This window comes from Mesorhizobium sp. L103C131B0 (assembly GCF_000502275.1).
Taxonomy (GTDB): domain Bacteria; phylum Pseudomonadota; class Alphaproteobacteria; order Rhizobiales; family Rhizobiaceae; genus Mesorhizobium.
Genome location: NZ_AYXC01000008.1, coordinates 114,629 through 208,042, shown reverse-complemented (window position 1 = coordinate 208,042; position 93,414 = coordinate 114,629). Strand labels below are relative to the sequence as shown.

Annotated in this window: 80 protein-coding genes, 1 other RNA gene and 4 pseudogenes (1 of these 85 running past the window's edge); 30 read left to right on the top strand and 55 right to left on the bottom strand. The window is 63.6% G+C overall.

The genetic code is table 11. The annotated features are described in order from the left end of the window. Positions 1 to 160: 160 nt before the first annotated feature. The gene (locus X730_RS148430; RefSeq protein ID WP_023682110.1) at positions 161 to 2,473 is read right to left on the bottom strand and encodes a glucose/quinate/shikimate family membrane-bound PQQ-dependent dehydrogenase; all 2,313 of its coding nucleotides are present in this window, start codon (positions 2,471 to 2,473) and stop codon (positions 161 to 163) included. A 270-nt stretch (positions 2,474 to 2,743) separates the two neighbouring features. Here X730_RS148430 and X730_RS148435 point away from each other — a divergent pair, with 270 nt between their 5' ends. Both X730_RS148435 and X730_RS148440 read left to right on the top strand, forming a co-directional pair. Further along, a complete protein-coding gene (locus tag X730_RS148435; protein WP_023712457.1) occupies positions 2,744 to 3,577 on the top strand; it encodes a DUF2059 domain-containing protein in 834 nt (277 codons plus the stop codon). A gap of 80 nt (positions 3,578 to 3,657) precedes the next feature. Further along, on the top strand, positions 3,658 to 6,399 hold the full coding sequence (locus tag X730_RS148440; protein ID WP_023826613.1) for a UvrD-helicase domain-containing protein: 2,742 nt from the start codon (positions 3,658 to 3,660) through the stop codon (positions 6,397 to 6,399). A 318-nt stretch (positions 6,400 to 6,717) separates the two neighbouring features. On the opposite strand, the gene X730_RS148445 is transcribed toward X730_RS148440, so the two are convergent. The 5 genes from X730_RS148445 to X730_RS148465 form a co-directional block, all read right to left on the bottom strand. Beyond that, positions 6,718 to 7,758 carry an ABC transporter permease gene (locus X730_RS148445; RefSeq protein WP_023826612.1) on the bottom strand — a complete coding sequence of 347 codons (1,041 nt, stop codon included), beginning with the start codon at positions 7,756 to 7,758 and terminating at the stop codon, positions 6,718 to 6,720. Continuing rightward, positions 7,755 to 8,552 carry an ATP-binding cassette domain-containing protein gene (locus X730_RS148450; RefSeq protein ID WP_023688054.1) on the bottom strand — a complete coding sequence of 266 codons (798 nt, stop codon included), beginning with the start codon at positions 8,550 to 8,552 and terminating at the stop codon, positions 7,755 to 7,757. Before X730_RS148450 ends, X730_RS148445 begins: the two co-directional genes overlap by 4 nt. 85 nt (positions 8,553 to 8,637) lie before the next feature. Further along, on the bottom strand, positions 8,638 to 9,651 hold the full coding sequence (locus X730_RS148455; RefSeq protein WP_023682113.1) for a substrate-binding domain-containing protein: 1,014 nt from the start codon (positions 9,649 to 9,651) through the stop codon (positions 8,638 to 8,640). A gap of 116 nt (positions 9,652 to 9,767) precedes the next feature. Next, positions 9,768 to 10,673, bottom strand: a complete 906-nt coding sequence (locus X730_RS148460; RefSeq protein WP_023682114.1) for a sugar phosphate isomerase/epimerase — start codon at positions 10,671 to 10,673, stop codon at positions 9,768 to 9,770. Further along, entirely contained in the window at positions 10,673 to 11,704 is a 1,032-nt protein-coding gene (locus X730_RS148465; RefSeq protein ID WP_023826611.1) for a Gfo/Idh/MocA family oxidoreductase, read from the bottom strand. The genes X730_RS148460 and X730_RS148465 overlap by 1 nt, the downstream gene beginning before the upstream one ends. Before the next feature lie 195 nt (positions 11,705 to 11,899). Between X730_RS148465 and X730_RS148470 the strand changes: the two genes are divergently transcribed. Next, positions 11,900 to 12,925, top strand: a complete 1,026-nt coding sequence (locus X730_RS148470; protein ID WP_023746909.1) for a LacI family DNA-binding transcriptional regulator — start codon at positions 11,900 to 11,902, stop codon at positions 12,923 to 12,925. A gap of 161 nt (positions 12,926 to 13,086) precedes the next feature. Further along, positions 13,087 to 14,562 carry an esterase-like activity of phytase family protein gene (locus X730_RS148475; RefSeq protein WP_023826610.1) on the top strand — a complete coding sequence of 492 codons (1,476 nt, stop codon included), beginning with the start codon at positions 13,087 to 13,089 and terminating at the stop codon, positions 14,560 to 14,562. 78 nt (positions 14,563 to 14,640) lie between these two features. On the opposite strand, the gene X730_RS148480 is transcribed toward X730_RS148475, so the two are convergent. Beyond that, the gene (locus tag X730_RS148480) at positions 14,641 to 15,435 is read right to left on the bottom strand and encodes a L,D-transpeptidase (RefSeq protein ID WP_023826609.1); all 795 of its coding nucleotides are present in this window, start codon (positions 15,433 to 15,435) and stop codon (positions 14,641 to 14,643) included. Positions 15,436 to 15,610: 175 nt separating this feature from the next. Between X730_RS148480 and X730_RS148485 the strand changes: the two genes are divergently transcribed. Then, entirely contained in the window at positions 15,611 to 17,083 is a 1,473-nt protein-coding gene (locus X730_RS148485; RefSeq protein ID WP_023826608.1) for an MATE family efflux transporter, read from the top strand. A 3-nt stretch (positions 17,084 to 17,086) separates the two neighbouring features. On the opposite strand, the gene X730_RS148490 is transcribed toward X730_RS148485, so the two are convergent. After that, positions 17,087 to 18,295, bottom strand: coding sequence for an MFS transporter (locus X730_RS148490; RefSeq protein WP_023826607.1), 1,209 nt, complete (start codon positions 18,293 to 18,295; stop codon positions 17,087 to 17,089). A gap of 153 nt (positions 18,296 to 18,448) precedes the next feature. On the opposite strand from X730_RS148490, the gene X730_RS148495 reads away from it, so the two are divergent. Further along, on the top strand, positions 18,449 to 19,024 hold the full coding sequence (locus X730_RS148495; RefSeq protein WP_023682120.1) for a TMEM175 family protein: 576 nt from the start codon (positions 18,449 to 18,451) through the stop codon (positions 19,022 to 19,024). Positions 19,025 to 19,036: 12 nt separating this feature from the next. On the opposite strand, the gene X730_RS148500 is transcribed toward X730_RS148495, so the two are convergent. After that, positions 19,037 to 19,318: a hypothetical protein gene (locus X730_RS148500; protein ID WP_023668298.1), complete on the bottom strand. Its 282-nt coding sequence runs from the start codon at positions 19,316 to 19,318 to the stop codon at positions 19,037 to 19,039. A gap of 132 nt (positions 19,319 to 19,450) precedes the next feature. Between X730_RS148500 and X730_RS148505 the strand changes: the two genes are divergently transcribed. After that, positions 19,451 to 20,317, top strand: a complete 867-nt coding sequence (locus X730_RS148505) for an SDR family NAD(P)-dependent oxidoreductase (RefSeq protein ID WP_023826606.1) — start codon at positions 19,451 to 19,453, stop codon at positions 20,315 to 20,317. A gap of 26 nt (positions 20,318 to 20,343) precedes the next feature. On the opposite strand, the gene X730_RS148510 is transcribed toward X730_RS148505, so the two are convergent. The 3 genes from X730_RS148510 to X730_RS148520 form a co-directional block, all read right to left on the bottom strand. Then, the gene (locus X730_RS148510) at positions 20,344 to 20,775 is read right to left on the bottom strand and encodes a low affinity iron permease family protein (protein WP_031197064.1); all 432 of its coding nucleotides are present in this window, start codon (positions 20,773 to 20,775) and stop codon (positions 20,344 to 20,346) included. Positions 20,776 to 21,158: 383 nt separating this feature from the next. Then, positions 21,159 to 21,800, bottom strand: a complete 642-nt coding sequence (locus X730_RS148515) for a DapH/DapD/GlmU-related protein (RefSeq protein ID WP_023688044.1) — start codon at positions 21,798 to 21,800, stop codon at positions 21,159 to 21,161. 106 nt (positions 21,801 to 21,906) lie between these two features. Beyond that, a complete protein-coding gene (locus tag X730_RS148520; RefSeq protein ID WP_023753104.1) occupies positions 21,907 to 22,425 on the bottom strand; it encodes a CreA family protein in 519 nt (172 codons plus the stop codon). A 182-nt stretch (positions 22,426 to 22,607) separates the two neighbouring features. On the opposite strand from X730_RS148520, the gene X730_RS148525 reads away from it, so the two are divergent. The 3 genes from X730_RS148525 (at position 22,608) to X730_RS148535 (ending at position 26,088) form a co-directional block, all read left to right on the top strand. Continuing rightward, positions 22,608 to 23,183 carry an SCO family protein gene (locus tag X730_RS148525; RefSeq protein WP_023697009.1) on the top strand — a complete coding sequence of 192 codons (576 nt, stop codon included), beginning with the start codon at positions 22,608 to 22,610 and terminating at the stop codon, positions 23,181 to 23,183. Between the two features lie 82 nt (positions 23,184 to 23,265). Beyond that, positions 23,266 to 24,138, top strand: coding sequence for a 50S ribosomal protein L11 methyltransferase (locus tag X730_RS148530; RefSeq protein ID WP_023733063.1), 873 nt, complete (start codon positions 23,266 to 23,268; stop codon positions 24,136 to 24,138). A 105-nt stretch (positions 24,139 to 24,243) separates the two neighbouring features. Next, positions 24,244 to 26,088 carry an aminopeptidase P family protein gene (locus X730_RS148535; RefSeq protein WP_023753103.1) on the top strand — a complete coding sequence of 615 codons (1,845 nt, stop codon included), beginning with the start codon at positions 24,244 to 24,246 and terminating at the stop codon, positions 26,086 to 26,088. Positions 26,089 to 26,243: 155 nt separating this feature from the next. On the opposite strand, the gene X730_RS148540 is transcribed toward X730_RS148535, so the two are convergent. After that, positions 26,244 to 26,540 (bottom strand): AzlD family protein, encoded by a 297-nt coding sequence (locus X730_RS148540; RefSeq protein ID WP_023826605.1) that lies wholly within the window; start codon positions 26,538 to 26,540, stop codon positions 26,244 to 26,246. Continuing rightward, positions 26,537 to 27,265, bottom strand: a complete 729-nt coding sequence (locus X730_RS148545; protein ID WP_023668289.1) for an AzlC family ABC transporter permease — start codon at positions 27,263 to 27,265, stop codon at positions 26,537 to 26,539. The genes X730_RS148540 and X730_RS148545 overlap by 4 nt, the downstream gene beginning before the upstream one ends. Positions 27,266 to 27,381: 116 nt before the next feature. Between X730_RS148545 and X730_RS148550 the strand changes: the two genes are divergently transcribed. Beyond that, a complete protein-coding gene (locus tag X730_RS148550; RefSeq protein WP_023682129.1) occupies positions 27,382 to 28,140 on the top strand; it encodes an SDR family oxidoreductase in 759 nt (252 codons plus the stop codon). 22 nt (positions 28,141 to 28,162) lie between these two features. On the opposite strand, the gene X730_RS148555 is transcribed toward X730_RS148550, so the two are convergent. The 21 genes and pseudogenes from X730_RS148555 to mraZ all read right to left on the bottom strand — a co-directional run bounded on the left by X730_RS148555 (position 28,163) and on the right by mraZ (position 54,393). Beyond that, the gene (locus X730_RS148555; protein ID WP_023682130.1) at positions 28,163 to 28,858 is read right to left on the bottom strand and encodes a TIGR02453 family protein; all 696 of its coding nucleotides are present in this window, start codon (positions 28,856 to 28,858) and stop codon (positions 28,163 to 28,165) included. Continuing rightward, positions 28,855 to 31,133 (bottom strand): annotated as a pseudogene (ligA, locus tag X730_RS01000000164515) (NAD-dependent DNA ligase LigA). Before ligA ends, X730_RS148555 begins: the two are co-directional and overlap by 4 nt. 111 nt (positions 31,134 to 31,244) lie before the next feature. Next, complete coding sequence (recN, locus tag X730_RS148560; protein ID WP_023826604.1) at positions 31,245 to 32,918, bottom strand: DNA repair protein RecN; 1,674 nt, start codon at positions 32,916 to 32,918, stop codon at positions 31,245 to 31,247. 218 nt (positions 32,919 to 33,136) lie between these two features. Next, positions 33,137 to 34,006, bottom strand: a complete 870-nt coding sequence (locus X730_RS148565; protein WP_023668284.1) for an outer membrane protein assembly factor BamD — start codon at positions 34,004 to 34,006, stop codon at positions 33,137 to 33,139. A 263-nt stretch (positions 34,007 to 34,269) separates the two neighbouring features. Beyond that, positions 34,270 to 35,217: a UDP-3-O-acyl-N-acetylglucosamine deacetylase gene (gene lpxC / locus X730_RS148570; RefSeq protein WP_023668283.1), complete on the bottom strand. Its 948-nt coding sequence runs from the start codon at positions 35,215 to 35,217 to the stop codon at positions 34,270 to 34,272. A 271-nt stretch (positions 35,218 to 35,488) separates the two neighbouring features. Beyond that, entirely contained in the window at positions 35,489 to 37,147 is a 1,659-nt protein-coding gene (gene ftsZ / locus X730_RS148575; protein WP_023826603.1) for a cell division protein FtsZ, read from the bottom strand. Between the two features lie 66 nt (positions 37,148 to 37,213). Further along, positions 37,214 to 38,521 (bottom strand): cell division protein FtsA, encoded by a 1,308-nt coding sequence (ftsA, locus tag X730_RS148580; protein WP_023688034.1) that lies wholly within the window; start codon positions 38,519 to 38,521, stop codon positions 37,214 to 37,216. Continuing rightward, the gene (locus tag X730_RS148585) at positions 38,518 to 39,459 is read right to left on the bottom strand and encodes a cell division protein FtsQ/DivIB (RefSeq protein WP_023826602.1); all 942 of its coding nucleotides are present in this window, start codon (positions 39,457 to 39,459) and stop codon (positions 38,518 to 38,520) included. The genes ftsA and X730_RS148585 overlap by 4 nt, the downstream gene beginning before the upstream one ends. Next, entirely contained in the window at positions 39,447 to 40,373 is a 927-nt protein-coding gene (locus tag X730_RS148590; RefSeq protein WP_023705549.1) for a D-alanine--D-alanine ligase, read from the bottom strand. Before X730_RS148590 ends, X730_RS148585 begins: the two co-directional genes overlap by 13 nt. A 303-nt stretch (positions 40,374 to 40,676) precedes the next feature. After that, complete coding sequence (murB, locus tag X730_RS148595; protein WP_031197062.1) at positions 40,677 to 41,642, bottom strand: UDP-N-acetylmuramate dehydrogenase; 966 nt, start codon at positions 41,640 to 41,642, stop codon at positions 40,677 to 40,679. Then, a complete protein-coding gene (murC, locus tag X730_RS148600) occupies positions 41,639 to 43,045 on the bottom strand; it encodes a UDP-N-acetylmuramate--L-alanine ligase (protein WP_023668277.1) in 1,407 nt (468 codons plus the stop codon). Before murC ends, murB begins: the two co-directional genes overlap by 4 nt. Continuing rightward, the gene (gene murG / locus X730_RS148605; protein ID WP_023821777.1) at positions 43,045 to 44,169 is read right to left on the bottom strand and encodes an undecaprenyldiphospho-muramoylpentapeptide beta-N-acetylglucosaminyltransferase; all 1,125 of its coding nucleotides are present in this window, start codon (positions 44,167 to 44,169) and stop codon (positions 43,045 to 43,047) included. The genes murC and murG overlap by 1 nt, the downstream gene beginning before the upstream one ends. 1 nt (position 44,170) lies before the next feature. Further along, the gene (gene ftsW, locus X730_RS148610) at positions 44,171 to 45,322 is read right to left on the bottom strand and encodes a putative lipid II flippase FtsW (RefSeq protein ID WP_023668275.1); all 1,152 of its coding nucleotides are present in this window, start codon (positions 45,320 to 45,322) and stop codon (positions 44,171 to 44,173) included. Next, the gene (gene murD, locus X730_RS148615; protein ID WP_023826600.1) at positions 45,322 to 46,722 is read right to left on the bottom strand and encodes a UDP-N-acetylmuramoyl-L-alanine--D-glutamate ligase; all 1,401 of its coding nucleotides are present in this window, start codon (positions 46,720 to 46,722) and stop codon (positions 45,322 to 45,324) included. Before murD ends, ftsW begins: the two co-directional genes overlap by 1 nt. Before the next feature lie 8 nt (positions 46,723 to 46,730). Further along, a complete protein-coding gene (gene mraY, locus X730_RS148620; RefSeq protein ID WP_023668273.1) occupies positions 46,731 to 47,813 on the bottom strand; it encodes a phospho-N-acetylmuramoyl-pentapeptide-transferase in 1,083 nt (360 codons plus the stop codon). A gap of 18 nt (positions 47,814 to 47,831) precedes the next feature. Next, positions 47,832 to 49,265 (bottom strand): UDP-N-acetylmuramoylalanyl-D-glutamyl-2,6-diaminopimelate--D-alanyl-D-alanine ligase, encoded by a 1,434-nt coding sequence (locus tag X730_RS148625; protein ID WP_023826599.1) that lies wholly within the window; start codon positions 49,263 to 49,265, stop codon positions 47,832 to 47,834. After that, on the bottom strand, positions 49,262 to 50,716 hold the full coding sequence (locus X730_RS148630; protein WP_023826598.1) for a UDP-N-acetylmuramoyl-L-alanyl-D-glutamate--2,6-diaminopimelate ligase: 1,455 nt from the start codon (positions 50,714 to 50,716) through the stop codon (positions 49,262 to 49,264). The genes X730_RS148625 and X730_RS148630 overlap by 4 nt, the downstream gene beginning before the upstream one ends. Before the next feature lie 54 nt (positions 50,717 to 50,770). Beyond that, positions 50,771 to 52,495 (bottom strand): penicillin-binding protein 2, encoded by a 1,725-nt coding sequence (locus X730_RS148635; protein ID WP_031197060.1) that lies wholly within the window; start codon positions 52,493 to 52,495, stop codon positions 50,771 to 50,773. Between the two features lie 14 nt (positions 52,496 to 52,509). Then, positions 52,510 to 52,902, bottom strand: coding sequence for a hypothetical protein (locus X730_RS148640; RefSeq protein WP_023668269.1), 393 nt, complete (start codon positions 52,900 to 52,902; stop codon positions 52,510 to 52,512). Between the two features lie 4 nt (positions 52,903 to 52,906). After that, the gene (gene rsmH / locus X730_RS148645) at positions 52,907 to 53,923 is read right to left on the bottom strand and encodes a 16S rRNA (cytosine(1402)-N(4))-methyltransferase RsmH (protein WP_023668268.1); all 1,017 of its coding nucleotides are present in this window, start codon (positions 53,921 to 53,923) and stop codon (positions 52,907 to 52,909) included. Beyond that, positions 53,920 to 54,393 carry a division/cell wall cluster transcriptional repressor MraZ gene (mraZ, locus tag X730_RS148650; RefSeq protein ID WP_023690870.1) on the bottom strand — a complete coding sequence of 158 codons (474 nt, stop codon included), beginning with the start codon at positions 54,391 to 54,393 and terminating at the stop codon, positions 53,920 to 53,922. Before mraZ ends, rsmH begins: the two co-directional genes overlap by 4 nt. 399 nt (positions 54,394 to 54,792) lie before the next feature. On the opposite strand from mraZ, the gene X730_RS148655 reads away from it, so the two are divergent. Continuing rightward, a complete protein-coding gene (locus X730_RS148655; RefSeq protein WP_023826596.1) occupies positions 54,793 to 55,908 on the top strand; it encodes a cystathionine gamma-lyase in 1,116 nt (371 codons plus the stop codon). Positions 55,909 to 55,993: 85 nt separating this feature from the next. Here the strand turns inward: X730_RS148655 and X730_RS1000000168685 are convergent. From X730_RS1000000168685 to X730_RS1000000166265, 6 genes and pseudogenes are all read right to left on the bottom strand, one after another. Then, a pseudogene (locus X730_RS1000000168685) lies at positions 55,994 to 56,358 on the bottom strand (type II toxin-antitoxin system ParD family antitoxin). Positions 56,359 to 56,448: 90 nt separating this feature from the next. Then, an RNA gene (rnpB, locus tag X730_RS1000000165355) (RNase P RNA component class A) lies at positions 56,449 to 56,846 on the bottom strand. A 50-nt stretch (positions 56,847 to 56,896) separates the two neighbouring features. After that, the gene (locus X730_RS148660) at positions 56,897 to 57,601 is read right to left on the bottom strand and encodes a transglycosylase SLT domain-containing protein (RefSeq protein WP_023682146.1); all 705 of its coding nucleotides are present in this window, start codon (positions 57,599 to 57,601) and stop codon (positions 56,897 to 56,899) included. A gap of 184 nt (positions 57,602 to 57,785) precedes the next feature. Beyond that, complete coding sequence (locus X730_RS148665) at positions 57,786 to 58,553, bottom strand: N-acetylmuramoyl-L-alanine amidase (RefSeq protein ID WP_023826595.1); 768 nt, start codon at positions 58,551 to 58,553, stop codon at positions 57,786 to 57,788. Further along, a complete protein-coding gene (locus X730_RS148670) occupies positions 58,550 to 59,269 on the bottom strand; it encodes a DnaJ family molecular chaperone (protein ID WP_023826594.1) in 720 nt (239 codons plus the stop codon). The genes X730_RS148665 and X730_RS148670 overlap by 4 nt, the downstream gene beginning before the upstream one ends. A gap of 208 nt (positions 59,270 to 59,477) precedes the next feature. Then, positions 59,478 to 59,675, bottom strand: coding sequence for a hypothetical protein (locus tag X730_RS1000000166265; RefSeq protein ID WP_023668260.1), 198 nt, complete (start codon positions 59,673 to 59,675; stop codon positions 59,478 to 59,480). Positions 59,676 to 59,837: 162 nt separating this feature from the next. Here X730_RS1000000166265 and X730_RS1000000168680 point away from each other — a divergent pair. The 4 genes and pseudogenes from X730_RS1000000168680 to X730_RS148680 form a co-directional block, all read left to right on the top strand. Further along, positions 59,838 to 62,015: pseudogene (locus X730_RS1000000168680) on the top strand (hydantoinase/oxoprolinase family protein); the annotation flags it as partial. 217 nt (positions 62,016 to 62,232) lie between these two features. After that, entirely contained in the window at positions 62,233 to 63,888 is a 1,656-nt protein-coding gene (locus X730_RS1000000168675; protein ID WP_348633125.1) for a hydantoinase B/oxoprolinase family protein, read from the top strand. A gap of 31 nt (positions 63,889 to 63,919) precedes the next feature. Next, entirely contained in the window at positions 63,920 to 65,218 is a 1,299-nt protein-coding gene (locus X730_RS148675; RefSeq protein WP_031197058.1) for a DUF3419 family protein, read from the top strand. Continuing rightward, positions 65,215 to 65,871 (top strand): annotated as a pseudogene (locus X730_RS148680) (methyltransferase domain-containing protein); the annotation flags it as partial. The gene X730_RS148675 and the pseudogene X730_RS148680, both read left to right, overlap by 4 nt. A gap of 123 nt (positions 65,872 to 65,994) precedes the next feature. Here X730_RS148680 and X730_RS148685 read toward each other — a convergent pair. Next, positions 65,995 to 67,374, bottom strand: coding sequence for a serine hydrolase (locus X730_RS148685; RefSeq protein WP_023826592.1), 1,380 nt, complete (start codon positions 67,372 to 67,374; stop codon positions 65,995 to 65,997). A gap of 358 nt (positions 67,375 to 67,732) precedes the next feature. Here X730_RS148685 and X730_RS148690 point away from each other — a divergent pair, with 358 nt between their 5' ends. Together X730_RS148690 and X730_RS148695 are read left to right on the top strand one after the other, a co-directional pair. Continuing rightward, positions 67,733 to 68,455, top strand: a complete 723-nt coding sequence (locus X730_RS148690; RefSeq protein WP_245260015.1) for a glycoside hydrolase family 25 protein — start codon at positions 67,733 to 67,735, stop codon at positions 68,453 to 68,455. Positions 68,456 to 68,487: 32 nt separating this feature from the next. After that, the gene (locus X730_RS148695; RefSeq protein ID WP_023682152.1) at positions 68,488 to 69,717 is read left to right on the top strand and encodes a lytic murein transglycosylase; all 1,230 of its coding nucleotides are present in this window, start codon (positions 68,488 to 68,490) and stop codon (positions 69,715 to 69,717) included. Positions 69,718 to 69,742: 25 nt separating this feature from the next. On the opposite strand, the gene X730_RS148700 is transcribed toward X730_RS148695, so the two are convergent. Then, positions 69,743 to 70,642, bottom strand: a complete 900-nt coding sequence (locus tag X730_RS148700; protein WP_023826591.1) for a LysR family transcriptional regulator — start codon at positions 70,640 to 70,642, stop codon at positions 69,743 to 69,745. A gap of 131 nt (positions 70,643 to 70,773) precedes the next feature. Between X730_RS148700 and X730_RS148705 the strand changes: the two genes are divergently transcribed. After that, the gene (locus tag X730_RS148705) at positions 70,774 to 71,505 is read left to right on the top strand and encodes an SDR family oxidoreductase (RefSeq protein WP_023823179.1); all 732 of its coding nucleotides are present in this window, start codon (positions 70,774 to 70,776) and stop codon (positions 71,503 to 71,505) included. On the opposite strand, the gene X730_RS148710 is transcribed toward X730_RS148705, so the two are convergent. Next, a complete protein-coding gene (locus X730_RS148710; protein WP_023826590.1) occupies positions 71,502 to 72,722 on the bottom strand; it encodes an alanine racemase in 1,221 nt (406 codons plus the stop codon). The genes X730_RS148705 and X730_RS148710 overlap by 4 nt on opposite strands. A 211-nt stretch (positions 72,723 to 72,933) precedes the next feature. Between X730_RS148710 and X730_RS148715 the strand changes: the two genes are divergently transcribed. Then, positions 72,934 to 73,851 carry a DMT family transporter gene (locus tag X730_RS148715; RefSeq protein ID WP_023804318.1) on the top strand — a complete coding sequence of 306 codons (918 nt, stop codon included), beginning with the start codon at positions 72,934 to 72,936 and terminating at the stop codon, positions 73,849 to 73,851. Positions 73,852 to 74,300: 449 nt separating this feature from the next. On the opposite strand, the gene metF is transcribed toward X730_RS148715, so the two are convergent. Together metF and X730_RS148725 are read right to left on the bottom strand one after the other, a co-directional pair. Continuing rightward, positions 74,301 to 75,218 (bottom strand): methylenetetrahydrofolate reductase [NAD(P)H], encoded by a 918-nt coding sequence (gene metF, locus X730_RS148720; RefSeq protein ID WP_023688016.1) that lies wholly within the window; start codon positions 75,216 to 75,218, stop codon positions 74,301 to 74,303. Next, positions 75,218 to 76,240 (bottom strand): metalloregulator ArsR/SmtB family transcription factor, encoded by a 1,023-nt coding sequence (locus tag X730_RS148725; protein WP_023688015.1) that lies wholly within the window; start codon positions 76,238 to 76,240, stop codon positions 75,218 to 75,220. The genes metF and X730_RS148725 overlap by 1 nt, the downstream gene beginning before the upstream one ends. Before the next feature lie 166 nt (positions 76,241 to 76,406). Here X730_RS148725 and tsaA point away from each other — a divergent pair, with 166 nt between their 5' ends. Both tsaA and X730_RS148735 read left to right on the top strand, forming a co-directional pair. Next, positions 76,407 to 76,913 (top strand): tRNA (N6-threonylcarbamoyladenosine(37)-N6)-methyltransferase TrmO, encoded by a 507-nt coding sequence (gene tsaA, locus X730_RS148730; protein WP_023712421.1) that lies wholly within the window; start codon positions 76,407 to 76,409, stop codon positions 76,911 to 76,913. Continuing rightward, a complete protein-coding gene (locus X730_RS148735) occupies positions 76,910 to 77,224 on the top strand; it encodes a DUF2293 domain-containing protein (protein ID WP_023668245.1) in 315 nt (104 codons plus the stop codon). Before tsaA ends, X730_RS148735 begins: the two co-directional genes overlap by 4 nt. Positions 77,225 to 77,230: 6 nt before the next feature. Here the strand turns inward: X730_RS148735 and X730_RS148740 are convergent, their stop codons facing one another. Further along, positions 77,231 to 77,737, bottom strand: coding sequence for a hypothetical protein (locus X730_RS148740; RefSeq protein WP_023735978.1), 507 nt, complete (start codon positions 77,735 to 77,737; stop codon positions 77,231 to 77,233). Positions 77,738 to 77,889: 152 nt separating this feature from the next. Between X730_RS148740 and X730_RS148745 the strand changes: the two genes are divergently transcribed. Together X730_RS148745 and X730_RS148750 are read left to right on the top strand one after the other, a co-directional pair. Beyond that, positions 77,890 to 78,852 carry a D-amino acid aminotransferase gene (locus X730_RS148745; protein WP_023668243.1) on the top strand — a complete coding sequence of 321 codons (963 nt, stop codon included), beginning with the start codon at positions 77,890 to 77,892 and terminating at the stop codon, positions 78,850 to 78,852. Positions 78,853 to 78,997: 145 nt separating this feature from the next. Continuing rightward, the gene (locus tag X730_RS148750) at positions 78,998 to 79,840 is read left to right on the top strand and encodes an SDR family oxidoreductase (RefSeq protein ID WP_023729364.1); all 843 of its coding nucleotides are present in this window, start codon (positions 78,998 to 79,000) and stop codon (positions 79,838 to 79,840) included. 59 nt (positions 79,841 to 79,899) lie between these two features. On the opposite strand, the gene X730_RS148755 is transcribed toward X730_RS148750, so the two are convergent. Further along, a complete protein-coding gene (locus X730_RS148755; protein WP_023753543.1) occupies positions 79,900 to 80,511 on the bottom strand; it encodes an MOSC domain-containing protein in 612 nt (203 codons plus the stop codon). Between the two features lie 196 nt (positions 80,512 to 80,707). On the opposite strand from X730_RS148755, the gene X730_RS148760 reads away from it, so the two are divergent. Beyond that, positions 80,708 to 81,274 carry an isoprenylcysteine carboxylmethyltransferase family protein gene (locus X730_RS148760; protein ID WP_023668240.1) on the top strand — a complete coding sequence of 189 codons (567 nt, stop codon included), beginning with the start codon at positions 80,708 to 80,710 and terminating at the stop codon, positions 81,272 to 81,274. On the opposite strand, the gene X730_RS148765 is transcribed toward X730_RS148760, so the two are convergent. Both X730_RS148765 and tam read right to left on the bottom strand, forming a co-directional pair. Continuing rightward, positions 81,275 to 82,396 carry a beta-ketoacyl-ACP synthase III gene (locus tag X730_RS148765; RefSeq protein WP_023753544.1) on the bottom strand — a complete coding sequence of 374 codons (1,122 nt, stop codon included), beginning with the start codon at positions 82,394 to 82,396 and terminating at the stop codon, positions 81,275 to 81,277. Positions 82,397 to 82,527: 131 nt separating this feature from the next. Further along, entirely contained in the window at positions 82,528 to 83,307 is a 780-nt protein-coding gene (gene tam / locus X730_RS148770; protein WP_031197051.1) for a trans-aconitate 2-methyltransferase, read from the bottom strand. 157 nt (positions 83,308 to 83,464) lie between these two features. Here tam and X730_RS148775 point away from each other — a divergent pair, with 157 nt between their 5' ends. Then, positions 83,465 to 84,241 (top strand): DpnI domain-containing protein, encoded by a 777-nt coding sequence (locus tag X730_RS148775; protein WP_023826588.1) that lies wholly within the window; start codon positions 83,465 to 83,467, stop codon positions 84,239 to 84,241. Positions 84,242 to 84,579: 338 nt separating this feature from the next. On the opposite strand, the gene ettA is transcribed toward X730_RS148775, so the two are convergent. After that, positions 84,580 to 86,229, bottom strand: coding sequence for an energy-dependent translational throttle protein EttA (ettA, locus tag X730_RS148780; protein WP_023826587.1), 1,650 nt, complete (start codon positions 86,227 to 86,229; stop codon positions 84,580 to 84,582). A gap of 234 nt (positions 86,230 to 86,463) precedes the next feature. Between ettA and X730_RS148785 the strand changes: the two genes are divergently transcribed. Continuing rightward, positions 86,464 to 87,750 carry a GGDEF domain-containing protein gene (locus X730_RS148785; protein WP_023826586.1) on the top strand — a complete coding sequence of 429 codons (1,287 nt, stop codon included), beginning with the start codon at positions 86,464 to 86,466 and terminating at the stop codon, positions 87,748 to 87,750. Positions 87,751 to 87,755: 5 nt separating this feature from the next. Here the strand turns inward: X730_RS148785 and X730_RS148790 are convergent, their stop codons facing one another. The 4 genes from X730_RS148790 to X730_RS01000000164505 all read right to left on the bottom strand — a co-directional run bounded on the left by X730_RS148790 (position 87,756) and on the right by X730_RS01000000164505 (position 90,880). After that, positions 87,756 to 88,370 (bottom strand): hypothetical protein, encoded by a 615-nt coding sequence (locus X730_RS148790; RefSeq protein WP_155922457.1) that lies wholly within the window; start codon positions 88,368 to 88,370, stop codon positions 87,756 to 87,758. Positions 88,371 to 88,440: 70 nt separating this feature from the next. Continuing rightward, on the bottom strand, positions 88,441 to 89,448 hold the full coding sequence (locus tag X730_RS148795) for a ribonuclease (RefSeq protein ID WP_023826584.1): 1,008 nt from the start codon (positions 89,446 to 89,448) through the stop codon (positions 88,441 to 88,443). Positions 89,449 to 89,546: 98 nt separating this feature from the next. Then, positions 89,547 to 89,996 carry a MarR family transcriptional regulator gene (locus X730_RS148800; protein ID WP_023826583.1) on the bottom strand — a complete coding sequence of 150 codons (450 nt, stop codon included), beginning with the start codon at positions 89,994 to 89,996 and terminating at the stop codon, positions 89,547 to 89,549. Next, entirely contained in the window at positions 89,993 to 90,880 is an 888-nt protein-coding gene (locus X730_RS01000000164505) for an alpha/beta hydrolase (RefSeq protein ID WP_023826582.1), read from the bottom strand. Before X730_RS01000000164505 ends, X730_RS148800 begins: the two co-directional genes overlap by 4 nt. A 133-nt stretch (positions 90,881 to 91,013) precedes the next feature. Between X730_RS01000000164505 and X730_RS148805 the strand changes: the two genes are divergently transcribed. The 3 genes from X730_RS148805 to X730_RS148815 form a co-directional block, all read left to right on the top strand. Further along, positions 91,014 to 91,946, top strand: coding sequence for an alpha/beta hydrolase (locus X730_RS148805; RefSeq protein WP_023826581.1), 933 nt, complete (start codon positions 91,014 to 91,016; stop codon positions 91,944 to 91,946). 82 nt (positions 91,947 to 92,028) lie between these two features. After that, the gene (locus X730_RS148810) at positions 92,029 to 93,204 is read left to right on the top strand and encodes a CaiB/BaiF CoA-transferase family protein (protein ID WP_023826580.1); all 1,176 of its coding nucleotides are present in this window, start codon (positions 92,029 to 92,031) and stop codon (positions 93,202 to 93,204) included. After that, on the top strand, positions 93,201 to 93,414 hold the 5' end (the start) of the coding sequence (locus tag X730_RS148815) for a thiamine pyrophosphate-binding protein (protein WP_023826579.1). 1,436 nt of this gene lie beyond the right edge of the window; the window shows 214 of its 1,650 coding nt (coding positions 1-214); its start codon is at positions 93,201 to 93,203; the stop codon falls past the right edge of the window. The genes X730_RS148810 and X730_RS148815 overlap by 4 nt, the downstream gene beginning before the upstream one ends.

Genomic DNA, 93,414 nt, shown 5'->3' with positions numbered 1-93,414 from the left:
TTGGCGCTGCGGCGGACACATAGGGGGAGAGAAGTGTCACCTATGTATCCGGTTCAAAGTGTTACCCATCTATCGGCTGGACACCGGCAGGCAGATGAGGGGCGGCGCGACATTGCCAGAATATCTGCCGGGCCGATCACCTACCTAAGTCGCATCGCTGCTACTTCGGCAGCGTATAGGCCATCACATAGTCGCCCGGCTTGGTGCCGACCGAGCCGTGGCCGCCGGCGACGATGACCACGAACTGGCGGCCGTCGGCGACGGTGTAGGTCATCGGCGTCGACTGCCCACCGGCCGGCAGCCTGGCCTGCCAGAGCTGCTTGCCCGATGTCAGGTCATAGGCGCGCAGATAGTCGTCGACCGCCGCGCCCAGGAAGACGACGCCGCCGGCGGTGATCATCGGCCCGCCAATGCCGGGAACACCGACCTTCAGCGGCAAGGGCAACGGCGTCATGTCATAGACGGTGCCGTTGCGGTGCTTGTAGGCGATCTTGCCGGTTCTGAGGTCCGCTCCCGCCACATAGCCCCATGGCGGCGCCTGGCAGGGCACGCCGAGCGGCGACAGGAACGGCCCCATCACCACCGCATAGGGTGCGCCCTCATTGCGGTTCAGCCCCTGCTCGCTGCCGCGCCCCTCATCCGGGGGCGGCACCTGGTCGCGCGGAATGAGCTGCGATTTGAACGCCAGATAGGTCGGCATGCCGAACATCACCTGCCGCACCGGATCGACGGCGACACCGCCCCAGTTGAAGGTGCCGAAATTACCGGGATAGACCAGCGAGCCCTGCACCGATGGCGGGGTATAGCGGCCCTCGTAGCGCAGACCCTGGAATTCGATCCGGCAGGCCAGCTGGTCGAACATGGTGATGCCCCACATGTCGGCGCCGGTCAGCGGCCTCGGATTGAAGGAGAGATCCGAGACCGGCTGCGTCGGCGACGTGTGATCGCCCTCGACAGCGCCGCCCGGCGCCGGCACTTCCTTGATCGGGATGATCGGCTCGCCGCTGCGCCGGTCGAGCACGTAGAGGTCGCCCTGCTTGGTCGGTCCAACCAGGCCCGGAACGACGCCGGCAGCGGTGGTGATGTCGACCAGGGTCGGCTGTGCCGGCACATCCATGTCCCAGAGGTCGTGATGCACGGTCTGCCGCACCCAGCGCACTTGTCCGGTGGCCAGATCGAGCGCGGTGATCGAGGAGGAAAACTTCTCGACATTGGCGCTGCGGCCCATCCCGAGCTGGTCCGGCGTCTGGTTGCCGAGCGGCACATAGAGCAGGCCGAGCTTCTCGTCGGCGCTTGCCGTCGACCACATGTTGGGCGAGTTGTGGGTGTAGGTCTGGCCTGCCGCCAGCGGCGTTGTCTGGTCCGGATTGCCGGAATCCCAGTTCCACACCAGGGCGCCGGTGTCGACGTCGAAGGCCCGGATGACGCCGGACGGCTCTTGCGTCGAATAATTGTCGTTGACCGCGCCGCCGATGATGATCTTGCCGCCCGCAATCAGCGGCGCCGAGGTCGAGTAATAATAGCCCGACTTCGGATACGGCATGTTGGTCAACAAATTGAGCGTGCCGGCTTCGGCGAAGGACGGGCAGACCTGGCCGTTGGCGGCGTCGAGCGCGATCAGCCGCGCATCCGAGGTCGGCAGATAGACGCGCGTCGCGCAAGGCTGGCCGGCGGCGATCTTGGCATCGGCATAATAGGACACGCCGCGGCAGGTCTGGTGCTGGCGGTCCTTGTCGAGCTTGATCTTGGGATCGAAACGCCATTTCTCCTTGCCGGTGGCGGCATCGATGGCGATGGCGAAATTGTGCGGCGTGCAGATATAGAGCGCATCGCCCACCTTCAGCGGCGTCACCTGGTAGGTGGTTTCGCCGACATCGTCCGGCCCTTTCACGTCGCCGGTCTGGTAGATCCAGGCCGGCTGCAATTTGGCGACATTGTCGGGCGTGATCTGGTCGAGCGGCGAATAGCGCTGGCCAAATTGCGTGCGGCCGTAGAAATGCCATTCGCCCGGAGGCACATTGCCGCCGAGATCGGCAGTCGGCGTCACCTTGTCGGCGCTGAGGTCGCCGGCGATGTCCTTGGGATCGGCCGTCATCGAATAACCGGCGACGGCGAGCGATGCGAGCACGGCCAGAATGAGCGGCGCGCGCGCGTCGGGGCCGATCAGGCCCCGCCTTGCCCAAGGCGTCAGCAGCCACAGCGCCAGAAGCACGATGATGCCGCCGCGCGGTCCGAGTTCCCACCAGTCGAAGCCGATTTCCCACACCGCCCAGGCCAGCGTGCCGAGCACGATCGCCGCGTAGAGCCAGAGCGCCGTCGATTTGCGCCGGAAGAGCAGCCATGCGGCGATGAGGAAGGCGAGACCGGTGACGACATAGTACCAGCTGCCGCCCAGCATCGCGAGCCAGACGCCGCCGCCGCCAAGTGCGAGGCCGATGAGGAACAGGATGAGGGAGGTGATGACGACAGCCAAGACGATACTCCTTCGACTGATGCGCATTCCGCGGCGCGGCCATGGGCAAAGGTATGCCAATCCTGCCCCCGGCGGTACAACCTTCTCCCGCCCGCCGTGCCTGTCAAGCCGCCGGGGAGCGATCCATGGCGAAACCAAACGGCCATGCCGCAGGCTCCGCGCACAGGGCGTTTTTTTCGAGGCCACACGCCCAGGTGGCAATCCCGCCTTGCCGGCATCCGGGTTTTCCAGCAGTCTGCTTTCGACCAACCATCAGGAGCAACCAGAGTGATGTCATTCGCCTCGCCTCTGACGCGAGTAGTCCTTGTCCTCTGTAGCTTCGTCGCGCTCACGGCCGGCACAGTGGCCGCGCCGGCACAGACGCTGAGCGAGATCAACAAGGCAAACGGCTTTCACGAGATGCTGATGGGCATCGGTCCCGGCATCGCCGCAGCCACGAAATCCATACCCGAACCGTTACCGGCAAATTTCCAGGACGCCTTGTCGGTCGCGCTGGAAGGCGCCTTCGACGCAGTCAAAATGGAGACTGCCATCGAATCGCGGATGGCGGACAGGCTGTCGGCCACCGATCTGTCCGACCTCGCAGCGTTTTACGCTTCCCCGTTGGGCAAGCACGTCACCGCTTTGGAAATTCAGTCGTCTGGCCCGGAAGGCAGGCAAAGCAAGAAGACAGAGGGCAAGCAAATCCTCGCCGAGCTTCCGACCAAGGATCCAGCCCGGCTCGAATTGTACCGCAAGATCATCGACGATATCAGCGCTGTCGACACCGGCGAGGCGATAGCGCTGAACATGAGCTACGCGATGGTTACGGGGATGCTGGGCGCAGCCGGAAAGCCTCTGTCGGACGAACAGATCATGGCGCTGGTGCGTCAGCAATCCGTGAAAATTCGCCAGAACATCGAACAGAATGCCATGCAGGGTAGCGCTTATACGTACCGGGATCTCCCGCTCGGCGATCTCAGACTGTACTCGACATTCCTGGCGTCACCCGCGGGCAGCCGCTATTACGACCAGATGCTGACGGCCTTTGGCATGGTGATGACAGAGGAAGCGCGCTCGTTCGGACATCGATTGTTCGTCGCGCTCGGTTACCGAAAGGCCTGAGCCGCAGTATCGGGCACTTTAGCAGAACAAAACGTAGACACTTCTGGTCTTTCGCTCCCGAATCACTACATTCGGGGGAGATGTCCGGCTTTGCGGAAGAAATGCCCTTTTTCGACGAACCCAATGCGCGGCCCGCGGCCCCGTCGGGCATAGCCGCGCGCGCCATGGCGGCCCGCAGCGGACCCAACAGCGCACCCGATTATCTCAACGGCCTCAACCCCGAGCAGCGGCTGGCGGTGGAAACCACCGAAGGCCCGGTCCTGGTGCTGGCCGGCGCCGGCACCGGCAAGACCCGCGTGCTGACCACCCGCATCGCCCATATCCTGGCCACCGGCAGGGCTTTCCCCTCGCAGATCCTGGCGGTGACCTTCACCAACAAGGCCGCGCGCGAGATGAAGCAGCGCATCGGCCATCTCGTCGGCGAAGCCGTCGAGGGCATGCCGTGGCTCGGCACCTTCCACTCCATCGGCGTCAAGCTCTTGCGCCGCCACGCCGAGCTGGCCGGGCTCAAATCCGATTTCACCATCCTCGACACCGACGACGTCGTACGGCTGATCAAGCAGCTGATCCAGGCCGAAGGCCTCGACGACAAGCGCTGGCCGGCCAAGCAGTTCGCGCAGATGATCGACGGCTGGAAGAACAAGGGCCAAGGCCCGGCCGACATTGCCGAGGGCGATGCCCGCAGCTTCGCCAACGGCAAGGGCCGGGAACTATACAAGGCCTATCAGGAGCGGCTGAAGACGCTGAACGCCTGCGACTTCGGCGATCTGCTCTGCCACCCGATCCGCATCTTCCGCGCCAATCCGGACGTGCTGAAGGACTACCACAAGCGCTTCAAATACATCCTCGTCGACGAGTACCAGGACACCAACACCGCGCAATACATGTGGCTGCGGCTGCTGGCGCAAAGACCTACCTCCCCCTCGATGGGGGAGGTCGCGCCGCGTAGCGGCGCGGGTGGNGGCAGCGCCGGCGCCAGTCACCCCTCCCCGCCGCTTCGCGGCGACCCTCCCCATCCAGGGGAGGGTAAAGCGCGATCGGCCGAAGGCCGCAAGCCCGACCGGGCGTCCGAGCCGTTGCGAGGCCCCCGCGGAGGGCCCGCGCCGGCAGGCGCGGAACAGCCCGTGAGCGTGAATATTTGCTGCGTCGGCGACGACGACCAATCGATCTATGGCTGGCGTGGCGCCGAGGTCGACAACATCCTGCGCTTCGACAAGGATTTTCCCGGCGCCACCATCATCCGTCTGGAGCGCAATTATCGCTCGACCGCGCACATCCTCGGCACTGCCTCGCACCTCATCGCCCACAATGAGGGCCGCTTCGGCAAGACGCTGTTCACCGAGAAGGTCGCCGAGGACGACGAGAAGGTGCATGTCCACGCCGCCTGGGATTCCGAGGAGGAGGCGCGCGCCGTCGGCGAGACCATCGAGACCTACCAGCGTGCCAAGCACAAGCTCAATGATATGGCCATCCTGGTCCGCGCCTCCTTCCAGATGCGCGAATTCGAGGATCGCTTCGTCACGCTCGGCCTCAACTACCGCGTCATCGGCGGCCCGCGCTTCTATGAGCGCATGGAAATCCGCGATGCACTGGCCTTCTTCCGCGTCGTCGCGCAGGGCGCCGACGACCTCGCCTTCGAGCGCATCGTCAATGTCCCCAAGCGCGGCCTGGGTGAAGCCACCATCCGCCAGATCCACGACACGGCGCGGAGCTTGCGCATCCCGATGCTGGAGGCAGCCGCCAAGCTCGCAGAAAGCGACGAGCTGAAGCCCAAGCCCCGCGCGGCCTTGCGCGAAGTGGCGGCCAATTTCGAGCGCTGGCAGAAGGCGCTGGAAACCACGCCGCACACCGAACTCGCCGAGACCATTCTGGAGGAGAGCGGCTACACCGACATGTGGAAGAACGACCGCTCGGTCGAGGCGCCGGGCCGGCTGGAAAACCTGAAAGAGCTTATCCGCTCCATGGAGGAGTATGAATCGCTGCGCTCCTTCCTCGAACATGTCGCCCTGGTCATGGACGCCGAGCAGAACGCCGAGCTTGACGCCGTCAACATCATGACGCTGCATTCGGCCAAGGGCCTCGAATTCGAGACCGTGTTCCTCCCCGGCTGGGAGGAAGGCCTGTTCCCGCACCAACGCGCGCTGGACGAAGGCGGCCGCTCCGGCCTGGAGGAAGAGCGCCGTCTCGCCTATGTCGGCCTGACCCGGGCCAAGAAGAACCTGCATCTGTGGTTCGTCTCCAACCGCCGCATCCACGGCCTGTGGCAGTCGACCATCCCGTCGCGCTTTCTGGACGAACTGCCGGAAGCCCATGTCGAGGTCGCCGAAAGCGGCAACTCCTATGGCGGCTACGGCAATTCCTATGGCGGCGGTTCGTTCGCGTCGGGCCGTGGCGGCCAGGGCGCAGGGCGGCAGAACCCCTACGGCGCCTCGCGCTTCGACAATGTCGGCGCGGAAAAATCCGGCGCCTTCTCCAACACCTATGCGACGCCCGGCTGGCAGCGCGCGCAGGCCAACCGCACCGAGGCGACCGACCGCAACTGGGGCTCGCGCTCCGGCCACCAGGTCGAGCGCATCGGCTATGGCGAGACCGACTCCGGCTACGGCGCCGGCCGAACCAGCGTCAAAGGCCGCACCATTGACGGCGAACTGGTCGCCAAATCCGTCGCCGACACGCCGTCGCCCTTCAGCGTCGGCGACCGCGTCTTCCACCAGAAATTCGGCAACGGCAACATCTCCAACATCGAAGGCAACAAGCTGACCATCGACTTCGACAAGGCCGGCCAGAAACGCGTGCTGGACGGGTTTGTGGCGGCGGTGTGAGCGCCCGCTTGTCCTGTTGTCCTACAAGCGACCACATTGTTGTAGTCTGGCGGAGCCCTCCCCGCCTCGTCATCCACGGGCGGAGCAAGGAGCGTAGCGACGCAGCGTAGACCCGAGGATCCATCCCGCGTCTTCAACGCGTTGCCACGGTGCGGAATCCTGCGCAGCTGCACGCCAAGGTCGCGGAATGGATTCCAGGGTCTACGCGACGGAGCTTCGCTCCTGCTCCGCCTTAGAATGACGAAGCGACGGGCGTCTGCCCAGTCGTCGGGGCATGCGGTCCGCAACATGAGCGTCCCCGTCAATTTAGCCCGCCCCTCACCTGTACCGCGCCTGGTTCCACTTGTGCCCCAGCAGCGACAGGATGATGATCAGCCCGTTGAAGAACTGGACGTAGAAGCCGCTCAGGCCCGCCGCCACGACGCCGGTCTGGATGAACGACACGGTGACCGCGCCGATCGCTCCACCGGCAACCGTACCGATGCCGCCCCAGGTCGGCGTGCCGCCGACGAACACCGAAGCCAGCACCGGCAAGAGATAGCCGTCGCCCGCGGTCGGCCACCAGGTGAAGTTGATCATCACCGAAAACGTGCCGGCGATCGCGGCCCCGATGCCGGTGAAGATGAACACTTTCACCCGCACACGCTTGACGTCGATGCCCATTTGCTGGGCGCTGTCGGGGTTGTCGCCGACGACCCTCACCTGCGCGCCGAAGCGGTGCCGGTTGTAGAGCATTGCCGAAAAAATGACGAAGGCGAGTGCCCATAAGACCTGTACCGGAAAACCCCACACCTGACCGGAGAAGATGGTGTACGCCCAGCTGTCGCTGAGACCGGTCAATGCCGTCGATCTGCCCTCGTTGATGATCTGGATCAGTCCCCGCAGCAGGAAATTCATGCCGAGCGTGGCGATCAGCGACGACAGCCCGCCATAAACGACGAGCGACCCAACGAGGAAGCCGAGCAGCGTGCCGGTGATGAGTGCGGCAGCGATGCCGAGAAACGGATCATAGCCGGCCTGCACCACCAGCGCGAACACCCAGGAGGCAAAGCCCATGGTTGCGGGAAACGACAGGTCGATCTCGCCACAGGTGACGACGAAGACCAGCGGCACCACCACGAACAGCGCAACGGGCAGCGTGGTCAGCACGGATCTGTAGAGATACCAGGTGGTGAACACGGTCGGGTTGGCGATCAGGAACGCCGCCATCATGATGATGAACACGGCGAGCGTGCCGAGCGCTGCGCGGTTGTCGACGACGAAACCGCGCAGCCAATGGTCGGACGGATGCTTCCACTCAGGTCGGGCAGCCTTGCCGCCAAGAGGGCTCTGCAGATCGGGTTCCATGGTCTTGCTCATCGTGCTGCCCTCTCCGCGTCGCCGGCCTCGTGCAGCCCCGGCAATCCGCCGGGATGCGCAACGTCTTCCATGAAGTTGATCAGCTCTTCGGCCGACTTGACCTCGGTGCGATCGGCGGTCAGCGCCACCTTGCCGCGGTCAATCACAACGAAGCGGTCGGCGATGTCGAAGACGTGATGGATGTTGTGGCCGATGAACAGGATCGAGCGCCCGCTCGCCCGCACCTGGCGCACGAAATGGAAGACCTTGGCGGTCTCGGTCAGCGACAGCGCCGTCGTCGGCTCGTCGAGGATGATCAGCTCCGCCTGCTTGTAGATGGCGCGCGCGATCGCCACGCCCTGGCGTTCGCCGCCGGAGAGCTGGCCGACGATCGAATGCGGCGTGAACACCTTCGAGGTAAAGCCGATCTCGCGCATCAGCCGGCTCGCCTCCTCTATCTCTTTATTGACCTTCAGAAAGCCCATGAAGCCGGTGAGTTCGCGGCCCATGAAGATGTTGCGCACGATGGTCTGCTGCACGGCCAGCGCCCGGTCCTGGAACACCGTCTCGATGCCGGCGTCGCGCGAGCGTGCCGCACTCCAGCCGGTCACCGGCTTGCCGCGCACCAGGATCTCGCCGCTGGTCGGCTTGACGACGCCCGACAGGATCTTGATCAGCGTCGACTTGCCGGCGCCATTGTCGCCGATCAAGCCAACCACCTCGCCGCGGGCGACCGAGAGATTGACCCCGCCCAGCGCATAGACCTGGCCGTAGGATTTGCTGATGTCGCGCAGTTCGATGATGCGTTCGGCCATGGCGATCCTCGCTCCTGTGGTATCATCCGGCCTGGTGCCGGCGGTCCTGCCGGCCGGGCTTAGGCCCAGCCGGCAGCTTGGGAGGTCAGCGCAGCGCCTGCTTGGCGAGCTCGGCGACGATCTCGTAATTCTGCGGCGTGACGAAGCCGGCGCCAGTGTCGACATTCATCGGCGCCAGGCCCAGCACCACCTGCTGGCAAAGGCTGAGGATCGGCAGATAGCCTTGCAGAAACGGCTGCTGATCGGCCGTCAGTTGCACCCAGCCGCCCTTGAACGCCTCGACGATCTGCGGGCTGGTGTCGAAGCCGAAATTGAAGATGTCGCCCGGCTTGCGCCCCGCCGCCTGCATGTAGGTGGCGACGTTGCCCAGCATCTGGCCGCCGGGATAGCCGACCGCCTTGACGTCGGGATTGTTGAGCAGGGCCGCGGTGATCACCGGTATCGCCAGATTGGGGTCGGACGCCCATTCGCCGCTCGGCGGCGACGACAGCTGGATGACCTCGACGCCGGCTTCCTTGAGTGCTGCCACCGTGCCGCGCTCGCGCGCGCCGCGGGCCTCGTTCTCGAACGGGCCGATCATGATCGCCTTGTCGCCGGACTTGAGATTGCCGAGCTTGAACGCTTCGACGCCGAGCGCGCGGCCCTGCTGCTCCTGCTGGGCGCCGACATAGCCGCCGCCGAACGCAGCCACCACCGTCGGCACCGGCACGTTCTGGTACATCATCTTGATGCCGTCCTTGTGCGCCTGTTCGGCCAGCGGCATGATCGCGGCGTCGCCGGGATGGCCCATCATGGCAATGCCGTTGGGCTTCACGGCGACGGCCTCACGCAATTGCTGAACCATCTTCTCGACGTCCCACTGCGAGAAGATGTAGTCGACCTTGGGTCCGAGATCGGACGCCGCCTGCTTGGCGCCATTGTAGACGATGGTGCCGAAAGCGTCGCCCTCGGCGCCGCCGACGAAAAAGCGGATGTGGACATCCTTGCACCACTGGGCGTCGAGCGCCTGCGCCGGCAGAGTGGAGATGGCAGCGCACAGCGCCGTGGCGGCGGCCACGACGGTCGAGCGCAGAAGTGTCGTTCTCATTGCGATGCTCATGCACGTTCCTCCCTTTTGTCCTCGGTGAGCCGAGGGGTTTCGTCGTTCGCCTGTCGGCAGTGCTTGTCGGCAGTGCTTGGCAATCTGTCAGGCCGGCTCCTCCCACCGGCCCTCGGTCACGCCGGGTTCGGCAGGTAGGTCGCTCCTCCCCGGCATTGCTTGAGGTATTCCAGCCCGCGCACCTGGCCTGTGATTTCGAGGTCGCCGCGATAGACCGGGTCGTGCCAGCCCTCGATGTCGATGGCGCCCTTGTAACCGGCCAGCCGCAATTCGCTGATCACCCGCGTCCAGTCGCTGTCGCCAAACCCGGGCGTGCGCATCTGCACGAAGGGCAGCTTGCCGAACACGCCGTGCTCGCGGATCACATCCCAGCGCACCGTCGCGTCCTTGCCGTGGACATGGAAAATGCGCGGCGCCCATTTGCGGATCTGCGGCATCGGGTCGATGAGGTAGACAAGCTGGTGGCAGGGCTCCCATTCGAGGCCGAGATTGTCGTCGGGCAATTCGTTGAACATCAACTCCCAGGCATCGGGATTGTGGGCGATGTTCCAGTCGCCGGCCGCCCAGTTGCCATCCATGGCGCAATTTTCGAAGGCAATGCGCACGCCCTTGTCGGCGGCGCGCTTGGCCAGTGGTCCCCAGACCTCACGGAAGCGCGGCAGGCTGTCGGTCAGCTTCTTGCCGCGAAGGCGGCCGGTGAAGCCGCTGACCGTCGAGGCGCCGAACAGATGCGCGTTGTCGATGACGGTTTCCCAGGCCGCGAGCACGCCGCGATCGACCTCGCCATCCTCCAGCGGATTGCCGAACACGCCGATCGACGACACGGCGACATCGGCATCGCCGATCGCCTCGCGAATCTCACCGGCGAGCCGCCGCAAATCCTTGCCGCCCAGCGTCTGCCAGAAGAAGGGCTGGATGCTCTCGAAACCGAGCGGCAGAATCTCTTTGATGTAGGCGGCGGGGTCTTCGAGATTGGCCCGCACCATGGTGCCGATCCGGATGTCGAGAAGCGGGTTTGGCATCATGATGCTTCCTGTGTGATTGCGACGCGCCGTCCGGTCTCGGCGCTTTCGATGGCGCCGAAAACCATGGCCAGGCTTTTAATGTTGTCGCTGCCACGGGTTTCCGGCTCGCTACCGGTCTCGATGGCGTGGATGAAATCCTTGATGACGCCGAGATGACCGCCGATGCGGTCGGCGGGATCGAGCGGCGGCACGATGATGGGCTGGGTCAGGTCGAAAAGGCCGTCGCGGACCGACAACACAACCTCGGCCTTCAGCCCGTCCTCGCCGTCCCAGAGCAGGCTGCCGTGCTCGGCGACGATGCGCCATGTGCTCTCCCAACTGGTGCGGAAGCCCGCCGCGCACCAGGAGCCTGCATAGGTGAAGCGCTTGCCGCCACCGAGATCGAAGATAGCGCTGGCCGACGATCCCTGCCGGTACCAGGAATTGGCCGGCTCCCATTCCTGGCAAAAAACACCGGCGGGATCGCCTGCGACCATGTAGCGGGCGGCGTCGAAAGTATGGATCGCCATGTCGAGCAAGAGCACATGCGCCATCTCCTCGCGAAAGCCGCCGAAATGCGGCGCGACGAAGAAGTCGGCATGGATGCTGGTTGGCTTGCCGATGGCGCCGGAGTCGAGAAAGCGCCTTATGCGCCGGACATTGGCGACGTAGCGGCGGTTCTGCACCACGGCATGAACGCGCCCTGCCTGGCGCGCCGCGTCGACAATGGCGCGGGCATTTTCCGGAGTATCGGCGAGCGGCTTTTCGGTGAGCAGATGGCAATGATGGGCAAAGGCGGAAAAGGCGACGTCGCGGCGGGCGGCGGGAACCACGACATCGAACACCGCGTCCGGCCTGGTCTGGTCGAGCACCGCATCCAAGCTGGTGCCGATGACGGCGCCGTCAAGCCCGTATTCGCGCGCCCTCGCCTTCGCCCGTTCGGCGTCGAGATCGACCAGGCCGACAATGGCCAGCCCGTCGATCTGCCTCGCGGCATCGAGCCAGGCCTTGCTCATCGCTCCACAGCCGACGAGGACGGCATTCATCATCCGGCATTCCTCCCGTCCGGCCCCTCCAGACCGAATGTCACGGCATTGACGGCACCACCGTAAACGTTTTTCCGTAAACGTTTACGAGAACACACCCGATGGCCTAGAATGTCAATCGGCTGCCCGCGACAATCATCCCGAAGCCTTGGCCTGAGCGGCAGCCGGTGCTAGCCAAGGGTCGGGGGAGAGAAGTCCTTGGCGTCCAGCATCCATGACCTCGCGCGTCACCTGAACATTTCGATCGGCACCGTGTCGCGGGCGCTGAACGGCCGCGCCGACGTCAATGCCGACACCCGCCAGCGCGTGCTCGCCGCCGCCAAGCAGCTGAACTATTCACCCAACCAGTCCGGCCGCAGCCTGCGGCAAGGCGCCACCCATTCGATCGCCTTCATGCTGCAACCGCATCCGGGGGACCAGCAATATGGCGAACCGTTCTTCATCCCGTTCCTGATCGGTCTGCAAGGCCGGCTTGCCGAGTATGGCCTGGATCTGATGGTCGTCATGGGTGAGCCCGGTCAATATCAGCAGGACAGGCTGCGCCGAGTGGTTGAGACGCGCCGGGCCGACGCGGTCGTGTTGGCCAACACACGGCGGGAAGACGATCGGATCGACTATCTCAGCAAGGCCGGCTTTCCCTTCGCCACGCTTGGCCGAAGTCAATCCGGCGACGACACCTATCCTTCGCTCGATATCGATTTCGAGAGGGCGGGTGATGAAGCCGTCGACCGGCTGGTCGCGCGCGGCCACCGCCGCATTGCCGCCATCCGCCCTTCGCTTGATCTCAACTTCGGCTACCTGTTCCTCGACGGCTACCGCAAGGCGCTGAAGCGGCATGGTATCGAAGTCGACCCCGGCCTGATCGCCGACGGCTTCATCAACGAGGCCGGAGGCTACCAGGTGACGCCGCGCGTGATGCTCTCCAAGGACCGGCCCACAGCCATCATCTTCAACAATGACGCAATGGCGCTCGGCGGCTGCAAAGCACTGGCCGAGATGGGCATCAGGCCCGGCCACGACATCGCGGTGATCGTCATCGTCGACACGCCGCTCTGCCGCTATTTTTCACCTGCGCTGACCGCCTTCCGTCCGTCGCTGGAGCCGATGGGCCGGCGACTGGCCGAAATGCTGCTGGCCTCGCTTCCCGCCTTTGCCGGCCCGGAAGGTCCGCGCATCATCCGCGAAGTCTGGCCGCTGGAGCTGATCGCGCGCGACAGCGATTGATCATTGCGCTCTTCCCTCTCCTACAAGGGTGAAGGAAGAGGCCCTCTCTGTCACGCAAGTATCATGTTCGCGTCCTAGACCGCTTTGCGAGAGGGCGACATCGTCGATGCGATGCGGTGGCCCCTTTGCGCCGCTCAAGGCTTGTCACAAAGAGGATCTCCATGAAAATCTCGCACCGAACCGTGTCGCTCGGCGCCGCGCTGGCGCTGTTTAACGCCCTGACCCCTGCCCTTGCCGACAGCACAGCCACCGTTGGTGGCTTCGTCAACAAGGGCCTGGTCGGCGTCGGCCGCATCCCGGCCGATCAGAAGGACAAGTTCGGCGAGACCTTCGGCTCCGGCTCCGGCATGTCCATCGACGCCGCAAGCTGGACCCGTGGCGCGGACGGCTACAAGGGCTCGCTCTGGTTGCTGCCGGACCGTGGCTACAATGTCGTCGGCACCACCGATTACCGGCCGCGCCTCAACACTATTCGCATCGAGTTCACGCCGGTAGCACTAGGCGCCACGCCCACCTCCGGCCAGGAACAGACAGGCGTCAAGACGACGCTTGCCGATTCCCTGCTCCTCACCGACGACAAGGGCGCTGACGCCACCGGCCTCGATCCGCTCAACGGCGTGCGCGCGGCCAATGGCGACCTGCCGATCCTGCCCGAGGCCAATGGCAAGCTGGCGCTCGACAATGAGGCGATCGCGCGGCTGCCCGACGGCACCATGTTCATCTCTGACGAATACGGCCCCAACATCTACCGCTTCTCGGCCGACGGCCATCTGTTGTCGGCAACGCAGCCGCCGGCCGCTTTGGTGCCGATGCGCAAGGGCGCGCCGAACTTCGCCTCCGACAATCCGGGCCCCGGTGCAGCCGAACCCGATCCGAAGGATCCCGAAACCGGCCGCCAGAACAACCAGGGCCTCGAAGGCATGGCGCTGACGCCGGACGGCAAGTCGCTGATCGCGGTGCTGCAATCCGCACCGCGCCAGGATGGCGGCGATTCCGGCGCCACGCGCCAGAACACCCGCGCGCTTGTCTATGACGCGTCCGACCCGGCACATCTCAAGCTGATCCACGAATATGTCGTGCCGCTGCCGGTTTTCAAGGACGCCAAGGACAAGACCAAGGTCGCCGCGCAGAGCGAAATCGTGGCGCTGTCCGACAAGACCTTCCTGATGCTGGCGCGCGACAGCGGAAACGGCCAGGGGGTGAAGGGCGATACTTCGCTGCTGCGCCAGATTTTCGTCGTCGACGTCTCTGGCGCCACCGACATTGCCGGCGGCGCCTTCGATGCCGCCGACAAGCCGCTGGCGCCCAAGGGCGTGCTCGACCCCTCGGTGACGCCGGCCAAGCTGACGCCGTTCATCGACATCAACGACAACAAGGAACTCGGCCGTTTCGGCCTGCATGACGGCAAGCCCAACGACAAGAACAATCTGTCGGAGAAGTGGGAAGCAATGTCGGTGGTCAGCGTGCTCGATCCGGCGCTGCCCGACGACTATTTCCTGTTCGTCGGCAACGATAACGACTTTCTCACCGAGGACGGTTTTCAGGTCGGCGCGCCCTACAAGGCCGAAGACGGCGCCGATGTCGATACCATGTTCCTGGTCTATCAGGTCACGCTTCCGGGCCTCGCCAAGAAGTAGCCGTATACGGAGAGGCGGACGCGCCCGGCGCGTCCGCCTCTAACCGTTTGTCGGCGATCAGCGATGCCGTGAAGGCACCTATTTCAAAATCTCCGCATCCCTTGGCACGCCGGCATCGATCGCCTCGGCGGTCCGGCTCGACACGGCCATGATCTTGCCCGCGGCCGAAAGGTTCGGGCGCACATAGACCTGGGCTACGCCGTTGACCCGGCTGTAGAGGTCGATGATGTCCTGGTTCATGAAGCGCACGCAGCCCGACGACGCATTCTTGCCGATGGAATCCCATTCCGGCGTGCCGTGCAGCCGGTACATCGTGTCCTTGCCGTCGCGGAACAGATAGAGCGCGCGCGCGCCGAGCGGACTCTGCGGTCCGGGCGGCATGCCGTCCTTGTATTTCGCCAGTTCCGGCCGGCGCTGGATCATTTCCGGCGGCGGCGTCCACACCGGCCATTTCTTGCGCGCCTGGATCACGGCGCTGCCGGTCCAGCCAAACCCGGCCTTGCCGAGGCTGACGCCATAGCGCATTGCCTTGCCGCCGTCGCGCACCAGATAGAGAAAATGCTCGGATGTATCGACGACGATCGTGCCGGGTTTTTCGCCGGTCGGATCGTCCACGATCTGGCGCACGAATTTCGGATCGAGCTTGGCGACGGGGATTGCCGGCAATGAAAAGCCCTCATCGACGCGCGCCGAATACATGGTGGCGGCATCGCCGAAAGCGGGCTCGGGTGCGGGTGCCGGCGCCGGCGTCGGCGGTACTGCCACATCAGTGGTTGTGCAGGCCGAAAGTGCCATGGCAGCGGCACCCAAAGTGGATGCTCCCAGAAACGCGCGCCTATTCAGGCGCTCAGAAAATAATGGATTGTCGGACATGATCCCCCCGGTTTGCGGCCCCTCGCGGCGATGACCCATAGCCCATTACGCAAGCTTTGAGAACCTGATCGCCTCAGCCGCGTTAAGCGTGATGTTCCGATGCCGCATCGACCTTGTCCGTTAAATCGGCGATCATTGCCGGGCGGCTTTGAGATGAACCTTCGCCGAACAGCCCATGGACGAAAAAATACCCCCGCGCCGGCGCACCGGCGATCTCACCAGCGGCCCAATCCCTCGCACGCTGCTGTTGTTCGCGCTTCCGGTGCTCGGTTCCAATGTGCTGCAGTCGCTCAACGGTTCGATCAACGCCGTCTGGGTCGGCCGCTTCCTCGGTGAATCGGCGCTGACGGCGACCTCAAACGCCAATCTGGTGCTGTTCCTGATTCTTGGCACCGTGTTCGGCATCGGCATGGCCGCCACCATCCTGGTGGCGCAATCGGTCGGCGCCCGCGACCTGCCCGAGGCGCGGCGCATCGTCGGCACCAGCGCCAGCTTCTTCTTCCTCGTCTCGGCTATCTTCGCCGTCTGCGGCTGGATCTGGGTCGAAGCTATCCTCAACACACTGGGCACCCCGCCCGATGCGCTGCCGCTGGCGCGCTCCTATCTGCGCATCATCTTCGTCGCCGTGCCGATGATGAATCTTCTGTCCTTCGTCATGACGGTGCTGCGCGGTGCGGGTGATTCGCGCACGCCATTTTTCTTCATGGCGCTCGCCGTCGTGCTCGACATCATCCTCAATCCGCTGCTCATTCGCGGCATCGGCCCCTTCCCCGAGCTCGGCATCGCCGGCTCCGCCACCTCGACGCTGATCGGCCAGACGGTGAGCGTGATCGCCATCCTCGTCGTGCTTTATGCCAGAAAGCATCCGTTGCGGCTCGCCGGCGCGAACCTCGCTCTGCTGCGGCCGGATCCGGCGCTGCTCAGGATCGTCGTTTTCAAGGGCGTGCCGATGGGCCTGCAGATGATCGTCATTTCGGCGGCGGCGCTGACCGTGATGGGCATCGTCAACTCCTACGGCTCGCAGGTCGCCGCCGCCTATGGCATCGCGGCGCAGCTGTGGACCTATATCCAGATGCCTGCACTGGCGATCGGCGCCGCAGTCTCGTCGATGGCGGCCCAGAATGTCGGCGCAGGGCGGTGGGACCGCATAGGTCGCATCGCGGCGTCCGGCGTCGGCTTCAACCTGGTGCTCACCGGCGCCCTGGTGGCGCTGCTGTTCTTCTTCGACAGGCCGGTACTCGGCCTGTTCCTTAGCGGGGACAGCACCGCAATCGACATTGCAGCCCACATCAACAAGGTGGCGTCCTGGTCGTTCATCCTGTTCGGCGTCACCATCGTGCTGTTCGCGACCGTGCGCGCCACCGGTGCCGTGATGCCGCCGCTGATCATTCTGGTGATTTCCGTGATGGTCGTGCGTACCGGCTTTGCCTACTTCTTCAGGAGCTACATCGGCGAGGAAGCGCTGTGGTGGAGTTTTCCGGCGGGATCGATCACCTCGCTGGTGCTGGCCGCCGCCTATTATCGCTTCGGCCGCTGGCGCACCATGCACATGATCGAGGACCGGCCGGCCGCCGGCGAGCCGCCCGACACCGGCCTCGGCATCCCGCGCGGACGGGCAAACATGGCGCCCGGGACGCCAAACGGGTGAGGCTCAGCGCGCGTATTTGACGCCGAACCCCAGCGCTACGACAGAGAACAGCGTGATCATGCCGGCGAAGGCCAGGCTTGCCGTCGTCGGAGTGGCCCAACTCGACAGCAGCCCAATGCCGATCACCGGCAGCGCATTGCCGCAGAAGCAGCAGATGAAGAACGCCGACACCAATTCGGCGCGACGCTCGGCAGGTGCGATCTGGTTCACCACCTGCAGGCCGCCGCGATAGCCGAGCGCCGCCGCCACGCCGCACACAGCGGTGGCGGCAACCATCAGGGACATCGACGCGAAAAACTGAGCAGCAACCATCAGCCCTACGGCCGGGATCATCAGCGCCAGCGCGGCCAGCATGCCGGCGCGACTGGACAGTCGGGTCGTGGCCAGAATGGTCGCGGCCGCAACGATCGACAGTTCAAAGAACAGCCCGCCAGCCTCGGCATGGTTGGCCACATGCAGCTGCTGCGCCAGGATGCTCGGCGCCAGGGCTGCATAGAAGCCGACCAGCGCCATGGCGCCGAAACCGGTGACCGCCGGCGCCACGAAGGCAGCGCGGATATCGCTCGGCACCGATAGCCGTGGCCGCAACGAAACGTCGGTCAGCCTGCCCGGCCGGGACACGGTTTCGCGGGTACGCCAGATCAGCAGCGTCACCACCACCAGCAAGGCAAGATAGACCGCAAACGTTAGTCTCAACGGCCAGGGCGCATATTCGGCGAGCAGGCCCGATGCCAGCGCGCCGAGGCCAAGGCCAACGAAGTTGGTGCTGGTGGCGATGATTGCCGCGCGCGATTTGTCCTTACCTTCGATCAATTCGGCAAGCCAGGCCGTGCCGGTTCCCGCGCCGACGCCGATGCCAAGGCCGCTCAATATGCGGGCGACATCGAGCCATGCAACATTCTCGGCCAGCAGGAACACCACCGCGCTGACCACCGCTATGGCCATCGACGCCAGCGCCGCTGGACGGCGGCCAATGCCGTCGGACAAGCGCCCGAACATCAGCAATGCGCCGAGATTGCCGACGACATAGACAGCGTAGACCAGCGTCAGCGTGATCTGCGAGAAACCGAAGGCCTGCTTGTAGATGACGTAAAGCGGCGTCAGCACCGTGCTGCCGGCGAACAGAGCGGCGATCATGGCGGCAACCGCGGCCATCGCGGGCCGGCCATCGAGTCCATTGTCGCGCGTTATGGTCTCGGCATAGCTGGTCATGGCAACCTCCGGCTAATCGCCCAACGCCCAATTGCGCCCCAACGTCCATGTAAGGATGGCCGTTCCACGCGCCGAACTTCATCCTGACAACCTTGTCAGGATGGTCTTGCCCGAAGTCCTCGCTTAACGTCTTTCCATCGAGAGGGAGAATCCATGGGAAAAGGTAGAGTCGAGGCATTCACCGATGGGGTGGTCGCCATCATCATCACCATCATGGTGCTGGAGCTGAAAGTGCCGCATGGGGAGGATTTTTCAGCGCTTCTGCCTCTGTGGCCGATCTTTTTCAGCTATGTCTTGTCGTTCATCAATGTCGGTATCTACTGGAACAATCTGCACAACATGTTCCACACCGTCCAAAGGGTCGACGGCCGCGTGCTGTGGGCCAACCTCAACCTTCTGTTCTGGCTGTCGCTGATGCCGGCAACGACGGCCTTCATGGGCGAGAACCATTTCGCGCCGGTCCCCGTCGCCGTCTATGGCATCGACCTGGTGCTGTGCGCGGTCGCCTACACCTTTCTCGCCACCAAGCTGCACCATTTGCACGGCAACGACACCGCCTTCGCCAAGGCGCTGGGCAATGACCGCAAGGGCAAGATCTCGGTGGCCCTCTACGCCGCCGCCGTCCCGCTTGCCTTCGTCAACCAATGGATCGGCGTTGCGATCTTCGTGCTGGTGGCCGCCGTCTGGTTCGTGCCGGACACGCGTTTTTCGCGGGTGCTGGAAAAGTAGCGTAGGACGCGTCTACTTGCGCATCGCCTTCAGCTTTTCGGCAACCGACGCCGCAAGGTCGGCATAGCGCTCCTCCAGCCGCTCGGCCGCCTTGATGATCGAAAAATCATGGCCGAATTTTTCCAGCGCCATGCGCAATTTCTCGACGAACTCGGCCTGTTTTTCGAGTGCCGAAAACAAGGTCTTCACCTGCGCTTCGCTTATGTCCGGATTGGCAAGCATCTGTGGCACCTCGCGGCCCATCTGGTCGCCGGTGGCGGTCTGCTCCTTCAGAATCGCTACCCAGTCGGTCAATCGGCAGTCTCCCTGTTCGGCAGCAGCATGCACAGCCGCCGTTGATGCGGTCAACCCGAACACGCGGGACGGCCTTGCACGATGCGCGTCCCGCGCTAAGTTCGGCGCCACCCGAACCCTAGGAAAAAGATCATGACCTCCGACGCCGAAATCCAATCCGCTTTGCCCGCCCTCAGCCGAGGCAACGTCGCCGTCATCACCGGGGGCGCCAGCGGCATCGGGCTTGCCGCTGCCAAAAGGCTGGCGGCTATGGGCATGAGACTGGTGCTGGCCGACATTGGCGGCGCGCGCCTCGATGCGGCCCGCCAGGCAGTCGCCGCGATCGCCGGCGAGAATGCCGTGCTTGCCGTCGCCACAGACGTCTCGAAGGCCGACGAACTCGGCCGGCTGGCGGAAAAGACGCATGCCGCTTTCGGCGCCGCATCGCTGCTGATGAACAATGCCGGTGTCGGCAACAATCCGGGAAAACCGTGGCAGAACGGCGACGCCTGGAAGCGGCTGATCGACATCAATTTCTGGGGCGTCGTACATGGCGTCGAGGCCTTTGCGCCGGCCATGCTGGCCTCCGGAGAGCCGGGCCTGATCATCAACACCGGCTCCAAGCAAGGCATCACCACGCCACCCGGCAATCTCGCCTACAACGTCTCCAAATCGGCATTGAAGACGTTCACCGAAGGGCTGGCGCACGCATTGCGCAACGAGCCGGGCGCGAAGGTCGCGGCGCATCTTCTCATTCCCGGCTTCACCTTCACCGGCCTCACCGAAGGAGCGGTCGAAAAACCGGCTGGCGCCTGGACCGGCGAGCAGGTGGTCGACTTCATGCTGGCTTCGCTGGCGCGTGGGGACTTCTACATCCTGTGCCCCGACAATGAGGTGATGCGGCCGACCGATGAAAAGCGCATGGCCTGGGCGATCGGCGACATCATCGAGAACCGGCCTGCTCTCTCGCGCTGGCACCCCGACCATAAGGACGCTTTCGCGGCCTTTATGGGAAACTGATCGTCGAACTCAGCCAAAGCCGAGACTCAGGCGGGCGCGCGTTTTTTCGCGGTGCGCTTTTGCGAGACGGCCTTCTTGGCCGCGAGTTCGGCGAGCTCGTGGTCATGGCGTTTTGCCGCCCGCTCGCATTTGTCTCTGATCTCCTCGACCTCGGATTCGGTCAGGTGCTCGATGCCGATGAAATGATTGTGGCCCTCGCTGACGCGGATCAGTTCGTCGAGCTTGGCCTGAACCGCGGCACCGTCGCGGTTCTGGGTGTTCTGGATCAGGAACACCATCAGGAAGGTGATGATCGTCGTTCCCGTGTTGATGACGAGCTGCCACGTATCGGAAAAGCCGAAGAATGGCCCGCTTACCGCCCAGACGATAACGATGGCGCAGCAGGCGATGAAAGTCGGCGGCAGGCCCGCCAAGTGCGAAACGGTGTTGGCGATTCTGGTAAACAGCTTTTCGATCATTCACATCCTCAACGGGTCAAAGCGCGATGAGCTGACCAAGGCCGCATTCATCGCTCCAACAATAAACAACCGGCAGCCGCTTCCGGTTCCCTGTCGCAGATGGCATCGCTGATGCAATAGTATGCACGCCAAAGGCGCAGCGCCGTGAAAAGCCGCCTTATCGGTTTGTTGCCATTAGTCACCATGCAGGCCAAAAAACCTGTTCCGTCCGCTTCACGCGGATTTGTCTCCAAGCCCCTTCCGCTGCGCCACCCCCGCATGGCGGAAGGGGTTCGTTGCGTTGCCGCAGACCGGCGGAACTCTTCCCGACACGTGCCGTTCAGAATTTTGGCGCCAGGATTTCGGCCAGCCAGTCGATGAAACCGCGCACGCGCGGCGAGCTCTCAGGAATGCTCTTGCTCCCAGCGATCGAGGAAATCCTCAATCGGCAAGGCCTGCATGTCGGGAACCGCTTTGGCGAGTTTCTCCGGCGGCCAGTCCCACCAGGCGAGGCTTTCGATCCGCGCCGCGATCTCGGAGGGAAAGCGCATGCGCAACGGCTTCGCCGGTACGCCGGCGACGATTGTGTAGGCCGGTACATTCCGCGTCACCACCGAATTGGCGCCGACGATCGCGCCATTCCCGATGCTGATGCCGGGCATGATGACGGCGCCATGGCCGATCCAGACATCGTTGCCGATGCCGACCGCCTTGGCCTGCCGCCGCGCGCGGAACGCCGCGTCGACGCCCAGCCAGCGGAAATACTCGTTCGGCCGGTAGCTGAGCTTGTGCTGCGTGATCCGCTCGATCGGATGCTCCAGCGCATTGATGCGGCTGTTGGCGGCGATCGAGCAGAATTTTCCGATCGTCGTGTAGATCGCCTCGGCGTGGCGCTCGAAATAGGAGAAATCGCCGACATTGACCTCGCGCAGCACCACCCGTTCGCCGATCGAGGCATAGCGGCCAAGCTTGCACGCTTTCAGCTCCGCGGTCGGATGGATGCGCGGCTCCGGATCTTTCAGGACGAGGTTTTCGGTACGGTCCATCTGGCGGATTTACCCCCGCGCAATTGCGGAAGCAATTGTCGCGTGGCGATTGGCCCCGCAAGGGGGCCAACCGTCCGTCAGAGCAATTGCGCTGACACAGGATCCGCTATTTCGGCTTGCCGCCGGTCCACACCACGTTCTGGCCGAACAGCGGCACGGTCGTCACCGACATTTTCGCCGAGCCGTCCTGCACTTGGCGCGAATGCGAGAGATAGATCAGCGTCTCGTTCTTCTTGTCGTAGATGCGGTTCACCACCTGCTTCTTCCAGATCAGGCTGATGCCTTGCTTGAACACCTCTTCGCCGCCCTCGCTCATGTCGATGTCGCCGATGGTGATCGGCCCGGTCTGGCGGCAGGAGATCGAGGAATCAGACGGATCCTCGAACCAGTTGCCCTTGTGCAGCCGGTCGATGACGCTGCGGTCGAAATAGGAGACATGGCAGGTCACGCCGTCGATCTTGGGATCCTTGATCGCCTCGACGATGATGTCGTTGCCGACCCAATCGACGCCGACCTTGCCGACTTCCTCTGCCGCTGCGGCACCGGCGCCAAGGGCAATGCATGCGGCCAGCGCGCCGCCGATCAGTTTCTGCCCAATCCGTCTCTGCCCAGTCCGTCTTTGCAAGGGAGCCTCCTCAGGTTCAGTTTGCCGGTCTCAGGTGGGATAAGGGCCAGCTGTTTGCAAGGTAGCGCCCAGCCCGGTTGCGGCAACGCGGCATCTTTGCCTTGCCCCCTGCGACCGGCTAAGACTGCCGGCAGAGAGGCGCCGATCCGGCGCTCGATGATTTCTGCTACGGACAATTCCTGATGATGCGTTCAATTCTGGTCGGCATTCTCGTTCTGATGGCGGCGGGCATCGGCTGGCTCACCTTTGACTTCTATCGCGGCCACTATGGTGGCGAACCGTATGGCGCGCCATTCACGCTGGTCGACCAGAAAGGCGCGCCAATCACCGAAGCCGCCTTCCGGGGAAAACCCAGCATCGTCTTCTTCGGCTTCACCCATTGCCCGGAAGTCTGCCCGACCACTTTGTTCGAAATGGCCGGCTGGCTGAAGACGCTGGGCGACGACGGCAAGAACCTCAACGCCTACTTCGTTACCGTCGATCCAGAGCGCGACACGCCGCCTGTGATGAACACTTACGTCAGCAATTTCTCCGACCGCATCGTCGGCATATCGGGCGATCCCGACAAGGTGCACGCCATGGCGAAGTCCTTCAACATCTACTGGAAGAAGGTCGACACCGGCGACGGCGATTATACGATGGACCACACCGCCTCGGCGCTGCTGCTCAATGCCAAGGGCGAGTTTTCGGGCACCATCGCCTATGGCGAAAGCGCCGATACCGCGATTGCCAAGCTGAAGCGGCTGGCAGCAGGCTAGGCATGATCCCTAAATGTGGAATCCGGTTTTCTCGGACAGAAAAGTGTTGTCCAGAGATCATGCTCAAGCAAGAGACCAACTGATGGGTCAGACCAGGCTCCACTTCATCGCTGGGAAGATCGAGGCCGACCGCATCTTTGCCGCGCTCGAGCCGGCTTTCGAGGATGAAGGCCTGCCGATCGCCGTGCTCGAAGTCGATGAAGACCGCGACATCTATGAGGTTTCGCTCTACACCGACGGCAATGTCGACGCGGTTGAGGCGCGGCTAAAAGACAGCCTTGTGGGACTGTCCCTGTCGAAGCCGATCGAGCGCGAGGTTTTGCCCGACATCGACTGGGTGGCGCGCTCGCTGGAGGGACTGAAGCCGGTGCGCGCCGGACGTTTCTTCGTCCATGGCGCGCATGACCGCCGGAAGCGCCACAGCGGCGAACTCGCCATCGAGATCGAGGCCGGCCTTGCCTTCGGCACCGGCCATCACGGCACCACGGCCGGCTGCCTCGAAATGCTGGAACGGGTCGTGCGCCGCGAACGTCCCAGGAATGCCCTCGACCTCGGCACCGGCAGCGCGGTGCTGGCAATCGCCGTCGCCAAACTGGCGCATATTCCGGTGCTGGCGACCGACATCGATCCGATCGCCGTCAGGGTCGCCGCCGCCAATGCCCGCCTCAACCACGTCAAGGCGCTGGTTGAAACGGTGACGGCGCCCGGCTTCCACCACCCGATCTTCGGCAAGCGCGCGCCTTTCGACCTCATCGTCGCCAACATATTGGCGCGGCCGCTGATGCGGCTGGCGCCTGAGATGGCCAGGCACATCAGCCTCGGCGGCTCGATCGTGTTGTCCGGCATCCTCGAGCGCCAATGCAATGCGGTGATCTCGGCCTATGTCGGCCAGAATTTCCGGCATGTCAGGACCTTGCATCGCGAAGGCTGGGTGACGATCCACCTGAAGCACTGAGACGCAACGCGCTTTGGACCAATCCGAGCCTGTTGCGATTGGCGAAAATCGATTCCGGTTTTCCGGGTCATGCGCTACGGTCGCGCCCGATACAGGAGGCATACCATGTTCCAGACCTTCGATTCCGCAGGCGACCCCAGCGTCGGCAAGCCGCGCGTGACGTTGCTGCGGCGATGGCTGGCGGATAATGGCCTCGACGGTTTCCTGGTGCCGCGCGCCGACGAGCACCAGGGCGAGTATGTCGCCGATCGCTCGGCGCGGCTGAAATGGTTGACCGGCTTCAGCGGCTCGGCGGGCGTAGCACTTGTGCAGCGTGACCGCGCCTTCATGTTCGTCGATGGCCGCTATACCTTGCAAGTGCGCCACGAGGTCGATCTCGACATTTTTGCGATCGAGAGTCTCGTCGACAACCCGCCGGCCTCCTGGATCAAGGACAATCTCGGCAAGGGCGCCAGGCTTGGCTTCGACCCGTGGCTGCACACGATCGCTGAGGTCAAGGCGCTGAAAACCTCGGCCGAGCAATCCGGCGCGACGCTGGTGCCGCTCGACAGGAACCCGATCGACATCATCTGGAAGGATCAGCCGGCGCCGCCCGTGGCGCCGGTCGAAATCCACCCGATCGGCTTTGCCGGGGAACTCGCCAAGGACAAGCTGGCGCGGCTGGTGGCGGCAATCGGCAAGGAGGGCGCGACGCACGCCGTGCTCACCGACCCCTCCTCGATCGCCTGGGCCTTCAACATCCGTGGCGGTGACGTGCCGCACACGCCGCTGGCGCTCGGCTTCGCGATCCCTGCCGCCGACGGCAAGCACCAGCTGTTCATGGACCAGCGCAAGTTTTCGCGCACGGTCGCCGCCTATCTCACCCAACTCGCCGATCTGCACGAGCCCGGCGAATTCGAGGCGGCGGTCGTTACCCTTGCCAAGGGCGGCGCCAAGATCGCGCTCGACCCGGTGCTGGCGGCGGAGAAGCTGAGAATGCTGGTCGAGGACAATGGCGGCGCATTTGTTTCAGCGGCCGATCCCGCCCGCATTCCGCGCGCCACCAAGAACCAGGCGGAAATCGCCGGCAGCCGCGCCGCGCACCGCCGAGACGGGGCGGCCGTGGCGAAACTGCTGTGCTGGCTGGAACGGCAAAAGCCGGGCACGCTCGACGAAATAACCGTTGTCACCAAGTTGGAGGAGGTGCGCCGGCAGACCGGCGAGGAAACGCAGATGCCGCTGCGCGACGTCTCCTTCGACACCATTTCAGGCAGCGGTCCGAACGGCGCCATCATGCACTACCGCGTGTCGCGCGCCACCAACCGCGAGCTGGCAAAGGGCGAGCTGTTCCTGCTCGATTCCGGCGCCCAGTATCAGGACGGCACCACCGATATCACCCGCACGGTGCCGATCGGCCAGCCGACCGAGGAGATGCGCGAGCGCTTCACACTGGTGCTGAAAGGTATGATCGGCATTTCCACTCTGCGCTTTCCCGCCGGCACGCGCGGCTCGGAAATCGACGCGGTGGCGCGCATGGCGCTGTGGAAGCATGGCTGCGACTTTGCCCACGGCACCGGCCATGGCGTCGGCTCCTATCTGGCGGTGCACGAAGGGCCGCAGCGCATCGCCCGCACCGGCACCGAAAAGCTGCTGGCCGGCATGATGCTGTCCAACGAGCCCGGCTATTACAAGGAAGGCTCCTACGGCATCCGCATCGAGAACCTGATCCTGGTGACACCGGCTGAACAGGTGGAGGGCGGCGACATCGCCATGCACGGTTTCGAGACGCTGACGCTGGCGCCGATCGATATCAGGCTGATCCGCACCGACCTGTTGACGCGCGAGGAGTTGCACTGGCTGGATACTTACCATGCCTGGGTGCTGGCCGAGATCGGCCCGATGCTCGACGGCGAGACGCTGGCTTGGCTGGAGAAAGCGACAGCGCCGCTGCCGCACGACGCCAAGATCTGAAATGAGCTTCTTTCTCCCCGTCACTATACGGGGAGGTGAGGAGCGGTCCGCGAAGCGGACGAAAAGCCAATTGCTTGGCTTTTCGAGTGACGAACGCCCGCCAGGGCAATGAGCGGCGGCGCCGACAGTTCGAAACTGTTCCGCGCGCAGGCGCCCTATGCCACAAACTGCCGCGCGAGGACCAGCACCACCGCCCCGGCCAGAAACATCGCCATCAGGCCGCCGCGCAGCGAGACCACAGCGGCGACGACCAGCGCCGCCCATTCCGCCGGTCCGGCGCTAAGTGCGGCGGGCGCCACCAGCGTCGTCAACACTGCGGCCGGCACGGCATTCAAACCCGCCTCGACGCGTGGATGGATGTGGTCGAAGCGCGAGATCACCAGATGGCCGCCGACGCGGGTGAGATAGGTGGCGATCGCGCCGGCAATGATGATCCACAAGTTCGCGCTCATCGTTTTGCCTCCACACCGCTATGGTGCGGCGGCAGGATGACGGCCAGAAGCACGCCTGCAACGGCGCCGATGGAGACGTGCCATGGCGATCCCACAGTTTTGTAGGCAATGATCGACGCCGCGGCGCTGGCGATCACCACCGGCAGCCACAGTGGCCGGTTGCGAAAGCCCATGACCAGCCCGAGGAAATAGATCGGCAGCAGGAAGTCGATGCCGAGCGCATGCGTGTCCGGGATCAGCTTGCCGAACACCGCGCCCAGCGCGCTCTCGATCCCCCAGAACACATAGACCGGCAGGCCAAGCCCCATGTACCAGGCAAAGCCAACGGTCTCGCCGGCTTCGGCCTTACGCTCGGCCACCGCGAATTGCGGATCGGTGAGCACGAAATAGCCCAGCGCTTGGCTGATAACCGGCCAGTGCGCGATTCGCCGGCCGATGCTGGCGGAGTAAAGCACGTGACGGAAGTTTACGGCGAAGATCGACAGCACGATCAGCCATGGCGCGACATGCTGGCCGAACAATTCGATGCCGACCATCTGGCTGGCGCCGCCGAAGATCAGCGCGCTCATCAAGAAAGCTTCGAGAACGGAAAAGCCGTTGTCGACGGCGATGGCGCCGAACAGCAGCCCAAATGGCGCCGCGGCGACAACCACCGGCATCGACAGCCGCACGCCGTCCCAGAAGTCGCTGGCCACGGAATTTTCGCTTAAGGTCTCTGCCGACATGTCACATTCCCATCTCGCGCTGCTATGTAGGAGCCGGCGTTTGAAAAGTCAGACGAATTCGCTTGAGCCAACAAATCAGCGAAACTGATGTTGTAAAAACAAATGAGGGGGTTCGGATGATCGCTTATGACTTCACCGGCAGGCACGCGGTCGTCACCGGCGCCGGTGGCGGTATGGGCGAGGCGATCTCGCTGGCGCTGCTCGATGCCGGCGCCTCGGTCACCGCCATCGACGTCAAGCCGCGTCCGGCGTCGCTTGCCGCCTATGACGACCGGCTCACCTTTGCCCAGGGCGACCTCACCGACGCCGCCTTCGTCGAGCAGACCATCAATGCCGCGGGCCGCGAGCGCGGCGGCATCGATTATCTCGCCAATGTCGCAGGCGTGCTCTGGTTCGGTCGCGACAAATCGGCCCTCGAGATGGACCTCGATGTCTGGGATCAGGTCTTCAACATCAATCTGAAATCCTTCGTCCACACCGCGCGGGCGGTGGTTCCGCATATGCGGGCCGGCGGACGCGGCGGCGCCATGGTGCACTTCTCCACCATCCAGTGGTATCGCGGCGATCCGACCCCGCAGGATGCCTACCAGGCATCGAAGGCCGGCGTCTGTGCGCTGTCGAAGTCGCTCGCCATGCAGTTGGCGGGCGATGGCATCCGCTCCAATTCGATCTGCCCGGGAATGGCGTTGACGCCGCTGCAGGCGCGCTGGGACACCGAAGAGAAACGCGCGGCCGTTGCCAATTATGCGCCGCTCGGCCGCATCGGCACGCCGCAGGACATGGCCAATGCCGCGCTATTCCTGCTTTCCGATGCGGCAAGCTACATCACCGGCATCGAACTGGCAGTCGACGGCGGTCTTTTGATGCGGATGTAGCCGTGCAGTGCGCCGGGCTGATTTAGCTCCGCGGTGCCGTGCCCTGGATCGCCCTGCCCCAGTCAAGCAGCGGCTTGGCGCGCAAGGCGAAATCGACAAGCTCGTCGACCAGCGTCGGCGCGTGAATTCCAGCCGGATCGATCATGTGCTGGACATAGAAGTGCCGGTTGCGGATGGCGTCGACAAGATCGGGTTCGTTGACCTGCTCGAAGCCGCGCGGCGTGCGCTTCATGCGGCCCTCGGTTTCAAGTTCGAAGCCGTTTTTCTTCAGCGTTGAGAGCAGTTTTCGGAACTCGGCCGGCCGGGCGACGATCGCCTTGCGCATCGCCAGCAGCAGGGACGGCTCCGGATTCCACCAGGCGACATCGGCAAAGCAGCGGTCGATCCCGACATAGACGAAGAACACGCCCTGCTCCATCTTGGTGCCATCCGGCGACAGCATGGCCGACAAATGCTGGTTGTAGGGCCGCTTGTCCTTGGCGAAGCGCACGTCGCGGTTGATGCGAAACAGTGACTTCTTGCGGTCTCCGCGCAAGCCCAGACCCGCCGCCGCGAAGCGCTCGGTCAGCGTCTCGACCAGATCGCAGAACGGCTCATGCAACTCGCTGTCGTAAAGCGCGCGGTTTTCCTGGAACCATTCGCGGCTCTGGTGGAAGTCGAGCGCCTTGAGGAACGGTATGGCCTTTTGCCCGAACCCTTTGAACGAACCGGCGGTCATGCCTTGCCGACCCGTTGCAGCCATGTGTCCTCGTCGATGACTTCGACGCCGAGTTCGCTGGCCTGCTTCAGTTTGGAGCCAGCGCCCGGCCCGGCCACCAGCAGATCGGTCTTCGCCGACACCGAACCCGCCACCTTGGCGCCGAGCCGTTCGGCCATCGCCTTGGCTTCGGAGCGTGTCATCTTTTCCAGCGTGCCGGTGAAGACGATGGTCTTGCCGGCAACCTCGCTGTCGGTCGACACGGTGACGACATACGGCTTCGGCTTGACCTGTTCGAGCAGTCTGTCGAGCACGTCGTCATTGCGTTCATTGCCGAAGAAATCGCGCAACGCATCGATCACTGTATCGCCAATGCCGTTGATGGAGGGGAAGACGCTGTGCGGATCCTCAGCCGCCGCCGTTTCCTTGCCGACGCGGATCAGCTCCTCGATGGTCGAAAACGTCCGGGCAAGCACGGCCGCCGTCGTTTCGCCGATATGGCGGATGCCGAGTGCGAAGATGAAGCGGTCGAGCTCCGGCTGGCGGCGCGAATCGATGGCCGCGAACAGCTTGTCGAGACCTTCATAATTGCGGTCCTCGACACCGCGCACATTCTTGCGCGCCTTGCCCGATGCCGCCTCGCGCAGCCGCGCCTGCTCCTCGCGCCGCTCGGCCAGCGCCCTGGTGACGGCCGGGCGGCGATCCCTCAGGGTAAAGATATCGGCGGCGGTCTTGACCAGTCCCGAATTGAAGAACAGGTCGATATTCTCGGCGCCCAGCCCCTCGATGTCGAGCGCGCCGCGCGACACGAAATGACGCAGCCGTTCCACGGCCTGGGCGGCGCAGATCAGCTCGCCGGTGCAGCGCCGGCGCGAATCCTCCTTGCCGGTCTTTTCGTTGATTTCGCGCGTCGCCGGCGAGCCGCAGACCGGACAAATGTGCGGGAATTCGTAAGGCACCGCATCAGCCGGCCGCTTGTCGACGACCACGCTGACGATCTGCGGAATGACATCGCCCGCCCGTTGTATGACAACCGTGTCACCGATGCGGACATCGATGCCGTCGCGAATCGGCAGGCCGTTGCTGTCAAAGCCCTTGATGTAGTCCTCATTGTGCAGCGTGACGTTTTCGACCACCACGCCGCCGACCGTGACCGGCGCCAGCCGCGCCACCGGCGCCAGCGTACCGGTACGGCCGACCTGGATGTCGATCTTCTGCACCGTCGTCATCGCCTGTTCGGCCGGGAATTTATGCGCAACCGCCCAGCGCGGCTCGCCGGTGACAAAGCCCCAGCGACGCTGCAATTCCAGCTGGTCGACCTTGTAGACGACACCGTCGATGTCGTAGCCGAGCGACGAACGCAGCTCCTCGATCTTGTGGTAGTGCGCGATCAGCTCCTCGACAGACTTCGCCCGCACCATCAATGGGCTGACCTTGAACCCCCATTCGGCGAATTTCTGCACCGAATCATATTGGGTCGGCGCCGGATCCGCTGTCGTATAGCCCCAGGCATAGGCAAAAAATTTAAGATTGCGGCTGGCGGTGACGGACGCATCCTTCTGTCGCAAGGAGCCCGCTGCCGTATTGCGCGGATTGACATAGTCCTGGCCGCCCACCGCCGCCGAGCGGGCCTTCAGTGCCTCGAATTCCGCATAGGTCATGTAGACCTCGCCGCGGATCTCGATGGTCTCGGGCCAGCCCGATCCTTTCAGCTTGGCGGGGATGTCGGCGATGGTCCTGAGATTGGCGGTNTCTCGATGGTCTCGGGCCAGCCCGATCCTTTCAGCTTGGCGGGGATGTCGGCGATGGTCCTGAGATTGGCGGTGATGTCCTCGCCTACAGTGCCGTCGCCGCGCGTAGCACCCTGCACGAACACACCGCGTTCATAGCGCAGCGACGCCGACAGGCCGTCGATCTTCGGCTCGGCCGTAAACGCGATGTCGAGGTCCTTGTCGCGGTCGAAGAAGCGCCGGCCACGCTCGATGAAATCGGTGACGTCCTCGTCTGTGTAGGCCTTGGCGAGGCTGAGCATCGGCACCGCATGGCGCACCTTGGCAAAGCCTTCCGCCGGCGCGGCGCCGACCCGCAGCGAGGGCGAATCCTCGCGCACCAGACCGGGAAAGCGCTCCTCGATGGCAAGATTGCGCCGCCGCAGCGCGTCATATTCTGCGTCCGTAATCGTCGGCGCGTCCTCGGCATGATAGCGCCGGTCATGACCGGCGATCTCCTCGGCCAGCCGCTGGAGCTCATCCGCGGCTTCGCTTTCGCTCAACGATTCGACTGGTTTTTCAGACATGCAGCGGTCCCTGGACAGTGGCGAGGCACCATAAATCAGGATTTCGGAAAAAGCATTCCTGAACAGCGGGATGGAGCCATATCCTGACTCAGTCCGAAAGCCTTGCGACGACTACGCTGCAGCAATATTCTCGCGCAGCAGCCGTTCCGCGGCTGCGCGCGCCTCGTCGGTGATGGTAGCGCCGGCCAACATGCGCGCGATCTCTTCCTGGCGCGCCGCCCGGTCCATTTCGGCGATGCCGGTGGCGACCTTGTCCGAGCCGCCGGATTTGGAGATCAGGAAATGCGTCGCAGCACGTGCCGCCACTTGCGGAGCATGCGTGACCGACAGCACCTGCACGCGCTTCGACAGCCTGGCCAGCCTTTGGCCGATCGCATCGGCCACGGCGCCGCCGACGCCGGTGTCGATCTCGTCGAAGACCAATGTCGGCGCCGAGCCACGGTCGGCCAGCGCCACCTTGAGCGCCAGCAGGAAGCGCGACAGCTCGCCGCCGGAGGCGACCTTCATCATCGGCCCAGGCATGGTGCCGGGATTGGTGCGCACCCAGAACTCGACCTGGTCGATGCCTTCTTCCATGCGGTTCTCGCCATCGCTGGCCAGTTCGACGATGAACTCAGCCCGTTCCAGCTTCAGCGCCGGCAATTCGGCCATCACAGCCTTGGTCAGGCCGACCGCGGCCGCATGGCGAAGGGCGGAGAGCTGGGCTGCGGAAATATCGTAGGCTTCTCGCGCCGCTGAGGCCTGCTTTTCCAGGACATGCAGGCGCCCCTCGCCGGCATCAAGATCGGCGAGATCGGCGGACATGGTGTCGCGCAGTTGCGCCAAATCGTCAACGGCCACACTGTGCTTACGTGAGGCCGCACGCAGCGAAAACAGCCGCTCCTCCGCCTTCTCCAGCCTCTGCGGGTCGTATTCGGTGGCGCGCAGTGCCGCCTCGACGCCCGATTGCGCTGCATCCAGTGACAGCATCGCCTCGTCCAGCGACTTCACCACATCCTCGAGCAGTCCCGGCGCTTCGCTGGCCTTGCGCTGCAGGCGCCTCAGCAGGCTGGCCAGTTGCGGCAGCGGCGAGGACGGGCCTGACAGCACATCCTGTGCATCGTGTATTTCCGAGGCGATCTTTTCCGCCCGCATCATCGTTGCACGCAATTCCGCCAGCTGTGTCTCTTCGCCGGGCTGCGGATCGAGCTTTGCCAGTTCCGCCACCGAGGCCCTGAGATAATCGGCCTCGCGCGCCGCTGCCTCGACCTTGGCGCGGTGCCTGGCAAACTCCTGCTCGGCGCCGCGCCAGTAGCGCCACGCCTCGCCGGTCGCGCGGGCGGCGCCGAGATGGCCGCCAAAACTGTCCAGCAATTCGCGATGCGCGCCTGGATCGACCAGGGCGCGCTCGTCATGCTGGCCGTGGATCTCGACCAGCGCGTGGCCTATGTCGCGCATCAGCGTGACGCTGGACGGCTGGTCGTTGACGAAGACACGGGTACGGCCATCCGCGGTCTGCAGCCGGCGCAGGATGATGTCGCCGTCATCCTCGATGGCGTTTTCGGCCAGCAGCGCGCGCACCGGGTGGTTGCGCGGCACATCGAAGACGGCAATGACCTGGCCCTGGGCAGCACCGTGCCGCACCAGCGAGGCGTCGCCGCGCGCGCCAAGCGCCAGCGACAGCGCGTCGAGAAGGATGGATTTGCCGGCGCCGGTTTCACCGGTCAGCACGGAAAGGCCGGGCTGGAAGTCGATATCCAGCTTCTCGATCAGGACGATATCGCGGATCGACAGTCTGGAAAGCATCAGAACCCGGACCTCAAGCAATTCCAGGAAAAGTGCGTAGCGGTTTTCCGTCCGGAATTGCGTAGAACAAAAAGTTAGGACGGTTCAGCGCCTCAATCAAACCACTGAACCGCTGTGAAGCGGCATGCGACCGATGGAGTCGCAGCGCCGCACTATCTTTTTGTTTGAGCGTCGGATCAATCCGAAAAGCGCGTTCCGCCTCAGTCGATGCTCGGGCGTCAGGCGCCGGTGATCAGCTTGCCGGCCTTGGATATCCACGATCCGGCATTCTCGCGCGGCTCAAGCCCGTTGCTCTGCAACAGCTTGTAGGTATCCTTGTACCATTGGCTGTCGGGATAATTGGTGCCGAGCACCGCAGCGGCGGTTTGCGCTTCCGAGGTCAAGCCCATCGCGTAGTAGCTTTCGGCCAGACGCGCCAGCGCCTCTTCGACATGGCGGGTGTTGGAATAGTTCTCGACCACGTTGCGGAAGCGCTTGACGGCAGCAATGTATTCGCGCCGCTCGAGATAATAGCGGCCGATCTGCATCTCTTTGCCGGCCAGCTGGTCGTTGGCGAAACGGATCTTTTCCTTGGCGTCGTCGACATATTCCGACGTCGGCCAGCGCGTCACCAAATCCTGCATCGTCTGCACGGTCTGGCGTGCTTCCTTCTGATCCTGGGTGACGTCCTTGATCTGCTTGTAGTAGCTCAGCCCGATAATATACTGGGCGTAAGCCGCGTCGTCGGTCGACGGATAAAGCGTCAGATAGCGCTTGGCCGAGCCGATTGCTTCGTCATAACGGCCGGCGCGATAGTCGGCGAAGGCGCCCATCACCATCGACTTGCGGGCGAATTCCGAATACGGGTGCTGGCGGTCGACGGCGTCGAACTTCTTGCTCGCCTCATCCAGGCGGCCGGCATTGAGATTGGCAAGGCCTTGATTGTAAAGGACGTCGGCCGGTTCGGTCTGGTCGACATAGGTCGACAGGTCGACGTCTTTCTCGGACGACATGCAGGCTGAGAGGAACAGCGATGGCACAACCACCGAAAGCGCCAGGAAAACAGCCCGATACGGCGCTTTCGATTGACCAACTCGCTTGAAGAACATGATCGGATTGCGCCCTTTCGGCGTTAGTTCAATGCCTTTCGCATGGCGTTCCCTCAAAACTGATCCCCACTTTTGAGCGACATGCGCCTAACAGACGGCAGCAGCCATAAACCATAACTGCCTTGCCCAGCAACGCTATGTCTAGCCAATCGCACATTTTTGTGGCGGCTTGGTGTTGCCCCGAATGCTACGCACTTTCACTGGCCGGTGATGCTTTCGTGCAACACCGGCCAGCGTTCAGAAAGCCAGAAAATCGTTAAGAATCAGATCACCCAGGGCGCAAAGACAGGGCCGGTGACGGCGCTCATCTCGGCGGTGCGGCCGCGCTCGCGGCGCGTGGTCTCGACGACCTCGAAGGCCGAACGGTCGGACAGAAGCCGCCGCAAAGCAGCCGCATTCATCCGGTGACCGCCGCGATAGGAGCGGAAGCAACCGATGAAACGGGCGCCGGCCAGCGCCAGGTCGCCCATCGCGTCCATCGTCTTGTGGCGAGCGAACTCATTGGGGTAGCGCAGGCCGCCCATGTTGATCACCCGGTTGTCGTCGCCGATCACCAGCGAGTTCTCCAGCGAGGAGCCCAGCGCATAGCCGGCCGCCCACAGCCGCTCGACATCCTTCATGAAGCCGAAGGTGCGGGCGCGCGCGATATCCTGGCGAAAGATGTCGGGGTTGATGTCGGAGGCGAATAGCTGGCGGCCGATCGCCGGGCTTTCGAAATCGATCTCGACCTCGAAGCGCGTGCCGCTATAGGGCCTGAACTCGGCCCAGGACGCGCCATTCTCGATGCGGACGGGCTTGACCACCCTGATGTAGCGGCGCTTGACCGCCAGCGTCTCGATGCCGGCTTGGTCGATGGCTTCCACGAACGCCACCGCACTGCCATCGAGGATCGGAACCTCATGACCGTCGATCTCGATGACGATGTTGTCGATGCCGAGCCCGAAAAGCGTCGCCATCAGATGTTCGACGGTGGCGATATGCTCGCCTGCCGGATCGCCGAGCATGGTGCAGAGATCGGTCGCGCCGACTTCAGCAACCAGCGCGCGGAACTCGCGGCTCTCGCTTCCGTTCGAAAGGTGGAAGAGCACGCCGGTGTCGGCGTCCGCAGGGAGGAAATTGACGGTGACCGGTTTGCCGCTGTGAACGCCGGTACCGGTCAGCGTTGCACGCGATTTCAGTGTCGTCTGATAGTCTTGCAAGACAAACCCCATAGCCCAAACGCCTAAGTCCGCTTTAACCCAAAAGGCGCGGCTCTTTTTTATCGGCAGGCAGGGCCACTTCCCCGAATCCCAGCACACCGAAAGTGCTGCGGCAAAGATAATGGTCTGTCAGGGAGACTCCAAATCACGGTTTCTTACTCTGTGTAACCGCGACAGACCTTGAGCGTCACATCATAACGCCTTGTTATTAAACCACTTTAAACGTTAACAGGCAGACAATCTCTCGTCTGCCTGTTGACAAGTGTTACATACCGTTAACGGCTCAGTTGGCCTGGCGGCGCAGGAAAGCCGGTATCTCCAGCTGGTCGTCTTCCTGGGTCGACCTGGTCTGCGGCGTCAACCGGCCCTGATCGTCGAGCTGGCCGCGGCGCGGCGCGTAAAGCTGCGGATCCTGGCTGGCAAGGCGGCGCATTTCCGGCGCCGCCTGGCGCAGTTTCGGTTCGCGCGGCTGTGCCGGCTGCAACCGGGCCGGCTCTTCTTCGCGGCGCGTCAGCCCGTTGGTCAGCCGCTTGAGCAGCCCCATCGGCCCGCTGTTTTCATGGTCGGCCGGACGGCCCTTGGCTTCCACCTCGGCCCGCACCACCGGCGGAAAATCCTCCACCCGCGGCATGCGCTGCGGTGCGGCAGCCACCGGCTGCGGCATTTCCCGCATCGGCGCCGGTTGCATCACCTGCTGCACGACAGGCTGCGGCTGGGCAGGCGGGGCCTGGAAGATCTTGCTCTGCGGGCGGAAATCTTCCGCCTGGGCCATCGGCGCCGGACGAGCCATTGCCGCCGCATTGGCCTCGGCAAGCTGGATCGCCTCGGCCACCGGATCGGCCGCGCGCTGCTCATAGGTCTGCTGCTGGACGGGTGCCGGACGGCCTTCCGCCCCCGGAGCCGCTGGGCGGCTGACCGGCTTCTGCTGCGGCGGCATCGCCCGGATCGAGATCGGCGCCGCGGCAATTTCAGCTGCCGATTTGTCGATGCCGGTGGCGACCACGGAGACGCGGATGACGCCTTCGAGTTCCTCGTCGAAGGTGGCGCCGAGGATGATGTTGGCGTCCTGATCGACTTCCTCGCGGATGCGGGTCGCGGCCTCGTCGACTTCGAACAGGGTTAGGTCGCGGCCGCCGGTGATCGAGATCAGCAGGCCCTTGGCGCCCCTCATCGAGGTCTCGTCGAGCAACGGATTGGCGATCGCCGCCTCGGCGGCGGCCATCGCGCGGCCCTCGCCCGAAGCTTCGCCGGTGCCCATCATCGCCTTGCCCATTTCGCGCATCACCGAACGCACGTCGGCGAAGTCGAGATTGATCAGGCCTTCCTTGACCATCAGGTCGGTGATGCAGGCAACACCGGAGTAGAGCACTTGGTCGGCCATGGCGAAGGCGTCGGCAAAGGTGGTCTTGTCATTGGCCAGCCGGAACAGGTTCTGGTTGGGGATGACGATCAGGGTATCGACACATTTCTGCAGCTCCTCGATGCCGAGATCCGCCGTCTTCATGCGGCGCTGGCCTTCGAAATGGAACGGCTTGGTGACGACGCCGACGGTGAGGATACCCCGTTCGCGCGCCGCGCGGGCAACGACGGGAGCCGCACCGGTTCCGGTGCCGCCACCCATACCGGCGGTGACGAAGCACATATGGGTGTTGGAGAGATGATCGATAATCTCATCGATGCACTCTTCCGCCGCCGCACGGCCCACTTCAGGCTGCGAGCCGGCGCCGAGCCCCTCGGTGACATGCGCGCCGAGCTGGATCAGCCGCTCGGCCTTCGACATGGTCAGCGCCTGTGCATCGGTGTTGGCCACGACGAACTCGACACCGCGCAAGCCCGCGGTGATCATGTTGTTGACGGCATTGCCGCCGCCGCCGCCGACACCGAATACGGTGATCCGCGGCTTGAGCTCGGTGATGTCCGGCTTTTGCAGATTGATCGTCATTGTCTCCGTCCTTTGCCTTTCCCGCCGCTTCGCCGGCGCGGCCGCCTATGGGGCTGTCCCCGTCAATTAGAAACTGTCTCTCAACCACTGACTCATGCGATGCAGTTTTCCGCCCGTCCCGGTCATCCTGAGACCGGAAATTCCTTTAGCCGGATGGCTCTCGAAGCTCGCCATCTGCGGATAGATCAGCAGCCCGACCGCCGTCGAGAAAGCCGGCCCCTTGGCAGCTTCCGGCAGGCCCGCCACGCCGAGCGGGCGTCCGATGCGCACATTGCGTCCCAGAATGCGGCGCGCCGCCTCGGGGAGACCCGCAAGCTGGCTGGCGCCGCCGGTCAGCACGACGCGTTTTCCCACGGCATTGCCGTAGCCCGACTTGTTCAGCCGGTCGCGCAACAGTTCCAGCGTCTCGTCGATGCGGGCGCGGATGACGCGCGTCATCACCGAGCGCGGGATCTGCAGCGGCATCTCGCCGTCTTCGCCGATCGGCTGGATCGAGACCAGGTCGCGATCGTCGGCACTGCCAGGCAGCGCCGAACCATGCATCACCTTCAGCCGCTCCGCCGCGTCGAGCGAGGTCGACAGGCCCTTGGCCATATCGAGCGTCACATGATTGCCGCCGATGGCAATGGCATCGGCGTGGACGAATTTGCCTTCCGAAAACACCGAGATGGTCGTCGTGCCGCCGCCCATGTCGATGCAGGCCGCACCCATTTCCAGTTCGTCGTCGACCAGGGCCGCAAGCCCGCTGGCATAGGGCGTCGCCACCATGCGCTCGACCGAAAGATGCGAGCGGTTGATGCAGAGCTCCAGATTGCGCAGCGGCGCGGCATCGCCCGTCAGCACATGCATATCGACGCCGAGTTGGTCGCCGACCATGCCGCGCGGATCGCGCACGCCGCGCTCGGCGTCCAGCGAAAAGCCGACGGGCAGCGAATGGATCACGTCGCGTTCGGCCTTGAGCGCCTGCTTGGCGCCGGCGGCAAGCACGCGCTTGATGTCGGCTTCGTCGGCCTGATGGCCACCGAGATTGATGGTGGCCGAATAGGTTTCGCTCTTCAGCCGGCCGGCCGTCATGTTGACGATCAGCGAATCCACGGTCAGTCCCGCCATGCGTTCGGCTGCGTCGACGGACAGGCGAATGGCGTGCTCCGCGCGGTCGAGATCGACGACCACGCCCGACTTCACGCCTTGCGATTTCTGGTGGCCGATGCCGATCACCTGGATGCGGTGCGAGCGGCCGCGCAACAGCTTGCCGTCCTCGCGCGGCTTCAGTTTCGCCACCACGCAGCAAACCTTGCTCGAGCCGACATCCAGCACGGTGAGCGTGCCGGAACGCCGCGAAGAGGCATCGCTGTTGCCGCCAAGCCAGCTCATATCTTCGTCCCCGACTTGCGCTTCGCATTTTGCGGCTTTTCATTGAGCGCGGCCTGGCGCTGCGTCGCCGCTTCCGGCGTCAGCTGCACCACCAGGCGATCGGAGATGCGCATGTCGACGGCGGCGATGTCCCGCGTCAGAAGCCCGTTGTCGTGGTCCATCCGAACCAGATCGGCGATCGCCTGATCCTCGCCATCCTCGGGCAGCTTGATCGTGATGCCGTTTTCCAGCTTAAGATCCCAGCGCCGTTCGCCGATGCGGATATAGCCTTTGACCCGAGCCGCGAGCTCGGGAAATTTGTTGATCTTGGCCACGAAGTCGGGCGCCTTGGCCGGTGCGCCGGTGCCGATGATCAGCGGCAGCAGCGCCTGCTTGCCGCCGGAGAACGGCGCGATCACCGCGCCGGAGCGTTCGATGACCGAAAGCTCCGCGCCCTGCTGCCAGAGCGCGAAGGGCTCGCGCTCCTCGACACGCACTTCCAGCGTATGTGGATAGACCTTGCGCACCGCCGCCACCTCGACCCAGGGCAAGGTATCAATACGTTCACGCGCGGCCTCGGCATCGAAGCCGATCAGTGACGTCCAGCCGTCGAGCTCGAGCCGGTCCAGTATGTCGATCTCCGAAGTCTGGCGGTTGCCGACCACCTTGATCTGGTCGACGGCAAAGCCGGTCCGGGCGGTGATGCTCTGGACGATGTCGTCGGCATGACCGCCGAGAATGGCGCCGTAGAGGCTGCTCGATGCAATGAGCGAAGCCGAAAGGATGGCCGCGGAAAAGCGCGGCGCGACGAAGTCACCGCCGCCCAGGCGCGCCAGCACGCGCACCGGCCGGCGCAGCACGCGCGGCAGCACGAAATGGTCGAACGACAACGACATGCCGAACAGCGCCGGCCCGGCGCCGCCCCTGCCCTTGTCCTGTCCCCATTTCAACGCAGACACGAAGCGTCCTCCACCATCCAACTCAACAATTCGCCAAACGAGTGCCCGGCCTGGGCGGCGATTTCAGGCACCAAAGACGTCGGCGTCATGCCCGGCTGAGTGTTGATCTCGAGCCAGACAATCTCGCCGTTTTCGGAGTGACGGTCGTCATAGCGGAAGTCCGATCGGGAAACGCCCCGGCAGCCGATAGCCAGATGTGCCTTGAGTGCCAGTGTCTGTATTTTTTGGTAAATATTTGATGAAATTTTAGCAGGGATTTCGTGTTTTGATCCGCCGGCGACGTATTTTGAATCATAGTCGTAGAAGGAATGGCCGGTCGGAATGATCTCGCAGACGCCGAGCGCCACGTCGCCCATGACGGCGCAGGTCAGCTCGCGCCCATGGATGTAGCGCTCGACCATGACGGTCTCGCCATATTTCCATTCGGACGAGCCGATGACCTGCGGCGGATGCGACTGGCCTTCATGCACGATGACGACGCCGAAGCTTGAGCCTTCATTGACCGGCTTGACCACGTAGGGCGGCTTCATCGGATGCTTGTTCTGGATGGCAAAGCGGCTGGCAACCTTCGATTCCGCCACCGCGATGCCGGCAGCCTTGGCGACCTTCTTGGCTTGCTCCTTGTTCATGGCGAGCGCCGAGGCGAGCACGCCCGAATGGGTGTAGGGAATGGCCAGATATTCGAGGATGCCCTGGATGGTGCCGTCTTCACCGAACGGGCCGTGCAGTGCGTTGAAGACGACATCGGGCTTGAGTTCGGCGAGCACGGCGCCGACATCGCGCGCAACATCGACGCGGGTAACCTGGTAGCCTTCATTCTCAAGCGCATCCGCACACGCCTTTCCCGAAGACAGAGACACGGGCCGCTCGGACGAGAATCCGCCCAGGAGGACAGCCACATGCTTGTTCTTCATATCCCGTCATCCCTCTCACGGCGGGCCCGCAACCACGCATTCAGCGACCAGATTGAGTCCGAGTCTCCCGGCAGGTTGCCCCCCCAGACGGAAAACGCGGTCGACGCGTCGAACGACTCAAATCAGGAAACGCTTTAAGGCAGAGAATCAGAGAGTTGATTCGCTGGCAAGTGCTTATGATTCCGACAGATTCACTTTCCGCGAAAACGGCCGGAAAAAGCGTGTTGTGAGTCTTTGGAGCAACGGTGGCGCTGTTGTTTCAGACCGTTTGAAGTTCAAGCATCACATGAACTTCAGCTTGCGCTAAAGAAGCTGTCCGAGGAATTCCTGCACGGCATGGCCGGGGCGGAAATTGCCGAGCCGCTTGATTTCCCACTGCAGGCGGATGCCTGAATTTTCAAGCACGCGGGCGCGCACCGTCTCGCCGAGATATTCGAGGTCGTATCCGGTCGCTGTTCCGGTGCTGATCATGAAGTTGCAGTGCATCGGCGACATCTGCGCGCCGCCGATCATCAGCCCGCGGCAGCCGGCCTTGTCGATTTCCTTCCAGGCCGAGGTGCCTTCCGGATTCTTGAAGGTCGAGCCGCCGGTCTTCTCGCGGATCGGCTGCACCGTCTCGCGATGCGTCTGGACGGCGTCCATGGCCGCCTTGATCGCCTCCGGGTCTTCCAGAACACCTTCGAAAACGGCGGAGGTGAAGATCAGCCCGGCAGGTGCGGCCGAGTGACGATAGGCATAGCCCATGTCGTCATTGCTGAGGGTGTGGAGATTGCCCTTGCGGTCGAGCGCCCGCACCTCGACGACACGTTCCCGCGTCTCGACGCCATTGGCGCCGGCATTCATCCTCAGCGCCCCGCCGATGGCGCCGGGAATGCCGTGATAGAAATGAAAGCCGCCAATGCCGGCCTCATAAGCGACGGCCGCGACGCGCTTGTCGGGCGTCGCAGCACCGGCCTTGATGACGGTCGGCGAAACCACCTCGGCCTCGCCAAAACCCTTGGCCGAAAGCCGGATGACGAAACCCGGAATGCCGCCGTCGCGCACCAGGAGGTTGGAGCCGACACCGACGATGGTGAGCGGGATGTCCTCCGGCACGGCGCGCAGGAAGGCAGCCAGATCCTCCTCGTCGGCCGGCTGGAACAGGGCGTCCGCCAGACCGCCGGCGCGGAACCATGTGATCTTGTCCATCTCGGCATTGGGCGTGATGCGGCCGCGCAGGCCGGCAAGCCGGTCGCCAAGTTTGTCGAGCAGGTCCTGGCCGCGCATCATGAGACGGTACCGCCGAGTTCCCCAGGCAGCGCATAGGCCCATTGGGTGATGTTGCCGGCGCCCAGGAAGATGACGAAGTCGCCCGGTTTCGCCAACGCGCGGATGACGGGCGAAATCGCGGCAGGGGTTTCGACGTAGCGCGCATCGCGATGGCCCCCGGAGCGGATGCGCGACACCAGCGCCTCCGAGGTCACGCCGTCGATCGGCTCCTCGCCCGCCGCATAGACCGGCGCCACCATCACGGTGTCGGCATCGTTGAAACAGACCGAAAATTCGTCGAACAGATCGTGCAGCCGAGTGAAGCGGTGCGGCTGCGCAATTGCGATGACGCGGCCCTTGGTGGCACTGCGCGCCGCTTTCAACACCGCCGTGATCTCGACCGGGTGGTGGCCGTAATCGTCGAAGATGTCGACGCCGTTCCACGAGCCGGTGTGGGTGAAGCGCCGCTTGACGCCGGCAAAGGACGACAGCCCTTTCTTGATCGCTTCGGCCGACAGGCCGAGTTCATGCGCGACCGCGATTGCGGCGGTGGCGTTGGAGACGTTGTGGCGGCCGGGCATCGGCAGCCGCAGATCAGATATCGTCGTCTGGCCGCCGGTCTTGCGGTCGCGGATCACCACGTCGAATGCCGAGACGGCACCGGCCATGCGGTGGTTGGTGAAACGCACATCGGCCTGCGCGTTCTCGCCATAGGTGATGACGCGGCGGTCCTCGATGCGGCTGACCAACGCCTGCACCTCGGGATGGTCGGTGCACATCACGCCAAAGCCGTAGAACGGCACGTTCTCGACGAATTGCCGGAACGCCTCGCGCACCTTGTCGAAACTGCCATAATGGTCGAGATGCTCGGGATCGATGTTGGTGACGACGGCGATCTCGGCCGGCAGCTTGAGGAAGGTGCCGTCGCTTTCGTCGGCTTCGACCACCATCCACTCGCCATCGCCCATACGGGCATTGGTGCCATAGGCATTGATGATGCCGCCATTGATCACCGTCGGGTCGAGCCCGCCGGCATCGAGCAGCGTCGCCACCATCGACGTGGTTGTGGTCTTGCCATGCGTGCCACCGATCGCGACCGCCTGGCGGAAGCGCATCAGTTCGGCCAGCATCTCGGCCCGGCGCACGATCGGCAGCAGTTTTTCGCGCGCGGCCTTCAGCTCGGGATTCGATTTCTTGATCGCGGTGGAGACGACCACCACTTCGGCCGCGCCGATATTCTCGGCCTTGTGGCCGACAAAGCATTCGATGCCCTTGTCGCGCAGCCGCTGGACATTGGCGCTGTCGGCCTGGTCCGAACCCTGCACCTTGTAGCCGAGATTGTGCAGAACCTCGGCGATGCCGCTCATGCCGATGCCGCCAATGCCGATGAAATGCACAAGGCCGATGGTCTGCGGCATCTTCATCAATGCGTCCCTTTCCTGAAATCCGAAACGGTTTTTCTGGACGCAATAGCCTCTGTGAGATCAGCGAGCAACCGTGCCGCGTTGGGCCGGCCAGCCGACTTCGCTCCGGCAGCCATGGCCGTCAGCCGCTCGGGAGTGTCCATCAGCCCGCCAATGAGAGCCGCGATGCGCTCCGGCGACAGTGACGATTGCGGATGCACCTCGCCGCCGCCCGCCGCGGCAAGGGCGGCTGCGTTCGCCGCCTGATCGTGATCCAGCGCATAGGGATAAGGCACCAGCAGCGCCGGCCGGCCGATGACGGCGATCTCCGAAACCGTCGAGGCGCCGGAGCGCGAGATCACCAGATGCGCCGCGCCCATGCGCTGTGCCATATCGGTGAAGAAGGGCGAGACCTCGACATGGACGCCGAGTGCCGCATAGCCAGCCTTCACCCGCGCCACGTCGTCGGCGCGGGCCTGCTGGGTGATCACCAGCCGCTTGCGCTGCGCCTCCGGCAGAAGTGCGATCGCCGTCGGCATGGCGTCGGAAAAGAACTGCGCGCCCTGGCTGCCGCCGAACACCAGGAGCCTGAACGGATCCGCCCCTTTGGATGCGGTGTAGGGCGTCTTGGCCGCCTCCAGGATTGGCGGCCTGACCGGATTGCCTGTCGTCACCGTCTTGGCGCCTGTGGCACTTTCATCTTGCGGCAGGAAGCCGCCGGCAATGGCATCGACGCGCCCGGACAGCGCCCGGTTGGCGCGGCCCATCACCGCGTTCTGCTCATGGATCAGCGTCGGCAGCTTGCGCCGCGTCGCGGCATAGAGCGGTGGCAAGGTCGGATAACCGCCAAAGCCGACGACCGCATCAGGCTTGATCCTGGCGATGACGGCGGAGGCCTGGCGCACGCCGCGCCAGATCTTCCAGAACGCGCCAAGCAGCGCGACAGGGTTTTTCGAGCCCATCGTCGCCGACTGGATCGGATGGATGGCGGCGGCCGGGAAATGGCCGGCAAAGCGCTCGGCGCGGTCGTCCGTCGCCAGATGCACGCTCCAGCCGCGCTCGATCAGCTCATGCGCCAGCGCCTCGGCCGGAAACAAATGTCCGCCTGTTCCGCCCGCCGCGAGAAGGATGACACCCCGCGCCATATCACTCCGCCGGCAGGGCGCGCTGCGACAGGGCAAAGCCCATCTGCTTGCGCTTTTCCGGTCGCTTGCGGGTCAGCGCCAGCACCATGCCCATCGAGATGGCAATGGCGATCTGCGAGGAGCCGCCATAGGAGATGAAAGGCAGCGTCATGCCCTTGGCCGGCATCAGTTGCAGGTTGACGCACATGTTGATGACCGACTGCAGGCCGAACACGGTGACGAGACCGCCGACGGCGTAGCGGGTGAAATCATCATGTTCCTTCAGCGCCGTGCTGAGGCCGCGCAGCACGATGAAGGCGAAGATCGACATGATGAAGAAGCACATGATCAGCCCGAACTCTTCGCCGGCGACCGAAAAGACGAAGTCGGCATGCGCGTCGGGAATGACCCGCTTGACCGTGCCCTCGCCCGGCCCGACGCCGAACCAGTGGCCGTTGATCAGCGCCTCGCGGCCCATGTCGACCTGGAACGTGTCGCCTTCGCCGGTCAGGAATTTGTCGATGCGGGCGGCGACGTGCGGGAACACCGTATAAGCGGCAAACAGGCCGCCGGCGCCGGTGGCGCCAAGCGCGATGATCCATAGCCAGGGCAGGCCGGCCATGAAGAACATGACGCCCCAGGTGCCGGTCACCAGCATGGTCTGGCCGAGATCGGGCTGCGCCACCAGAAGCGAGATGACCAGGATTAGCAGCAGCATGGCAAACAAATTGCCCGGAATGTCGGGCTGGCGCTTGTGTTCTGCGAACAGCCAGGCGCAGACGATGACGAAGGCGGGTTTCAGGAATTCCGACGGCTGGATCGACATGCCGACAAACGACACCCAGCGCCGTGCGCCTTTCACTTCGACGCCGATATAGAGCACGGCCACCATCAGCACCAGCATGATGCCCAGGATGATCAGCGCCATGCGCCGGATCTGCCGCGATTCCAGGAAGGACACTGCCAGCATCACGCCGAGCGCCGGCACGGTGAAGATGATCTGCCTGGTGGCAAAGTGGAAACTGTCGAGGCCGATGCGTTCGGCCACCGCCGGGCTTGCCGCAAAGGACAAGACGATGCCAAGCCCCATCAGTGACAGGAACGCCGCCAGGAACCAGCGATCGATCGTCCACCACCAGGTTGCAACCGGGCTTTTGTCGAGACGGCTTTGCATTATCGTGCCCCTCCGATGGGTTTCACGCCCTCGATAGCATTCGCAGCTTGCCTGAAGGCTTCGCCGCGAACTTCGAAATTCTTGAACTGGTCGAAACTGGCGCAGGCCGGCGACAGCAGCACCACCGCCTCGCCGCTGTCATCCTTGGCCGCGTCTTTCGCGGCATGGTCGACCGCGGCGGCCAGCGTGCCCGAGATTTCATAGGGCACGGCTTCGCCGAGCGTCGCCGAGAACGCGGGCGCCGCCTCGCCGATCAGATAGGCCTTGGCGATGCGCGGGAAGAAACCGCGCAGCGGCTCGATCCCGCCTTCCTTGGGCAGTCCGCCGGCGATCCAGTAGATGCGCAGGAAGCTCGACAGCGCGGGTGCCGCCGCATCGGCATTGGTCGCCTTGGAATCGTTGACGAACAGCACATGATCCTTGCGGCCGACCTGCTCCATGCGATGCGCCAACCCGGGAAAGCTTTCCAGTCCCGTCTGGATCTCGCCGAGGCTCAAGCCGACCCTGAGGCAGGCGGCGACGGCGGCAAGCGCGTTCTGCGCATTGTGCTGGCCGCGCAACGAACCGATGCCTTCGAGGAAGGCGACGCGGCTGTAACGGCCATGCACGGCTTCCATCAGATCGGAGCCATCGGCGAAATAACCGTCGGTCAGCGGCAGCCGCTTGGAGATGCGGATCACCTGTCGGCCCGCCCTCTCCAGCCGGTCGGCGATCTGCGCGCACCAGCTATCGTCGACGCCGACAATGGCTGTCTCGCTGCCGGCGACCAGCCGCTCCTTGATCGAAGCGTAGTGCTGCATGGTGCCGTGGCGGTCGAGATGGTCGGGCGTCAGGTTGAGCAGGATGCCGGCCGTCGGGTTGATCGAGGGCGCGAGATCGATCTGGTAGGACGAACACTCGACGACATAGTCCCGGTCAGCCTGCGGTGGATCGAGCGTCATGATGGCCCGGCCGATATTGCCGCCCATCTGCGTGTCGCGCCCTGCCGATTTGAGGATATGCGCGGTCAGCGCCGTGGTCGTCGACTTGCCGTTGGTGCCGGTGATAGCGATGAACGGCGCATCAGGCGCGCGCGCAATCCGCTCGCGGCAGAACAATTCGATATCGCCGATCACCTCGACGCCGGAGCCACGCGCCAACTCCACCGTCCAGTGCGGCTTGGGATGCGTCAGCGGCACGCCGGGCGAGAGCACGAAGGCCGAGAATTTCGACCAGTCGGCGCCGCGCAGATCGGCGGTCGCAATGCCTTGGCCAGCGGCCTTGGCGACGCTATCGGGATTGTCGTCCCAGGCGAGCACGTCGGCGCCGCCCTCGATCAGCGCGCGCGCCGTGGCGATCCCCGAGCCACCGAGCCCGAAGAGCGAAACGCGTTTGCCCGAAAAGGATGCGGCGGGGATCAAGCGGGTTCCTATCTCAGCTTGAGGGTCGACAGGCCGACCAGCGCCAGGATGACGGCGATGATCCAGAAGCGGATCACCACCTGGCTTTCGGTCCAGCCGAGCTTTTCGAAATGATGATGGATAGGCGCCATCAGGAAGACGCGCTTGCCGGTCATCTTGAAGTAGCCGACCTGGATGATGACCGACAGGATTTCCACGACGAACAATCCGCCGACGATGACCAGCACGATCTCGTGCTTGGTGGCGACCGCGACCGTACCGATCAGGCCACCCATGGCCAGCGAACCGGTGTCGCCCATGAAGATCGCTGCCGGTGGCGCGTTGAACCAGAGGAAGCCGAGGCCGGCGCCGATGACGGCGCCAAGCACGACAGCCAGTTCGCCGGTGCCGGGCACGAAATGAATCTGCAGATATTCGGCGAACACCGCATTGCCGGAGAGGTAGGCAATAACGCCGAAGGATGCCGCCGCGATCATGATCGGCACGATCGCCAGCCCGTCGAGGCCATCGGTCAAATTCACCGCATTGCCGGCGCCGACAATGACGAAGCAGGAGAACGGCACGAAGAACCAGCCGAGATTGATGATGAATTCCTTGGCGAAGGGGAAAGTCAGCGACGATGAGAACGGCGCCTGGCCATTATGCATGATCGCCCAGGCGGCGATGCCGGCGATGACGAATTCCAACGCCAGCCGCGCCTTGCCGGAAAAGCCGAGATGCGACTGCTTGGTTACCTTGAGATAGTCGTCGTAAAAGCCGATCGAACCGAAGCCCAGCGTCACCAAGAGCACCACCCAGACATAGATCGAGGAGAGGTTCGCCCATAGAAGCGACGAGCCGACGATGCCGCACAGGATCATCAGCCCGCCCATGGTCGGCGTGCCGGCCTTCTTGAAATGCGTCTGCGGGCCATCGGCGCGGATCGGCTGGCCCTTGCCTTGCCGCAGCCTAAGCGAATTGATGATGGTCGGCCCGAAGATGAAGACGATCAGCGCCGAGGTGATCAGCGCACCGCCGGTGCGGAAAGTTATGTAGCGGAAGACATTGAAGACCGAGACCTTGTCCGCAAAATCGACGAGCAATGTAAACATACGATTCCGTTCCCCGGACTAGTTCTGTTTCGTGCCTGCGGCTTCCGCCGGATATTTGCCGAGCAAGGCCTCGACCAGCTTTGAAAAGCCGATGCCTTTCGACGATTTGATCATCACCACGTCGCCGGCCTTCAGCGTCGACAACAGCAGCGGCTTCAATTCCTCGGCGCCGGCGCGGTATTCCGTTTTGATCTCGTCGGGCAGGATGTCTGCCAGCGCCCGCATTTCCGGACCGCCGAGAAAGACCGTGTTTGTGCCGGTGCCGACGATCAACTCGGCAAGGGCTGCATGGAGCTTGGCCGAATGGTCGCCGAGCTCGAGCATGTCGCCGAGCACGGCGATGCGCCGGCCCTCGCCCGTGACAGGCGTCGCGTTGAGCAGCGCCATGGCAGCAGCCATCGAGGAGGGATTGGCGTTGTAGCTCTCGTCGATCAGTGTGATCGGTCCCTTGGGGTGGCGAAGCATATGTCGCTTCCCACGGCCACGCTCGGCCGACAGATCGGCCAGTGCCAAGGCCACCTTGCCGATGTCGGCTTCAACCAAATGCGCGGCGCCGAGCACCGCCAGGACGTTCTGTACCATGTGGCGGCCGGGCGCGCCGATGCGCGCCGTCACATCCTGCCCGCCGATCCTGGCGGTGATGTCGGAATGATCGGCATGCAGCTCGCATTTGGTCAGCTTGTAGGTCGACCGTGCATTCTCGCCGAAGCCAAAGACATGTTCGACGCCGGCGGCTCGCGCCATCTTGTCGAGCAGCTTCCATCGCGCATCGTCGCGGTTGAGCAAGGCCGCACCGCCGGGCTCGATGCCTTCAAAAATCTCGGCCTTGGCCTTGGCGATCTCGTCGAGATTTCTAAAGAAGCCGAGATGCGCCGCGGCGATCATCGTGACGATGGCCACATGTGGCCGGACCATCTTGACCAGCGGCCGGATCTCGCCGGGATGGTTCATGCCGATCTCGAACACCGCATAGTCGCAATCATCCGGCATACGCGCCAGCGTCAGCGGAACGCCCCAATGATTGTTGAAGGACTGCGCCGAGGCATGCACAGTGCCGACGGCCGACAGCACATGACGCAGCGCCTCCTTGGTGGTGGTCTTGCCGGCCGATCCGGTCACCGCGATGATTTTTGCGTTGGAACGGGCGCGGGCGGCAACACCGAGTTTCTCCAGTGCTGCCAGCACATCCTGCACGACGATCATCGGCGCCGTCAGCCGCCCGAGCGACGGCAACTTGCCTTCGGCAACGACCAGCACGCCGGCGCCGGCCTTGATCGCCGCGGTCGCGAAGTCATGGCCGTCCATCGCCTCGCCCTTGATGGCGAAGAAGGCGTCGCCCGGCTGCAGGCTGCGGCTGTCGATCGAGATCCCCGAAATTCCCTCCGGCATCGGCCCGAGCGGCCGACCGCCCATGGCGTCGACCAGCGCCTCGGAAGTCCAGAGCACGCTCATGCGGCCCGCTCCCGCAGCGCCGAGCGGACTTCCTCGTGGTCGGAGAAGGGAAACGTCTCGGCGCCGATGGTCTGGCCCTCTTCATGGCCCTTCCCGGCAACGATCAGCGTATCGCCCGCTTTGAGCATGGCGACCGCTTCGTGGATAGCCTTGCGGCGGTCGCCGATTTCAATCGCGCGGGGCGCGGCTGCCAGGATCGCGGCACGGATCGTTTCCGGCACTTCCGAGCGCGGATTGTCGTCGGTGACGATGACGACGTCGGCCAGCCGCGTGGCGATTCCGCCCATGATCGGCCGCTTGCCCCGGTCGCGGTCGCCGCCGCAGCCGAACACGACGATGACGCGGCCGGTGGTGAACGGGCGCACCGCGGCCAGCACATTTTCCAGCGCATCCGGCTTGTGGGCATAGTCGACATAGACGGGCGCGCCATTGGCGGTGGCGCCGACAAGGTCGAGCCGTCCCGGTGCCCCCTGAAGTTTCTCCAACGCCATCAAAGCTTTGGCGACCGGCGTTCCGGTGGAAATGGCCAGCCCGGCCGAAACCAGGGCATTGGCGATCTGGAAGTCGCCGGCGAGCGGCAGGTCGATCTCGTAGAGCACGCCGTCAGCTTCGACCTCGGCGCGCTGGCGGTGGCGCTCGTGCTCGACCCGCTTCAGGCGCAGGAAATCGCCATGGCGGCCGACAGTCAGCACATTGAGCCCCGCGGCCTGCGCAGCCTGGATGGTCGGCGCCGACCACGGATCGTCGGCAAAGATGACCGCCGGCGCGCCTTTCGGCAGCAGCGTGTCGAACAGGCGCAATTTGGCGCGATGGTAGTCCTCGACCGTCGGATGATAGTCCATATGGTCGCGGCCGAGATTGGTGAAACCGCCAGCGGCGAGCTTGACGCCATCGAGACGGCGCTGGTCGAGACCATGGCTGGAAGCCTCCATCGAGGCGTGTGTGACGCCGGCCTCCGCCAATTCCTTGAGCAACTGGTGCAAAGCCACTGGATCGGGTGTGGTCAACGAACCGTAATCGTTGCGGCCCGGCGCCACCACGCCGGTGGTGCCAATGGACGCGGCGGCAAAGCCGGCCTGCTCCCAGATCTGCCTGGTGAAGGCGGCGACCGAGGTCTTGCCTGCGGTGCCGGTAACCGCGACCATGGTCTCCGGCTGGCTGCCGAAGAAACGTGCCGCGCTCAGCGCCAGCGCCAGGCGTGGGTCGTCGACGCTGAGCACCGGGACGGACAGGCCGGAAACGGCGCTGGCCTTGCCCACGACAACCGCCGCTGCGCCGCGCTTTGCCGCATCGGCGGCATAGGCCGAACCATCCGCCTTGCTGCCGGCGAGCGCGAAAAAGACCACGCCGGTCTTGACCGTGCGGGAATCCGACGAAATCCCGGTTACCTCCACATCGCGGGAAGATGTTCCCTCGACAGGCAGGATACCGGCTAAATCTCTCAGGTGCATCGAACCCCGTTTATCTCAACAAAATGGCGCGCAGTTGCCGGCGCGCCCTAAGAATCACTGATAGGAAACCAGCGTTGCGCCATTTTCATGGCTGAAATCTGGCTTCACGCCAAGCATGGCGGCTGCCCGCCTGATGATGTTTCCGGCCATGACACCCGCATTGTTGGCGGCGACGTCGGTCATCCCGGGCTTTTCCGGGTGCGGAGCGTCAGCGATCGTAAACACCAGATATTGCGGATCGTCCATCGGGAAGGCAGCGACGAAGGTGTTGAAATTCAGTTCCTTCGAGTAGCGGCCATTGATCACCTTCTCGGCCGTTCCGGTCTTGCCGCCAACGCGGTAGCCGGGGGCCCTGGCGTTTCTGGCCGAGCCCTTCTCGGCATTGAGCGTGTAGAGGTAGCGCATGCCCTCCACAGTCTTTTCGCTGACCACTCTCTTGGCCACCGCCATGGCATCCTGCTCGCTGCGGACCAGGAAAGTCGGCGGGATCAAATAGCCCTGCATCAGCGCCGCGCAGCCGACGGCGGCCTGCAGCGGCGTCGTCGACACGCCATGGCCGAAGGCGATGGTGAAGGAGTTGACCTGTTTCCAGACCTTCGGTTCGGTCGGGCGCGCGACCTCAGGCAGTTCGGTCTGCATCCTGTCCAGAAGGCCAAGGCGATGCAGGAATTCGCGGTGCCCCTCGATGCCGACCATTTCGGCCTCACGCGCCGATCCGATATTGGAGGAGTAAAGGAACACCTCCGGCAATGACAGCACGCGGTTCTTGCCGTGGAAATCGTGAATGGCCTGATGGCCGACCCGGATCGGATGCGAGGCGTCGAAACGGCTGTTCATGTTCGCCTTGCCGGAATCGAGCGCCATGGCCGAGGTAAAGCTCTTGAAGGTCGAGCCCATCTCGTAGAGGCCGGCCGACATGCGGTTCAGGCGGTCCTTGTCCTGCGCATTGAAGGGATTGTTCGGATCGAAATCCGGCACCGAGGCCATCGCCACCACTTCGCCGGTCTTGATGTTGAGCACGACGGCGCCTGCGCCCATGGCGCGATAGCGCTCGAGGCCGGCGGCAATCTCGTCGCGCACCACATGCTGGACGCGCAGGTCGATCGACAGCTGAACCGGCTTCAGATCCTTGGCGATCGCCAAGCCTGAGGCCTGCAGGTCGCTCAGGCCCTGCTCGTCAATGTATTTCTCCATGCCGGAGATGCCCTGATTGTCGATGTTGGTGAGGCCGACAATGTAGGACGAGGTCACGCCGGCCGGATAGAAGCGGCGCTTTTCGGTGCGAAAGCCGATGCCGGGAATGCCGAGCTGCATGATGTCGGCCTGCTGCTTGGGCGTCAGCTGCCGCTGCAGCCAGACGAAGCCGGCGCCGCTCTTCAGCTTGTGATAGGTCTGCTCGGGGTCGATATCTGGCAGAATGGTCGACAGCTTTTCGATCGCCTCGTCGGCATCGACGATGCGGCGCGGCTCGGCAAACAGCGATGCCGTCTTGATGTCGGTCGCCAGCACCTCGCCGTTGCGGTCGACGATGTCGGGACGCGACGCCGTCACCCGGCTTTGCGGCCCATTCGACATGTCGGGGGACTGGAAACCGAGATAGACCAGCCGCCCGGCGATGGTCGAATAGATGCCGAAGAACACCGCCATCGTCATCACGATGCGGGTCTTGGCCTTGCCGCCGGTCGCCTTGCGCGCGCCTTCGACGACGATGGAGCCGTCCTCGCCGGTCCGTGCGCGGCGCTTCAGCAATTTGCCGACCGACGGAAATTTGGCGCGCATTGGAAATCCAGCGATCATTGGACGATGGCTCCGGTGACCACGGGATCCTTGTCGGCTGGTCCTTTGCCGGAATTGTCGGCCATGCCGCCAAGCCGTTGCGACGACAGGTCCTCGATGTTGAGCGGTTTTGCCGGCAGGTCGTCGAGCCCGACGATCTGCCGCGCATTGACCGGCTCGAGTGCGAGCTGCGCTTTGTAGATTTCAGCCAGCTTCTGCAGGCGCGACGGCTGGGTCAGCAGGCTCCAGTCGGCCTTGAGCAGGTCGATCGTGTCCTCCTCATAGCGGATCTGCGCCTCGATCTTCTGCACCGAAGCCAGCTGTTCCTCGGCCTCGCGCTTGGCCTTGTAGGTTAGGGCCGCGGCCGAGACCATGACGGCGATCAGGACTATGTCGCTGGTTCGAAACACGTATTCACCTCTCTCGCGGCGCCTGGATGCCGGGAAGTTTTGGAAGTCCGAAAACGGTGAGATCACCGGCGCGCGCCGGCGCCTCGGTGCGGATGGCGGCACGCAGCCTGGCCGAGCGCGCCCGCGGATTGGCAGCGACTTCGGCATCGCCTGCCGTCACGCCGCCACCAGCCTTGCTGAAGGTCGCGGTGCGCACGTGCGCCTCAGGCAAATGACGTGAGCCGGTGGCGACATCGGCGCGGTCGGCGATGAAGCGCTTGACGATGCGGTCTTCCAGCGAGTGGAACGTCACCACGGCAAGCCGCCCGCCGGGCTTCAATACCCGCTCGGATGCCATTAGGGCTTTGGCCAATTCGCCCAGCTCGTCATTGACGAAAATGCGCAGCGCCTGGAAGACGCGGGTGGCCGGATGGATCTTGTCTTTCGGCGCGCGGCCGATATGCGTCTCGATGGCGTCGGCGAGATCAAGCGTACGCTCAAACAACCGTTTTTCGCGGCGGCTCTCGATCATGCGGGCAATGCGCCCGGCGTTACGCTCTTCGCCGAGGAAGCCGAAGATGCGGGCAAGGTCGCCTATCTTGAACGAATTGACGACGTCGGCAGCACTCAAACCCGCCTGCGCCATGCGCATGTCGAGCGGCCCGTCCGTGCGGAACGAAAAGCCGCGCTCGGGCTGGTCGACCTGCATGGAGGAAATGCCGATGTCGAGGACAACGCCGTCGGCGCTTTCGACCTGTTCGTCCAGCGTCGAGAACGGCGCCTGCACCAGCCTCAGCCTGCCGCCGGATTGCTGTTCCAGGCCGCGCCCGGCGGCAATCGCATCGGGATCGCGATCGATCGCCACCACCGAGGCGCCGCTCGCCAGGATCGCCTTGGTGTAGCCGCCGGCGCCGAACGTGCCGTCGACGATCACATCGCCTTCTTTGGGCGAGAGCGCTTCCAGCACTTCGGCAAGGAGGACCGGAATGTGGCGGACCGGTCCGCCAACGGCGCTGAGATCATCGCCGTGATCCGCCATCATTCCGGCCGCTCCCCAGCCTTGCCCTCGTGAGCCTTCGTCCCCTGCCGAAGCTGCAAAAGCCGGGCCCGCGCCTGCGCCCCATAGGCGGCCAGCCGTCCAGGCTCCCAAACTTGAAAGAAATTGCCACGGCCGACAAAGGCCACTTCGCTTGTGATGCCCGTATGCTCGCGGATGAAATCGCTCATCGTGATGCGGCCATCCTGATCGAGCTTCAGGAACGTCCCGTCGCCATGGCAGAAGAACGACATATCGTCCGCCGTCTGCAAAAAAGGGTCTTCCAGCGCGATGCGCTGTTCGTAGCGGTCGAGCAGATCGAGGCCGCCGACGTCCATCGCAGGCACGTCCAGTCCGCGCAGCGCGTAGAGCTCCGAATAGCCGCGTTTCTGCACGACAGCGCGGAAATGCGCCGGAACGGAGACCCGCCCCTTCGCATCGATCCTGTTCACCGCGCTTGACAGAAACCGGTCCATGACACGCTGCAGCCGCTTCCGCCGCCGCACCCCTCTCCATGTTTTCGTCCGCGCCGAAGCGCGTCCCCTGCCGAAAATCCGCTTCGATCCCAGCGGCAAAACCCCGCAAACGCACAGCCGCCGCGGCTGCCCGATTGGCGTACGCTTTACCCTGACGCGGAACGAAGGCTTTGGTATCGAAATGGGATATCATGGGGCACTATGGGCGTCAACGGGAACAGGCTTCACAAACGCGCGCGCCACAACCGGTGAGAGCTCTGACAACACTCCCGTCTTTATCTCCCATTAAGCCTAACGAACCGTTTAGAGCGGGCTGGCCCAAGCGGAAGCGGCTTGCCGCGCATCACTGCCGCGAATAGCGTCGTCAGTCTTTTCGCTGAGCAACAAGGTCAGAAATCCATGTCCGAAACAGCCAGGTCCCGCGCGGCCTCCCTTGCCCATCTGCGTCGCGACGGACTTGCCAAAGGCGACCCCATCCCATTGCCGCTGACCATGGCCGCTATTTTCCACAACCCGGGCGACGGCGCCGGCTACAGTCAGTACGGCCGTTACAGCAACGCCACCTGGGATGCAGTCGAGCACATGCTGGCGCATCTCGAAGACGCGCCATGCGTCGGCTTCCCCTCAGGAATGGCGGCAATCTCGGCGGTGTTTTTCGGCCTGTTGAAATCCGGCGACCGCGTGCTTTTGCCTTCGGACGGCTACCATGCCACACGCGCGCTGGCCGAACGTTTCCTCAAGCCCTTCGGCGTCGCCTATGATCTGCGGCCGACAGCTACATTCCTCGACGGCGGCTTCGACGGCTACCGCCTTGTCTACGTTGAAACCCCGTCAAATCCGCGATTGGACATTTGCGACATCACAGCCGTCACCGAGGCCGCGCACCAAGCGGGCGCGATCGTCGTCGTCGACAACACCACGATGACGCCGTTCGGCCAGCGTCCGCTCGATCTCGGCGCCGACATTGTCGTTGCTGCCGACACCAAGGCGGCCAATGGGCATTCCGACGTGCTGTTCGGCCATGTCGCCAGCCGCAATCCAGACATCATCGCGGACGTCACCGGCTGGCGCGAGACCGCGGGCGGCATTCCCGGCCCGTTCGACGCTTGGCTGGTGCATCGCGGCCTGGAGACGCTGGACGTACGCTTCGACCGCATGTGTTCTTCTGCCGAGGTGATCGCGAAGCGCCTGAAAGACCATCGCGCCGTTAGCGGCTTGCGCTACCCCGGGCTGGAGGGCGACCCGTCGCACAACCTCGCCCGGGCGCAGATGGAGCGCTTCGGCTTCCTCGTGTCCTTCGAACTCGCTTCCGAAGACAAGGCCGAGGATTTCATCAACAACTGCACGCTGATGCAGGCGGCAACGTCGTTCGGGGGTGTCCACACCTCCGCCGAGCGGCGGGCCAAGCGAGGAGATTCGGTTCCGCCCGGCTTCGTGCGCCTGTCGGTGGGCTGCGAGCCGGTGGAAGAACTCTGGCAGGCGATCGAGGCATCGCTGGACAAGATCGGCGTCTGAGGCGGCTTGCCCCTTCTCCCCGTCACTGTACGGGGAGAAGGTCCCGGCAGGGGGATGAGGGGCAGCGTCAACCTCTGAAGCGATCTCACTTCTTCGAGTCCCTTGCCTCAGTCACTGCGGCATATTTGGCTCGCAAGCGCTTCATGAACAGAGGTCCGTCTATCCTCCCGCTCTCAAGGTCGTCAGACAACCTGTCCTTACGTGCTTCGGCTTTGATCTCGTCCATCGACGCAAATCGTCCCGTTCCGCTGTAAATCCCCTCCTGAACCAGCCTGCGCAGTTCCTCGACCGTGTAGCCGAGCAGGTCGCGGCGGTCTTTCCATTGCCGCAGCGCATCACGGATGACTTGCTGGCCGAGGCGTATTCGCCGGCGGCCACGACATCGTCGACCGCCGCCGCCAGTTCCGGCGAAAGCGTGATGCTGCGTTTGTCTCGACCCGCCCGGTGCAGTTGATTCAATCGCTCAAGCACCTGAATCGCCAGCTGCGCCCGAAGGCGCAGACTGCTGATCCAAAGGATTAATCGCGATATGGGGGAGAAATTGCCAGCTGGCCTGTAAGCCGGGTTTTGTATGGCCCTCGCCCCTTTCGGGGCGAGAACGTGGCGGCCATTCATCTTGGGCGCATGTTGCCATGCGCCTCACGCAACCTACCCGGACGGTGAGCCGGAAACAGCCCTCGAAGGTTTCCCCTCGCACCGTCCCTATTCGGTTTTGCTCCCGGTGGGGTTTACCGTGCCGCTCCTGTTGCCAGTCGCGCGGTGGGCTCTTACCCCACCCTTTCACCCTTGCCCCGATAAATCGTGGCGGTTTGCTTTCTGTGGCACTTTCCCTGGGGTCGCCCCCGCCGGCCATTAACCGGCACCGTGTTTCCATGGAGCCCGGACTTTCCTCACCCGCAGCCTTTCGGCTTTGCGGGTGCGGCCGCCCGGCCAGCTGGCAGAGCGTATAAAGGGGTTCACGTTCCAAAACGCAAATGAAAAAGCAGACTTATGCCGGCGATCCCAATGCCGCCAACTGCACCTTGACCTTGCCACAATAGGCCGCCGACACCGGGTTCATCCTCGTCGCGGCATGGCCGGCATTGTATTTCAGGATCGTGCCGCAGGTGGTGCCGCCGCCGAGATTGCGCGCCATGGCAAGGTACTTCATGCCGTATTTGATGTTGGTGTCGGGATCGAACAGACCCTTGGCGGAGCCGCTATAACCCATCATCCGCGCCGTTGCCGGCTTGATCTGCATCAGGCCGATTTCACCCGCGCCGCCGACGATGTTCGGCCGGTAGTTGCTCTCGATCTTGATGACCGCCTGGGCCAGCGACACCGGCACGCCTTCGGCCGCGGCATAGCGGGCAATGATTGCCGAATACTGGCCGCCAAGCGCGGCTGCCGCAGTCGACTCCGCAGCGGTGCTTGGGCGGATCGATGCGGTCGTCGTCAGGTCGACGCTCTTCCTGTTGCGCTTAAAATGCCTCTTGGCCGTGGCTTTTCTGGCCTTCACCACGGCTGCTTTGCGCACTTTCGCGGTGGTTGCCCTTTTTGCTTTCGGGTTTGCCTTCGTCATGGTGGCCTTGGCGGGTGCGGCGATGAAGCCCTGGTCTGCCCTCTGGCTCAGTGGTGCGGCATCGGCCGTGCTGAAGGCAAAAGTCATTACTCCGGCAGCAATAGCTGCCGTTACAACGGTCAATTTCTGCATGTGGTCCTGTTCTGTTTGGCCGCGCGAAGATCTTCACGCAGCAACGCCTAATCAATATCGGAGCATCCGGGGGGCTGGAGGTCCGATAACTTGCACGAACCGCCTTTGAGGGCGGAATTTGTGTCGAACAAGGCGAGGCAATTCACTTTCAGTGACAGGCTGTAACTTGAATATCAGAAAAAGATTATTTAGAGGCAACTGACCTAAGGGAAGTCAGCAGGCTTTGCAGCGTGCTAGACGTAGAGCCGTCGGCGACACCATCCACCCGGCGCGGTCGGAAATGCCGCTGAAAAGCTTCGACGACGATTTCGGTCTGGCGGTCGAAGACACCTGATATCTCGACGCCATAGCCATAGAGCGCCAGCATCGACTGCAGTGCCTCGACCTCGGCGCCGGTATCGCCGGCTTTCAGCACCGCGCCGCGCCGGACCGGCGCCGCAGGCACGAGATGGCCGACCCCGGCCGCAAACAGCGCATTCCAGGGGAATTTCTCGCCCGGGTCGATCTTGCGCCCCGGCGCGATGTCGGAATGGGCAAGCACCCTTTGCGCCGTAATGGAATGGCGTTCGATGATACCAAGGCAAAGCCCGATCACCGCTTCCACCTGCCGCTTGGGAAAGGCCGAATAGCCGAGCAAATGGCCGGGATTGACGATTTCGATGCCGACCGAACAGGAGTTGATGTCGCGACGACCGAACCAGGAACTTGCACCGGCGTGCCAGGCGCGGTCGCTTTCGCGCACCATCTGGATAATGCGGCCGTCCTCATGGACGAGGTAGTGCGACGAGACTTCGCTTGCGGGGTCGCACAACCAGGCTTCCGCGGCAGCACCAGTCGCCATGCCGGTATAGTGCAGCACGATCATGTCGGGCCTGAGCGTTTCGCGCCGCGGGCCGAAATTCGGCGATACCCTGACCTCCGCGCTTGGCTCGTCGGGCGGGAAGCCGCTCATGCGTGCCTGAGGCCCCGCTCGATCATTTCATAGGCCGCGTTGATCGCCGCGACCCTGGTCGTTGCAATCTTGATGAATTCCTGCGGCAGGCCGCGCGCGATCAGCCGGTCCGGATGATTGTCGGAGACCAGCTTGCGGTATCGCTTCCTGACCTCCTCGAACGATTTGCCGCGCTCAATGCCGAGCACGATATAGGGATCGCCGGCGCCGAGATTGACGTGCCTGGCCATGATGGCTTCGTAGTGCACCTCGTCGATGCGGAAAATCTCGGCAATACGGTGCAGGAAAATCCCTTCGCGCTCATGCACCAGCCCATCCGCCTTGGCGATATGGAACAGACCGTCGAGTATGTCTTCCAGCATGACGCAGTTCGAATGGCCCGAGCCGCACATCTGCGCCATACTCTCGGCATAGGTCTCGAACCCGGCGACGTCGCGCTTGGCCAGATCGTAAAGCCGCGCCACATTGCGGGTCTGTTCTCGCGGCACCTCAAATATTTCCTGGAACGCGCGAACCTCGTCCTGGGTGACGATGCCATCGGCCTTGGCCATCTTGGCCGACAGCGCAATCATCGCCACAGAGAAGGCGACGCGCCGGCGCAGATCGGCGTCACCGGAGAAAACCGTGCGCACGGCCTCGACCACATCGGCTACACCGGACGTGGCTGAAGATGAAACGCGGTTGATGAAGTCGCCGAGGCGATCCCAAATCGACATGAGCGCTTATTAGGGCCGCCGGCCATTGCTATCAAGCCAAGACAGCGCCGCAGAGTGGATCGATTTGCGCAAGCAACCGACGCGCCAGATCCCAAACCGTAGGAAAGAGCCGGTTCAAGGCCCTTGAGCCCCCGAATCGCCTAAACGCAGGAAGGCCGGCGCGAAGCCGGCCTCCTCTCTCGTCACGTCAAAGTGACCGAGACTGCTGCTACTGCGCGGGGGCAGGAGCAGGTGTTGCCGGAGCCGGTTCTGCAGGCTTCGGTGCATCCGGCGTCGCCGGCTTCATGGGCTCGGCGGCTGGCGGATTGGTGCTCTGGGTGGTGGTGTTATCCGTACCGCTGTCGCTGCAGGCGGCAACGCCGAACAGGGCCAGGGCGGAAACGGAAGCAAGAATGAGCTTTTTCATGACATCTCTCCTTCAACACACGCTCACGTTGCGGTGAACGGTCGAAGGCAAAATGCATCAAACGGCCATGAGTTTCGTAACGTTGCGTTTCCTGATGTAACATCCGCGCACTACCGATTGCGGGCCGGGCGATGCCGAACTAACAGTCTGGACCCAAATGCAATGCCGGAGTTCTGCGTGGACAAGAAATGGGATTTTTGGATCGACCGCGGCGGCACCTTCACCGACGTGATCGGACGTGATCCGCAAGGCGGTTTGCATCCCAGGAAATTCCTGTCGGAAAATCCCGAAGCCTATCCCGATGCGGCCCTAGCCGGCATCCGCGAGCTTCTGGGGCTGAAATCCGGCACCGCTATTCCTCCGGGCCTGGTCGGTGACGTCAAGATGGGTACCACCGTTGCCACTAACGCGCTGCTGGAGCGCAAGGGCGACCGTGTGCTTTTGCTCATCACCAAGGGCTTTCGCGATGCGCTGAAGATCGCCTATCAGGCGCGGCCGGACATCTTCGCCAAGGAGATCATCCTTCCGGAACAGCTCTACGAGCGGGTCATCGAGATCGACGAACGCGTGCGCGCCAATGGCGAGGTCGAGCGCTTGCTCGACATCGCCGCCTGCCGCCCCGCCATCGAACAGGCGAAGGCTGACGGCATCGATGCGGTGGCCATCGTCTTCATGCATGCCTGGAAATATCCCGACCACGAGAAGGCGGTGGCGAAAGTCTGCCGCAAGATCGGGTTCAGCCAAGTCTCGGTCAGCCATGAGGTCTCGCCGCTGATCAAGCTGGTCGGCCGCGGCGACACTACCGTGGTCGATGCTTATCTGTCGCCGATCCTGTCGCGCTATGTGCAAAGGGTGGCGGGAGAACTGGGCGCGATGCCAGTCTCCCCACTTGTGGGGGGTGAGGAGCGGTCGGCCAAAGGCCGAGAAAAAGCCGATGATTTGGCTTTTTCAGCGACGAACGCCCGGAGCCATAGCGAAGGGCAGGCCGCAAAGCCGACAGAGGGGGTTCTCTCAGGAGGCACCACCAAAGCGTCGAGCACTGCCGCGGCGACCCCACCCGGCGGCTTCGCCGCCACCCTCCCCTCGAGGGGGAGGGAGAACCCTCGCCTGATGTTCATGATGTCGTCGGGCGGGCTTACCGCCGCCGACATGTTTCAGGGCAAGGACGCGCTGCTGTCCGGCCCGGCTGGCGGTGTCGTCGGCATGGTCGAAACGGCGAAACTCGCCGGTTTCGAGAAAGTCATCGGCTTCGACATGGGGGGCACCTCCACCGATGTCGCCCATTTTGACGGCGAGTATGAGCGCGCCTTCGACACCGAGGTCGCCGGCGTGCGCATCCGCGCGCCGATGATGCGCATCCATACCGTCGCTGCCGGCGGCGGCTCGATCCTGCATTACGAAGCCGGCCGTTTCCGCGCCGGCCCGGATTCCGCCGGCGCCAATCCCGGCCCCGCCGCCTACCGGCGCGGCGGCCCGCTTGCCGTCACCGACGCCAATGTCATGCTGGGCAAGCTGCAGCCCGATTTCTTTCCGGCGATTTTCGGACCCGGCCAGGACCAGCCGCTGGACGTCGCCGCCGTGCATAAAAAATTCGCTGCGCTGGCCGCCGAAATCGGCGATGGCCGCACGCCGGAAGCCGTCGCCGAAGGGTTCGTTACCATTGCGGTGGAAAACATGGCAAACGCCATCAAGAAGATTTCCGTGCAGCGCGGCTACGATGTCACCGAATATCTCTTGAACTGTTTTGGCGGCGCCGGCGGCCAGCATGCCTGCCTGGTTGCCGACGCGCTCGGCATGGAGGCGGTACTGATCCACCCCTTCTCCGGTCTGCTCTCAGCCTATGGTATCGGCCTGTCGTCGGTTTTCGCGTCGCGGCAGCAGGCGCTGCTGAAGCCGCTTGCCGAAGAATCCAGGACCGAGATCGGCAGCCTCATCGGCACGTTGAAAAAAGCCGTCATCGCCGAATTGGCAGCGCAAGGCATCGCCGAGGACAAGATTGCGGCAAAGCCGGTGCTGCACATCCGCTATGACGGCACCGACACCACGCTGCCGGTGAATTTCGAAGGCGACTCGATCTTCCAGGCCAGGCGCGATTTCGAAATCGCCCACAAGGCGCAGTTCGGGTTCGTCTATGACGACAAGCCGATGATCGTCGAGACCGTTGCCGTGGAAGGCGCCGAGATCGTCGAGACCACGGCCGAAGCCGTTGCGCCCGCCGGACCGGCAAGGGTTGAAGCGGGTGCGTCCGGAACGCGGCGCATCTACACCGAGGGCCGCTGGCATGAGGCCGGCATCCATCGTCGCGAAAATCTGCGCCCATCCAACCTGATCGCAGGCCCCGCTTTGATCATCGAGCCGAACCAGACCATCGTCGTCGAGCCGGGCTGGCGGGCCGAAATCACCAACCTCAATCACGTCGTCATCCGCCGCACNGAACCAGACCATCGTCGTCGAGCCGGGCTGGCGGGCCGAAATCACCAACCTCAATCACGTCGTCATCCGCCGCACCGAACGGAAAGTTCGCACGGCTGCCCTCGGTACCGAAGCCGATCCGGTGATGCTGGAGGTCTTCAACAACCTCTTCATGTCGATCGCCGAACAGATGGGCGTCACGCTGCAGAACACCGCCTATTCCGTCAACATCAAGGAAAGGCTGGATTTCTCCTGCGCCGTCTTCGACCGCCACGGCGCGCTGGTCGCCAACGCGCCGCACATGCCGGTGCATCTCGGCTCAATGGATCGCTCGGTCGAAACCATCATCCGGCTGAACTCCGGCGACATCCACCCCGGCGACGTCTTTGCGCTGAACGCACCTTACAATGGCGGCACGCATCTGCCCGACATCACCGTGGTGACGCCGGTGTTTTCCCTCCCCCTTGAGGGGAGGGTGGCCGCGCAGCGGCCGGGTGGGGTCCTCTCAGAAGGCACCACAAGAGCGTCGAGCACTGCCGCAACGCCCCCCTCCGGCGGCTCCGCCGCCACCTCCCCCTCAAGGGGGGAGGAAGTAATCTTCTACGTAGCCTCACGCGGCCATCATGCCGATATCGGCGGCACTGCCCCCGGCTCGATGACGCCGCTTGCCACCACGGTCGACGAGGAAGGCGTGCTGTTCGACAATTTCCGCGTTGTCGATCGTGGAAAATTCCGCGAGGCGGAGTTGCAAACGCTGCTCACCGACCACCCCTACCCTGCCCGCAACCCACACCAGAACATCGCCGACCTAAAGGCGCAGATCGCCGCGAATGAAAAGGGCGTGGCGGAATTGCGCAAGATGGTCGGCCATTTCGGCCTCGACGTCGTCGAAGCCTATATGGGTCATGTCCAGGACAACGCCGCCGAAAGCGTGCGCCGCGTGCTGGAGCGGCTGCCCGATAGTTCCGAGTACGAATACCCGACCGACACCGGCCAGGTGATCAAGGTGAAGATTACCGTCGATCGGCAAAAGCGCGAGGCGACCGTGGACTTCACCGGCACCTCGAAGGTCGAGAAGAACAATTTCAATGCGCCCGAGCCCGTCGCCCGCGCAGCCGTGCTCTATGCCTTCCGTGTCATGGTCGAGGACATGATCCCGATGAATGCCGGCTGCCTGCGGCCGATCAACATCATCATCCCCGACGGCTCGATGCTGAAGCCCGCCTACCCCGCCGCCGTCGTCGCCGGCAATGTCGAGACCTCGCAGCATGTCACAAACGCCCTGTTCGGCGCCATGGGTGCCATGGCCAACGCGCAAGGCACGATGAACAACCTGACCTTCGGCAACAAGCAGTACCAGTATTACGAGACCATCTGCTCCGGTTCGCCGGCAGGCCGGATGAACTCCGGCCGCGGCTTTGCCGGCACATCCGGCGTCCACACCCACATGACCAATTCGCGCCTGACCGACCCGGAGGTGCTGGAACTGCGCTTTCCCGTGCTGCTCGAGGATTTTCACATTCGCGAAGGCTCCGGCGGCAAAGGCGAATGGAGCGCCGGCGACGGCACCAGGCGGACGATCCGTTTCCTCGAAAAGATGGAATGCGCCATCCTGTCCTCGCACCGCAACCGCCCGCCGCAAGGCCTCGACGGCGGCGGCGCTGGCGAGGTCGGCTCGACCAAGGTGCGGCGCAACGACGGCAGCGTCGAGACGCTGAAGGCCTGCGACCAGACCGTGCTCGACGCCGGCGACGCCGTCATCCTGACGACGCCGACACCGGGGGGATTTGGCAAGGCCTGAACTCGCGTCAACAGGCTGTCACCCGCCTGTCATGCCCCTGAGTTACCCGCTTGCGGCAAAGCAAATGGGGAATCACTTTGCCATGACGGACGTCTCCTCGGATCTCGTTTTTCGCCGCGGCAAGGAAGTTGGAAAGGCCGTCTACCAGAACCGCCCGCTGTCGAAGGCCGGCCTTTCCGAACGGCTGTTTGCGCTTCTGTTTTCCGGTCTCGTCTATCCGCAGATCTGGGAAGACCCTGAAGTCGACATGGAGGCCATGCAGCTTGGCCAGGGCCACCGCGTCGTCACCATAGCGTCGGGCGGCTGCAACATCCTCGCCTACCTCACCCGCTCGCCTGAACGCGTCGATGCGGTCGACCTCAACGCCGCCCACATCGCCTTGAACCGGATGAAGCTGGAGGCGGTGCGGCATCTGCCCTCGCAGGGCGATCTGTTCCGTTTCTTCGGCGCCGCCGACACCAACCACAATTCGCAAGCCTATGACCGCTTCATCGCGCCGCATCTCGACCCGGTCAGCCGCCACTATTGGGAGCGTCGCAGCTGGCGCGGCCGCCGGCGCATCACCGTCTTCGACCGCAATTTCTACCAGACCGGCCTGCTCGGCCTGTTCATCGCCATGGGCCACCGCATCGCCAAATTCTTCGGCGTCGATCCCGCCGGTATCATGGCGTCGAAGAGCCTCGCCGACCAGCGCCGCTTCTTCAACGAAGAGCTGGCGCCGGTCTTCGACAAGAAGCTGTTGCGCTGGGCTACCTCGCGCAAGGCTTCGCTGTTCGGCCTCGGCATTCCGCCGGCGCAGTACGATTCGCTGATCACCTCGGGCGATGGTTCGATGGCCAGCGTGCTGAAGGCCCGGCTGGAAAAGCTCGCTTGCGATTTTCCGCTGAAGAACAACTACTTCGCTTGGCAAGCCTTCGCCCGTCGCTATCCCAATCCGGGTGAGGCCGCCCTGCCCGCCTATCTAGAAGAGGCCAACTACAAGGCGATCCGCAACAATGTCGATCGCGTCGGCATCCACCACGCCAATCTGATCGAATTTCTGGCCGGCAAGGACGCAGGCACCGTCGACCGTTTCGTCCTGCTCGACGCGCAGGACTGGATGACGGACGACCAGCTCAATGCCCTTTGGTCGGAGATCACCCGCACCGCCTCGGTCGGCGCCCGAGTCATCTTCCGTACCGCCGCCGAGCCCAGCCTGCTGCCGGGCCGCGTCTCGATCTCGCTGCTCGACCAGTGGACCTACGAGGACGAGGCCTCGCGCGACTGTTCGGCCCGCGACCGCTCGGCCATCTATGGCGGCTTCCACCTCTATGTGAAGCGCGCGGCATGAGCGCGAGCGAGCTGCCGGCCGACCATGCCGAACTGATGGACGGCGTCTATCGCTGGCAACGCCATATCTACGACCTGACCCGCAAATACTATCTGCTTGGCCGCGACCAGATGATAGCCGGGCTGGATGTGCCGGCGAATGGCAGAGTGCTCGAACTTGGCTGCGGCACCGGCCGCAACATCGCGCTTGCCGCCCGCCGCTATCCCGACGCCCGCCTCTACGGCCTCGACATCTCGGCCGAGATGCTGGAGACGGCGAGCAAGGCGATCGGCCGCGACGGCCTGTCCGGCCGCGCCGTGCTGGCGCGCGGCGACGCCACCGATTTCGACGCCAAGACGCTGTTCGGCGTCGAGCGCTTCGACCGCATCTTCGTGTCCTATTCGCTGTCGATGATCCCCGGTTGGGAAAAGACGGTTTCGGCAGCCCTTGCGGCACTCGCGCCCGGCGGCTCGCTGCATGTCGTCGATTTCGGCCAGCAGGAAGGCTTGCCCAACTGGTTCCGGACATTGCTGCGCGGCTGGCTCAAGAAATTCCATGTCACCCCACGTGAATCATTGCGCGAAGTCTTGGAATCGGAATCTCGGCGAACCGGCGCAAGCTTCTGTTTCCGCGCGCTATATCGCGGCTATGCCTGGCTGGCGGTCGTCAAGATCGCGCACTCTTACCTCCCCCTCGATGGGGGAGGTCGCGCTGAAGGCGCGGGTAGGGGTGAAGTGCCAGGCACCCCGCCCGGCGCTACGCCCCCGCCCTCCCCATCAAGGGGAGGGTAAAGGGAGCTAGCGCAGTGCCTTCATCAGCGCGCCGACCATCACCTGCGGCCGGTAGCCGAGCTTGGCCGGCGTCAACCCCAGCCGCACCACCACCAGTTGCTCCGACGGGATGATGGCGACCGTCTGGCCGTCATGGCCCTCCATCCAGTAGGTATCGTTGGGCAGGCCGGCGGCGACGCCGGCGCCGGGATTTCCTTCGTCCCCCGGGGCTTCGATCCAAAGTTGCCCCTTGCCGTAGACTTTCGAGGCCGGTGCCGGTTCGCGCATCCAGTCGACGAAACCGGCCGGCAGGATCTGGTTGCCGTTCCAGACGCCGCCCTGCAGCAGGAATTGGCCGAACCGCGCCCAGTCATGCCCCGTGGCATAGAGGTAGGATGAGCCGACAAAGGTACCCTCCTCGTCGGTTTCGAGCACCGCGCTTTGCATGCCGAGCGGCCCGAACAGCGCTGCCCTTGGCCACATCAGCGCCTTGTCCTTGTCGCCGATAGCATCCTGCCACAGCCGCGACAGCATCACCGCCGTGCCGCTCGAATAGGAAAAGACCTTGCCGACGTCGCCGGTCAGCGGCTTGGCCTCGGCGAAGCCCGCCATATCCGGTTCGAGGTAGAGCATGCGCGTCACATCGGCAACGTCGCCATAATCCTCGTTGAACTCGAGTCCGCTCGACATCGCCATCATATCGGCAAGGCTGATGGCGGCGCGGCCGTCCGCCTTCCATGAGCCGAACAGGCCCTGATTGGTCACCGCCATCTTGCCGTCCTTGACCAGCGTGCCGACGAGCGCGGCGTTGACTGTCTTGGTCATCGACCAGCCCAGCAGCGGCGTTTTCGCCGAAAAGCCGTCGCCATAACGCTCCGCAACAATGTGGCCATTTTTGACCACCACCACGGCGCGCATGCCGATGCCGGTCATCGCCGCACCGTCGAGGATCTTGTTGATTTCGGGATTTTGCGAGGCATCGACTCGATCTCCCTCGGGCCACAGATCGCCCTTGGTGGCCGCCGACGCCTCGGCAGGGATTGACGTGCGCCGTGCCTTGCCGACGTCGCCATCGGGAACCGAGGCGCAACCCAGGCCGGCGCGCGCAACGGCAACGCTCTTGCCGAGGAAGCCAAGCAGCCCGGCCGAGACGGTCCCCCTGTTCTTGTCGACCGACACCTTCATCAGCCTGAGAAGCGGATGGCCGGGCGCCTGCACGTCGATGGCAAGCACCTCATTGGGATCACGGCCGGCGATAAAAACGTTCGAGCAGACAATCTTGGCGGAATAGCCGGAACCGACGCGGATCAGTTCGGGCGGCGCGACGTAGAGCCAGGTAAACAGGGCGGCTATGGCCAACACGACCAGGCCGAGCAGCCATTTGATGATCTTCACGGCGATCCGCATCTTTCCGTCCCTGCTTTTCGGCTGCCGGTGGCTTGCGGCCCGATTTATGTCATCGATTTGCCGCCATTGCTTCCGCAAAATCGGTGTTCTTGTCGAGCGCCGTCAACCTGTTATCAACCATGATCGGCGATCACTGGTGCATGTCGCCCAAAAGTGCGCAGCGGTTTTGGAACAACGACATGCACGAAAATAGCGTATCAGGCGATGCTGTGGGGCGATCGCCTGAGGGGCACCTGCAACGACAACCCAACAGCGACCGGCTGATTCCGGCTCGGGAAATGCGATGCGCCGTTTCGCGGCCCTCATCACGTTGACGCTGCTGGCCGCCTGCTCGACCGCCGGCGATCTCGTGCCCTCGATGTCGCCATCCAGCAGCCCGACGGTTGCCGTGCGCGCACCGCGTTTCGAAGACTCCAAGCCGCATGAATGGGATAGCGGCGCGCCTTGGAACTATGCCGTTCACGGCACCGACGTCTCCAAATACCAGACCTCGGTCGACTGGCCGACGGCCAAGGCCAGCGGCATCTCCTTCGCCTTCATCAAGGCGACCGAGGGCGGCGACCGTTTCGACGAGTATTTCAACGAGCATTGGTCGCGCACCAAGGCCAATGGCATTCCGCGCGCGGCCTACCATTTCTTCTATTTCTGCACGCCTGCCGCCACCCAGGCGCGCTGGTTCATCCAGAACGTGCCCGTCGACCGCTCGGCCATGCCGCCGGTGCTCGACATGGAGTGGAACCCGCAATCGCCGACCTGCCGGCTGCGCCCGGATTCAGCGACGGTGCGGGCCGAAATGACCACCTTTCTCGAGATGATCGAGCGGCACTATGGCAAGAAGCCGATCATCTACACCTCGGTCGACTTCTTCGACGATAACGACCTTGCGACCTTCCGCGGCTATCCCTACTGGCTGCGCTCGGTGGCCGGCCACCCCCGCCAGAAGTACGGCAGCCACCCTTTCACCTTCTGGCAATACACCGGAACCGGTATCGTGCCCGGCATGAACGGCAAGTCCGATATCAACGTCTTCAACGGCACTGAGGCAGCCTGGAAAAAGTGGCTGCGGCAGAACACCCGTTGACACCGGCTCTACCGCCTGCTTTTCGACGTCCCATGCGCACCTACCTGCAGCCACTGGGATATTTACGCCGGAAACAGTCGAAGAGCCGCCTGCGCTCCGGGCTGCTCGCGGCCCTGCTGCTCGGCGCTACGGCGATGCCGGCGGCGGCGCAGGAATGCGGCGGCGACTTCGAAACCTGGAAGCAAGGCGTGGCGGCGGAAGCCAAGGCAGCCGGTGTCGGCGCTGTCGGCCTTAACGCGCTGGAGGCCGCCACCATCGACGACAAGGTGCTCGCGCGTGACCGCGCCCAGGGCGTCTTCGCCCAGACCTTCATTCAGTTCTCCAACCGCATGATCTCGGCCTACCGGCTGAAGCAGGGCGCGGCCAATCTGAAGAAATACGCCGAAATCTTTGCGCGCGCCGACCAGCAGTTCGGTGTCCAGGCGCCGATCATCACCGCCTTCTGGGGGCTGGAGACCGATTTCGGCGCCGTACAGGGCGATTTCCACACGCTGAGCGCCTTGGTGACGCTGTCGCATGACTGCCGCCGCCCGCAGCTGTTTCGGCCGCAACTGCTGCCGCTGTTGACGCTGATCGATCGCGGCGTCGTTCCGGCCGACGTCACCGGCGCCTGGGCCGGCGAGATCGGCCAGACGCAGATCCTGCCTTCCGACTATCTCGCGCGGGGCGTCGACGGCGACGGCGACGGCATCGTCGACCTCAGGCGCAGCGTACCCGACGTGATCATGACCACGGCCAACAAGGTGCTGTCGCGCGGCTGGAAACGCGACCAGCCGTGGATCGAGGAAGTGCGCGTGCCCGAGGACATGCCCTGGGAGCAGACCGGCCGCACCAACAAGCTGCCGCTGTCTCAATGGGCCGCGTGGGGCGTCACCAATCCCGATGGCACGCCGCTGATCGACAATGGCCTGAAGGCCGGCCTGGCGCTGCCGATGGGCCGCAAAGGTCCGGCCTTCCTCGCCTACGACAATTTCGACGTCTATCTCGAATGGAACCAGTCCTTCACCTACGCGCTGACCGCCGCCAACTTCGCCAGCCGGCTGGCCGGGGCAAAGCAGTTCGACCCGCGCAATCCCGAAACCGGGCTCAATGGCGACCAGATGAAGGAATTGCAGACCAAGCTCGAAGCCAGGGGCTATGACGTCGGCACCGTCGACGGCATTCTGGGCACCAACACCCGCGAAGCCATCCGCAAGGAACAGATGCGGCTCGGCATGCCGGTCGACGGCTGGCCGACGCCGGAGCTTTTGGGGAAACTGTGAGTAGAATCTGCCCAAGCTGGGTTCCTTATTCCCTACTCCTTGCCCGGACGAAGTCGATAAATGCCCGCAAAGCCGGGGGGACGTGCCTCGAACTCGGGTGATACAGGAAGAACCCTGGAAAGCTGGGCGACCAGGGCTCTAGAAATCTCATCAGCCTGCCCGCATCGATCCAGGACTGGACCTGATAGTCGATCATGTAGGCAACGCCTGCTCCACCCAGCGCCGCGTTCAGCATCAGCTCGGTGTCGTTAACAGTCAGGCTGCCCTCGACGGCGATTTCCAGAGACCGTTTGCCGCGCGCGAACTCCCATCGATAGAGGTTGCCGCCACCAGGCCACTGGAATGTTATGCATTGGTGCTGATGCAACTCCTGCGGATGGCGCGGTATGGCCCGATTTTCGAGATAGACGGGAGCGGCCACCGCCGCCATCTGCAAATCCCCGCTCAGTTTCACTGCCACCATGTCCTTCTCCAGCCGCTCGCCAAGCCTGATTCCGGCATCGAACCGTCCTCGAACAATGTCGGTCAGCGTATCGTCGACGATGACGGTCAGCGCGATATCAGGATAGGCGCGTTGGAAGTCGCCAAGGATCGGGCCGATGAACCGCACCGCGGCAACACGCGGCACGTTTATTCGTAGCGAACCCGCCGGCCGATCACGCGCGGCTTGAATGTCCGCTACGGCGCCCTCCAGCTCTTCGAACGCAACGGCAAGGCGCGCAAACAGCGTCTCGCCGGCACCAGTGGGTGAAACACTACGCGTCGTGCGATTCAGCAACCTGATGCCGATGCGAGCCTCCAGTTGCCGAATCGACTGGCTGAGCGCCGGCGGGGAAACACGCAGCCGGGCGGCGGCGCGGACGAAACTACGCTCTTCCACGATTGCGGCGAATGCCTTGAGCTCGGCGAATTCAGAACCGCGCATTGTGTATCCCTAGATTAACAAGCTAGTCAGATAATAGGCCATTATCTGATCAGTTGCATGGCCCTATTTCTCGACTAGCGGACCCGTCAGATGAAACCGGCACGGGCCTGAATGATTGAAGGAAACGTATCATGCCCAAGTCCTTGCAAGGCAAAACCGCACTCGTCACCGGCAGTTCGCGCGGCATTGGGCGAGCCATCGCCGAAGGACTCGCCTCCAAGGGCGCTGCCGTCGTCGTCAACTATGTCGGCAACCACGAAGCCGCTGACGAGGTCGTGGCCGCCATCGCCGGCAAGGGAGGAAAGGCGATCGCCGTCCAGGCCGACATATCAAGCGTCTCGGATATTCATCGCCTGTTTGACGAGGCTGAGAGTGAGTTCGGCGCGATCGACATCGTGGTTGCCAATGCCGGCGTCGCCGTCATCAAGCCTCTGACCGAGGCGACCGAAGCCGATTTCGACCATGTCTTCGGCACCAATGCCAAGGGCACGTTCTTCGTGCTTCAGGAAGCAGCGCGCCGTGTGCGAAACGGCGGCCGCATCATCGCGGTCTCCACCGGCGGCACCAAGATGTTCTTCACGCAAACGGCGCTCTATCTCGGCAGCAAGGGCGCCGTCGAACAATTCGTCCGTGTGCTCTCGCGTGAACTCGGACCGCGCGGCATCACCGTGAATGCGCTGTCGCCTGGCTTCACGGACACGGACCTGCTTCCCGAGCGCGATCGCGCCGTGGCGGCCGGCATGTCTCCATTTGGCAGGATCGGCGCGCCCCGCGACGTTGCCGATGTCGCGGTCTTCCTGGCCAGCGACGAGGCCCACTGGCTGACCGGCGAGAATATCCAGGCCGGTGGAGGCGTCGCCTAATCCGCCATTGTCTCCAGGCTGGCGAATCCCTGCGGCGCATCGCCTTCATCGAAGGGTGTCGTCACCTCGACGAAGGTATCGGGATAAAAGCCGTTGAAGCGGGTTCTCAGCGACAGCGAATAGGCACCGATATGGCCGATCTCGATCCAGTCGCCAGTGTCGACGGTTTCCGGCAGCCAGAACGGCCGCGACAGGATGTCGACGGAATCGCAGGTCGCGCCGCAGACCTTGAACGGCACGATGTTCTTCTCCTCGCCATTGCGCGAGCGGATCGCCGGATCGGGGATGAAGCGGGCCGGCAGTGTGATCTTGCCGGTCCAAGAATCCGACAGCGACGCCCAGATGCCGTCATTGATGTAGAGCCGCTTGCCCTTGCGCAGCAGCACCCGCACGATCAGCGACAGGCAGCGCGCCACGATCACCCGGCCGGGCTCGGCCACCAACGGGATCTGGTCGAACTGGTATTCCCTCAGGTCGCCCGACAGCCGCGACATGATCTGGCCGAGCGACGGCATCTCGATCTGCTTGCGATTGGGGTCATGGCCGTACTCGGCGGGAAAGCCGCCGCCGACATCGAGGCCCGCAAGGTCGAAGGTCAGCCGGTTGCGCACCCAATCGGCGGAGGCCAGCGCCCGTTCATAGGTGTCGGGATCCTCGATCTGGCTGCCGACATGGAAGCACAGGCCGACCTTGTAGCCGGTGCGGTTGAGCCGCTCGGCGAGTTCCACCGCATAGGCCGGCCCGGCGCCGAATTTCTTCGACAGTTCATAGGCCGCCGAACCCTTGGTCTGGATTCGTACGAACACGCTGATGGAGCCCGGATCGATGTCAAGCGCCCGCACCACCCGCGTCAGCTTGGTGATCTCGTCCTCATGGTCGAGCGAAATGACGCGGATGGCGTATTTTTCCAGCGCAAGCTTGATGTCCGACTGCGCCTTGACCGGATGCATATAGAGCATCTCGGCGTCGGGTGAGACGGCGCGCACGGCGGCGAACTCGCCGGGCGAGGCCACATCGAAGGCGGCGACGCCGGCTTCGACCAGCGCCTTCAGCACGATCTGCTCGCCATTGGTCTTGACTGCGTAGGCGGTCTTGCCGGGAAACATGCCCATGAACTGTTTGGCATCCGCCTTCAGCACCTGCGGGCGAAAGCAGTAGACCGGATCGTCCGGCCGAAGCGCCAGCGCCGCCTCGCGGGCATTCTCGAATCGCTGCATGGACGAATCCCCTGACTTCTCGGCTGCGCACAATTAATCCAAGCTAGCGGCCAAAGAAAACAATTCTGTGTCTGGCGGGCACTGACCCAGCGGCGCACCCTCCTGGCAGCACTGTTGCCAGCAATCAGGTTTCGGGTGGCTCTTGTCGCCGGACCCGATATGCCTTCTGCCTGAGTGGCTGGCATTGATGCCGCGGGGAAGGACGTTCACGATGGCAATAGCCACGACAGCCGTGCAGCGCGGACCGATGACGCTGAGGGACTGGGGACAGCTTCTGCTGCTCGGCGCCATCTGGGGCGGCTCGTTCTTCTTTGCCCGCATCGCCGTTGCCGAAATGCACCCGCTGGTGCTGGTGCTGTTTCGCGTTGCCATCGCGGCCATTGCACTGCAGCTCTATCTCGGCATTCGCGGTCCGTCCTTCCGCCTCGCCTTCCCGCATGCCGGCCTGTTTTTCCTTTTGGCGCTCGCCAACAATGTCGTCCCGTTCTCGCTGATCTTTGCCGGCCAGACCGCGCTTGGCGCCGGCGTCGCCTCGGTGCTCAATGCGACGACGCCGTTCTGGACGCTGATCCTCGCCAACGCGCTGACAGCGGACGAAAAGCTCTCCTGGAACAAGCTTGCCGGCATCGGGCTCGGCATCGCCGGCACCGCTGTCATGATCGGCCCCGGCCTGCTGGCCGGGCTCGGCGGCCCGGTCTGGGCGAAATTCGCGCTGATCGGCGCCTCGCTGTCTTACGCCGTCGCGCTGATGATTGCCCGCCGCTTCAAGGGCGTGCCCTCGCCGGTCATCGCCACCGGACAATTGACGGCGTCGACCATCATCATGATCCCGGTGGTGCTGCTCACCTATGGCCCGGCCGGCCTGTTCTCGGCCTCGCCGCCGGTCTGGACGGCGGTGCTGGCGCTGGCGCTGCTCTCCACCGCCTTCGCCTACATCCTCTATTTCAACCTCGTCGCCTCGGCCGGCGTCACCAACGCCTCGCTGGTCACGCTCATCGTCCCGGCCAGCGCCATCGTGCTCGGTCTCCTGTTCCTCGGCGAGCGGCTCGCTCTGTTCGAGTTCTGCGGCATGGCACTGATCGCGCTTGGCCTGGTGACGATCGACGGGCGGTTGTTTAGTCGGCGCTAACGCCTGTCGACCAAAAGTGCGCAGCGGTTTTGGAACAACGACGCGCTTTAGGTCTGGTAGCGCTGCCATGCCTCGCTTTCGCCACGGCCGCGTCACAATTTATTCACAGGCTACCAGCGGGTTTTGCCGAAGAGTTTCAATGCCTAACGCCAGGTGGCAGGTCGCAAATTCCACAATCGCGTCGCATTGCAGCATATTTTCCGCTTGCCTGTGGCACAAATGCCCCTAGACTCCACCCATAGCTCTTGAAGAGGAGACTATGACATGGGACTTACGAGGCCAATCAACGCATTGATGATCTGTGCTGCATTTGCCTTCATTGGCGCCCTTATCATAGGTGTTCTTCCGTAACCGCCGGAGCGGAAGAACAGCAGCAATAGCCCACAAATTCGAAAGGCCGGGTGTTTCGCCCGGCCTTTTGCATTTCAGATTTCATACCACGATGAAGCTCAGGCGGCGGCGGATCCAGCTGCCTCTGTTTCGTGGGAGCGGATGCCGATCATATGGCAGATGGCAAACACCAGGTCGGCCCGGTTCATGGTGTAGAAATGGAAGTCGCTGACGCCGCGCTCGACGAGATCGAGCACCTGCTCGGCCGCCACGGCAGACGCCACGAGCGCATGCGTCTGCGGATCGTTGTGCAGCCCTTCGAAACGCTCGGCCAGCCATGCCGGCACCAGCGCGCCGCAGCGCGCCGAGAAATTGGCGACCTGGGTGAAATTGTGCACCGGCAGGATGCCAGGCACGATCGGGATGTAGATGCCGGCACGGCGCGCCTTCTCGACATAACGCTCGTAGAGATCGTTGTCGAAGAAGAACTGGGTGATCGCCCGCGTCGCGCCATTGTCGGCCTTGCGCTTCAGCATATCGAAATCGGTGGCAAAGTCCGGACTTTCCGGATGCTTTTCGGGATAGGCCGAGACCGAGATGTCGAAATCGCCGGCGTCCTTCAGCGCTCCGACAAGTTCGGCGCCATTGGCATAGCCATCGGGATGCGGCCGGTAGGCGGTGCCGACGCCGGCCGCCGGATCGCCACGCAAGGCGACGAAGCGCTTCACGCCCATATCGGCGAATTCGCGGACGACGGCGTCGACCTCATGGCGGGCGGCGTCGACGCAGGTCATGTGAGCCGCCGGCGTCAGCGTCGTCTCGTTCAGGATGCGCTTGACCGTGCGCGCCGTGCGCTCCCGCGTCGAGCCGCCGGCGCCATAGGTCACCGAGACGAATCTCGGCTTCAGCGGCTCCAACCTGGTGACGGTGTCCCAGAGCCTGGCTTCCATCTCGTCGGTCTTCGGCGGGAAGAACTCGAAGGAGACGCGGACCTTGTCGCCAATGTCGGGACGGCGGGAAAAGCGGAACTGGTTCATCAGGCGATTTCCCCCATAGGGTACGCTTTGGTGGGTTGGGTGTCATTGGAAGGCTCGGCCATCAGCATGCGGCGGTCGCGGCCGAGCCACAGCTTGACGGTGAGCCTGGCTTCGTTGCCGCCGCGCGGCTCGAATTCCTGGGCATCCTCGAGATCGAGCCCGGCCTCGGCAAACCATTCTGAGATCTGCCGGTCGGAAAAGCCCAGCCTGACATGCGCGTGCTGGTCGCGCAGGAACTCCAGCGCATGCGGCGCGAAGTCGACGATCACCAGCCGGCCCGCCGGACGCAGCAGCCGCGCCGCCTCGCGAATGGCGCGTGCCGGGTCATCGAGATAGTGCAGCACCTGATGGATGGTGACGAGGTCGAAGGCGTCGCGCTCGACCGGCGGCGCGAAAATGTCGCCTTGGCGGACCTGCGCATTGGCGATGCCTGCCTTGTCGAGATTGGCCCGCGCCACCGTCAGCATTTCGCGCGACATGTCGATGCCGACGCCGCGCCGGTAGAGCGGCGAAAATATCTCCAGCAGCCGCCCGGTACCGGTGCCGAGGTCTAGCATCGACTGGAACGGCCGCTTGCCGACCAGCTTGAGGAGTGCGGCTTCCACCGCGCGGTCCGGCACATGCAGCGAGCGGATGTGATCCCAGCTGGCGGCGTTCTCGGAGAAATACTCGGCGGCACGGTCCTGGCGCTTGCGCTTGACCGATGCCAACCGCTCGAGATCGCGCTCGACCTGTGGATCGGCGCCGCGAATGCCAGAGACCAGCCCCATGACGAAGTCGCGCGCGGAATCCGTATCCGACAGCCGGAAGAAGGCCCACGAGCCCTCCTGGTAGCGGCCGATCAACCCGGCCTCCAGCAGCAGCTTCAAATGCCGCGACACCCGCGGTTGCGACTGGCTGAGGATCTCGGTGAGGTCGGACACGGTGAGATCGCCGCGCGACAGCAGCGCCAGGATGCGGAGCCGGCTCGATTCGGCCGCAGCCTTCAACGTATCAACCATCGTATCGAGCGAAACATGCATTGGCGTATTCTCGTTGAAAAGATATAAACATATGTTTATGTCAGCTTTGGCGGCATAGCAAGGCCTATGTCGCTTCCTGACAAGAAAATGCCGCACACATGGTCCCCGCCCGAGAGAACCGCTTTTCCCTGACGATCGGCTGCAAACTTGTGCTAGGGCGAAAGCCATGTTCGAGACGCGCGACGGCGAAAAGCTCCTGCAGACTGACCCGGCTGACATGCCGGCGGATGGCCATATCGTGTTCATCGGCCGCATCGCCTCGCCATGGACATCCAGGCAAACCTGCCCAAAGAACATGCGCGCGGCGCGCGAGGCCGGACAGGCGGCCACGGTTCTCATCGACCCTGCCTATCGCGACGGCCTGCTTGCGCTGGAGCGGGCCAGCCACATCGTCATCCTGTCCTGGCTGCATCACGCGCCGCGGGCACTGATTGTCCAGAGACCCCGCCATGCGGCTGAGCCGAAAGGCGTTTTCTCGCTGCGCTCCCCTGCCCGGCCGAACCCAGTCGGGCTGCATATCGCCAGGCTGATCGCCGTCGACATCGACCACGGCCGCATCGCCATCGACGCCATCGATGTGCTCGACGGCACCCCGGTGATCGACATCAAGCCCTATTTCGCCTCGACCGACGCCTTTCCCGAGGCGACCATTGCCGGGCGTGACGAAAAATGAGCGCGCCCACCGGCCGCCGCCGCGCCATCGCCAAGGCGCTGACCGCACTGCTGCCCCTGGCGCCCTATGCCGATATGGAGAAAATCCGCACCGAGGCCGGCGCCGTGCACATGAAGACGCTGCCGCCGGGCATCGCGGTCTGGCTGGCGACGATCGCCCATATCAGGCACGGCCATACCGACTATGAAAAGCTGCTGGCCGAGGGCTATGACCGCGACTCGGCGCGGTTCTTCGTCATCGAGCAAACAAACATGGTGCTGACCCGTTGGCGCGCCACGCGCCTGCTCGATGCAGAGGACGAAGAGGAATAACTTCAGCTACCGTCGCTTCAATACGGCAACCGCATTGTAGGGCTGGCCGTCGGCCTGGCCAACCCAGGTCCAGGACAGGTTCCCTTTGAAAAATCGGACGGTGATGCCGCCACCGTCGATGCACTTGTCCTGGCCGTAGCTGATGTTTTCCCGGTATTCCGCCGAACTGTCGTCGCGAGAAATCTGGGTCAACGATCCGCCGCAGCCGAGCGACGGATAGTCGATCGACGCGGCGCCATCGCCGATTGTCATTGCGATCGCCCAATCGGCGCCGGCAGCCCCGGCCGGACTTTGATGACCGCTGCCGGTCCAGACGCCGTTGAGCCCCGCCGCGTTGACCACGCAAGGCACGTTCTGAAAGATCGGCGTCAGCTCGCTGCCCATCTTCTCGCAACGATAGGTCTGGCCGTTCTGGCACAGCGCCTCGCCCTCGCGAGCGCATTGCGCGAAGGCATGGCCAGTGACGAAGACGAGGAAAATTGCAAAGCTGATGGTCCGAAAAGATCTGCCCATTTTGCCCCTCCCGGCCGGATATTTTCAAGCCGGACCATAGGGCATATCGAATGTGCTACCTAGGACAAACAGCGATGGTTGGGTGGCCCTATGCCGCCTGCAGGGGACCACTAGCTTGAATCTGCCGCATCAAGCCGAAGGGACCAATCGCCATGAACCGAAGCGCAGCAGCCGGTAGCATTGTGCCATTGCCGGCTTTGTCGGATCGCCATATCGATCCGCATTCCTATCCCGACGGCATCGCCTTTCTCGATGGTCAGTATCTGCCGATGTCGCAAGCCAAGATCTCGGTGCTGGATTGGGGCTTTCTGCATTCCGACGCCACCTACGACACCGTGCATGTCTGGGACGGGAGCTTCTTCCGACTCGACCTGCATCTCGACCGCTTCTTCGCCGGCTTGCAAAAACTGCGCATGACGATCCCGTCCGACCGCGATGGTGTGGCCGAGATTCTGCACAATTGCGTGGCGCTGTCGGGCCATCGCGCCGCCTATGTCGAAATGCTGTGCACACGCGGCGCCTCGCCGACCTTCAGCCGCGATCCGCGCCAGGCGGTCAACCGCTTCATGGCCTTCGCAGTTCCCTTCGGCTCGGTCGCCAATGCCGAGCAGTTGCGGCGCGGCCTGCATGTCGCCATTAGCGACAAGGTGCGCATTCCGCCGGTCTCGATCGATCCGGCGATCAAGAACTACCACTGGCTCGACCTCGTGCGCGGCCTCTACGACGCTTATGACCGTGGGGCCGAAACCGCATTGATTCTCGACTTCAACGGCAATGTCGCCGAAGGCCCCGGCTTCAACGTGTTCTGCGTCAAGGACGGCAGGCTGTCGACGCCAGCCGCCGGCGTGCTGCCCGGCATCACCAGGCGCACCGTCTTCGACCTCTGCGCCGAGGCAGCGCTTCCCACCACGGCCGTCGACGTCAGCGTTGCCGCGCTGAAGGCTGCCGACGAAGTCTTCATCACTTCCACCGCCGGCGGCATCATGCCGGTGACAGTGATCGACGGCGCTGCTGTCGCCGACGGCAAGATAGGCGGGATCACAAAGCGCTTGATGGCGCTCTACTGGCAAAAGCATGACGACCCGGCCTGGTCGAGCCCGGTGCGCTATCCCTGACCGGCGAAGGTCCTGCTCCACACGATGACGTGACCAAAAAGATTCCCCCTCGCCTCTGGAAAATCGCTCGACGCACCGTATATCGCGGAAGCGGAGAAGCCTCCGCTTCCCAGTTCACGGCCTGCATGGGCAAGGATTCCACGTCATGACAAGCAAGGTTTGGTTCATCACCGGATCATCGAAAGGCTTTGGCCGAGTCTGGGCCGAGGCCGCACTCGCTCGCGGCGACCGTGTCGCCGCAACCGCGCGCGATGCCGGCACGCTCGCCGATCTCGTCGCGAAATACGGCGATAATGTCGCCGCGATCAAGCTCGACGTCACCGACAAGAAGGCTGTCGAAGCGGCCATCGCCGAGGCGCACAAGCGCTTTGGCCGGCTCGACGTCGTCATCAACAATGCCGGCTATGGCCATTTCGGCGCCATCGAGGAAGTCAGCGAACAGGAAGCCCGCGACCAGATCGAAACCAATGTGTTCGGCGCGCTCTGGGTCACCCAGGCGGCTTTGCCGATCATGCGGGCGCAGGGCTCCGGCCACATCATCCAGATCTCGTCGATCGGCGGCGTCAACGCCTTTGCGTCGCTCGGCCTTTACCATGCCTCGAAATGGGCGCTCGAAGCCTTCAGCCAGTCGCTCAGCATCGAGGTCGCCGAATTCGGCATCCATGTGACGCTTGTCGAACCGGGCGGCTTCTCCACCGATTGGTCCGGCGCCTCGGCCAAGGTCTCCAAAGCGATCGAGGCTTACGCGCCGGCCCGCGCCAAGATGGCGGAACGCCGCGCCAACTCGGTCGCCGGCGACCCCGAGGCCACCGGACCGGCGATGCTTGAAATCGTCGACGCGGCCGAGCCGCCGCTGCGCGTCTTCTTCGGCGATGGCGGCCTGCCGATGATCAAGCAGGAATACGCCAACCGCATCGCGCTGTGGGAAAAGTGGGACCACGTTTCCGTCGAGGCGCAGGGCGCCAAGAAGAACCGCAAGGCGGCCTGAGCGCGTCTTGAAATCCGGCTGCGTCGCCCCGGCGGCGCAGCCCGTGCCCTAGCCCGGTACTAGGATCGATAAATCCACTGCTCGGGCACGCGCACCGAGATCTCTTCCCCTGTTGTCATACGACCCGGTTTCTCGACCCAGGCAACGAGACCGCGCAGCCGTTTCGCCGCCTTCGGGAAGGCCAGCGCGCCGGCCTCCCGATCGGCCATCCCGGCGTTTTCGGCGATCGAACGTCCAGCAAGCCGGCAAGGCCCGTTCTGCGCATCGACCTTGATCGTCACGCCACCTCTAAAGAACAGCAGCGTGCCTGACGGCAGCATCGAGAGATGCGGCACGCCTTCGATCAGCAGATTGGCGCCGATCCATTCCGGCTTGATCTCGGCCAGCCCCATCCGCTCGGCAACGACGGCGAGTTCATCCGCTGCTACGATTGATATCTGCCGCTCGTTGCGGATTTCGGTGCCGCGCGGATACCAGGGTTCGCGACCGCCGGAACGACGGGTGGCGCCGGCGTGGAAGTCGCCGTCGATGCCTTCGAAACCGAGTTGCAATCCTTCCACTGGGCGCGTCTGGAAGTGATTCGACGGTGCGGCGTAGAGCGCCGTCACCCTGGCTACGAGTTTTCGCGCTGAAATGATCTCGATCGGAGCCTCAGGGAAAAGATCCAGCATGGCTTACTCCTTGTGCAAGGTCGCATTAGCGATAGCCATGAGCCCGGTCCAGTCCAAAGCAATGATGATCCGATCAAGCGGGCTGATGGCAGCCGATCACGATCTTCTTACCGCGGATCGCATATCCTATCGTACTGCGCCGCATTGCCGCCGTGCTGCACCGGCCTCATGGTGAGACAAGTCTGCGGAGGTTTCCATGCGTCCCGGGACTGCAATCGCGCTGCTTTGGCTGATCTGGGTCGTGTCCTGGTTTCTAGCCGCCTTCTGGGCCGACCCGGCGAAAAAGCGTGCCGGCATCCAGGAGGAGCTTCGCTATCGCGCTTTGTGGTTGATCGGCGCGGTGCTGCTGTTCATTCCCGCGCATGGCTATGCCGGCCGGCTGCGATTCTGGTTTCCGACCCTTGCCGAAGCGTGGATCTGCGCAGGGCTTGTTGCCGTTGGCCTGTTGTTCGCCTGGTGGGCGCGGTTGCATCTCGGCCGTCTCTGGTCGGCTTCGGTGACGGCCAAGGCCGAGCACCGTGTCGTCGACACCGGTCCCTACAGAATGGTCCGCCACCCGATCTATACCGGACTGCTTCTGGCGATGCTTGCCACAATGGCGGCCAAAGGCACGGTCTGGGGAATCGCCGGCGCGATTCTTCTCACCATCGGCATCGTCATGAAGGCAAGGCTGGAGGAACGCTTTCTGCGCGGAGAACTCGGCAACGCCTATGACGATTATGCCCGCAGCGTACCGATGCTGGTGCCGTTCATGCCGGCCTGATTACAGCATCTGCAAAAGCGCGCCGCCGATCGAATAGCCGGCGCCGAAGGCGCACAGCACGCCGAAATCGCCGGGCTTCATGTCGGCGTGGTTTTCCGACAGCGCGATGATGGCGCCAGCGCCGGCGGTGTTGCCGAGCCGCTCCAGCACCATCGGCGCGCGGTCATGGTCGACCTCGTGGCCGAAGGCCAGTTTCAGGATCATGGCGTTCATTCGCGCATTGGCCTGATGCAGCCAGAATCGCCTGATGGCTTGCGGCGTCAGCCCGTGCTCGGCGAGGAATTCGACAATGAATTTGTGGCCGGCGACGGTGACTTCCTTGAACACCTTGTTGCCGACCTGTTTGATCAGATTGCCTTCGAGGTTGATCATGTAAGGATCGTCCTGGGCGGTGCGGGTGTGATAGCCCAGATTGGTGCGGATATTGTTCGACATCTGCGTCCAGGTGCGCGTGTCCAGCACCTCGAAACGCCCCGGCCGCCTCTCGCCCTCGCCCAGCCCCTCGACCACCATCGCCACCGATGCATCGCCGAAGATGAAATGCGTCTGCCGATCGCGGAAATTGAGATGGCCGGTGATGATCTCCGGCGTGACCACCAGCACGCGCTTGTGCGCACCCGCCCGCACGAGATTGGCCGCAATGTGCAAGGCGGCCGCGGCCGATGAACAACCAAGCCCCATGTCGAAGCCGGCGCCCTTGGTGCCCAGCGCCTCCTGCATTTCGATAGCGATCGCCGGATAGGGCCGTTGCTGGTGCGAGGCCGAGCAGATCACCAGGTCGATGTCGGACGGCTTCAGGCCGGCATGGTCGAGCGCCTTCCGGGCCGCGGCCACTCCAAACTCGGCCTGCAGCGACAGCGCATCGTCGGGCCGCGCCGGAATGCGCGGCGCCATGCGGGTCGGATCGAGAATGCCTTCGCGCTCGATCACATGCCGGGTCTGGACGCCCGAGGCATGAACGATGAAGGCGCTGTCGGATTTCTGCAGCAGCGTCTCATCCGTGCCTTGCCGGCGTGCATTCTCGGTGTCGACCCAGGCATTGAAGCTGGCGACCAGTTCTTCATTGGTGATCTTGGCTTCAGGGATTTCAACGCCAATGCCGCTGATGATGACGCGATGCATATCCAGTCCGTCCATGCGCAGGCGTTGTCGTTCTCATGTGAACGACGAAGGGGCGCGACACAACACTTTTCTCACCCCACCGGTTTACGCCGGCTTAAACCATAGGCTGTGGCCGGATGTCATCGGGAGTGCTAGCCGGCCCGCTTGGCGACGATGAAGATACGCGGAAAGCGCAGCAGCACCTTGCCGTTTGCGGTCTTCGGATAGGCCTCGGTGATCTTGGCCGTGTAGCTGTCGAGGAAGGTCTTGCGCTCGCCGGCGTCCAGCGGATCGAGGAAAGGCTTCAGCCCCGTCGACTTCACCCATTCGACGATCGCCTCGGCGTCGGTCAGCGGATGATTGTAGGCTGTATGCCAGATATCCACCCGGTCGGAGAGCGGCGACAAGAGATCATAATAGAACGACACCGCCGGCAGCGGTCCGCGCGCAGCACCTGCCATCTTGGCGGCGAACGGCATTTCGGCGGCCGTCTCGCGCATCACCTGATGCGACGGCTCAAGCAGATTGTCGGGCATCTGGACGGCGAGCGCGCCACCGGGGGCGAGAAAGCCCATCAGCCGCTGAAACACAGCCGGATGGGTGGGCAGCCACTGGAACACGGCATTGGCGAAGATGACATTGACCGGCTCGGCCGGCTGCCACGTCGAGGCATCGGCGAGGTCGAAATTGACGCTGGGCAGGCGCGCCCTCGCCTTCTCGATCATGTCGGGCGAGGTGTCGAAACCGCTCACCTCGGCATCCGGCCAGCGCTCGACCAGCAGCTCGGTCGAATTACCCGGCCCACAGCCGATGTCGACGACCCGGCGCGGGAAATCCACCGGCACCTGCGCAACAAGATCGCGCGCGGGCCGCGTGCGCTCATCCTCGAATTTCAGATATTGGGCGGCGGACCAGTCTTCGCGCTCAGTCATCATCCTATCCGATCTCTGTGCTTGATCCGGACGCATGCTGATATCATTCGAAGCCAAAAGCGCAACTCGCTTTGCCGCGATACGAGGCTCTTGATTGCGTTCGTCGCCGACCGGTAAGTTCGACCTGTCTGCATCTTCCAAATGGTTTTGATCATCGATGAAATTTGGCTTCGAAGAGGCTCAAACAAAGTACAGCAGTGGCTCGCAGCGGGCCAGAATTTGGACCGAACAGTGGGTTTCGCAATGGATTTACTGCCCTAACTGCGCCAGCTCTCATGTTACTCAGTTTCCTGCAAACCTGCCTGTCGCCGACTTTCTCTGCAGCAATTGCAATGATCAGTTTGAACTGAAGAGCCAGAAGAAAACCTTCGGCGCAAAGGTTGCTGACGGAGCGTACTTTACCAAAATCGAGAGATTGGCATCTTCAACCAACCCGAATTTGATATTGCTGAACTATGATTTGGTGCGGATGGCGGTATTGAACGTCTTTATGGTGCCAAAGCACTTCTTCGTCCCCGACATAATCGAAAAAAGGAGCCCACTGGCGTTAACGGCCAGAAGAGCAGGCTGGATCGGCTCCAACATATTGCTCGGTCGTATACCGGACTCGGGGCGAATCCACATTGTTCGAAACGGTGTCGCGGTTCCGAAAGAAACCGTCTTCGCACAATGGCAAAAGACGCTCTTTCTTCGTCAGGAAGACGCGGACGCGCGCGGCTGGCTAATCGAAGTCATGAAATGCATCGACTTAATTGGTTCTCCAGAGTTCGATATCGAGCAAATTTATGCGTTCGAAGGACGACTGAGTTTGCTGTATCCAAATAACAGGAATGTGCGGCCAAAAATTCGTCAGCAATTGCAGCGCCTCAGAGATAATCGATATCTCGATTTTGTGTCCCGTGGTCGCTATCGTGTTAGACGTAGTCCGCCATGACGTAACGACACGAGAGCTTCTTCCAATGGCATGGTATGCCAATCACTACGAATGCTACAGATGCAGCGAGCATTGGGCCGATGAGTGGTCCTGTAGGTGCGATGACGAGTGCCCGAATTGCGGTGCACGTCATTCGACGCCTGTTGAGAGTGAGGACCTTACGTTTCAGATCATTGCGGAAGCGGATGGTTTTGTTGTTCTGAAATCACCAGATAGCGCAGAACATTCTCCCGACTACGAAGAAGTCGGACGCTTCGCTAGCGAGACGCTAGCGAAGCGATTTGTCGTTCAGTTCCAAGCCGCCTAGATTTCGACGGTTTCGAATATTCCGGCAGTTATCACCGCGTCAGCCTCTTGTAGGTCATCCTGTGCGGGTTGACGGCCTCGGGGCCGAGCCGGCGGATCTTGTCCTGCTCGTAGTCCTCGAAATTGCCCTCGAACCATTCGACATGGCTGTCGCCCTCGAAGGCGAGGATGTGGGTGGCCAGACGGTCGAGGAACATACGATCGTGCGAGATGATGACGGCGCAGCCGCCAAAGTTTTCCAGCGCGTCTTCGAGCGCCGCCAGCGTTTCCGTGTCAAGGTCGTTGGTCGGTTCGTCGAGCAGCAGCACATTGCCGCCGGTCTTCAGCATCTTTGCCAAATGCACGCGGTTGCGCTGGCCGCCGGAGAGGTTGCCGACCTTCTGCTGCTGGTCCCCGCCACGGAAGTTGAACGACGCGCAATAGGCGCGCGTGTTGGCCTCGAACTTGCCGAGCTTGACCACTTCTGCGCCGCCGGAAATCTCCTCCCACACCGTCTTTGACGGATCGAGCGCATCGCGGCTCTGGTCGACATAGCCGAGCTTCACCGTTTCGCCGATGCGGACAGAGCCGGCATCCGGCGTTTCCTGGCCGGTGATCATGCGGAACAGCGTCGTCTTGCCGGCGCCGTTCGGGCCGATGACACCGACGATGCCGCCCGGCGGCAGCTTGAATTCCAGGCCTTCGATCAAAAGCGTGTCGCCAAAGCCCTTCGACAGGCCTTCCGCCTCGATCACCACATTGCCGAGCCGCTCGCCATGCGGAATGACGATCTGCGTATCGCTCGGACGCCGCTTGTCGGCTGCATCCAGCAGGTCCTGGAACGCCTGGATACGCGCCTTGGACTTGGTCTGGCGGGCTTTCGGGCTGGACTGGATCCACTCGCGCTCGCGGCCGATAGCGCGCTGGCGGGCGTCGTCCTCGCGGCCTTCCTGCTTGAGGCGCTTGGCCTTGGCTTCGAGGTATTTGGTGTAGTTGCCCTCATAGGGAATGCCGCGGCCGCGATCGAGCTCGAGGATCCATCCCGTGACATTGTCGAGGAAGTAGCGATCGTGGGTGATGATCATCACGGCGCCGGGATAGGCGCGCAGATGCTTTTCCAGCCACGCCGTGGTCTCGGCGTCGAGATGGTTGGTCGGTTCGTCGAGCAGCAAGAGGTCGGGCTGACGCAGCAGCAGCTGGCAGAGCGCGACGCGGCGGCGCTCACCGCCCGAAAGCTTGGTGACCTCGGAATCCTTGGGCGGGCAGCCCAGCGCTTCCATCGCCATCTCGACCTGCTGTTCGAGATCCCACAAATTGAGCCGGTCCATCTCGTCCTGGAGCTTGGCGGACTCATCGGCCGTCTCGTCGGAGTAGTTCATCATCAATTCGTTGTAGCGCTCGATGATGGCGGTCTTGGCGGCGACACCTTCCATGATGTTCTCGAACACGGTCTTGTCCGGGTCGAGTGCCGGCTCCTGCGCCAAGTAGCCGACGGTGGCGCCTTCGGCCAGCCAGGCTTCGCCGTTCCACTCCTTGTCGAGCCCGGCCATGATCTTGAGGATCGTCGACTTGCCCGAGCCGTTGGGGCCGAGGATGCCGATCTTGGCGTCGGGATAGAAGGAGAGATGGACATTCTCAAGCACCTTCTTGGTGCCATAGGCCTTGTTGAGGCCGGCCATGTGATAGATGAACTGGCGTGCCACGCGCGCTTCCCTTGATGATTGACCGAAATGTCGGATTGAATGGAGGTTGGCCGCTATGTAGGCGATGCCGGGCCGAACGGCAATCGCTTTTGCCATTTCAAGCCGGGTGTACACCGCACGTTAAGTTTTCCGCCGGTTGTAGGGCGCGTTGAAATCCCCGGTTAACCCTTCAGCGTCAAAACAGGATCGATCGCTGACCTGTCGCGATCGAAAGTAAAGATCGGACCGAAGGTAGTGCTGAACAGTTTCCTGCTCCTTGCCGAAGCGGTCGTCTACTTCAGCGTCATGGTCACGCTGTTCCGCTTCAGGGATCGCATCGGCCTCGGCGTCTTCGTCTGCGCGCTGGGCGCCATGCATTTCCTCGAAACCTATCTCGCCAGCGTCTTCTATGTCGCCCTGCCCTTCGGCATGGTCTCGCCAGGCTCGGCGGTGCTGTTTTCCGGCAAGCTGGTGATGCTGCTTCTGCTCTACATGAAGGAAGATGCGGCCACGGTGCGCCAGCCGATCTATGGCCTTTTGCTCGGCAACGCCTTGATGATCGGGCTGGTCCTGATCCTGCGCCTGCACGATATTTCAGCCCTTTCCGACGGCAAGCTTCCCGATATCGGTTTCATCGACCAGTTGGGCTGGCTCATGGTGTGGGGCACGACGCTGCTCTTCATCGACGCCATCCTGATCATCCTGCTTTACGAAAAGCTCGGGCGTTATCTGCGCAAGGCGCCGTTCTCCCGCATCCTGATTTGCGTCGCCTGCGTGCTCACCTTCGACCAGGCCGGATTTTTCACCGCCCTGCATTTCGTCGCAGGCGCACCCATTGCGGTCTTCTTCGGCGGCTGGTTGGCCAAGATGGGTGCCGCTTTTGCCTACAGCGCCATGCTTGTCGCCTACCTCAGATGGTTCGAAACGCGTCAGGTCGTGGCACCCCGCGGGCTGTCCGACGTCTTCGACACGTTGACCTATCGCGAGCGCTACGAAGCCCTGGTCGAACATGTCGGCCGCGACGGCCTCACCGGCCTCTTGCACAGGGGACGCTTTGACAGCGACGGCGAACGTCTGGTTGCCGTCAGCCTGCGCACGGCCCAGCCGCTCAGCCTGCTGATCGTCGACGTCGATCATTTCAAGTCGATCAACGATCGCTTCGGCCATGCCGAAGGCGACAGGGTGCTGAGATCGATCGCCCAGGTGCTGACCCAGGCGGCCGGCGCGCACGATCAGGTTTTCAGGATCGGCGGCGAGGAGTTCGCCATCCTTTGCTCGCAACCGCATGCGGTCGCCAGATTGCTCGGCGAAAACATTCGCCAGGCCGTCAAGACGTGCGCAAACCGCTTCGACATCAGCGTCAGCGCCGGCATCGCCACTGTCGACGGGACCGTAGGCTCGCTTGCCGATCTCTTCGCCCTTGCCGACGAGCGTCTCTATAAGGCCAAGTCCACCGGGCGCGACCGCGTCATCGGAGAACCGAGGGACGATGCCGAAGACCTCAGCACGCGGACAGTGTCCACGCGCGGCGTCAGCGGATAAGGCTGTCAGCTCCGCTTGCGTTGATGCAACGCGCCGACCGCAACTGAAACGGCTATCAGCGCGATGGCCAGCCATTTCAGCGTGGTGATGATCGGACTGGCGTCGATGTCATAAGCGATGAACAACAGAATGCCGGGCACCAGCAGGCCGCACATGACCAGCATGATGCGGTTGATCTGCCAAGACACTTTTGCTGCCAGCGCTTCGTCACCGGCTTCGCCGACAAGACCGGCGCGCATCTCCCGGGAGATGGCCAACGCGCTCGACAGGCGCATGGAGATCGGCAAGCCGAGCCCGATTATGAGGAAGGCACACGCCGCCAGCAGAGCCGAGAATTTGAGCGCGCTGGTCTCGGCCGGCACCGGAAACAAAAGTGTCGCCAGCGGCAGGAAGACACAGCCGATGCCGAGCGCGGCAATGGCGATGAAGATCGCGGCATTGACCCAAGTGAACAGCTGGTAGCGGCCTGCCCCGATCGGCGCGGCAAGCACGCGCATGCGCGCCCACTCGGCATCGGTATAGGAAAAGCCCGGCCATTCCATGCGGCCATCTTTTATGGCGGTCATCCCCCTGGCCCAGAAAGCCAGCCGCGCCAGCCCGCCTGATGTCATGCCACTCATCGCCACCCCCGCCGAATGAAACACATCCAGACCATATCACCGCGTCACTGCCAAGCGGCAGACGGATATCCTATTGGAATCCGGCCGCATCGACCGAGCCCTTCGGACAGCCCGCCTTGGTCGTCGGCGCCGAGGCGAGCATGAGAGTGCCCAGCGAACTGTCGGGGCCGATCGGGCCGGTCAGGCCGAGCGTCAGCTCGCCGATCAGCCGCCTGCCGCTCGACGGATCGACCAGGCAGGAGACACGCACCCGCGCGCCCGCCCCGGCTCCGAAGGCGCTGTCGAAGGTGCTGCGGATCTGGTCCGAAGTCAGTTGCTTGCCGACGTTCCTGGTGAAGAGCTCGCGCACAGGCGAGGCATTCACCGCCCGCATCAGATTCAGCGCCTCGGCAAAATACTCCTGCTGGCTCTTGCCGTAGCAGGTGCCGTGCTTGATCCATTCATGCCGTTCGAGCTTGGAGGCGGTGCCAGGCATCACCTGGTCGAGTTCGGCGCGCGTATTGGCATCGAGGTTGACCGGCGGCAGGTCGGCCCAATGGGCCGGATTATCATTGGCCTTGTCGCTCGCCGGCACCTGGCAATAGAAATTGCCGTCCGGTTGCGGCCACAGACCATGCAAGGTGAAATGCGACGCGTCGAAGCCGCCCGCCGTCTGCGCCTGGCATTCGGGCTTGCTCGACTTGGTTTCGCAGAAGGCCGGCTGCCAGCTCAGCGCGAAAACATATTCGGGTTTTCCCGAAGCCGCAGGCTTGCCCTGATCGGCGGGCGCGGCCGGCAGGGCGGCTGCGCTGCCGCCGATGACATGACCGCAGCTGATCTTGACCCAGCGACGCTCAGGATCGGCGCCCGGCACGCGGATGAGGTAATGCGTCGGCGCATCCTTGTTGCCGGCCAGGAGGTCGTAGCTCTGTCCAGCCGTTGTCGCGATATTGCCGGGGTTCTTGCCGCTCTTGATTGCCTGCGTCGCCGGGCAAGCCGCATCGGCCACGAAGGAGCCGCTCATCTTCACATCGGCGCGCGCTAGGCCGACACCGGCCAGCGCCACCAACACCGCACCCCATATCGCCGATATCCGCATTCCAGCACTCCTAGCGTTTCATAGCGCAAGCTAGAAACGTGCGACATGTCAGAATTACGATTTCTTTCGTCCGCCGCAAAAAACAATCGCTCGGTCGATCAGACCCCGCCCTCCTCGACCCGCTTCGTCAACATACGCAGCAGATCAAGCGCGCTCTCAAGCACGCGAGGCTCGATGCCTTCGCTGATGCGGTTGGCCCAGACATGCTGGCGCGTGCCGATATCCCTGATCGCGGCCCGGCCGGCATCGGTCATCGCCAGGAGCTTGGCTCGGCGGTGCGCCGGGTTGTCCGCATAGGCGGCAAGCCCTTCGGCGGCCAGAATGTCGGCAAGGCGCTGCACGCTCTGGCGGGCAAGCCCCATGTCGCGGGCAATGTCGGCCACCGATTTCGGCTCCTTCAGCACCGCGCCCAGAACCTGCCAGCGCGCCGCCGTCAGCCCGGCAGGCTCCGCCAGCCGGTCGGCCGCGTCGAGAAACCCGCCATTCAGCCGGAACACGGCAAGCACCAGTTCGGTGAGCACATCTCCGGCTTCGGTCCTGCTTGTCATTTCTGGCCGGCCTCGATGGTGGAAACGAAGGTGTTGACGGATTCAGCCACCGCCTCCGGCTTGTCAAGCATCACCCAATGGCCGGAACCGGCGACGGTTCTGTGGCCAATTCGGCTGCACAGCCGAAACAGGGCCGCCGCATTGTCATTGGCCTCCGTAGCCAGCACGAAGATCGGCCCGCGATAGGCGTCGAGCGTCGGTTCGGGATTCCATTCCGCCAGCGCCTTGCCGACGCCTGCCCGAGCCGCCGGATCGACCACCGCCGCATCGGCGAGGACCCGTTTGCGGACATCTGGATTGGATCCGGCGATCGAGGTGTAATAAGCGCTCAGGACGTCGCCGCCGTTTGGCCCCGCCAGATCGCGCACGAACCCGTCGCGAATCTCTTTGGGCAGGGCGCGCGGATCGGTCGCCGGATCGACCAGCAGGATGCCGGCAACACGGTCGGCATGGCCGGCGGCATAGGCGAGCGCGGCCCCACTGCCGCCGCTATGTGCAACGAGGACAAACCGCTTCAGGCCGAACGCATCGGCCACCGCACCAATATCGTCGGCACGGCCGTCATAGCCGTAGTCGGCATCAGCTGCAGGCGCCGATGCGCCATGGCCGCGAAAATCGAAGGCGACCGCCTCACGGCCACCTGCGGTGAGCTGCATCACCCGGTTCCACTGTGTGGCGCGGCTGCAATCACCATGCGCGAACAGGATCGGCAGGCCGCCGCCGGATTTGATGTCGTAGCCGGCAAGCTGGCCCTGCGGGCCGGCAATGGTTGAGGTCTTCATGGTCATCTCCCTGGTTTTGCTGGATGCAATGCCGGGCAGGAGCATTGCGGATGACAGGCTCGCCAGCAGAAACGCGCGGCGCGAAACGGTTTTCATGGTCATGCTCCGATCCAATTGACAGTATGCTGTCATATAACCAAATTGACAGCAAGCTGTCAATAGTGACCCCGGCTGATTTCGACCTCCCCTTGACGTCGGTCCCGCCGTCGCCCAACAGTCGCCGAGGGAGCGAGACATGGCATTTGACAAGCAGACGACGCTGGCCTCTCCGACCGGGGCCACGCTCAACCTCTATGTGAAGCACGCGGGGGGCTCTCCACGCGCGGTAGTCCAGGTCAATCACGGCCTGGCCGAACATGCGGCGCGCTATGCCCGCTTCGCCGATTACCTCAGCACCCGCGGCTTTCATGTCTACGTCCACGACCATCGCGGCCATGGCGCGACCAAGGCGCCCGATGCCCCGCTCGGCAGGTTCGCCGGCACAGGCGGCCCGGCCAAGGTGATCGCCGATGTCGATGCCGTCCACGATTTGATCGCAAGGGAGCAGCCCGGCCTGCCGGTCATCCTGTTCGGCCATTCGATGGGTGCGTCGGTGGCGCTCAACTACCTCCTGGCGCACTCGCCGCGCGTCCACGCCGCGGCGATCTGGAACGGCAATTTCTCACAAGGCTTGCTCGGCCGGCTTGCGCTCGCCATCCTCGCTTATGAGCGCTTCAGGCTCGGCTCCGATGTCCCCTCACGCATCTTGCCCAGGCTGACCTTCCAGGCCTGGGGCAAGGCGGTGCCCAGCCACAAGACGCTCTTCGACTGGCTGTCGCGCGACGAGGCAGAAGTGGCGAAATACATTGCCGACCCGCTGTGCGGCTGGGATGCCTCGATCTCGATGTGGCGCGATGTCGTGGAGATGGCGCAGAAAGGCGGCAAGGATGCGGGCTTTGCCGGCATCAGGCGCGACCTGCCCGTCAGCATCGTCGGCGGCGAGAAGGATCCGGCCTCCGACTATGGCAAGGGCATCGACCATCTCGCCAAGCGCATGCGCGCGATGGGCTTTTCGAATCTGGTTTCAAAGGTTTACGCCGACACCCGCCACGAAAGCTTGAACGAGGTGAACCGCGACTCCGTCATGACCGATTTTGCCGCGTGGGCCGATGGTGTGTTGAAACGCTGACATCGCTGGCCCACCGCAAGGCCCGTGACAGCGGCATCCCGGGTTGATAGAGGCTGCGGTTCCGACCCGTTTTTGGTGATTTATGGCTGAACCTCCGCTGAAAGGCGTCCGCGTCGTCGAACTCGCCCGCATCCTGGCCGGCCCGTGGGCAGGACAATTGCTGGCCGATCTCGGCGCCGATGTTATCAAGGTCGAGAGCCCTGATGGCGGCGACGATACCCGCAAATGGGGTCCGCCCTTCGTCATGAGCCATGATGGCGAGAACCTGTCGGCCGCCTATTACCACTCCTGCAATCGCGGCAAGCGCTCCATCGCGGTCGATTTCTCGACGCCCGAAGGGGCCGAGACGGTGCGCCGGCTGGTTGCCACGGCCGACGTTCTGATCGAGAACTTCAAGCTCGGCGGCCTGAAGAAATACGGGCTCGATTACGAGAGCCTGAAGGCGATCAATCCAAAGCTCGTCTACTGCTCGATCACCGGCTTCGGCCAGGACGGGCCTTACGCCCCACGCGCCGGCTATGATTTCATCATCCAGGCCATGGCCGGCATGATGTCGATCACCGGCGAGGTCGGGCGCGAGCCGCAAAAGGCCGGGGTCGCTATTTCCGACATCTTCACCGGCCTCTATTCGGTGATCGCCATCCAGGCAGCGCTTCGCCATGCCGAAAAGACCGGCGAAGGCCAGCATATCGACATGGCGCTGTTCGACACGCAGATTTCCGCACTCGGCAACCAGAACCTCAACTATCTCGTCTCCGGCAAGGCGCCGGTGCAGATGGGCAATGCGCATATGAACATTGCGCCCTATGAGGTTGTCCCGGTCAGGGACGGCCACATCATCCTGGCGGTCGGCAATGACGGCCAGTTCGCCAAATTCTGCGCTGCCGTCGGTCTCGACCATCTCTCAGCGAATCCCGATTTCGCCACCAATCCGGCCCGCGTCGCCAACCGGGTGAAGTTGCGCGAGCACTTGATCGAGACGCTGAAGAATTGGGATCGCGACCCGTTGCTGGCCAGGCTCGAAGCGGCAAGCGTGCCGGCGAGCCCGATCAACGACATCGGCCAGATGTTTGCCGACCCGCAGACGATCGCACGCGGCATGCGCCTCGACCTCGACGATGGCCATGGCAATCGTCTGCCCTCGGTGCGCGCGCCGATGGTGATGTCCGGCACACCGCTGGTCTATGAACGCCCTTCGCCACGCCTTGGCGAACATACCGAAGAAATTCTTGCCGAACTGGAGAAGTCTGGACGATGAAGACCGGTGGACAACTGATTGTCGACGCACTCGAGGCGAACGGCACCGACCGCATCTTCTGCGTGCCCGGCGAATCCTATCTCGCGGTGCTCGACGCATTGCATGACTCGCCCATCCGCACCATTGTCTGCCGACAGGAAGGCGGCGCCGCCATGATGGCCGACTGCCAGGGGCGGCTGACCGGCCAGCCCGGCATCTGCTTCGTCACCC

What these genes read in the sequence shown, in the direction of transcription:
- X730_RS148495 (WP_023682120.1), top strand. Translation starts at nt 18,449, where the DNA reads ATGGGAAAAGGTAGAGTCGAGGCATTCACCGATGGGGTGGTCGCCATC.
- X730_RS148675 (WP_031197058.1), top strand. Translation starts at nt 63,920, where the DNA reads ATGCCCCTGAGTTACCCGCTTGCGGCAAAGCAAATGGGGAATCACTTT.
- X730_RS148750 (WP_023729364.1), top strand. Translation starts at nt 78,998, where the DNA reads ATGACAAGCAAGGTTTGGTTCATCACCGGATCATCGAAAGGCTTTGGC.
- ftsZ (WP_023826603.1), bottom strand. Translation starts at nt 37,147, where the DNA reads ATGACGATCAATCTGCAAAAGCCGGACATCACCGAGCTCAAGCCGCGG.
- X730_RS148540 (WP_023826605.1), bottom strand. Translation starts at nt 26,540, where the DNA reads ATGAGCGCGAACTTGTGGATCATCATTGCCGGCGCGATCGCCACCTAT.
- X730_RS148505 (WP_023826606.1), top strand. Translation starts at nt 19,451, where the DNA reads ATGACCTCCGACGCCGAAATCCAATCCGCTTTGCCCGCCCTCAGCCGA.
- X730_RS148565 (WP_023668284.1), bottom strand. Translation starts at nt 34,006, where the DNA reads ATGTTCTTCAAGCGAGTTGGTCAATCGAAAGCGCCGTATCGGGCTGTT.
- X730_RS148515 (WP_023688044.1), bottom strand. Translation starts at nt 21,800, where the DNA reads ATGGACCGTACCGAAAACCTCGTCCTGAAAGATCCGGAGCCGCGCATC.
- X730_RS148765 (WP_023753544.1), bottom strand. Translation starts at nt 82,396, where the DNA reads ATGCATCGCGTCATCATCAGCGGCATTGGCGTTGAAATCCCTGAAGCC.
- X730_RS148715 (WP_023804318.1), top strand. Translation starts at nt 72,934, where the DNA reads ATGGCAATAGCCACGACAGCCGTGCAGCGCGGACCGATGACGCTGAGG.
- rsmH (WP_023668268.1), bottom strand. Translation starts at nt 53,923, where the DNA reads ATGATGGCGGATCACGGCGATGATCTCAGCGCCGTTGGCGGACCGGTC.
- ftsA (WP_023688034.1), bottom strand. Translation starts at nt 38,521, where the DNA reads ATGAGCTGGCTTGGCGGCAACAGCGATGCCTCTTCGCGGCGTTCCGGC.
- tsaA (WP_023712421.1), top strand. Translation starts at nt 76,407, where the DNA reads ATGTTCGAGACGCGCGACGGCGAAAAGCTCCTGCAGACTGACCCGGCT.
- X730_RS148455 (WP_023682113.1), bottom strand. Translation starts at nt 9,651, where the DNA reads ATGAGCATCGCAATGAGAACGACACTTCTGCGCTCGACCGTCGTGGCC.
- X730_RS148710 (WP_023826590.1), bottom strand. Translation starts at nt 72,722, where the DNA reads ATGCAGCGATTCGAGAATGCCCGCGAGGCGGCGCTGGCGCTTCGGCCG.
- X730_RS148740 (WP_023735978.1), bottom strand. Translation starts at nt 77,737, where the DNA reads ATGGGCAGATCTTTTCGGACCATCAGCTTTGCAATTTTCCTCGTCTTC.
- X730_RS148810 (WP_023826580.1), top strand. Translation starts at nt 92,029, where the DNA reads ATGGCTGAACCTCCGCTGAAAGGCGTCCGCGTCGTCGAACTCGCCCGC.
- X730_RS148510 (WP_031197064.1), bottom strand. Translation starts at nt 20,775, where the DNA reads ATGATCGAAAAGCTGTTTACCAGAATCGCCAACACCGTTTCGCACTTG.
- X730_RS148475 (WP_023826610.1), top strand. Translation starts at nt 13,087, where the DNA reads ATGAAAATCTCGCACCGAACCGTGTCGCTCGGCGCCGCGCTGGCGCTG.
- X730_RS148590 (WP_023705549.1), bottom strand. Translation starts at nt 40,373, where the DNA reads ATGAAGAACAAGCATGTGGCTGTCCTCCTGGGCGGATTCTCGTCCGAG.
- X730_RS148805 (WP_023826581.1), top strand. Translation starts at nt 91,014, where the DNA reads ATGGCATTTGACAAGCAGACGACGCTGGCCTCTCCGACCGGGGCCACG.
- X730_RS148655 (WP_023826596.1), top strand. Translation starts at nt 54,793, where the DNA reads ATGTCCGAAACAGCCAGGTCCCGCGCGGCCTCCCTTGCCCATCTGCGT.
- X730_RS1000000168675 (WP_348633125.1), top strand. Translation starts at nt 62,233, where the DNA reads ATGCTGGAGGTCTTCAACAACCTCTTCATGTCGATCGCCGAACAGATG.
- X730_RS148800 (WP_023826583.1), bottom strand. Translation starts at nt 89,996, where the DNA reads ATGACAAGCAGGACCGAAGCCGGAGATGTGCTCACCGAACTGGTGCTT.
- tam (WP_031197051.1), bottom strand. Translation starts at nt 83,307, where the DNA reads ATGACTGAGCGCGAAGACTGGTCCGCCGCCCAATATCTGAAATTCGAG.
- X730_RS148550 (WP_023682129.1), top strand. Translation starts at nt 27,382, where the DNA reads ATGATCGCTTATGACTTCACCGGCAGGCACGCGGTCGTCACCGGCGCC.
- X730_RS148635 (WP_031197060.1), bottom strand. Translation starts at nt 52,495, where the DNA reads ATGCGCGCCAAATTTCCGTCGGTCGGCAAATTGCTGAAGCGCCGCGCA.
- X730_RS148450 (WP_023688054.1), bottom strand. Translation starts at nt 8,552, where the DNA reads ATGGCCGAACGCATCATCGAACTGCGCGACATCAGCAAATCCTACGGC.
- X730_RS148745 (WP_023668243.1), top strand. Translation starts at nt 77,890, where the DNA reads ATGAACCGAAGCGCAGCAGCCGGTAGCATTGTGCCATTGCCGGCTTTG.
- X730_RS01000000164505 (WP_023826582.1), bottom strand. Translation starts at nt 90,880, where the DNA reads ATGACCATGAAAACCGTTTCGCGCCGCGCGTTTCTGCTGGCGAGCCTG.
- X730_RS148535 (WP_023753103.1), top strand. Translation starts at nt 24,244, where the DNA reads ATGTTCCAGACCTTCGATTCCGCAGGCGACCCCAGCGTCGGCAAGCCG.
- X730_RS148790 (WP_155922457.1), bottom strand. Translation starts at nt 88,370, where the DNA reads ATGAGTGGCATGACATCAGGCGGGCTGGCGCGGCTGGCTTTCTGGGCC.
- X730_RS148700 (WP_023826591.1), bottom strand. Translation starts at nt 70,642, where the DNA reads ATGCGCGGTTCTGAATTCGCCGAGCTCAAGGCATTCGCCGCAATCGTG.
- X730_RS148775 (WP_023826588.1), top strand. Translation starts at nt 83,465, where the DNA reads ATGAAATTTGGCTTCGAAGAGGCTCAAACAAAGTACAGCAGTGGCTCG.
- X730_RS148670 (WP_023826594.1), bottom strand. Translation starts at nt 59,269, where the DNA reads ATGTCGATTTGGGATCGCCTCGGCGACTTCATCAACCGCGTTTCATCT.
- X730_RS148695 (WP_023682152.1), top strand. Translation starts at nt 68,488, where the DNA reads ATGCGCACCTACCTGCAGCCACTGGGATATTTACGCCGGAAACAGTCG.
- X730_RS148660 (WP_023682146.1), bottom strand. Translation starts at nt 57,601, where the DNA reads ATGCAGAAATTGACCGTTGTAACGGCAGCTATTGCTGCCGGAGTAATG.
- murB (WP_031197062.1), bottom strand. Translation starts at nt 41,642, where the DNA reads ATGATGCGCGGCCAGGACCTGCTCGACAAACTTGGCGACCGGCTTGCC.
- X730_RS148795 (WP_023826584.1), bottom strand. Translation starts at nt 89,448, where the DNA reads ATGCGGATATCGGCGATATGGGGTGCGGTGTTGGTGGCGCTGGCCGGT.
- X730_RS148555 (WP_023682130.1), bottom strand. Translation starts at nt 28,858, where the DNA reads ATGACCGCCGGTTCGTTCAAAGGGTTCGGGCAAAAGGCCATACCGTTC.
- murC (WP_023668277.1), bottom strand. Translation starts at nt 43,045, where the DNA reads ATGAAGATGCCGCAGACCATCGGCCTTGTGCATTTCATCGGCATTGGC.
- mraZ (WP_023690870.1), bottom strand. Translation starts at nt 54,393, where the DNA reads ATGGACCGGTTTCTGTCAAGCGCGGTGAACAGGATCGATGCGAAGGGG.
- X730_RS148490 (WP_023826607.1), bottom strand. Translation starts at nt 18,295, where the DNA reads ATGACCAGCTATGCCGAGACCATAACGCGCGACAATGGACTCGATGGC.
- murG (WP_023821777.1), bottom strand. Translation starts at nt 44,169, where the DNA reads ATGGCGCGGGGTGTCATCCTTCTCGCGGCGGGCGGAACAGGCGGACAT.
- X730_RS148545 (WP_023668289.1), bottom strand. Translation starts at nt 27,265, where the DNA reads ATGTCGGCAGAGACCTTAAGCGAAAATTCCGTGGCCAGCGACTTCTGG.
- X730_RS148735 (WP_023668245.1), top strand. Translation starts at nt 76,910, where the DNA reads ATGAGCGCGCCCACCGGCCGCCGCCGCGCCATCGCCAAGGCGCTGACC.
- X730_RS148530 (WP_023733063.1), top strand. Translation starts at nt 23,266, where the DNA reads ATGGGTCAGACCAGGCTCCACTTCATCGCTGGGAAGATCGAGGCCGAC.
- ftsW (WP_023668275.1), bottom strand. Translation starts at nt 45,322, where the DNA reads ATGCAAAGCCGTCTCGACAAAAGCCCGGTTGCAACCTGGTGGTGGACG.
- recN (WP_023826604.1), bottom strand. Translation starts at nt 32,918, where the DNA reads ATGCTTTCCAGACTGTCGATCCGCGATATCGTCCTGATCGAGAAGCTG.
- X730_RS148625 (WP_023826599.1), bottom strand. Translation starts at nt 49,265, where the DNA reads ATGAGCGTGCTCTGGACTTCCGAGGCGCTGGTCGACGCCATGGGCGGT.
- X730_RS148760 (WP_023668240.1), top strand. Translation starts at nt 80,708, where the DNA reads ATGCGTCCCGGGACTGCAATCGCGCTGCTTTGGCTGATCTGGGTCGTG.
- X730_RS148755 (WP_023753543.1), bottom strand. Translation starts at nt 80,511, where the DNA reads ATGCTGGATCTTTTCCCTGAGGCTCCGATCGAGATCATTTCAGCGCGA.
- X730_RS148445 (WP_023826612.1), bottom strand. Translation starts at nt 7,758, where the DNA reads ATGAGCAAGACCATGGAACCCGATCTGCAGAGCCCTCTTGGCGGCAAG.
- X730_RS148685 (WP_023826592.1), bottom strand. Translation starts at nt 67,374, where the DNA reads ATGCGGATCGCCGTGAAGATCATCAAATGGCTGCTCGGCCTGGTCGTG.
- X730_RS148665 (WP_023826595.1), bottom strand. Translation starts at nt 58,553, where the DNA reads ATGAGCGGCTTCCCGCCCGACGAGCCAAGCGCGGAGGTCAGGGTATCG.
- X730_RS148705 (WP_023823179.1), top strand. Translation starts at nt 70,774, where the DNA reads ATGCCCAAGTCCTTGCAAGGCAAAACCGCACTCGTCACCGGCAGTTCG.
- X730_RS148480 (WP_023826609.1), bottom strand. Translation starts at nt 15,435, where the DNA reads ATGTCCGACAATCCATTATTTTCTGAGCGCCTGAATAGGCGCGCGTTT.
- X730_RS148435 (WP_023712457.1), top strand. Translation starts at nt 2,744, where the DNA reads ATGTCATTCGCCTCGCCTCTGACGCGAGTAGTCCTTGTCCTCTGTAGC.
- metF (WP_023688016.1), bottom strand. Translation starts at nt 75,218, where the DNA reads ATGAACCAGTTCCGCTTTTCCCGCCGTCCCGACATTGGCGACAAGGTC.
- X730_RS148630 (WP_023826598.1), bottom strand. Translation starts at nt 50,716, where the DNA reads ATGCACCTGAGAGATTTAGCCGGTATCCTGCCTGTCGAGGGAACATCT.
- X730_RS148525 (WP_023697009.1), top strand. Translation starts at nt 22,608, where the DNA reads ATGATGCGTTCAATTCTGGTCGGCATTCTCGTTCTGATGGCGGCGGGC.
- X730_RS148465 (WP_023826611.1), bottom strand. Translation starts at nt 11,704, where the DNA reads ATGATGAATGCCGTCCTCGTCGGCTGTGGAGCGATGAGCAAGGCCTGG.
- X730_RS148485 (WP_023826608.1), top strand. Translation starts at nt 15,611, where the DNA reads ATGGACGAAAAAATACCCCCGCGCCGGCGCACCGGCGATCTCACCAGC.
- X730_RS1000000166265 (WP_023668260.1), bottom strand. Translation starts at nt 59,675, where the DNA reads ATGAAAAAGCTCATTCTTGCTTCCGTTTCCGCCCTGGCCCTGTTCGGC.
- lpxC (WP_023668283.1), bottom strand. Translation starts at nt 35,217, where the DNA reads ATGGGGTTTGTCTTGCAAGACTATCAGACGACACTGAAATCGCGTGCA.
- X730_RS148725 (WP_023688015.1), bottom strand. Translation starts at nt 76,240, where the DNA reads ATGCATGTTTCGCTCGATACGATGGTTGATACGTTGAAGGCTGCGGCC.
- mraY (WP_023668273.1), bottom strand. Translation starts at nt 47,813, where the DNA reads ATGTTTACATTGCTCGTCGATTTTGCGGACAAGGTCTCGGTCTTCAAT.
- X730_RS148690 (WP_245260015.1), top strand. Translation starts at nt 67,733, where the DNA reads ATGTCGCCATCCAGCAGCCCGACGGTTGCCGTGCGCGCACCGCGTTTC.
- X730_RS148460 (WP_023682114.1), bottom strand. Translation starts at nt 10,673, where the DNA reads ATGCCAAACCCGCTTCTCGACATCCGGATCGGCACCATGGTGCGGGCC.